The organism is Pseudochrobactrum lubricantis (assembly GCF_041929865.1).
GTDB classification, from domain to species: domain Bacteria; phylum Pseudomonadota; class Alphaproteobacteria; order Rhizobiales; family Rhizobiaceae; genus Pseudochrobactrum; species Pseudochrobactrum saccharolyticum.
In genome coordinates this window covers 115343-230685 of record NZ_JBHEEE010000005.1, presented here as the reverse complement: position 1 = coordinate 230685, position 115343 = coordinate 115343, and the positions used below count along the sequence as shown (strand labels likewise).

Here is a 115343-nt window from a genome sequence, read left to right as displayed (position 1 = left end):
CAATTTCCGCCAGACAAATATCACTGCCGAGCAGCATTTCTTCCGCCGCATTCAACCGCAGCATCAGCAAAAACTGATGCGGTGTCTGCCCGAAACTCTCGCGGAAAGATGTCAGGAAATGCCCGCCGGACACGCCCAATATATCCGCCATTTTGGAGATCGATAATTTGCGCATATAGTTTTCACGCAAATAAGCTTCGATACGCCTTGATGCCTGATAAGACAGGCCACCACTCTCCTGCCGCCCGCTTCCTGCCCTCAGAAAAGAATGGTTCTGCACCAGTTGCACCATCAGAACTGACAATAAAGCTTTGATATAGCCTGCGCTGACCGGCGCATTTTTAAGCAGTTCCGCGCGCAGCAGATTGGCAATCAGCAGCGCCTTTGGATTTGGCAGTCTTGTCGGATGTGGGAATAATTCTTTGAGTGACAAACCACCGGTAATATCCTGTAAATCGCCCAGCAATCCGTCATCCAGTGCAATCTGGATATAGTCCGTTTCAATCGGCCAGCTCATAACATATTCAGCACCTTGCGGAATAATCAGCACTGATCCGGCTGGCGCGTCAAAACTTTCCCCGAATTTGCCCTGCAAAGACCAATGCAGATCTTTGATCGCCGCAAGCGTGATAATGACCACATAATGATTATGCTCACAGCTGAATTTACCGCTATGGCTCACAATATAGGCAATCTGATTATTGTAATGCACCAGATTCTTAAATGTATCAGAGAAACTGCTGTTCAGTTGTCCATCCGCCTCACGGAATAAAATCCCTTGTGAAACTGCAGCATGATCTTCGCCGTTGGCTGTAAATAGATTGTTCATCTCGCACCCTAATGAATTAAACATTATTTACTTGTAATATTTTGCCTTTCCCCTTCTGCCCGCATTTGCAGAAACTGCTGACGGCAGCGGGATGGCACCCCGATTTACACAACCTGTTTTACGCAACCTCACTCTTCACAAAATATCTACCATAGGTTGTATTAACCATGCAATTAAATTTTTACGAGACAAGTTAAATTTTTAATTCCCTGTCCGTATTTTTATTATCTTATTGATTTAATTATAAAATTTACAAGAATCGTAATATTTCAGATTATTGCGATGCTAAAGTTGAAAAATACAACCATTGTAGATCTCTGCACGACAAACAATTACAGGTTGTATTATCGTAACAATCATTGAACACGCCCGACTGATAAAACTGCGTGCGAAATTACCGTCTTCTCAGCTCCATCCCCGTCAATGCTGTGCTTTTAAGTCAATCCGGTTGGAAGTTTCACATTCCATTTCACAACACCGCAATTGTCTCATAATCAGGACATTAAGGTGTAAACTTCGATCTATACAGATGATTGGTGCAGTTTTATGTTCATATCCAGACGATAACACTTCACGAACCACCGGCTGAGCACAAACAACCAGCCATCAGTCAGTGAGCGTTATCAGAGGAAATTACGCGGCAGAACAAGCTGTCTGACCGCACAGCATATAACCCGTCCGCGAGGCGGATTAACAACTGAGGAGACTTAAAATGACCAATCCGGCAAATTTCAACGGCCAGCGTCCGGTTATCGACCCAAATGATGCAGTTATGCTGCTGATCGACCATCAGAGCGGCCTGTTCCAGACTGTCGGCGATATGCCAATGCCTGTTCTGCGCAATCACGCAACTGCGCTTGCCAAGATCGCAACACTGGCCAATATTCCGGTTATCACCACCGCTTCTGTTCCGCAGGGTCCGAACGGCCCGCTGATTCCGGAAATCCATGCCAATGCGCCTCATGCGCAATATATTGCCCGTAAAGGCGAAATCAATGCATGGGATAATCCGGACTTTGTTGCAGCCGTTAAAGCAACCGGCCGCAAAACCCTGATTATTGCCGGTACAATCACCAGTGTTTGCATGGCCTTCCCGTCAATCAGCGCGGTGCAGGATGGTTATAAAGTCTTTGCTGTTATCGATGCTTCCGGCACTTATTCGAAAATGGCACAGGAAATTACTCTGGCACGTGTGATGCAGGCCGGCGTTGTGCCGATTGATACCGCTGCTGTGGCTTCTGAAATCCAGCGCAGCTGGAACCGTCCGGACGCTCAGGAATGGGCTGAAGTCTACACCAAGATTTTTCCTGCCTACCAGCTTCTGATTGAAAGCTATGTTAAGGCACAGGAAGTTGAGAAGAACCACGAAGTTCTCGACTCAATGCGCAAGTAACAACAAAAACGGCAGGCGGTTTCCGCCTGCCGTTTTTTCATTAATACTAACACAAGCAATAAATATCTGAATTCCGCTTCAACTATTCGGAAGGGATATCAAGCCATGCGTTCTGTTCTCAAAACCACCCCTCTTATATTTGCCGGTCTGGCTGCGCTGATGAATCCTGCCGCAGCGAATGACGCAAATCTCATTCTTTACAACGGCAACATCATCACCATGAATGAAAACCAGCCTGCTGCAACGGCACTGGCGATTTCGGGCAATCATATTCTTGCTGTTGGTGATGACACGCTCGCAGAAAAATTCAGCACTGACAAAACCCGCCGCATTGATCTGCAAGGCAAGACTGTCATTCCGGGTCTGGTCGATACTCATATTCATGCCATTCGCGGCGGTCAGACTTATACATCCGAAACCTATTGGTATGATGAAACCAAACTGCCGGACGCTCTGAAAACTTTACAAGAGACAGCAGCAAAAAAACAACCGGATCAATGGGTAGCCGTTGTCGGTTCATGGTTACCGGAACAGTTTGAAGAAAACCGCGCTCCGACTGTGGCGGAACTGAGCAAAGCCGTTCCCGATCATCCGGTCTATGTTCAATATTTGTATGATTATGCTTTGCTCAATGAGAAGGGTATCGAAACCTTAAAACTCAATGAAGCCGAACCGGCCATACCGCAGGGTATTCAGGTTGAACGTGATGCGAATGGCAAGGCAACCGGTAAATTACTGGGTCATATCGGCTCCTATAATGCACTCTTTGCCAAGATGATGCCCGCAGATCGCGAACAGCAGTTGCAAAGCATGCAGGTATTTTTCTCGGCGCTTAACAGTGCCGGTATGACCGGTTTTATTGATCCATCCGCAGGTCCTTCTTCCGCCTATGAAAATCTCTTTGCCCTGCAAATGGACGGCAAACTGACGCTCCGCGCAGGATATCGCATTCCGGCCATGCAATCCGGTACCGAAGCAGAATGGTTCAAAAGCCTCATGGCCTTCCGCCAGCCTTATTATGACACCGGCATGGTCAGCTTTCTCGGCATTGGTGAATCCATCGTTGCAGCCATGAATGACGGCGTTCAGATGGGGCCTGGCTTCACCTCTCCGCAGGCAGCCAAAGACGAGTTACGCAAGGTCGCACAATTTGCTGCACAGCGCCGTATTCCGCTGGAAATTCATGCCTATACCGATGATGCAGCCAGCGATATTCTGACCGTGTTTGAAGATGTGAATACGACCTATCCGTTGCAGGATTTACGGTGGTCTCTCGCACATCTCAATACCGGTTCAGAAGCTACACTGGAGCGGATGAAAAAGCTGGGATTGTCCTACACCGTACAGATGGGCCCTTATTTTGAAGGCCCTGCAATTCTGAAAGCCAATGGCGAAGATATTGTTGCCAAATCCCCGCCAACCCGTGCAGCAATTGATAAAAATATTCTGGTTGCAGGCGGCACGGATTCAACACGTATCGGCATTTATGGCATCTGGCAGGCGATTGAATATCACGTCACCGGTCGCTCGCTCGGCGGTGTTATCCAAAAAGCAAAGGATCAACTGCTGTCCCGTGAAGAGGCTCTCGCGCTCTATACGAAAAACGCGGCATGGATCGGTTTTGCGGAGCAGAACCGCGGCACACTGGAGACAGGAAAACAGGCCGATCTCGCAGTTCTGGATCAGCCTTACCTGACCGTTCCGGCAGAAGAAATCGACAAGATACGCTCGGTTCTGACCATTGTAGACGGCAAAATCGTGCATGAAAATCTGCCGGAAACACCCGCCGACGCGCAATAAATATAGATTGCCGGACAGATAACAATAGCAGGCAAGGAGCATAATCCGCTCCCTGCCTGCTATATCCTCACATTCAGAGCACCTCACCCGAGACAGTATGTTTTCTGTCTTCATCGGTTACCGAAGTCAGCTTTTTCAGCTTTCTGCTCAGCCAGCTGTTCAGATCATCCATCGCGGTAAACATAACCGGCACGAAAACCAGACTGAGTGCCGTTGAGGTTATCAGCCCGCCGATCACAGCAACCGCCATCGGCGCGCGAAACTCCGCATCCCCGCCGATACCAATGGCAGCAGGCACCATCCCCGCCACCATGGCGATTGTGGTCATGATAATCGGCCGGACACGCGTAATACCGGCTTTCAACAAGGCCGCATCGCGATCAAGACCTTCCTTGCGGCACTCAATGGCATAATCAACCAGCAGAATAGAATTTTTGCAGACAATCCCCATCAGCATCAGAATACCGATAACCGATGACAGATCCAAAGCCGCACCATAGAGAAGCAGTGCTATCGCCGCACCGCCGATGGAAAGCGGCAAGGCAATCAGAATGGTAAAAGGTTGCAGGAAGTCCTTAAACAACAGCACCAGCACTGCCGCCACCATCAGAATACCGGTCAGCAGCGCCAGTCCGAAATTACTGAACATTTCTGCCATATATTCCGCACTGCCATATTCCACTTCGCGGACACCTTCAGGCAGGTTTTTATAGGCGGGCAGCGCAGCAATCGCTGCCAGTGCCGTGCCGAGCGTCGCATTATTATCCAGATTAGCCTGCACCTCGATCATCCGCATCCGGTTCAGACGCTCCACACGGCTTTCCGCAGAACCGAAGGAAATATCCGCAACGGAAGCAAGCGGAACCGGATTGCCCGTTGCGGTTCCCACTTTCAGGTTCTTCAGCATATCCAGATCGCTGCGGGCAGAATTTTCCAGCAGAACACGGATCGGTATTTGCCGGTCACCCAGATTAAACTGCGCCGAATTGGCATCCGTCTCACCCACTGTTCCGATGCGGGCAACCATGCCGATCGAGGCCGGTGACACACCAAGGCGTGCAGCTTCATCCAGACGCGGTTTTACATGCAGCTCCGGTGCAGGCAGAGGTTCGGATGAAACCACATTGGCGAGTTCCGGCAGTTCACGCATCTGGGCTTCCAGCTCGCGGGCAGCACGGGTGAGATTTTCTCCGCTATTGCCGACGAGAATAATAGCCACTTCTTTGCCGCCGCCGTCTTTTGTAAAGGTGAACTGAATATCCGGTATTGCAGCAACCAAAGGACGGATAACCGCTTCGAATTCCTTCTGGCTTGTCTCCCGTTCCGCACGCGGCTTGAGATTAATCAGCAGGGAGAACTCATTCACACCATCCGATGATGTGGCCAGAATATCCTTTATCTCAGGTCGTTTCAGCAGCTGATTGACAATGTCGTCTGAGACACGGGCGGTCTCATCAAGGCGGGTACCCGGTGCCAGAGTTACGCTGATTTGTGAAACATTGGAGTCGCTTTGCGGCATGAAGCCGGTGGGCAGCAATGTCATGAGATAGACCGAACCGGCAAAAATACCCGCCACCATAGCAAAGGTTGCTTTGCGGTGGTGCAGCGTCCAGCTCAGCAATCCGAGATACCAACGGCCAAGTACAGAAGACCCCGGTGCTTTACCACTCACCGGATGCGGCTGCAACATATAGGCAGCCATCAGCGGCGTGAGCAAACGAGCAACAGCGAGGGAGACCAGTACAGCAATCGCAACAGTCAGGCCGAATTGTTTGAAATATTGCCCGACCGCACCGCCGATAAAACTGACCGGCGCAAAAATAGCGACAATCGTCAGGGTTGTCGCAACAACAGCCAGGCCGATCGCATCCGATGCTTCTAGCGCTGCAATATAGGGGCGCTTGCCCATATGAATATGGCGCTCAATATTCTCTATCTCCACAATCGCATCATCAACGAGAATACCGATGACGAGTGTCAGAGCCAGCAGACTGATGCTGTTGAGTGTAAAATCGAGGAGATACATCGCCGCAAATGTTGGCAAAATGGAAAGCGGCATGGCCACCGCTGCGATCACGGTCGCCCGCCAGTTGCGAAGGAAAAGAAACACCACCGCAACCGTCAGCGCAGCGCCTTCCAGCAATGTGGTGATCGCATTATTATAGCTCTGCACCGTATATTCGACCGTGGAGCTGACCTCCCTGATCTCTGTGCCCGAATTGAGCTGTCTTATGTCCTCAAGCCGGTTTTTGACACCATTGGCAACAACCGTATCGCTATAGCCCTTTGCACGGAACACAGAAAAGCCAACCACGGCTTTGCCGTCCAGACGGGAGAAGCCGCGCGGCTCACCCGCCCCGTCCTGTATTGTGGCAATCTCACGCAACGGGATCCACCGGTTGCCCGGCAATAAGATCGTTAAAGCGGAAAGCTCTTCCACCGTTCTGGCGCTTGCAATCGTGCGCAGCGACTGCTCCCTGTCGCCGATATTGCCCCGCCCGCTCGGCACATTCACATTCAGCTCGCGCAAAGCAGAATTGACCTGATCCGCCGATACACCAAGTGCCAGCAACCGCTCCGGTTTCAGCGCAATACGCACCTCACGATTAACACCGCCCAATCGCTGCACTTTCTGCACACCGGGCACGGCCAGTAGTTCACGGGTAATCGTATCATCCACAAACCATGACATATCAACCGCAGAAATATCCGGCGCGGAAATCGTGTAATAAAGGATTGCCCCGCCTTCAACATCGACACGGCTGACCACCGGTTCCTGAATAGTCTGCGGCAAATCTGAGCGGATCTGCGCCACGGCCTCACGGACATCATTGGTGGCACGGTCGGGATCAACCCCGATGCGGAACTCCACTGTGGTCGTCGACACACCATCCGCAATGGAGGAGCGCAGATGTTTGACCCCTGCGATGCCGGATACCACACCTTCAATACGGCGTGTAATCTGCGCTTCCATTTCGGAAGGGGCAGCACTGGCCTGCGTGACCGCAACCGTCACCACGGGAAAGGATACCTTGGGATTGGCATTCACCGGCAGCTTATTGAATGCAGCCCAGCCGGCAAGGGTCAGAACAATGAAAAGAACAAGCGTCGGCACCGGCTTGCGGATTGCCCAGGCGGAAATATTACTGGTCATAAACAATACTTTCAGGGAATCCGGATTTTCAAGGCGCCCGTGCAGGAACAGGTGTTACCGTCTCGCCGTCGCGGAGCAGCGGCCCTGCTTTTTCAATGATGTGATCGCCTGCGCTTAAGCCCGAACGGATTTCAACAGCTCCGTTCTTGCGCAAGCCGAGCTTGACTGTTTTCTTGACAGCCTTACCGCCGACAACAACAAAGACCGAGGCATCGGATGCCTCACGGCCATGCAAAAGCGCAGAGTCATTGACCAGAATTGCCTTGCTTTGCGAAAACACCACATCTGCCCTGCCGAAAGCACCGGAGAAGAGCGATATTTGTTTGCCCTCAATCGCGATATAGGCTCTGCCCAGCCGCGTTTGGCGGTCAATTTTCGGCGATAATAAGCGGATATGTCCGGCTGCGATTTTCCCGTCAGGCAGTGTGACATGCGCCGCCTGACCTGCCTTCATCAGCAGGATTTCACTTTCCGGTACTTCAGCCGCAAATTCTATCTCGCCGTCGCGGATAAGGCTGAAAAGTGTGCCGCTACCGGCCAGTGCGCCGACACGTGCATTGCGTTCTGAAATGATACCGCTGACCGGTGCATGAATAACAGCCCGTGCCCTTTCGCTTTTCGCCTCCGCCAGTTGCGCCTCAGCCTGCGTGAACTCGGCCTTTGCCACTCCCACACTCTGTTCGGCAATATTCAGCGCCGACAGCTTGTCATCATAGGATTGCTCGCTGACAGCACCATTGCTGCGCAGACGCTGTGTGCGGTTCAGGCTGGACTGCGCCTGCGCCTGTGTCGCCTCCTGCTGAGCCAGCCATGCACGGGCGCGGGCAACACGCGCTTCTGTTTCTCTAAGCTTGATATCCAGTTTCACCGTATCCAGCCGCATCAGCACCTGTCCGGCGGTTACATAATCACCAGCCTCCGCTTCAACCGCGGCAATACGCTGATCCTGTAATGTTGTACCTACCGCCACTTCTTCACGCGGCACAAACAGCCCGTTAAAACCCAGTTTCCATTCCGTTGGTACCGGCTTGGCTACAGAAGTGGTGACAGTGCGCTCCGCCACGGCGATCTGAGCCCCCGCAATCGCTGCGTCTGAAGGAGCAGCCTCTGCCGAAAAAGCCGCCGAAGCGGCCAGAGAATATGCGGACAGGGAGAGGCACAACAGAAACCTCATATTTGATTACCTTTCAGGTTGGCGGAACTGCATCCGGAACGGCAACACAAACAATATTTTTGTTAAGCTTCAGCGGAGGAAATACAGAAAACTGCAGAACCCGCCAAAACACGGCGATTTCGGCCTTTCAGCAGCTCTTTCACCGCTACGCACAGGATATTTCCGTGCAGAAATTTTTCAGCTTTTAAATATGAGTATTTTTGTATAGTATTAAAAATCTATTCATCCGCCCCCCTTTGCACGCAGTCACACGGCATGAGCATTCCATCAACCGACCATTCTGAAGACCTGTTGTCTGTCTATTTACGGCAGTTGAAATGGCTGCGCGAAATACTCAAAAAACGCACCAGCTCCCATGAGCTGGCCGATGATGCTTTGCAGGAAACATGGCTGCGCCTGTCCAAAATACAGGAGCGCTCTTCTGAGGTTCGCGATCATCGCGCTTTCATCATGCGGATTGCCACTAATATTGCGATTGATCTGCTGCGCAAGGAACAGCGCCACCACAAAGCCTGCCTCAGCGATGAAGAGATTTTGCAGGCGATTGCCGATACTGCGCCGACACCGGAGGTCTTCGCGATTGACCGCGACCAGTTGCGGCAACTTATTTACGCCCTGCTGCAATTACCGGAAAAACCGCGTAAAGCCTTATTGCTGGCACGCTGTGACCTGCTGACCCATTATGAGATTGCCCGCCGTCCGGGCGTATCGGAAAGCATGGTCGCACGTTATCTCGCGCAGGCATTGCGCCATTGCCGCGATCATTTCCGTACACTCGCCTGAGCCGCTATGCCCGAAAAAATCAGATATAAAACGGATATCAGCTTAAGCGATGAGGCAATCGACCGGATTGTACAGCTCAGCTCAGGACGAGCCACAGCACAGGACCATGCGGGTTTTGCAGACTGGCGTCGTCAAAGCGCTGAGCATGAAATGGCTGCACGCGAGGCTGAGGCACTGTGGCACGGCATTGGCACAGCCGGTAAAAGCATCCGCAAATCCGCAAAGCAAAAACAATTCACCAGACGCGCGGTTCTCGGCCTGGCCGGACTGATAACCGGTGGTGCCGCGCTGCATCAGACGGGGCTCATCGGGCCGCGTCTCTATGCCGATTATACAACCGCTACGGGTGAGCAGCGGAGCATTACGCTGGCTGACGGTTCAACCGTGTTTCTCAATGCCGGTTCTGCACTCTCCGTTGATATGTCAGCCAATGAGAGACGGCTGACCCTTTATGAAGGGCAAGCTCTGTTTACTGTCGCAAAAGACGCGGCACGCCCGTTTATTGTTGAGGCGCTTGACGGGCAGACCCGTGCTCTGGGAACGGTTTTTGATATTGATATCAAACCTCAGCAGGTTGCTGTCACGGTAATTGAAGGCACTGTCGGCGTCAGCAGCCGGATACAGCCCGCAAACCGGACAAGCAATATGGTTGTCGCCGGTGCCAATACCCGTATCCGCTATGAAGACACAGGTAATATATCCGCACCGGAAGAGGTGGATTCCGACATTGAAACTGCATGGCGCCGCGGCAAACTGATTTTCAACGCCAAACCGCTCGGCGATGTGGTTACAGAAATTGAGCGTCATCGCGGCGGAACAATTGTTCTTGCCAGCAACCGCCTGCAAACACTGCAGGTCACCGGCGTTTTTGATCTCAGCCAGCCGGAAGAGATTTTACAGGCCATTGAAACCACCCTGCCTGTCTCCGTGATCCGCCTGCCTTTTGTGACAATTTTGCGCTAAAAAACTACCCGATTCAAATTTATGATAAAAATAATCATATTTTTATATTTTACCGGTGCAAGATCAGCCATGCCGTTTCGTCTTTGAATTATGAGGCCGGAATTTCCGTCATGAGCGGAGGCCGGAATGTGTCATATTGGTAAGGCGGAATATTTCCATGCAGGCTATCATCAAGGCGAAAAAGCGCTCTTTGTCCCAACATGCGCAAAAGGCCGGACTTCTGGCTTCGGTTGCGTTTATTGCAGTGCTTGGCACCGGATTGCCGATGATTGCCCATGCGCAGACCACTGTATCGCAGACGATCAGTTTCAATATCCGCGTACAAAATCTGGGTTCAGCACTTGCCGGTTTTGCTGACCGTGCCGGTCTCAAACTGCTGATGCGATCCGATATGGTATCCGGCAAGACAAGCCCTGCTGTGCAAGGCACGATGACACGGGAACAGGCACTGGGCAGATTGCTGTCCGGCTCCGGCCTGAATTACTCCATTCAGGGCACAACACTCACAATTCATGATCCGGCAGGAAGCGCCCAATCCGTAGTTGCACCGGACGGCACCGTGACACTGAACACAATCACCGTGACCAATGGCGGTTCAATCGCCGCGGCTGAAGCGCCATATCACACGGCAGCGCCGACCTCTTATATTTCAGAGCAGACGATTGAGCGTTTTCGCGGTGCAAGCCCTGCTGATATTTTCCGCGGCACACCGGGCGTGATGTCCGGTGAAGCCCGCAATGGTGCCGGTGCGATTGATGTGAATATCCGCGGTATGCAGGGCATGGGGCGCGTCGCGACCACTATCGACGGCGCAGAAAATGCCATTAATGTCTATCAGGGCTATCAGGGTATCTCGAACCGCACCTTTGTTGATCCGGATTTTCTCGGCGGCATTGATATCCAAAAAGGCTCTGATGCTGCTTCCAGCGGCATTGCCGGTACGGTTGCCATGCGTACAATTGAGGCGGGCGATATTGTCAAGGAAGGCAATCGCTTCGGCCTGCGTGTCAAAGGCGGTTTCGGTACCAATTCCAGCAAACCGGTGACAGACACAAAAGCGGGCTACGAAATTATCAATAGCGGTTATCCCGGCGATCTGCAGCCGGAATTCGATCACCTCTATGTACCAAGTGTTAAGAGTTCGGATGACACCATGAATCGTCCGGCTTTTCTGAAGCCGACCAATGGTTCAGGCAGTATCGTTGCAGCTATGCAGGACGAGAATATTGAACTGCTGGCAGGCTATGCCTATCGCGAGCGCGGCAATTATCATGCTGGTAAAAACGGCCCTGCCGCCGGTATCGCCAATCTCGGCGGGATGAGCGTATGCAGTTTTCTTTGTAACTTACCCAATCCTGAATACAGATGGTATCCGCAATATATTGAGAATACAGGTCTGGCCAATTACCGCCCCGGTGAACAGGTTCTCAACACCCAGCTGAAAACGGAGTCCTTGCTGCTGAAAGGTAAGGTTATGTTCGGCGACGGGCATAGTATTCAGCTTGGCTATACAGGTTTTGAAAGCAAGGCCGGTACTTTTAAGGCCAATGCTTTGAGCACGCTCGGACAACAAGCCAGACAACAGCGCCTGACGACAGATATTGAAGCGCATACAGGAACATTTAAATATCGCTGGGATCCTGAAGAGAATGATCTGATTAATCTCAAGGCCAATCTCTGGGGTACGAAGCTGAAGCAGCGCAATCCGGTCGACTGGCTGCCGGCAAATGCACCGGTCGACTTTAAATCCGGACCGGATTTGTGGACATGGGGCGGTGATATCAGCAACCGTTCACAATTCACGACTGCCTATGGTGATTTTGATATGACCTATGGCGCGTCTTACAAAGAAGAAGATACCAAGCCGACCGAAGGAACAAGGAAATGGGACACATTTCTTGATTTGCGTGACGGCACCCGTAAAGAAGCCGCAGCCTATATCAAGACAGCGTATAAACCGGTTGACTGGCTGACGGTCAATGGCGGCCTGCGCTATTCCCATATGTGGTCGCGCGATCGCAGCCGCACAAAATATGTTCATCCTGATATGGTTTACGGCAAAGCGCGGTTCAAACAGGGCGGCTTCAGCCCGTCATTGGGCGTAACAATCGAGCCGTTTGAAGGCGCACAATTCTACACCAATTATTCCAGCACCTTGCGCGCTCCGAGTATTATGGAAGCAGTATCCGCATTCAATATGACTGTGAATGAGGATGCCAAGGCAGAGCGCTCCAACAACTGGGAAATCGGTGCAAACTTCATTCAGGACGACCTGATTACCGGGACAGATCGTGCAATGCTCAAACTGGGTTACTTCAACTGGGATGTAAAAGATTACATCGCCCGCGAATTCCACAGATATGCGAACTCTGCGAATGTGCGCATTTTCAATATTGACCGCGCCCGTTTCTCCGGTCTTGAAATGTCGGCCAATTATGCGCTCGGCGGTTTCGAAGCCACACTGGCTGCCAATTATTATCTGAATGTGGAGTTCTGCCGTACCGCTGAAACCTGTGAAAACAAATCTCTCTATGCCGACTATGCCACCAATCACGTACCACCTAAATATGGTATAGACCTGACCCTGACCCAGAAATTACTGGATGATGCACTCACGGTCGGCGGCCGCATTTCCTATACCGCATCGCGTGCGAGCGGACATGGTGATGTCACAGGTCAGGGCATGTCGCAGTTCATCACGATGATCAACTGGCAGCCTTACACATTGGTGGATGTGTTTGCAGAATATAAAATCAACGACACTTATACCGCCAGTGTGCGCGTGGAAAATCTGACAGACCGGTTCTATGTCGATCCGCTCAGCCTTGCACAGCAACCGGGACCGGGCCGGACATTCTATGCATCTCTGACGGCCAATTTTTAAGGCTCACAGGGACAACCAGACCGCTATGCCGTTGGGTCACACGCACCGGCATAGCCCCTGCCCGTATCTGAAGCGTAGATTTATGCCTTGCAAAATAAACTTGATTATAATAGTCAAGATTTATTCTATCGTCATTGCCTGACGAGCCGGACGCATATGCTTTCAGAAAACGGTTACACAGATGTGGGATCTCCATCATCTTTTTAAAAAACATGCGCGTGATATTATACAATCATTACGCCGCAGAGGGCTTCCTGAAGAAACGGCTGCTGATCTGACGCAGGATACTTTTTTACGCGTTTTGGTCTCTCCGCCTGCGGAAAGCAAAACCACTTATAATCCCGCAGCCTATTTGTTCAGAATTGCGCGCAACCTCGGTACAGATCATCAGCGGCGTGAAGGTTTGCTACGCAGAGCCGATCTCACACCCGAAGATTTTTCTGCCATTGCTGACCCCTCTCCCTCACCGGAAAAACAGGTCTATGACCGGCAAAAACTGATGCTGGCACAACAGGCTTTGCAGGAATTGCCCGCCCGAACGCGCAAAGCATTTGAAATGCACCGTATGGATGAGATGACCATTGCGGCGATTGCAGCGGAACTTAATCTCTCCGTGGGCAGAACATGGGCACTCATCAGAGATGCCTATGAATTTATTGACAGGCGCCTTACCGGACTGTGACAAATTTCCCCATACACTGAAAATTGGCCACGCTCATTCGTAAACAGAAATAAGACAGTAATCTATCCGGACAGGCTTGAAACATATGACCAATTCCGCTGATGAGACAGAGGAAGCACAGCGGCTGTTTCGTGAAGCAGCCGATCTGGCTATCCGTCTGCAAAATGACCCCGTTAATCCCGTTTCTGCTGACATGATTAAAACATGGGTTGCCCGCAGCCCTGCCCATGCCGCAGCCTGGGCGCGTGTGGCCGCCATTCATGGCATGACCGGCACTTTGTTCACAGAGAACCGGAAAGTACCGGAGAAAAGCAAACTATCCCGCCGCAATTTTATCGCCGGAACCACACTCGGCCTTGGAGCCCTGACCACCGGCGCGCTGACAGTGCCGCAGCTGTGGCTGCTGTCGCAGGCCGATCACATCACCTCCACGGCAGAGATCCGGGACATTCCCCTGCCTGACGGCAGCTTCGCCACGCTGGGGCCTGACAGTGCAATTGCCGTTGATTTTTCCGAGCGAGACCGCCGTATCGGATTGCTGTCCGGCATGGCGTATTTTCAGGTTCAGCCGGACAGCGCAAGGCCTTTTACCGTCTCAACCGGCCCTATGCTGGTCACTGCGCTGGGCACGGCTTTTGATGTTTCTGCAGAAAAAGGCTTTCTCTCTGTGGCCGTGGCGCATGGCACAGTTGAAGCCAGAACCGGCACAGTCGCCGGAGAAAGATTGGAAGCCGGTACGTGGCTTAGTTTTGACAGCGCAAGCAACCGGATTACCCGCGGTGAACAGGAACCATCACAAATTGCAGCATGGCGCTCCAACATGCTGTTTGCGGAAAATGAAACTGTTGCCGCCCTTTGTGCAAAAATTTCCCGTTGGCAAAACGGGCGCGTATTGATCGCTGATCCTTCACTCGGATCGCGCACGGTCAGCGGTGTGTTTGATCTTAACGACCCTGATGCAGCCATTGCTGCAGTTGTCCGGCCTTTTGGCGCCAAGACACGAAAAATTGCGTCTTTGCTGACAATTGTCTCTTCCGTATAAAATATGAGTAAAAACTGAATATTTTTATCCGCCACTCGTAAAGAAGAATATGAGGGCGTTTTCTCATGCAGAAAAACGCCTGTAATGATTGACCGACGGAGTGAGCAGGCATGACAGGCGCCACCAAACAAGCGACACGACACACCAAATGCAGCAAAGCCATGATAGCCGCTTTGCTGGCAACCACCGCAATGATAACCGGCGTGGTTCTGACAGCAACCAGCTTCAATGCACAGGCACAGCAACAAACAGGCTTCAATATTCCGTCCGGTCCGCTCAACCGTGCACTCGCAGCCTTTGGCAGCCAATCCGGCACCCAGCTATCCTATGAACCTGCCGTCGTGCGCGGGAAATCTTCTCCCGGAATTTCAGGTGCAGCCACCAAGGAGCAGGCATTGGCGCGGATTTTGCAGGGCTCCGGCCTGACCTATAATTTCACCGACACAAAATTCGTGCTGATTACCGAGCACCTTGCCGCCAATACCGGCGGCGCTGCGCCGGACGGCTCACTCATTCTGAACCAGATAACCGTTTCCAGCGGCGGAGCAATCGCCGCCGCAACAGCGCCTTATGAAACGGCAGCACCAACCACCTATATTTCCGGCGAAACAATTGAGCGTTATCGCGGTTCCAGCCCTGCGGATATGTTCCGTGGCACACCCGGTGTCAAATCCGGTGAAGCCCGCAATGGTGCAGGATCAATTGATGTCAATATTCGCGGTATGCAGGGCATGGGGCGCGTATCCACGACCATTGACGGCGCGGAAAACTCTGTCACCGTCTATCAGGGCTATCAGGGTGTTTCCAACCGCACCTTTGTTGATCCTGACTTTATTGCCGGTGTGGAAATCAACAAGGGGGCTGACACCGCTTCATGGGGCAATGCCGGTTCGGTCAGTATGCGCACTGTCGGTGTGGACGATATTGTTAAAGACGGTAATCACTGGGGTATCCGCGTTAAAGGCGGCATTGGCGGCAACACGTCCAAACCGCTGGCTGGTGCTCTGAGCGGTTATCAGTGGCCCTATGCGCCATGGGATGCAATGAAAGCTCCTGTCGGTTCAAAGGACGGTTTGGACAGGCCGTCATTCCTGTCTCCGACATCCGCTTCCGGCAGTATTGTCGGCGCCTATAAAGGCGATGCAATCGATGTTCTGGCCGGTTATGCACGGCGTAAACAGGGTAATTATCATGCAGGAACGCGTGGCTCTGCAGCTGCCGATCCGGTCAATCTGGGCAGACAGCCTTATTGCAATTCAATGATTGCCATTCATTGCACACCCAGAAGCCCGGGCAATTACTGGAACGAATATTATGCCAATCAGGGGCTGACCAATTACCGTCCGGGTGAGGAAGTCCTCAACACCCAGCTGGAAACCGAGTCATGGCTGGCAAAACTCAATGCCCGTTTTGCGGACGATCATGAATTACAGCTCGGCTATATGGGCTATCGCAGCGAGGCCGGTGACAGGCTGGCCTCACGCTTGAGCGGCATTAAAGACCAGTCCATACAGCAAAAGCAAACCGCGGGAACCAGTCTCGACACGGTGACTGCGCGTTATAACTGGAAGCCGGAAGACAATGAGCTGATTGATCTGCGTGCCAATCTCTACTGGACGCATCTGCAATTGCGTAATCCGGTACGCGGCGGGCGTGGTGTTACACCGGGAGGGATCGGCCTGCCTGCCGATTTCCGTGTCGGATCTGACAGTGATATGTGGGGCGGTGATATCCAGAACAAATCCTCTTTCACTTTTGATGCAGGCGATCTGGATCTGACATACGGTACGTCTTTCCGTGTGGAAGATACGCGCGGCAGCGAACATTCCGCAGCTCTGGAAGGCTGGATGACACCGCGTGATGCGATCCGCCATGAAGTCGCTGCTTATACGAAGGCTGCATATAAGCCTGTTGACTGGCTTACTGTGAATGGCGGCTTGCGCTATTCGCATTTCTGGTCGAAAGACCGTTTCGACCCCTATGAGCGCAATCAGATCAAGAATGCAAAGGAACAGGGTTCCAGAACCAATGACGGCGGTTTCAGCCCGTCTGTCGGTCTGACTTTTGAACCGTGGGAACAGACCCAGTTCTATGTCAATTATTCCAATACGCTGCGTGCGCCGAGCATTATTGAATCCGTTTCCGCGTTCAACAGCGTTACCGCAAATACAGATGTAAAACCGGAGCGTTCCAGCAACTGGGAAATCGGTACCAATGTCGTCCGTAACGGCCTGCTTACCGATGAAGATACGGGTATGCTGAAACTCGGTTACTTCAACTGGGATGTTAAAAACTACATCTCGCGCAATATTGTATATGACACTAAAAATCCGAGCAATTTTGTCCTGAATATCGGCAATATCCACCGTGCAAAGTTTTCCGGTCTGGAATTTTCCGGTCGCTATGAGCTGGACGGTTTTACAGCTGATCTCGCAGCCAATTATTATCTGAATGTTGAATATTGCCGCACATCCGACAGTTGCGACGGCAAGAGCCTTTATGGTGATTATGCCACCAACCATGTGCAGCCCAAATATTCGGTTGACCTGACCCTGTCGCAGAAACTGCTGGAAGAACGGCTGATGCTCGGCGGCCGTGTCTCCTATACGGGGCCGCGCGCTATCGGTCATGGCGATGTGACTGCACAAGGCGCATCGGAATTCATCACACCGGTGCTCTGGAAACCCTATGCCCTTGTTGACCTGTTTGCAGAATATAAAATCACCGACAATCTGACAGCGGCATTCCGCGTCGAGAATGTGTTTGATAAATTCTACATTGATCCTCTGGGTCTTGTAACGCAGCCGGGCCCGGGTCGTACCTTCTATGCCAGTCTCACAGCCGACATCGGCGGTGAACAGCAATTGCCGTCTCTGCCGTCCTTCCTGACACGACGCCCGACGGCTGAAGGCGCTCCGATTGACTGGACAGGCCTTTATGCCGGTGCCCATGCCGGTGGTGTTTTTGGCCGCACATGGGGCAACACAACCGCTCTCGACGGCACATCCAATGCGATTGCGGCAACGGAATCCGCTGATTTCGGCATGGATAGCGGGTTGTTTGGTGTGCAGGCCGGTTATAACTGGCAATTGCCAAACCGTGTGGTACTGGGCATCGGTGCAGACTGGAGCAAAACCTATCTGAATGCTGCACATAAAGCCCGCACAACAGAGGGCGATTTTGCCGGCACCGGCAATGTGCAGGCGCAGACCCTCTATGACATTGACTGGACTGCCGCTGTGCGCGGTAAACTCGGCTATGCTTTTGACAATAAATGGATGCTTTACGGCAGCGGCGGTGTGGCCTTTGCCCGCGAGAGCCAGTCGCGCGAGCAATATCGTGTCAGTGCAGACAGTTCTGACAAGGTCACAGAAATTGCGCTGACTGAAAAGGAGAAAGCAACACGCTTCGGCTGGACAGCCGGCGGCGGGATTGAATATGCCATTAATGACCGGTGGTCGGTGATGGCGGATTATTCCTACACACGTTTCGGCAAAACCAATTTCAACTTTAACAATGCCCGTGCCGGTATCATGCGTGACTGGGAAACACAGGAAAAGATTGGTGTTGAGATTGTTGACCCGTCAAAACAGCCGGGAATGGGCGACTTCTGCACTCAGTTCCCGCGTTTCTGTAAACCTTATGAGAAAACAATCTATGAGACCGTCAAGCATGAAGGATCGTCGAGTGTTAAAAACGGACGCAAAGCATCCAATTCGCTTGATTTTCATACATTCAAAATCGGTGTGAATTACCGGTTCTGACACGATTAAAAAGCCGGTCTGAGTTTTCTCAGACCGGCTTTTTTTATTTAATGTTCAGAGCCTGTATGGCCATGTTCTTTGCGCTTGGCGGCATCATCCACCAGCTCATACCACATGGCGTTGAGCACCGCGAAAGCCGCTGCGAGAGGTAGTCCTAAAACCCAGGCGAAATACCACATTTAAAACCTCATATTATATAAGAGACAGAAATGATGACGGAAACGGGCATCAGTAATGCCCCTCTTCCAGATCGCTTTCCGTCACTTTTCCGCGCAGCACATAATAGACCCAGCTCGTATAGAGCATGATGATCGGCAGCATAATGCCGGTGCTGATCAGCATGATGAACAGGGTCAGATGGCTGGATGAGCTGTCCCAGACCGTCAGGCTGGCACTCGGATTCAGCGAGGATGGCAGGATGAACGGGAACATCGCCACACCGACCGATGTAATCACACCGAAGATCGACAATTTACCGAACAGCAATGCCACGAGCGGACGCCGTGCCCACAAAAAGAGGATCAGCGCGAAAGGCGACAGCAGGCCAAGTGCAGGCACAGCCCACAGAGCCGGATAACGCAGATAATTGGCAAGCCATGCGCCTTGTTCAACCACTGCGGTTTTAAACAGCGGGTTCGACGGGCCGTTCGGATCAATCTCACTGGTAATGCGGTAACCCAGACCGGATTTCCAGAGATACAGCCCTGCGGCGACATAAAAGACCACTGTCAGCAATGCGAGAAGCGTACCGTATTTTTTTGCACGTTCAGCCACAATGCCTGTGGTTTTAACACAGAGCCACACACAACCATGCATGGCCAGCATGATGACTGACATCAGACCTGCCAGCAGCGCAAACGGGTTAAGCAAGGCAAAGAATGAACCTTCATAGAAGATCATCATATCGTCATTGATACGGAACGGCACACCGAGCAGCACATTCCCGACAGCCACACCAAAAATCAGTGACGGCACAAAACCACCGATGAACAATGCCCGGTCCCAATTGTTGCGCCACAGCGAGCTTTCACGCTTGTTGCGGTATTTAAAGCCGACCGGCCGCAGGATCAGCGCGAACAAAATGATGAACATCGCCAGATAGAAGCCGGAGAAAGACACCGCGTAAAGCTGCGGCCATGCGGCAAAAATCGCACCACCGGCCAGAATGAGCCAGACCTGATTGCCTTCCCAGACCGGTTCAATGGTTTCCAGCACCAGTCTGCGTTCCAGATCGGTGCGGGCAACAAATGGCAGCATGGTTTCAATACCAAGGTCAAAACCATCCATCGCCGCAAAGCCGATGAGCAGCACACCCAGCAATACCCACCAGATCAGACGTAAGGTTGAATAATCAAGAAGTTCGGACAAAACCATTATTTTGCCTCCCCGATTTGTACCGGTTTACTGGGAACAGGTTTCTCAAAGGGTGCGGAAACCGGAGCATGATCCGGCTGCGGCCCGTTGCGGATCGCACGGATCATCACGCCCATCTCAATAATGAACAGGACTGTATAGATCAGGATAAATCCGCTCAGTGAGATCAGCACGGTTACAGGGCTGAGATTGGAGACCGCCACGGCTGTCGGCAGAACTCCTTCAATACTCCATGGCTGACGGCCGAATTCCGCAACCAGCCAGCCCATTTCTGCAGCCAGCCAAGGCAGAGGAATAGAGAAGACCGCAACCCAGAGCAGCCAGCGGTGTTTGTCCAGTTTTCTGCGTGCAGACAGGAAAAAGAAGGTGCCGGTCAGCAACAGGAAATAGAAGCTCAGGCCCACCATCACACGGAAGGCAATGAACAGCGGCAGCACACCCGGAACAGTATCATTGGCGGCAGCCACGATCTGCTCATCCGTAGCAGTGCGCGGATCATCAACATATTTCTTCAGCAGCAGACCATAACCCAGACGTTCGCCATATTGTTCAAAAGCCTGTTTGGCTTCTGCCGGTGCCTGCTCGCCCCGTGGCGTCGCTTTGATTGTCTGCAAGGCATCATAGGCCTTGATGCCGTCACGGATACGATCCTGAGCCTGCAAAACCAGCTGGTTAATACCCGGAATTTCAATGGTCAGGGAGCGCGTACCGATCAGCCCCATCACATAGGGAATGTGAATGGCATAATGGGTCACGCGGTTTTCCTGATCCGGCACACCAATCAGCGTGAAGGATGCCGGAGCCGGTTCTGTATCCCACATGGCCTCAATCGCAGCCATTTTCATGCTCTGATGGTCGGATGTCAGATAGCCGCTTTCATCCCCCAGCACCACAACCGACAAAGCACCGGCCAGACCGAAAGAAGCCGCCACAGTCATCGAACGTTTTGCCAGCTCCAGATGACGGCCTTTGAGCATATACCATGCCGAAACACCGAGAATGAAAATGGAAGCTGTGACATAACCGGCAGATACCGTGTGCACGACTTTGGCCTGCGCAACAGGATTGAAAACAACGGCAAAGAAATCCGTAATTTCCATACGCATGGTTTCAGGATTAAAGCGCGATCCGACCGGATTTTGCATCCAGCCATTGGCCACCAGAATCCACAATGCGGAAATATTGGAGCCGATCGCCATCAGATAGGTCACGGTCAAGTGGCCGATTTTGGACAGGCGATCCCAGCCGAAGAAAAACAGGCCGATAAAGGTTGCTTCCAGAAAGAAAGCCATCAGCCCTTCGAGCGCCAGCGGCGCACCGAAAATATCCCCGACATAGTGACTGTAATAGCTCCAGTTCATACCGAACTGGAATTCCATCACAACGCCGGTGGCGACACCGGTTACAAAGTTAATACCAAACAATGTACCCCAGAATTTTGTCATTTGCCGCCAGATCAGGCGGCCGGTCATCACATAGACCGTTTCCATGATCGCCAGCAGAATAGACAGGCCGAGCGTCAAAGGAACAAACAAAAAGTGGTACATGGCGGTGACTGCAAATTGCAGACGGGATAGTGAAACAATATCCAGTTCCATCATCATCCGCCGCGGGGGCGCGGCGCTCCTGTTGTAGCTTAGCGCCGGAAACTATTCGGTATCCGGCAAACTATGCTTGAAAACAAAGCTTTTACGCGTCTCTCCGGAAAATAGGGGGCATTCCGGTCAAAATGCGCGTATATCAAACAGTCCGTATGACCGGCATTATTGCCGGAAATGTCTGTGAGAAACCTGCAGGGCGGATATGCTCTATCTATTTGCTTTTATTCGTATCTTGTCCGAAAACCGCTTTGCACTTTTCGGGACACGCTTAAAATAGACCAATTCTAGATTATACTAATTTATAGCATCAGGAAATGCATATCCGTTCCGGCTGGTAATACCGGCCGGTTACAGGGTTCTCACAGTGTGGGGATGAAAGCGGCGCTTGGGAGAAAACCGCTTTCAAAATCAGATAATGTGATCCGTGTTTGTCAGATCATCCCTCTGATTATGTGTAAAAAATCATGCTTCATAAAGCGGGGCTTCCTTTTCAAAGACATGGCTGTAACGCATCCGGTTCCGGACAGGTATTCGTGTTAAACCTGACGCAGTGTCTTCAGAATATCTGAAAATGCCTGCGTTCCTTTCAGTGCTTCTGCCGTCATGCGACCATAGCTCATCACAACGATACGGTCGGCAATCTCAGCTTCACGGCGCAGATGCGACGCAATAATCATGGTTCTGCCGTGGCCACTATTCGGACTTGTGGCCTGTGACAGCCGCTGCAGAATGTCCTGCGCAGTGGCTTTATCCAGCCCTTCCGTCGGTTCATCCAGCAGCCAGAGCGGGGTATTGTGCAGAAACAGCCGCGCCAATGCGAGACGGCGTGCCTGCCCGCCGGACAAGCCAAGGCCGCCCTCGCCAAGCATTGTTTCCAACTGCTGCGGCATGTCACCTACCGTTTCTGACAGGCCGGCCATTTCCAGTGCCTGCATCAGATCATCGTCCGTTGCCTTTGGCTGAGCAAGACGCAGATTTTCCGCCAGACTATCCTGAAACAACTGGGTTTTCTGCGTCAGCAGCGTTGCTGCCTCATGACGGATAATACCGGAATCCGCAGTCACTTCACCGGCCAGCAAAGCCATGAGCGTCGATTTACCTGTGCCGCTCGTGCCGACAATCGCCAGTTTTTCACCTTTGCGCACGCTCAGGCTGATATCCTGCAGCACCAGAGGCATCTTGTCCTCATAGCGCATATTGATCTGTTCCAGATAAACAGCCTCATGAGGATCGGCCGGTTGTACAGGCACATAGAAATGCGGCTGTGTTTCATAACGGTCGCCAACGCGGTGCGCAGCCATCAGCGTGCGGCCAAGTTCCATGGCACCGCGGCGTAATGCTGCAAATGGTTCCATCGCTCCCAGTGCCATCAGCAGCGCAAAAGCAGCAACAGCAGGTGAAATAGTGCCAGCCTCTGCAAGCCAGACACCGCCGAGCAAAGCAACACAGAGCAGCAAAGCCGTAGCGATACCAAAACCAGCACCGACCGAAATTTCAATCCGATTGAGCTGATCATCAGCATCGGACAATCTTTTGTCAGCCGCACATATGCTTGCGCTTTGCGCCTGCAGGCGTCCCGCCATCAGCAGATCGGTCTGGCCGGAGACCAGATCAATGCTGCGCGCGCGTACGGCTTCAACAGCTTTGGCACGGCGGCGCATTGGTTTCATCGCCCAGAGTGCTGCAATCAGCGGCAGGCCAAAACCGGCAAGCACCAAAACCGCCACCATTGCCAGCGAGAAAGTGCTATCCATCAACCAGAAGGCAAAACCAACCACCAGCATGGTGACAAAAGCCGCACCGGCAGGCACCAGCACGCGCAGATAAAGTGCATCCAGCGCATCAATATCCGCCGTCAGGCGGAACAGCAGACGGCTCGGGCGGCGCAAAAGTTCTTTGGCTGCCTGCGGTGCAGCCCAGCTGCGAAACAATTTCTCGCGCAATGCCGCCAGCACAGCCAGCGTTGCATCATGCGTAACCAGACGCTCCGCATAGCGCGACGCAGTGCGCAGAATAGCCAGCAGACGAATACCCGCAGCCGGTGCAAATACGTCGAAAGCCAAAGCTGTGGCCGTTGCCAGACCGGCAATTGCTGTTGCGGTGATAAACCAACCGGACAGACCAAGCAGCAGAATACCGCACAGAACAGTCACGGCAGCGAGCAACATACCGGCCCATAATTTGCCGCGCTTTTCCGAGAAAAACAGTTTGAGAACAGGTTTCAGAACCGCAAGCTTCTTCATTCTGCCGCCCTCCGTGCTGAGCATACAGGTGCAGCAGCATTACCGCTGTCTTCCTGCACATGCAGATTTTCCGCACCGCTCAGCCTGTCTACGCGAATGATGCGTCCCATTTTGCGCGCCAGTTCTTCATCATGGGTGGCAATGATCAATGTCTTGCCTTGCGCCATGGCCAGAAGACCCTCTGTTGCCTTGAGCGCGGTTTCACTGTCGAGATGGGCAGTCGGCTCGTCGGCAAAGATAATATCCGCACCGGATTTCAGAGCTGCCCTTGCCAATGCCAGACGCAGGCCTTCACCACCGGAAAGACCGGTGCCGTTTTCACCAAGATCACTGGCTGCAGCGGCAGAAGCCACATTATCCAGCGCTGCTGTCTTCAGTGCAGTCTGCACATCGCTCAGGGCAAAACCTTCACGGCCGAGTGTAATATTTGAACGCACAGAACCGGAGAAAATATGCGGCTTCTGGCCAATCCATGAGAATTGCTGGCGCAGCGTGTCAGCACTGCTCTGATCCAGCACTGTATCATGTATCAGAACATCACCACTGCGCGGTGCAATCAGACCGGCCATCATCGCCAGCAGTGTTGATTTACCGCTGCCGCTTGGTCCTAAGAGCGCAACATGCTCGCCTTGCGCAATCTGTAAGCTAAAGCCGGAGAGCAGATCAGTTTCATCATCTGCATCATAGCTGAAATCCACATCGCGCAGAGTGACAGCATGGTTTTTCTCTGTTTCAGCCGGTATAGCAGTCGCAGCAACCGCGGTGAGTTTCATACCGCCTGCACTGATATTTTCCAGCGCGTCAATCGCGGCTTCACCGGCAGCGCGGTCATGCCAGACGGCAGAGAGTTCGCGCAGCGGTTCAAAAAATGTCGGCGCCAGCAACAGGATAAACAGCCCCTGCCCCAATGTCAGCGTTGCGCCCCACGCGCCGAAATTCAGCTCGCCCAAGAGGTGGAAGCCGATATAAACCGCAACCATCGCCACGCCGAGCGCAGAAAACAGCTCCAGTACCGCTGAGGACAGGAAAGCAATGCGCAGCACGATCATGGTTTTATGGCGCAGTGTTTCCGCATTATGACGCAACCGTTGTGCGGTCAGGTCAACAGCGTGGAATGTGCGGATTGTTGCCAGTCCGCGCAAACGGTCGAGCAGAAAACCATTCATCTGCCCCATTTCCACCAGCTGTTCTTCACTGGCGGCTTTGGCGCGATAACCGATCAGCGCCATGAAAACCGGAATAAGCGGTGCCGCAACCAGCAAGACCAGTGCCGCAGCCCATGAATACCAGAGCACAGCAATGAGAAAGACAATCGGAACGATCATGACTTTCATCTGCACCGGCTGGTAACGCGACCAATAGGTCACCACCATCTCGGCCTGCTCGGCGAGAATACTAGCTGCCTCACCCGATGCCGCACGGTTGCGATCCAGCGGGGAGCGGTCAGCCAGAGCCTGCACCGATTTAGCACGCAGATCAGACAAAGCCGCGCGCGATGTTTTAAAGGCAATCCGCTCGCCCGCGCCCTGCAAAATGGTACGCAGCAGGCCAAGCAGGAAAATACCGGCAACGATCGTCAGAAGATTGCTGACTGTACCGCTGACGGTCAGCTCATTAATCGCATAGGCCATCAGGCCTGCCTGCGGCAGCCAGATCAGCGCCGCCAGAACCTGTAACCAGCCGCCTTTGCGTAAATTGGCCGGTTGTGCACGTTTTTTACGGCGCCGTGCAGACGCCTTTACAGTTCCGGCAGCCTTGTTGCTGCCGGTAACTGTTACTGCATCAGACATGGATCGTTCCGGCGTTGCCGCCGGAATTTCCGAAGGGGCAGACGAACCGGATAAAGCTTCACTCACTCCGTCCCTCCTTTCACTCTGATTGTCCTTCTTTTTTCTGCGCACGGCTGCGGCCGAGCGAGACGATTTTGTCCTTGGCCTCAAGGAAACGCGTGACCTTTGACCCCATGCTCAAAAGCATGGTCAATCTTTCGGTTTCGAGCGATTTCACATCATCATACCAGTTGGTCAGGCGTTCAATCAGACCATGCATATCGCCCATACGCGCTTGCGCAAATGCATCACTCTCTGTTGTCGGCTTTTCCATGAGAATTTCACGCAACACACTCAAAGTCGGATCGACTTCACGTTTTTTGCGTTCTTCCGCCAATGTGCGCAGAATCTGCCAGACATCGCCCGGCGTGGAGTAAAAATCGCGACGGTCACCCGGAATGTGCTTCAGCAAAACAAGGTTCCAGCCTTGCAGCTCTCTGATACCCATAGAAACATTCGACCGTGAGACGCCAAGGGCATCCACGATCTGATCGGCACAGAGCGGGTCTTTAGAAAGATAGAGCAAGGCATAGATCTGCCCGACCGTGCGGTTGATACCCCAGCGGCTGCCCATTTCACCGAAGTGCAGTACAAATGATTGTACGATTGGCGACAATTCCAAATCAGTTGCTCCCGTATTTTCTGAACTTTCAGAAATTACTGAAATTTCAGATATTATTATTGTTGCTCCTCCGCAACCCGCAAAGCAGGTCTGGACAATAAGTCGCAACACAAATCAGAGAAGAGGCACGTCCAGAAATCGCTAATAAAGGTCGTTTGAGGTCGGCAATTGCCGGCTGTCATCCGTTTTATCGCGATGCATGGTTGCCCGCGTCAATAGCATCAGTGTTACCGGCGTTGTCACAAACACAAAAGCGGTAATTAACAGTTCATGCAAAACCGGTCGCGATTGCAAGACTGTAAAGAAAATAATTGATGCAATGAGAATGCCGCCGACACCAAAAGTCGTGCCGAGTGTCGGGGCATGAATCCGTTCATAGAACTTTTTAAAGCGCAAAAGACCGATCGCGCCGATCAGCGTAATCAGTGATCCGCCCAGCAAAAAGACCGAAACCAGAATGGCTGCCCAGAGCGGCAGTTGCGTTGCATGGTTCATTCGATCACCTCGCCGCGCATCAGGAATTTTGCCAGTGCCACGCTGGACACAAAGCCCAGCAGCGCAATCACCAAGGCCGCTTCAAAATAAATCGATGTGCCGGTGCGGATACCGAAGGTGATAAACAACATCATCATCGTCGCATAAAGCGTATCCAGGCCCAGTATGCGGTCCTGCGCACGCGGCCCTGCGATCAGACGCCATGTTGCACAAAGCAGAGCTGCCCCCAGACAAAGCTGGGACAAAAGCAGCGCCCAGGATAAAATCACTGTACTCATGTGAAAATCTCCATCAGCAGGCGTTCATAATGCTGTTTTATCACGGTGCGGAACTCATCTTCTCCGTCTTTATCGAGAATATGAATCAGCAAAACACCCGTTACGGGATTAAAATTTGCCCATGCCGTACCGGGCGTTGAGGTCACGATACAGGCCAGAATACCGAGCGGCAAACGTCCGCGCAATTGCAGGCTGATGGTCACAAATCCTGCCTGACGCTCTGGCCGGTCAAAAATAATGATTTTGATGACCGCAATATTTGACCAGAAAATATCGGCAACAACGCGGAAAAACAGTTCGATAATTGCCCTTACAGAGCGAACCCGCACCGGTTCCGGATCCAGCGAGGTGAAAGCCAGACCTGCGCCCAATGCAATGAAAAAGCCCAAAATCGTATGACCGGGTGTGAAGCCGTTGAGCAGCAGCCACATGATCCAGAAGCTCAGCGACAAAACGGGATGCGGAAACAATGCTCTCATTGTGCGTCTCCCTTCGCAGCCGGTGTGCTGGCAGCGGCCGGTTCAAATCCCGCCGAGCGTTTTGCGTCCAGAACATGGTCGATATAATTATGCGGACGATGCAGTGCCTGCGCGGTCGCATCGAGATAGCGCATCACCGGTGCCGCCTGAATGGTCAGAGCGAGACACAAAAACAACAGCCCCGCCACCGGCACCAGCTCAATAATCAGCACGCGCGGCACATTGCCTTCCATCGACGCCCAGAAAGTACGGATACCGGAGCGCGACATTGCAATCAGTGCCGAGACACCGGACAGAATAATCAGCGTGACATAGGCCCAGCTTGCTGCGGAAATCGGTGCATCAGTGCCCATGCCAGCCGGATTGAACAATGCCGACAACAGCGAGATTTTTGCCACGAAACCGGAAAACGGCGGCAGACCAATCAGCAAAATAGCGCTGACGGCAAAACAGGCACCGAGAATAGCAAGCGTTGCAGGCAAAACTGTGCCGACTTCCTCTTCCTCTTCTTCTTCCTCGTCACCATAGGCTTCAATCGTCACTGCCAGCACGTTGGCCGCCGCATCCTGACCGCGCTCCACCAGCTCAATCAGCAGAAAGAAAGCCGCAATCGTCAGCGTTGAGCTGATCATGTAGAACAGAGCGCTGCCGGTAACCGCCACATTGCCCGTACCGATTGCCGCCAGCAATGTACCGGAAGAAACCAGCACGCTGTAACCGGCAATACGCCCGAGCGCCTGCGATGCCAGCACCCCGATCAGACCGAAAGTGATCGTCGCCAGACCGATATAAAACAGTCCCGCATCACCGAAACCTGTTGTCCGTGGCGTCAGCTCACCGAAAAACAGCAAAGACAGGCGCAGCAAAACATAAATCCCGACCTTGGACATGATCGCGAACAGTGCGGCTACCGGTGCTGCCGCAGCCGTATAGGTTGTCGGCAGCCAGAAATTCAGCGGCCATGCACCGGCTTTCACCAGAAATGCCGTGCCGAGAATGGCACCGCCAGCCTGCAGGAACATCAGATCATCTGCCGGTACATTGGGAATGCGCTGTGCCAGATCGGCCATATTCAGTGTGCCGGTCACGCCATAGATCATGCTGACGCCGATCAGAAACAGCGATGAGGCCGCGAGATTAACGGCAATATAATGCAAGCCCGCTTTAACGCGGGTGGCACCGGAACCATGCAGTACCAGCCCGTAAGATGCTGCCAGCAGTACCTCGAAAAACACAAACAGGTTGAACAGATCACCGGTCAGGAATGCGCCGTTCAGCCCCATCAGCAGCAGCTGGAACAGCGTATGGAAATGCGAACCTGCTTTGTGCCAGCGTGCCAGCGCAAAACACAGTGCCGCCAGTCCGAGAATACTGGTCAGCAGCACCATCATTGCCGAGAAACGATCCAGCACCAGCACAATCGCATAGGGTGCCGGCCAGTTACCCAGCAGATAAGGAAGTACGCGGTCGTCCGGCGTATTGGCCATATTGACCAGCATGATCGCCACAACAAACAGCACAAAAGTTGCTGCAATGCTGATTGCAGCCTTCAGCACACGGCGACGCTCATCATAGAGCAGCAACAAAGCTGCGGTGATGAGCGGCAGCAGAATCGGCGCGATAATCAGATGTTCCTGCCAATCCTGCATTACTGGCTCTCCCTGCCGTCAACATGGTCGGTACCGGTCAGACCACGGGAAGCCAGCATGACCACCAGAAACAGGGCTGTCATGGCAAAGCCGATCACAATTGCTGTCAGCACCAGTGCCTGCGGCAACGGATCGGTATAAAGAGCGGGATCAGGCTGATCGCCCAGAATAGGCGCGGAATCTGTGCGTAGACTGGCCATACTGAAAATAAACAGATTAACCGCATAGGAAATCAGCGACAGGCCGATAATCACCTGAAAAGTACGCGGACGCTGCAAAAGCCACAGGCCGGAAGCTGTCAGAATACCAATACCGAGAGCGAGAATAAGTTCCATTAGCGTCCCTCTCCCTGCTTAACAAGTACGGCCTGTTCAGCCTGTTCCGATTGTGTTTTTTCCGAGCGGCGATGACGGATCGACTGGTGTGCCAAAGCAATCAGCATCAGCACAGTGGCACCAACCACAAGTGTAAAGACGCCAATATCAAACAGCAGTGCGGATGCCACCGGCATTTTGCCGATCAGCGGTACTTCCGCATAATCAAAATAGGTGGTGAGAAACGGATAACCGGCAAAAAATGAACCGGCACCGGTTGCCGCTGCGGTCAGCAAACCGAAGCCCATCCATTTCACCGGCAGAATGCGCAAATGGCTTTCCACCCAGCGGGTACCAAAGGCGAGATATTGCAGAATAAAGCCGATTGCCATCGTAATACCGGCCGCAAAACCGCCACCCGGCAGATCATGACCGCGTAGCAGCAAATGCATGGCGAAAACGATAATCACGCCGAACAAATATTGGATAATCACAGAAGGCACAGCGAGATATTCGGACAGTGTCGCACCGGCATGACGTTCCGGGTCAGCCTCATCAAAAGCATTCTGGATTTTCTGCTGTTGCGGGGATTCCATTGTGTCCGATGCCGGACGGAAACGACGCAGCAGCGCATAAACCGTCAAACCGACAATACCAAGCACCGTGATTTCCCCCAGCGTATCAAAGCCACGGAAATCCACCAGCAACACATTGACCACATTCTTGCCGCCCGCTTCCGTATAGGAATTGCCGAGGAAATAATCGGCAAGCGTCGCAGGGCTGAAACGGGTCATCATCGCATAGGACACAAGCGCCATACCGCCGCCGCCCGCCAATGCGATAATCAGATCGCGGTAACGGCGTAAGCGCGGCACCAGAGGAATGCTTGCATTTTCATCTTCCTGCCAGCGTTTCGGCAGCCAGCGCAGACCAAGCAGCAACAGAACTGTGGTGACAATCTCCACCAGCAACTGCGTGACCGCGAGATCCGGTGCGGAGAGCCACACAAATGTAAAACAGGTCACAAGCCCGGCGCCACCAAGCAACATCAGCGATGCCAGCCGGTGATATTTAGCCTGATAGGCCGCACCGACCGCACAAAGTGCGCCGATCAGCCAGACAATGGCGAAGACCGGATCCACCGGCAGCGGCACCAATGGCCCCATAAATAGTCCCGCCTGATAAACAGGCCACGCACCGGCAAAAATCGCAATCAGCATCAGCACCCGCATTTGCGGTTGCAAACGACGTGTACCGAACCGGCTTTCAATACTACGCGCCCATTTCCATGAAACAGTTACCAGCACCAGCTCAAAAATACGCTGACCATTGAGATGGCGCAGTAATGGCGGCCCTTCATCGCATTTTGCCAGATAGTTTTTCATCACCATGAAGATCACGGTTCCGCCGATGAGCGCAATCACACTCATCAGCAGCGGCACATTAAAGCCGTGCCAGATTGCAAGGCTGTATTCCGGTGTGGCACCGCCAAGAACCGACACGACAGCCGTGTGCAGGAACGGTCCGACAATCAATGTCGGCACAATACCGATCAGCAGGCAGAGCAGCACCAGCAACTCAATCGGGAAACGCACCCATTGCGGCGGTTCTTTCGGTGTATGCGGCAGGTCAACCGGTGCGGGACCAAAGAAGGTCGAATAGATAAAGCGGATCGAATAAGCGACACTGAAAGCGCTCGCCAGCGTTGCCACATAAGGCGTGACCGTATCGAGCCATGAAGACAGATGTGTCTCTACCGTTTCCGCAAAGAACATTTCTTTGGAAATGAACCCGTTCAGCAGTGGCACACCAGCCATCGCCGCACTGGCAACCATCGCCAATGTTGCCGTAATCGGCATGAAGCGGAACAAACCGCTTAGTTTTCGCAAGTCACGCGTGCCGGTTTCATGATCGATAATCCCCGCCGCCATAAACAGCGAAGCTTTGAAGATCGCATGATTGACCATGTGGAAAATCGCGGCAACGGCGGATAGCGGACTGCCGAGGCTGAGCAAAGCCGTAATCAGCCCCAGATGGCTGATGGTTGAATAGGCCAGCAGGCCTTTCAGATCCTGCTGGAACAGCGCGAACCATGCGCCCAGCAGCAAAGTCGTCAGACCGGCAAGCCCCAGCAACCAGAACCATTCTTCTGTGCCCGCCAGTGCAGGCCACAGCCGCACCATCAGAAACACGCCGAGCTTAACCATCGTGGCGGAGTGCAGATAGGCTGAAACCGGTGTCGGCGCGGCCATCGCATTCGGCAGCCAGAAATGGAACGGAAATTGTGCGCTCTTGGTGAAAGTACCAAGCAGGATCAGCACCAAAGCCACCGTATAAAGCGGATGGTTTTTAATCAGATTACCCGATGCCAGAATAACATCCAGCTCATAACTGCCGACAATATGACCAAGCAGCAGCACACCGAGCAACAGGCCAAAACCGCCAAGACCGGTAACGGTCAGTGCCATACGCGCGCCGTCACGGGCGCTGACATTCTGATACCAGTAACCGATCAGCAGGAAGGAGAAAATACTGGTGAGTTCCCAGAACACCACCATCAGGATCATATTGCCCGACAGCACCACGCCGAGCATTGCCCCCATAAAGGCAAGGAAGAATGAGAAAAAGCGCGGCACCGGATCTTCCGATGACATATAATAGCGCGCATAGATCACCACGAGCAGGCCGATGCCTGTGACCAGCATGGCAAACAGCCAGGCAAGACCATCCATCCGCAAAGTAACATTGAGACCATAGGCAGGCAACCATGCCATCTGCGTGTGCAGAACTTTACCGCCGGTCACATAAGGATAAAGCGCAATGGTCAGCAGCAATGCGGCAACCGCGGTCAGCCCCGCGAACCAGACAGCAACCTGCCGGTCATTCGATCTGAGAAGGCCTGTAAGGGCGCAGCCAATAAATGGCAGTATGATGAGCAAAAAAAGGACTTTTCCGTCCGTCACCATCCGCGCCTGCCCTCCTCAAATTCCTCAAGAGCGGTTTTCACTCTCATAAAACTACATAATTGAAACGAAATTATCTCGTTAAATCCGGTTGTTATTATGTGGTTTTGGCCTGCATAATAGCAAGTGCTTGATTGCAACTTATGTCTGCAATTTCCCGATCTCAGGCACAAAATTTCCGATTTCGATGGCTTTTACACAAGGTGTGGAAAAACTCGCCCGCAAATTATCTATTAAATTGGTTTGATGACAAAACTGAGCGCGGATTATGACATGTTTTTTTCATCAGCCTGCAAGTTCCGCCGTTGTTTCTGCAATTGTCGAATCAACCGGAATAGCCGAAGCTGCAAAGTGCAATTAATACAGGCATACAGGAATATCTTATGGGTCCGCAGACAGACAGCGTCCAGTCCTCTCCGTCCTTACCGGCAAAAACGCAGATCGCTATTATCGGCGGCGGGATTATCGGTGTGTCCACGGCACTTTATCTGGCACAGCGCGGTATTCCTGTAACCCTGCTGGAAAAAGGTGTGATTGCCGGTGAGCAATCCAGCCGCAACTGGGGCTGGTGCCGTCATACCGGCCGCGACAGCCGCGAAATGCCGCTGATTGTTGAGAGTATGAAACAATGGGCGCAGATGAATGCGCTGACCGGCAGGGAAACCGGCTTCCGCACCACCGGCATCGCCTTTGCAGCGGAAAAAGAAGAAAATCTGGAAAAATGGCGCGAATGGGTGAGCATTGCCAAAGAGCACGGCATTGACAGTCAGGTTGTAGGCAAACAACAGGCCGAAGCGCTGGCACCCGGTCTGCAACGTTCGCTCTATGGTGCGCTCTATACCGCCGCGGACGGCCGTGCAGAGCCGCAAAAAGCAGCACCTGCTATTGCAGAAAAAGCGCGCGAGCTCGGTGCTGTCATCATGCAGAATTGTGCTGTGCGCCGGATTGAAACCACCAATGGCCGCGTCAGCACTGTAATTACCGAAAAAGGCGCGGTTGAGTGTGAAGCTGTGGTAATTGCCGGCGGCAGCTGGTCCCGTCTGATTTGCTCTGATCTGGGTATTACCCTGCCGCAACTGAAAATGCGCTCCTCGGTCTTGCGCACCACACCGGTTGAAGCCGGCGTTGAGTCTGCCATCGCCTTTTCAGACTTCGCACTGCGCAAACGGATGGATGGCGGCTATACAGTTGCCAGCCTCTCAGGCAGTATTGCCGATATCGTGCCGGACAGTTTCCGCTTTCTGCCCAAATTCATTCCTGCATTGCGCACTGAATGGAAAACCGTACGCCTGCGGTTCGGCCAGCGCTTTATTGAAGAAGCTTTTGAGTGGAAATTACGCCCCGCAGATCAGACATCTATCTTCGAGAAAATCCGTATTCTTGATCCGGAGCCGCATAAAGCTGGCAATCAGGCCGTTTTCAAAGCGCTGCAACAGGCTTTGCCTGCCTTCAAAAATGTACAAATCGCCCAGCAATGGGCAGGTCTGATTGATACGACGCCGGATATTGTACCGGTCATCTCGCCGCTGGATCATCTGCCGAATTGCATTGTCGCCACCGGGTTTTCCGGCCATGGCTTTGGCATCGGCCCAGGTGCGGGTAAACTGATCGCCGATATGGTGACCGGTGAAAAGCCCGTTGTTGACCCTTCACCGTTTCATATCAACCGCTTCAGCGATGGTTCAAAAATCCATATTGAAATGTGGTGATATGCCATAGCGGTTCCGGTTAATTTTTGAATCGGCAGAACTGCTCTGACTCTTTGTTTTAACCCGCATCTTATCCCGCGAAGGCGCTTCGCACTTCTCGGGATATACTCTAAATTAGTCGCATGAGATACAGCCCTGCCATCAGGGCTGCTACGCCCAAAATCACAGAGCACAGAATATAGGCCAGTGCCGTACCTATATCACCGTTTTCCATGAGCAGCACTGTTTCCAGTGAAAAAGCCGAGAATGTCGTGAATCCACCCATAATGCCGGTGGTAAGAAACAGTTTCCAGCTCTCCGCGAGACCACCACGCGCTGAAAAATAGCCGATAATCAGCCCCATCAACAGGGAGCCGGTAATATTAACCGCAAATGTGCTGAGCGGAAACATTGTCAGTGCGGAGAAACGTGACAGTAGCAAACCGGTGCCGTAACGGGCTGCCCCGCCGATACCTGCTCCGAGAAAAACAATCAGAAAATTCATATTGCTCCCCTGACCGCTTCTGTTTTCTGTCAGCTGTTTTCCTGATCGCTGTCGTCAACCGGCTTGCCGGGAATGACATAGGCATCTGACAGCCAGCGGTTTAAGTCGACACTGCGGCAGCGCGGCGAACAAAACGGATAAGAGTCGCGTATTGAGGGTTTTCCGCATTCAGGGCAAGGCCGTGTCGGACGCAACGGCGTCACATTTTCATAGGAGGCGGCAGGTTTGTCTTTATCCGCCATCACACTTTGCCTTCATGCCACTGGTCGTAAACCGGAAAATTTTCACCTTCCAGCAATGCCTGCGTTTCATGCAACGGCAGGCCGACAATATTACTGTAGGAACCGACCATTTTGACGATAAAACTGCCTGCCAGCCCCTGAATAGCATAGCCGCCAGCTTTGCCGCGCCATTCACCGGAACTGATATAAGCATCCATCTGGCGGCGGCTCAGCCGGTCAAAGCGCACACGGCTTTCAACCAATACCTGACGCAGGCTGCCTTTCGGCGTGACCAGACAAACACCGGTAAAAACTTTATGGGCACGGCCGGAAAGCAGGCGCAGACAATCAAGCGCCACATCCTCACTCTCCGCCTTAGGCAGGATCTGCCGTCCCACGCCTACCACAGTATCGGCTGCGAGAATGAAAGCGGATTTATAATCCGCATCATTCTTCAGCTTGTCCTTGGCTCTTTCTGCTTTCTGTTTTGACAAACGTTTTGCCAGCGAACGGGGATGTTCCGAACGCTGTGGTGTTTCCTCAATATCAGCAGGCTGCAGAAATGCAGGTTCAATACCGATTTGCGCCAGAAGCTCAATGCGCCGCGGCGATGCCGAGGCCAGTACCAGAGGATAGGACATTGTTGTCTTCATGGTCAGATATGAGTCCGGCAGCAGAAATTTTATTTAAAGCGGTAGGTAATACGACCTTTGGAAAGGTCATAAGGGGTCATTTCCACCAGTACCTTGTCGCCGGCCAGAACGCGAATGCGGTTTTTACGCATACGGCCAGCCGTATGAGCGATGATTTCATGTTCGTTTTCGAGTTTTACCCGAAACATAGCATTCGGCAAAAGTTCCGTTACAATACCCGGGAACTCAAGGACTTCTTCTTTAGCCATACGTAACCTGTCTTTTAGTTTAATAAATCTGCATCATGCAGAAGGTCTGAATTTGCGCGGAACCTATATGATTAGAGTCCGTTTGTGAACAACTGAAATGGAGAACTGTTAAAAGCTCTGCTGAATCACAGAAAACGTTCAGTAATTTTCTGTTTTAAACGATCGCGAACGTCGCGGTAGGCCGATAAACGCTGTTCCCGTGAGCCGGTGACCAGTGTCGGATCAGGCATCGGCCAATATTCCACATTGGCCGCAAAACTGCGCATCCGCTCCAATACCACATGATGTGCCTGCGGTGTCAGCGTAATAATCAGGTCAAAATAACCGTCATTCAACTCTTCCAGTCCGACAGGCTGTCTTTCATTGAGCGACAGCCCCTCTTCCTCAAGCACCGCATCCACAAACATATCACGCTCGCCGCGTGTTACACCGGCTGATGCGACATAGGTTTTGCCCTGCAGCATGGAACGGGTGAGAATCTCCGCCATTGGTGAGCGTATCGCATTCATTCCGCAGACGAACAGAACGGATGCCGGTTTTTTGACAGTGGCAGCATCTGCAAGAGCATCCGGCACCGGATCAGGAATTATGCTCATCCGTCACCCGCGCCAGTGCAACACACAGACAAGCGTAAACAAACGCCGTGCCGTATCGAAATCAAGATCGATCTTACCTTCAAGCCGGTTCATCAAAGTCTGCGAGCCTTCATTATGCAAGCCGCGCCGCCCCATATCAATCGCCTCAATACGGCTCGGCGTTGCCGAGCGGATGGCTGCATAATAGCTTTCGCAGATCAGAAAATAATCTTTGACCGTTTTACGCAGCGGAGACAGCGAGAGAATATGCGTTGCCACAAGCTCGCCTGCCTCACGCGTAATATTGAAGATCAGGCGTTTTTCAACCAGTGACAAACGCAGACGATAAGGCCCGCCATTACTGTCACCAACCGGAGAAAAACTGTTTTCCTCGATCAGATCGAAAATAGCGACGGCCCGTTCATGCTCAATATCCGGCGTAGACTGGCCGATTGTCTCGTCCAGTTCCACATCGATCAGCCGGGCATTGTCACTTTTTCCGGTCATCACTCTTTACGCAGGCGGTATACAAAAAACCTGCCCGCTGTCCCTCATTTATCGTTACATATTCAGTCGTCGTGATATCGACAGACCGTGTGCCTGCAATCCTTCAGTTTCAGCCAGCGTAATCGCGGATGGTCCGAGAAGACGCAACTGCTCTGCACCCAGTTTTAAAAGCGAGGTGCGTTTTACAAAATCCATCACCGACAGGCCGGAAGAGAACCGCGCGGATCGGGCTGTCGGCAGAACATGGTTCGGCCCGCCAACATAGTCACCGATCGCTTCCGGCGTATATTTTCCGATGAAGATCGCACCGGCATTGCGGATTTTCGGTAGCAGACCATCCGTATCAGCCACTGCGATTTCCAGATGCTCGGCAGCAATACGGTTAATCAGCGGCACAGCACTGTCAAAATCATCCACCAGAATGACCGCACCAAAATCCTGCCAGCTGGCACGGGCGATTTCCGCGCGCGGCAAAGTCTGTAACTGACGTTCAACCGCATCTTCCACCGATTTGGCGAAATCCGCACTGTCGGTCAGCAGAATTGACTGGGCAAAAGCATCATGCTCGGCCTGCGCCAGCAAATCCGCAGCAATCCAGTCCGGATTATTGTCACTGTCAGCCACAACTAGCACTTCTGACGGGCCTGCAATCATATCAATGCCGACTGTGCCAAAAACCAGACGTTTTGCGGCCGCAACATAGGCATTGCCAGGACCGACGATTTTAGAAACCGGTTTGATGGTTTCAGTCCCATAGGCCAGAGCTGCAACAGCCTGCGCACCGCCCACACGGTAAATCTCTGAAACACCGGCAAGATGCGCAGCCACCAGCACCAGAGGATTCAACACGCCATCCGGTGACGGAACCACAATAACGATACGCTCGACACCCGCGACTTTAGCCGGTACCGCATTCATCAGCACCGAGCTCGGATAGCTGGCTGTACCACCCGGCACATAGAGCCCGACCGATTCAACGGCTGTCCAGCGTGAGCCAAGCTCAACACCGAGTGCATCGGTATAATAATCGTCTTTCGGCAATTGGCGCTTGTGATAGGATTCAATCCGGTCGCGCGCCACAATCAGCGCATCAATCACCGACTGGTCGGCATTTTTAACAGCTTCCTGTACTTCCTCAGCCGTCACAGCAATGCCGGTCTTTTCCAGATCAATCCGGTCAAAACGTTTGGAATAGTCGATCAGCGCCTGATCGCCGCGCTCGCGTACCTGCTGCACGATCTCACGCACGGCACGGTCAACATCTTCTGAAACTTCGCGTTTGCCTGCCAGAAACGCCGCAAAACGGTTTTCAAAATCTGCGGCACTTTGTATGAGCGTCTGAACCACGCTAACCCCTCATTTCGTCATATTATCGGCAGCTATATGATCCGGTTTATTGCCGGTTTCCCAGGCAGGCCCCAGATCAGCAAGGCGCATTTCTATCACTTCAACAGTAAGACGAATGGTCTTATCTGCTGCAAAAACCAGTTCAATCACACCGGAAGGCACATCAGCCGGTTCAAAATTAATCGCCAGCAAAGACAACACATCCTGTGGTGCGGTGCGGTCGATATTCTGTACACGCACCTGCGTTACACGGTCAAAATGCAACACGCTGCGGCGGCGCTCATAGCTCTCTTTACCGCGTGTGCGCACAGGCTGCTGTTCGCGGGCAAAACGGTTGCACGCAAGAATAAAACGCTGCTCCGCAGGGCGGTAATCCAGATCGCCGACTTTCAGAACCGCATCCTGCATATGTGCAGAAAGAATCTGTAAGTCTTCCTCATCCATTGCCACAAGCTTGAGCATTCGCAATCATTCTCCTTGAGCATTTCAATTCGCTAAAAACAGTCTATGCCATTGATATAAGCACTTAACAGTAAAAAGCACTACTGATTAATAGCAAACCCCGACCTGCGACAACAGATCGGGGTTTGGTTCAGAAAAACCTGCAAACAGATTAACCGCTGATGCGGGAAACCTCGGCCCCGCAATTGGAGAGTTTCTCTTCCAGACGTTCAAAACCACGATCCAGATGATACACGCGGTTCACAGTGGTTTCACCTTCTGCCGCCAGACCTGCAATCACCAGTGTTGCAGAGGCACGAAGATCGGTCGCCATCACCGGCGCACCCTTCAGGCGTTCAACGCCTTCAACCGTTGCGGTTTGACCCGACAGGGAGATTTTTGCACCCAGACGCACCAGTTCCTGCACATGCATGAAACGGTTTTCAAAAATCGTTTCCGTAATATGCGATGTACCTTTGGCTTTGGTCATCAGACCCATAAACTGCGCCTGCAAGTCTGTCGGGAAACCCGGAAACGGATCGGTCGTAATATTCACCGGCTCAATGCCGTGACCGTTGCGCACCACGCGAATGCCGTTTTCCACATCGGTGATTTCTGCGCCTGTCTGGCGCACGACATCCAGTGCAGACTGCAACAGGTCTGAACGGGTATTCTGCAGAACCACATCACCGCCGGTCATGGCAACAGCCATGGCATAAGTGCCTGTTTCAATACGATCAGGAATCACGCGAACGCGTGCACCTTTCAGGCTGGTCACACCCTGAATATGAATGGTCGGCGTACCCGCACCTTCAATTTTCGCACCCATGGCATTCAGGCACTCTGCGAGGTTCACCACTTCCGGCTCACAGGCCGCGTTGTGAATGATTGTATCGCCCTTGGCGAGACAGGCAGCCATCAGCGCCACATGGGTCGCACCGACAGAGACTTTCGGGAATGTGAATTCAGCACCGACAAGACCTGAGCTGGTTGTTGCACGGGCATAACCGTTTTCAATCTCGATCTTTGCGCCAAGTGCGGTCAGACTGTCGAGCATCAGATCAACCGGACGTGTACCGATCGAGCAGCCGCCTGGCAGCGACACAATCGCCTCACCGGCACGCGCCAGAAGCGGCCCGATAACCCAGAAGCTGGCGCGCATTTTAGCAACCAGCTCATAAGGTGCGGTGGTGTCGACGATATTCTTCGTGGTGAAATGCACAGTGCGCTCATAGGAGCCGTTCTGATGTTCGCGACGCCCATTGACCGAATAATCCGCACCGTGATTGCCGAGAATGCGTGTCAGCAGCTCCACGTCCGCCAGATGCGGCATATTTTCAAGCGTCAGCGTTTCATTGGTCAGAAGCGATGCAATCATCAGTGGCAGAGCTGCATTTTTCGCGCCGGAAATCGGGATAATGCCGTTCAGTTTGTTGCCGCCGGTGATTTTAATACGATCCATAATTTTTCACTTTCACGGCAATGTCTTCCGGCACAAAATGCATTCCCTGCATTTGTCGAGACAGCCTGTTTTCAGACAGTCACAGCAGATGCTGCTTCTGTCCTGTTCCGGTTTTCCTGTTACAGATATCTTTGCCGTGCAAAGTCTGCGCTGATATTGATGCTGCAATAAAGCAGTTTGGTGCTGACACAACAGCCTGATTCAATCAGAAATGTGTCTTTTATTCTAAAATCACACTTTTCATTAAAGCCATGATCCGTCCGGCAGCTTTGCATTATGCGTGAGGCTCATAATGCAACCCCGAACTGTAAATATTCAGGCTTTCGTCTTCCGGACATGATCCTAAATTGAAAAAGTTTAGAAATATCATCCGGACGAGGTATTCAGTCAGTTTCAGTCTTACCGGCAGCAGGCAATCCTTCGCCGCGCTCATCTTCCGCACCGGAACGTCTTGAACGAATCTGTGCTTTGCGGCGCATGAGATTCGCACGCAATTGTTCAGAACGGCGCTTAGCACGCTGATCTGCTTCTGCTTTTTGGGATGAGGTATCAGGCTTATCAGTCATTATGCGGTTCTTTTACACCAGCAAACCTGTTTGGAAAAGCATACATATGCACAGGTTTGTACGGTTTTTGTATTTTAAGCAAAAGAAATGCATTTGATGGCTTGCGGTTTCACGAATCTTATGCCAGAAGTCCGCCGCAACGGACAGTATGCTGCGGTAGCTCAGTGGTAGAGCACTCCATTGGTAATGGAGAGGTCGAGAGTTCAATCCTCTCTCGCAGCACCAGTTTTCCCTAACAAATCAAGTATATGTAAAGCGCCTTATTCGGGCGCTTTTTTTCAATTCTGTATGAACGCACGGAACTAAGCGCAAAGATTCGTGCATAATCCGTGCAAGCAAGCTCATACATCATTCCCTGCACATTGGTTTCCGCTCAGTTCATAAGCAACCTCAGGCTCTCGAATCTGTATTGACTCTTATACGCAATGAAACATTTTAAGATCATTCATTGAAGTTCCTGAAATTCTGTCATTCCCTGCTGTGGGAATAAGGAAGAAGCAGAGGAGTGTCCCGGTGCCCGAAATAAGTAGTCTGCTTGCTTTTGCGCTTATCGCACTCGGCATGGTGCTCACGCCCGGACCAAATATGGTTTACCTCATCTCGCGGTCGATCTGCCAAGGCCGTACGGCAGGGCTGATCTCACTCGGCGGTGTTGCCCTCGGCTTTGTGTTCTACATGCTCTGCGCTGCGCTCGGCATTACAGCGATTGTCATGGCTGTGCCCTACGCCTATGACGCGCTGCGCTTCGGAGGCGCGCTCTATCTGCTCTATTTAGCGTGGCAGGCGGTAAAACCGGGAGGCAGATCGCCGTTTCAAGTGAAGGATTTGCCAAAGGATAGTCCCCGTAAGCTTTTTATGATGGGATTTCTGACGAACCTGCTCAATCCCAAAATCGCAGTCATGTATCTGTCGCTCCTGCCACAATTCATAAGTCCCGATCATGGCAGTGTGCTTGTTCAATCCTTAGCCCTAGGCTTTACGCAGATCATCATCAGCGTGACTGTCAATGCTATGATCGCTATCGCTGCCGGTTCAATCGCAGCCTTCCTTGCCAGCCGTCCGACATGGCTGGTTATACAAAGATGGCTGATGGGTACTGTACTCGCCGGCCTTGCCATACGTATGGCAACGGAAGCGCGTCGTTAGAGTTTCAATAAAAAATCACCAAAGAACAGAAAAGGCCGCTGTCGTCGGGAAAAGTGATAATGCTTCAGCGAGCGGCCTGTTTCTCCTCTTCATCAACGATATGAATTGGTTAGTGTTCTATGGCTTTTGCACCAACACCAATTTCGATAACAGATCAATCTGTTGCTGTTGCTTTTCGATCAACGCACTCAGTTCAGTTGAGATAACCTTGTCCAGCTTGTCGTGCAAAGCCAGTATCTCGATTTCAGCTTTCAAATTGATTTCATAATCATGACCTGCATCCATACGATCTTTTGCGGCCTGTCTATTTTGGCTCATCATAATCACAGGTGCCTGAACCGCAGCCAGCATAGATAGTATGAGATTCAAAAATATATACGGATAAGGATCAAATGCCCGGATCACAGCAAGCGAATTAAAGCCTACCCATGAAGCAAGCAGAACAGCAAAGATAAAAATGAACGTCCACGAACCACCGAACTTGGCTACTTTATCGGCGAGCCGCTGCCCGATCGTTAATTTATCATCGAATGCGACATTCACGTTACGCGCAATAGTCTGACGATCAACCAAGCGCTTAAAAATTCGCATTTCTTTTTCGGTAAGGGACTCTAACGGTTTCCCGAGATAATGGATCGCCTGCTCGGAAAAATGATATTTTTGATCTGCCTCTGACTTTAAGTTTTTTGGCATATGAATCTCCGCACTAAATTCCAGACCAATGTTTCGATAGACAAATATCATTCCGCAATATTACGATTTAGCAACCGATTTTCACCATCAGGAAAATCGTGAAGATCAATGAAATGAGCAGCCTCGCAACAATAATATTTGCTCTTATAAAGGGAACATCATGACCACAGATAAGAATGTAAAAGGCCCTGCTTCATACTTTCCGTCCATTGAGAAAACATACGGAAAACCAGTCAGTCATTGGTTAGAGATTTTAAGCGGGATAAAAGGTAAAAAACATATGGAAATGGTAGCTATACTCAAATCCGAACACCAACTTGGCCATGGCCACGCAAATGCTTTGGTTGCCTATCATATGGCCTCAGCTACAGAATAATTCTTCAATCAAGGCCATCACAGATCAGTATGCAAACCTCCCTGAACATCCCTCTCAAAGCATCATTTGGAGGCTGGAAAGCCCTTCCGTGGTTTGCATGGGGAAGCAACAATATGAAACCCGTACTGATGCTCCATCCTGACAAGATAGAGTATCGGTTATTCCGCCTTCGCCAGAAACCATATTCGGTTATTTCACGCGTTGATTACCGATCAGCATGGCGTACTGAAAACATCGTCATAGAGTTCAACGATACCTTCAATACATTCATCGGGAATACAGGGGATCGCGACATGACCTGCAAAGCCCTCATATATTTGCGGGGCAGAGGCTGCTATCTTTCTGAGAGAGCCGCAGTTTTGATTGCTTCAGCCAAATAAGTGTTTCAGGGAGTGGCAGCCCATTACATAGTCACTGCGGAAATAGCATGAAACAACCAATCAAGAGGATTATATGCGGGGAATTATTGTTACAGGTGTATTGCTGGCATCTGCTGTTTCAGCCCATGGAGCAGAAAAACCACTTGAAACATATTATGCGCGGTTGAGTGCAGAAGATCATTTCAATTCAGCGGGAAAGCGCCTGACATCTGCTGCGGCGATTATTCGGCAGGATCGTGCGAATTTCCACGTCTATGGCAAGCGCGATCAGGAAGATGAACCTGATTACACATTCTCATCCAAAGAAAACCGTGCCCGTTTCGAACGCATGGCCGCCAAAGGTAAATTTTATGATGGTACAGAAAAAGCAATTCTCAATGGAACGTCTTTGATCTACGTTGAGATATATGAGGATTATGTCATCGTATCAGTGCGGGAAAATTAATTAGCTACAGGCATTGCTAAGTGCCGGAGTGTGGCGGTTTTCTTTAACGTTCATTTTGCAAATATTTGCAATAAAATACATAATTATATCAAATGGATAGCGTTATGGAAAACACCATCATTCTTTCTACAGAACAGCACTTCAATCTTAGACAGGAAGACCAATATTGTGATCTTTGGATCGTTGATTCACCAGAGAATTTATCGGTTGCAGATAGGTTGAGAGCGGACATATCTGTCAGATCAGTGACAACATTCAGAGATCGAGGCGATGCTGCTACGAATATAATTATGGTGCTCCCAACTGTGCTGGAGCACCACCCTGATTGCATAAAAATTATTGTGAGGGGGCTAGCATCTGAAGTTCATGGTAAAGTTATTAAGGGCAAACCAGAGCTATCACAAATTGCTTCTCAACAGGATATGCTTGTCTTGAAGTTAACGAACAATACCCCTGACATATAGCACTCATCCCGCCCGCTTCGTGCGCGCTTTTTACTCGCATGATCTAGCATGTGGTATGCAATAGGCGGGCTCTTACAGCCCACTTGCTTCGCCGCTCATCTGCGCTTCTTCTCTTTTTCTCTGCGCCTCTTCCTTATCTTTATCATAATGCCACTTGATAGCGAAGAACATGCAAACGCCTAATACACCAAGCTTGAAGATACCGAAGACGATAGGAACCCAATCCATTTTTTGAAGCTTTCTATGCTGCAATCTATGGTGCAGAGCACTAGCAGAATAATTCTGATTAAACAGCTCATTTTTATCTTATCACGCTTTGGTGAACAGAGAAGTCACCACCTTACTCACCACTCTTCAAACAGTGTTGTAACCCTGTTTCCAGCGTATATTGCCCATCTTTGGTTTGTAAAATTTCCCCTTTCCCTTCTCCCCCGAGCCAGTCAGGGACATGATAGTTTAACGCCATCATAAAACATGACTTTTTTAATCATATTAACCTTGATAAACAAACAGGAAGCAGATATTTAAGATAGAAGCTTAATTCAAGACAGCATACTTAACGGGTTGATCGATATTCCAATGCAATTCTGTTAAAGTCGCTCTGATCCCGGGGATATCTCAATGGCAATTCTTAGCCATAGTTCCACACACCTCTACGGATCGGAAAAAAATCGTCTTAAACGATTTATCGCTCGTATTGTCGGCAATAACACCACTGCTGATGATCTGGTGCATGATGCCTTTTCAAAGCTGATTGATGCCTCCGGGAAGCAACAAATCAGAGAGCCTTCCGCCTATCTGACACGTGCAGCGCGCAATCTCGCACTTAACCATCTACGCCACATCCAGCAGGGTGTGGAGATCACGGTTGATGAACAAGTTTATCATGCCATGGCTGATCGTAAAGCATCACCGGAAATGGAACTGCTCTATCGTCAAGAATTACGCCGCTTGCTGACAGCTCTTGCAAGCCTGCCACAACGCAGGCGTGAAATTTTTATCATCCATCGTTTTGAAGGCGCCAGTTACAGTGAAATCGCAGACAGGTTTCAGCTATCGCGCCGCACTGTCATCAATCATGTTTTTAATGCACTGGATGATCTGGATCTGGCGCTGGGACCGGATTTTCTGCAATTTCCTTAAGCAAAACGCTTTAGCAAAGTGCCATTTATCAAGTGTCCTGACCATAATAACCAGCACATAAACCGGAAAGTGCCTTAATGGCTGATGACAGCAGATCCCCCGTTATACGCGAAGCCCTGCGATGGTTTGCAGTTCTGCGGGATGATGGCGTTACAAATGAAGATCGTCAGGCTTTCGAACTATGGAAAAATCAAAGTGCTGAACATTTAGCGGCATGGGAACGTGCCGGTGCTTTATGGGCTGCTTTTGCCCCCGTTGAAACGGAGATGCACCAGTCACGCATCAAAAAATTAAGCCGGCGTGCTTTCATTGCGTCAGGCATCGGCATGCTGGCAGCCGGCTCAGGCAGTTACTGGTTTTATCAAAACGGGGCATTTGCCGATTTTTCTACCGCCGCCGGTGAAATACGCACATTGACTCTGGCAGACGGTTCGGTCGTCGATCTTGGCAGCCGCTCAGCATTATCTGTCAATTATTCTGAGACCCAACGCCGCTTAACGCTCCATTGGGGAGAAGCCTATTTCACTGTCGCTCCGGAGCAACGGTCGTTCATTGTCACAGCGAATGGCGGCGAAACAAAAGCTCTCGGTACGCGCTTTAACATACGAACCGATGATAAGTTTGTTACGGTTGCGGTGATTGAGCATCAGGTGGAAATCTCCCTGCCCGGTTTACCATCCGAACGCCTGAGCAGCGGCTGGCAATTAGCCTATAAGCCGGATGCAATTTTACCGGCACAAGAAGTCGATATCAACACTGTGGAAGCCTGGCGCAAAGGACGCCTGATTTATCACAAAGCGCCTTTGCGCAGTGTTCTCAATGATATTGAACGTTATCGCGGCGGGTTCATTATTCTGACAGATAACCGGTTAGGCGATATGCAGGTGAGTGCCGCCTTCAGCACAGACACCGTAGATGCCGCACTTGTTTCAATTGCGCAAACATTGCCCATAACCGTCAGACATGCCGGCGGATTGGTTGTTATTTCCGGCCGGTAGGTGAGAAATAAAAACAAACCGGCTTAGTAACTTTAGCCATCCCGCGTGTCATACCCTATGAGAGCCAATAAACGGCACTCTTACGGATGTCATTCGCCAAAGGCGGAAATGTGAGGGGCTTTGACTATGCAAAATACACAGTTAACCGGCACGGTTTTGACGATAAACCGCAAATGTTTAACGCAGCCGGTTGGCAAAAAAGCAGTCTACCTGATGGCAGCGCTTATGATGTCCACCAGTCTTTCCACTGTTATTAGCCCGACAATTGCCAGCGCACAAACATCTGCCAGTGAACGTAACTTTTCCATTCGCGGCCAATCACTTTCCACCGCATTGCTCGAATTTTCCAATGCCAGCGGAATAGATATATTCTTTGACCAGAAAACAATCGGCAACCGCTCTACACAGGGTCTTACCGGAAGATACACACCCAAAGCAGGATTAGAGAAACTTCTTGCGGGAACAGGACTTAGCTATAATTTCAATAATACCAGATCGATAACAATCATTGATCGTCTTGCCTCCAGCCACAATACGGCAACGTCTTCCAATGACGGCTCGATTTTACTCAACACAATCACGATTGCAGGGGGCACAAATCCTGAAAATACCCCTTACACAACGCCCGGATCTGCCGCTTATATTTCTGCCGAAGATATCAGCCGGTTACCATCAAGCACTCAGGGCGATCTTTTTAAATCGACACCGGGGGTCATATCGTCAGGCAGCCGTACCGGACAGGGATTAAATCTTAACATTCGCGGCCTTCAGGGCATGAACCGCGTCGCAACATTAATCGACGGAACACAGCAATCGACCTCCAGTTATACCGGCTATCGCGGGCAGACCAGCAGCGTTTTCGTGGATCCTGACCTGATCGCAGGCATTGATGTAACCAAAGGCCCAAGCGACGGCCCGCTGGGCAATGGCGCCATGGGCGGCGTTGTCAATATGAGAACATTAAACGCACGCGACATTGTTGCTGAAGGCAAAGAATATGGCGCGCAGGTGAAAGCAACTATTGGCAGCAATACCAAATCCCCGCCTGCAACCGGCACCGACAAACAGCTGAATGATGCACCCTCATTCTTTAATGGTGATAGTTTTAACGGTTCGGTCGCCGCTGCAACAGTACAGGAAAATTTCGAATTTCTGGCTGCATTAACACGCCGTAAAACCGGCAATTACTTTGCCGGTAAAAAAGGCTCAGACCTTCTTGCAAATAATACAGGCACATTATCTCCGGTGCCGCGGGGCGGTGAAGTCTTTAACACGTCCGAAGATTCATTCTCGGCTCTTCTGAAAGGAAAAGCGCATTTCAATGAGGATACATCCTTAGAGCTGAGCTATATGCGCTATGAAAACAAACACGGCGAGCTGGATGATTTTCCCTATATTTATACATTCATCCCACCAAGTCAGAATGCGCTGAACCGCAGAAAAACAGACACATTAACTGCCAGACTGGCCCATAACCCTTCTGACAATCCCCTTGTTGATTTAAACATTTCAACCTGGCTGACAAATGTAAAAAGAGAAGCCCCCGCGACCCTTGACGGAAGCGCTGATGTACTGACCTATGGCACCGAAATTTATAACCGCTCTGAATTTGCAACATCGCTCGGGCACCTGACAATAAATTATGGTGCACAGGTTTCTTTGGAGGATTCCGAAGGGCAGGAACTTCGCGGCTCCTATTCCTGGGATCCTACACGAACCTATCTCATCAGTGCGGGGCCGACAGGAAAGCGCCGTCTTGCCAGCGTATTCAACCATGCAAAACTTGATGCGACAGACTGGCTGAGCTTTGGTGCGGGCTTGCGCTATGACACATATAAAATTGAGCAAGGCGGTGGCGCTCTGGCGGCCTATGGCGACAAGAGCGGATCACGGCTTAACCCGTCTTTATCTGTCACGGTGACGCCGTGGGAAGGCATTCAGCTCTATGGTCAATATGTACAGGGCTGGCGTCCGCCTTCCTTGCGGGAAACGAGTTATATCAATGGTGAAATCCTCTTCCCAAATCCTGATTTAAAACCCGAAAAAGCTGAAAATTATGAGGCTGGCATCAATATATTGCACTCGGATATTATCTCAGACGGAGACAATCTGAAATTCAAGGCGAGTTATTTCAAAAACAAATACAAAGATTACATCATACGGGATTCAATCAAACAAAACTGGTCTGAACCGCGTCATTGGGCAAATATTCCAAGCGCGGCATTTGAAGGGATTGAGCTTTCTCTCAAATATAATACTGACCAAATATTTTTTGAAACAGGTCTGACAAAATATACTAAAGTCGAGTTCTGCCATCAGCTTACCGGTTGTGCAGCCAAAACAATTGGTATCGACTATGGCGGCAATTATATTCCGCCGGAATATCTTGTTACCCTGACCGGTGGTGTGCACTTGCTTGACCAGAAATTAACGGTCGGTGGTCGTGCTACATTTTTCGGTGAACGAGCTGTTAGTGAGGCAATGGGGTTAGGCTATGTCACACCGACACTCTGGCCTAAGAGAACGATTATTGACCTGTTTGGTGATTATAAATTCAGTGAAACTGTATCGCTCAATGTCAATGTTGAGAATTTGACGAACCAATATTATCTCGACCCGCTCTCATTTACGCGCGCGCCCGCTCCCGGTCGCACGATCAGGGCCGGACTGACTACAAAGTTTTAGCATTCTTATAAACTTAAGGCGGGCATTGCCCGCCTTAAGCAAATTGACCTCTGTCATCAACGCCACATAACTTATCGACTATTCCTATCCGCCAGCTTCAACATGGTGACATATTATATCAATAACGCAGACGTTCACCGGATACGCTGTCAAAAAGCAGAACTTTTGCAGCATCAAGAGCCAGCCTGACTGTCATACCAGTCGTAAACTGCCGGTCGCCTTTGGCAATCACATGGATGTCCTGCCCACCGACTTTAACCACCAGTTCCTGACTATCGCCGGTTGGCTCAACCAATGTCACCAGCCCCTCAATACCTTCATCAGCAATCTCAATATGCTGCGGGCGGATGCCATACATCATGCTGGTTTGTGATTTTAACGGAGAAACAAGCGGCAAAACAATACCGTCCTCCGTGACAGCATGATCACCCCTCGCCTCTGTTTTCAGCAAGTTGATTTCCGGAGAGCCAATAAAACCCGCCACAAATATATTGGCCGGATCATTATACAATTCCAGCGGCGGCCCATATTGTTCGATCTTCCCGCCATTCAGCACGACGATTTTATCAGCCATAGTCATCGCTTCCGTCTGGTCATGAGTGACATAGACAGTTGTTTTACCAAGGCGCTGATGCAGTTTTTTAATCTCACTGCGCATTTTTACACGCAATTTGGCATCAAGATTGGACAACGGCTCATCAAACAGAAACGCTCTTGGCGCACGCACAATGGCACGTCCCATCGCCACACGCTGACGCTGACCGCCGGAGAGCTCGCGCGGGAAACGGTCCAGCAATTTCTCAAGGCCGAGTATTTCTGCCGCTTCCTGCACACGTTTGCGGATTTCTTCTTTCGGTGTACCACTCAGCTTCAGAGAAAAGCTCATATTTTCCGCAACTTTCATATGCGGATAGAGTGCGTAGCTCTGAAAAACCATCGCAATATCACGCTCTTTCGCGCGCATATCATTGACGACCTTACCACCGATGCGGATTTCACCGGAGGTAATATCTTCCAGTCCGGCAATCATGCGCAAAAGCGTTGATTTTCCGCAGCCGGACGGACCAACCAGAACCACAAATTCCCCATCACCCATATCGAGCGAAATGTCTGCAAGCACAGAGGTTTTTCCATAGCTCTTACCTACATTTCTCAATTCGATTTCAGACATTTATGGCTCCGGTATATGTTATTGATCGTAAAATAGCGTCAGGCAGCAGCGTGAGCGGCATTGCTTGTGAGATGATCCCACATCGATGCTCTGCGTTGTTCCGACTGCCTGTCTGCTTTTTGTATTTCTATTACGGTTTGATAGAAAGCATCCGCCGCCTTGTTCAGCTCAAGCTTATTGGCTGAATCCAGCAACGCCGCATCCGTATCGTCAATGACAGACGCACCATGCATAGCGCCGAGAATGGCACCGGCCATGACGCCGATGGAATCCGTGTCGCGTCCGGAGTTAATGCCGTCATGAATGGTCTTGTAGAAGTCACCGTCATTGACCACTGCAAAACCTAAGGCCAGCGGCAGTTCCTCAATCGCATTGAGGCGGGACGGACGATAGGCTTCACTGGCCACACCGGTTTTCTTCACAGAATGCGTGACATCATCACCCATCGGTGAATATTTTCCGATAATCGTCTGAAAAACTTCGGTGACTTTATCCGCGTCCTGCCCTTTGAGGCTCTTTGCAGCGGCTACAATTTCAAGAATAGCCTGTTTTGTACCGTCTTTTGCTAATGCAACGGCCTCATTGACCACTTCATCAATGGTAATGTGCGGAATAAAAGCCGCTGCAATCGCTGCCGCCAACACACCTGCGGCTTCCAGACCATAGCTCTGCTGATGGCCGGATGCGAAAGCAATTGCCTCATCATAGGCCGCTTTCGGATTGCAGGCATTCATCACGCCAACCGGCGCAATATACATCGCCGCACCGCAATTCACCATATTGCCGATACCACCTTCACGCGGATCGCAATTGGACAGCTGATGACGCTGGAAAATCCATTTTTCCGGATAGAACAGGCGCTCAATCAGCATGGCCTCACGCTGCAATTCAGGAACCCAGCGCGGTGTCCATGCAATTTCACGCACCATACCGTCCGCCATATCCCAGGCATCAATATGACGGCGTACGTCATTATAAATATTCATCAGACACAGGGTCATCAGCGTATCATCTGTCACGATACCACTGCCCCGAACACGCCAGTTACGGGCAATACCGCTCTCCGACATGCGATGCCATTCTGTATTCAGATTGGTAACACGGCCGTAACGCTGGCGAATTTGCTCGGCTGAAAGTTTTTCAACCGGTGCCCCGATGGCGTCACCGTAAGCGACGCCATAAAGAACTGCCCGAATTCGTCCTTGCAGAGACAAAGGAGCAAATGTGTCCATCATTTTAATACAGTCCTCGCATATTCAGTCAGCCGGTCACCGCCGGCAGTCTTCCACTCAGAAACAAACTGTTCCCACTGATCGAAACCCGCTTGTCCGGAGATGAATTTATAAGCCCATGCCTTGTAGACATTCTGCGCCGCATCCAGATCAGGTGCATATTCATTCGGCCAGATAAATGCATTATCAGGCTTGTAGCTTTGGGTGATATTGGTCAGAAACTGCGCGGCAGCAGGGCTTCTCACGCCTTCCGGTAGTTTCCAGTTTGCGGCCGCGATAAAGCGTACATACCAGGTTGCCATTTTGTCTGTTGGCTTGATGGTCTCGCCGTCACGGGTATATTGCTCACCTTCAAAACCAAGGCGTTCCAATGCCTGACCTTCAGGGCTGGCCACGAAATCAAGAAATTTAACAACTTCTTCTTTGTGCTTGGAGAGAGCTGAAATTGCGAAACCACGTGTTTCCTTGGAAACATCAACTGCGGCCAGACCTTCGCCACCGGTACCCGCAGGCGGTGCCAGCAGAACCAGTTCCGGATTAGCATCAGGGTTCGCCTGTTTCATCTTACCGCGATAAACATCCACATTCTCAGCCGAAGCCGAGAACACCATACCAACGCGTCCGGAATAGAACTTGTCTTCCTTGGTATCCCATTTGGTGGTGATATATTCCGGGTCCAGCAGTCCCTGCTCACGCAGCGATGCATAGAAAGTCAGCTTGGCTTTTTCCTGCTCGGAAATCTGTGAGGCAATCCAGTTGCCCTCTTTGTCTTTCAGCCAGGATGAGCTGACGCCGAATGCCTGATTAAAAATCGTATCGGCTTCATCCATGCTGCCCGGCACAGTCAGCGCATAGGATTTGTCACTGCCTGCACCACCAAAATTGCCGCTCTTAATCGCCTTGAACAAAGCAACATAATCATCAACCGTTTTCGGTGCAGCCAGTCCGGTCTTGCTCAGCCAGTCCTCACGCATAACCGGCTGCGAAATCCGCGGCGGGAATGCATAAAGCAGATACGGATAATTCTGCAGGCGAGCGGTATTATGCGGGTAAAGCGCATCTTTCAGATAGGTCGTTTTCGGCAGCCAATCGTTCCAGTTTTCAAGAACGCCCTGCTCGGCCATTACCGTGTCACCGCCCTGAAAATAAATCAGATCGGGAATGTCGCCGGACAACATCATCGCGCCGAGCTTATCAGCATAGCCGGAAGCCGGAAGATTGACGATCTCAATCTTCAGATCTGTCCCTTTTGCCTTCAGCGCCGCTTCATATTTCTCAATGAGTTTCACGTCATCAGGATTGGTGTTGAGCAGATCCTTCGCCACTACGCGTATAGTGACCGGCTCGGCCAGTGCCGGCAATGCTGCAGCAGACAGCAGCGCAACCACACTGACAGACAGAATAAGATTATTTTTCAGCATATGTCCTTCCCCTTTATATGTGCCGGAATAATCAGCCCTTGAGCGCGCCGCTCATCGTGCCTTTAGTGAAAAACTTCAGGATTAACGGATAAATCGCCAGGATCGGTACAATCGTGAGCAGGATCATGCCTGCGCTCAGCGCCCTGATATTGATCTGGCTTGCGCCTGTGTAATTGACGGAATTTTCCAGCCCGACCATGGCAATCTTGTCGCCCTCAACCACAAACTGACGCAGCACAACCTGCAGCGGCCATTTGGACTGGTCATTGAGGTAGATCATCGGGCGGAAAAAATCGTTCCAATGGAAAACGAAATAGAACAGTGCAATCGTCGCCAATGCCGATTTTGATACCGGCAGCACAACATACCAAAATGTCTGAAAAACATTGGCACCGTCGAGTTCTGCGGCTTCCAAAATTTCATTCGGCACTTCTTCAAAGAAGCGGATCAGAATAATCAGATACCAGGCATTGACCAGTTTGAAGAGAATAACTGACCAGTAGCTGTCGATCAGACCCAGACGTTTATTGAGAAAATAATCCGGTATAATGCCGGGATCGAAAACAATCGTCACCAGCACGAAGACCAGAAGAATACGGCGCCCCGGCAAACCCGGACGCGACAAGCCCCATGCCATCAGCGCTGTAAAACACACGCCGAGCGCAGTACTGGTCAGCGTGATAAAGACCGAATTGATCAGCCCCTGCTGCACTGCCGGATTGGTGATCAGCAGCTTCCAGACCTCTAGCGAAAAGCCTTCCGGAATGATTGTGAGGCCGCTCATTCTCGCGACTTCGGAAGGCGATGACAGGGAAACAGCCAGCAGATTAAGCAGCGGCTGAACCATCACCACCACAAGCAGCAGCAAGGTAGAGAGAATGATTGCATATTCTGCCCGCTCAAGCGGAGAGCGACGGATTTTACCTGCTGCCATCACCAGATCCCCTTGCCTGTCAGCTTTTTCGAGATGAAATGCGCGCTCATAATCAGGATCATGCCGAGCCCTGCCTTAAACAGACCAGCTGCCGTGGCGAGCGAATATTGTCCGGTTTGCAAACCGATGCGATAAACATAGGTATCGAGAATATCGATCTGACTGCGCACAATATCATTGGTGAAATTGATCACCTGATTGAGGTCAGCATTCAGGAACATACCGGCATTCAGAATGAACAATGTAGCAATCGTCGGCACGATACCCGGAATGGTGACGTAGAAAATTTTCTGCCAGCGGTTAGCACCGTCAATTTCCGCAGCCTGATAGAGCTCCTGATCAATTGACATAATCGCTGCGAGATAAAGCAGGCTGTCCCAGCCGGCCGAGCGCCAGATTTCAGAAAACACCAGAACCCAGCGGATTGTCCCCGTCTCAGTCATAAAAGAAACCGGCTGAAAACCGAAAAAGCCGGTAATTTCATTCACGGCACCGGTGCTCGGCGACAAAACAGCAATGAAAATACCTGCAATTACTACCCATGACAGGAAGTGCGGCAGATAAATTGCCGACTGAATGAATTTACGGGTACCGGTGCCGCGTACCTCATTGAGCAGCAATGCCACAATGATTGGTACGGGAAACACAAAGACGATTTTCATTGCTGAAATGATCAGCGTATTGGCCAGCACCTGCCAGAAAATCGTGGACGAGAACAACAGTTCAAAATGCTTCAGCCCCACCCAGATATTCGGCGGAATGATGCGCAATTGTTCAAAAGCAATTTTAGCTTCCCACACCGGCATATAGTGGAAAATAAAAAAGAAAATCAGGGCTGGTGCCATCATCAGATAATAAGGCCACCACTGGCGGATGCTGCTTTTAAAGCGCTTCATTTTGGGAACGTTCCCAATTTGAGTGCTCACTGATGATGCAGAACTATGACTCATTGTCTGAATTACCCCTTTGCAGCCAGCCGCGCAGTTGCCATCTCTGACAGATCAGCGAGTGAGCCGCGCTCCAAAAGACGGCACGGCACATAAATGCGCTCATGTTCTGCTCGTCCGGCAATTTCTGCATATAAAGCAGTGACTGCCGTGGAGCCGATACGGCGACCGTCTTTTTCAATTGTCGTCAATCCGGGCCAGGAAAAAGCACCGGAAGGAATACCGTCAAAACCGAGAATTGACACATCCTGCGGGCAGGAAAGTCCTGCATCACGGATTGCCAGAATACCACCAAGCGCCATCAGATCATTCGCACAAAAAACTGCCAGATGCTGGCCATTCTGATGCGCTTGCAACAGCTGTTTCATAGCAGAACGACCACCTTCAACGGTATAGTCACTGTCTTCCGTCATGAGTATTGAGGGGTCAACATCCCGTTCAATGCAATGCTCATGTACCGCGCGCAGAAAACGCGCACGCGCCAAACGGGATTTAGGCCCGAGGATTAATGCCGGCTGCACATGCCCCTGCGCGAGCAGAACATCCAGCCCGAGACGTACACCCTGCACGATATCTGACCCGACACTGCTCGTATCGGGAAAGCGCTCGGCACTCGAACCGATCAGCACAAAAGGCATGCCGAAACGGTCGAGATCAGCAAGATTATCAGCGACAGGATTGATGATCGCGCCATCTACGCGTGCCTGACATAAGGCGCGAAGATGTGCCGCTTCCTTATCCGCATCCCAGTCTGAAGAAAATACCAGCAGCGAAACACCCTGCCTCGCAGCCTGATCCTGCGCACCGCGCGCCACTTCCGCCCAAAACGGGTTGGTAATGTCCGGGATAACCAGACCAAGCAACCCGCTGCGCCCTGAGCGCATGCCGACTGCCAGATGATTGCGTTCATAACCGGTTGCCAGCACTGCGGCCTGTACGCGCTCAGCAGCATCCTGCGATATATTGGAGGAACCAGCCAGAACACGGGCTACTGTGCTCTTGGACAAGCCAGCTTTTTTTGCAACATCGACGATCGTCGCACGACGCCCTGTATCCTTATTCAAGCTGACACTCCTCCCAAGCGACCGGTCTCTTAGACCGATCATTATGGGAACGTTACCATTCTTGAAAAACTTTGACAAGAGCCCCTGTCAGTTTAACAAGCCCCCCCTTCGTCTAACCAAAATCGGGAACCGGTCATAACTGACTGCTAACATACAATCGCCAGTTCTTTCTGGAACTGTAACATGCCAACGCGGACAAGATTTGGATAGAGAAAAGTCCCGATACTCCGATCTCCACGCATCCGCAAGAACGCATTACCCGAGTATTCAGATGCTAGATATAGATCCGTTACGTATTCTGTGATGAAAACTTTCTTTCACTATTTGCCACGCTTTTACAGATTATTCTTTATTCTTTAATCTCTACAAGAAATGCCTCTTGCTTTGAAATGAAAGTCACGCTTCAATCATCAGATAATATAGGGAGGTGGAAATGAAGTTAGTTACTTTGGTTACTCTCGGATCAATATTTATATCGCTGCCAGCTTATGCATCTACTGACTGCGACAAAGCTGAAGACCAGTCAACAATGACCAAATGCGCCAGTGATGCATTGGCCAAGGTTGATAAGCAACTTAACGAAAACTACAAAAAGATAGAAAAACGTTTGGCCGATGATGAGGAAACCAAGAAATTATTGGTAAACTCACAGCGTCTTTGGATGAAGTTCAGAGACGCAGAATGTAACTTCGCAACATCGACAACATCCGGCGGAAGCATTCATCCAATGATGGTTGCAACATGCAGAACCCAATTAACAACTGCACGTAACAAACAATTATCAGATTATCTCAACTGCGAAGAAGGCGATCTCACCTGCCCTGTACCGTCAGCAGATTAACTCTCCCCTCCGAAAGAGAAAGAGATCCGCAATCCCATCAAGCAGAAAAGGGCGCTCAATTTTCTACACCGCGCATTCAACTCAATGACGGAGCATTTTTCACACAAAGAGCAACGCCGGGCTCTACATGCCGCGTAAAATACACTGAAATAAAACGTGTCCAAAAAATTGTCATGCAAGATGGTTTTGTTACCCGCAGGAAAGGTGAAGTACTTGTGTTCGGGTATCAGGTTAAACTGCTGGAAGATTTCACAGCAACCTGCAAACAGTTCGTTATGAGAAATGGCCGTTAATCAGCATTGGTACAAATGCCGTTTTGATTGTGTCATCGCTCATCAAGTGAATTTCTCTTGATTTACTATGCAAGCCGCTGTTCAATTCCTGCACATAACTGAGGGGCGAAACATGGATCAAACGACTGAGAGCGCACGAACCAGACTTTCACTTATCCGTACTTTGACCTTTATACTCCCTCTTCTCGGACTCGCTGGCTGCGTGTCGCAGCAGGTAAGGGATTTGGAATGGTGCCGAAACATCGAAACCGCCAAGCCCCTCATTGATGAAACAGGTCAGGCGAAGCTCAATGCAGCAATGACTAAAAACAAATGTGCAGACAAACTTCTGGAAGCGAAAAAAGCCGCTGAAGAAGCGGAAAAGTTAAAAGCCGCAAAGGCTCAGCCTACCAAAGCCAAACAAGCAATAAAAAACCCCGCCAAAGCGGGGTTAGTAAAAACCAAGCCAAAAGCTCAGAATTTATAGTTCAAGCCAACCCGAACTGTATGAAACTGTGATTTGGCTTCACCAATACGCCAGCTTCTGTCGAGATCAACATAATCCAGTTTGAGCTTACCAAGATCGGTATAGAGATATTCGGTCTTCAGCGTTACGTTATTTGTAATAGCGTATTCTGCACCGGCACCGACCGTATAGCCGACTTTGGTGTCAGACTGGGATGAGCCATCTAAATAGTTGTTCGCATAGGTTTTAACTTTACCATAAGCAACACCACCGGTTGCATAAACCAGAAAACGATCGACCGGGGTGTAACCAAGACGGACACGTGTTGTACCAAACCAGCTAACCTTGGTTCCGAGATTCACCAATGTACCGCCCGGAACACTGACATCAAAATCGGATTTTACGCCTGAACCCTGAATATCAGTTTCAATACCAACAACTGCCTGGTCAAACTGCCAGTTATAACCGGCCTGAACACCGCCGATAAAACCACTGGCATTACCTCTGAGTGAAGCGTCGCCAAGCAATTCGTTGAAATCAGTTTTGAATTTTCCGCCTGCATAACCGGCATTCACACCGATATAACCACCTGTCCAGGAGAAGGTGTCGACAACTGCAGGTGCCGGATCATTATATACAACGGCATCGGCAGCGAAAGCTGAGCCTGCTGTTAATGCCAGCACGGAGGCCAGAATAATACTCTTCATGATTGTCCCCTTTATTTATTGATAATTATTTTTACATTATAGAAGACAATTATTCATATAGTAAAATAGCAACAGATAATGATAATTAATTAAAGACATAGGCAATATTTTTTACAAAACATAATAAATGATATTAAATTATCATTTATATTCAATATCATAAGTATATATATTCAATCATCAGAAATATAAAAGAAACAACATCCCGATCTGACGATATAGTTCCTCGTGCATTTCACAATGCAGAGTTGTAAAATTTCCAAAGAAGACAATAAAAAAGGCCGGGGCAAAAATGCACCGACCTTCCTACTCATCAATTAATTGCCAGTGCCAGTACATCCGTGGTCAAAAGCTTAAATTAATGAAGACATTTGCGAGCGCTGTGAGAAACGCGCTGCTTAGCAATGTCTATGCTGTGTATATAGACAGTGATTGTGTCTTAAAAAAGATCAGGACAGCTTTTATTTTTAAAATTGTTGTACCCAATTAATATTATCAGGATCAACACCAACCCCAGATGCAACCTTAATCGCCCTGTCTTTTAACTCCTCTGGTATTTCAACTGTGCGGGAGAGAACCCAAAAATACTTCGGGCTTGATCCGACAATAATTGCCCAGCGATAATCCTCATCCAAAGCAACTATATTATAGCCGCCATAAAACGGGCCGAAAAACGATACCTTCAATGCGCCCTCAGATTGGCCGCGTACAAAAACAGCCGTCCCCGATGCACGCTTATGCCGGCCGGAGATTTCATCGACACCGCTGTTCAGCACATTTACGGTGCCGTCACCATTGAGTGTATATTCAGCAGTGGTTTTAATCAGACCTTTTTCAAACCGGTTTTCTACACGAGCGACTTCATACCACGTCCCCAGATAGCGATTGAGTTCGAAACCGGTAACCAGCACCACATTATCAGGAATTTTAGGATTAGCGGCTTTGTATAATTTATATCCGGCAAACAGGCCGATAGCGGCCATCAATAGCTTTTTCACGCTCATAACAAACTCCCGTCAGTTATAGTGTGAACGCATATAGGTATTGAGAGTTCCTGAAACTACGGTGCAGAACAAAAATCAGCGTAAAAGCTGCCGCTATAATGGCCGGAAGCGGTAAATCAGATCCTCTTCAATTTCAAGCTTTTCTACATTTTCAGCTTGAGCTGATTTGATCACAGCCTGCCAGAAATGGAGCGCAGTTGTGTTTTTTGGCGCGACACGCAGTTCCCAAAACCCGCTATGCATTTGCAAAATCTCAGCAGCTGCATAGCGTGCCAGTCCCTGCTTGCGATAAGCTATCAGAATGAAAAATTCCGCAAATGAATAGTCCGTGCCTTTACCGGAAGGTGACCAGTTATTGATAAAGGCAAAACCAATATCTTTTCCCTCAAAAGATATCAGATATGGCCATCTGTTTGCTTCTGACCAGTATAAATCAAAATACGGATAATCATCGTCTGTCTCTTCGTAAGTGCGCATTTCAGCGAAATATTCCGCCATAAAAGCGCTTATGATTGATTTCTCAGCTTTCGCTGCCAGACGTATCTCTAATTTCACACTAAATTCCGATCATACCCGACAAAGAAAGCCACACATCCGGTTTAACTCCAGCTAGTATAGTGCTGCAAAGAACCTGTCAGGATTATTCAAAGCTTTAACGAACCATCTGCTACCTCAATTACAACGGCAAAAGCGGCATCATCATTCCTGCAAAGGCCATCAAAACAACAACAATCCAGGGCTGCACTTTCCAGACTGTGAGCAGTAAAAACCCTGCCAGTACCAGCGCAAAATCCTGATTGGTAAAAACCGCCCCTGTCCATACCGGATTATACAGTGCCGCACCGAGAATGCCGACAACCGCTGCATTGGCACCACGCATTGCCGCCTGTGCTGTCGGGCGCAAACGCAGCCTGTCCCAGAACGGAAGCATGCCATAAACAAGCAGCAAGCCCGGCAAGAATATCGCGATCAGAGCAATAGAAGCACCGGCAATTCCGTTTGGCTCCGCTTGCATCACCGCACCGAGATAGGCTGCGAATGTGAATAACGGCCCTGGTACAGCCTGCGCCAGCCCATAACCTGCCAGAAAAGCCTCTTTGCTCACCCATTGCGGTGTCACAACTTCTGCCTGCAACAGCGGCAAAACCACATGCCCGCCACCAAAAACTAGCGAACCGGCACGGTAAAAAGCATCGAACACAGCAACAGGCTGATATCCTGTAACAGCGGTCAGCACCGGCAAAAATGCGAATAAAACCGCAAACAGGCTTAAAGCTATAAAGCCGCCTCTGCGTGATACAGGAAATTTCAGATTACCGGTCACAGCCGTACCATTGCCACGGCAAAGCCACAGGCCAAGCATGGCGCCGCCGGTAATAGCCGCAATCTGCCCGATTGCTCCCGCCACAAAAACCACAAGCACGATTGCTGAAAGCGCAATGAAAATACGGGGCTTATCCGGTGTCAGACTGCGCGCCATACCCCAGACCGCCTGCGCAACAATTGCCACGGCAACCAGTTTCAAACCATGCAGCAGACCTTCCGCATACACACCTGTGAATGATGCTGCGCCCAGTGCAAAAGCCGCAAGAAGGAGTGCTGATGGCAGTGTGAAGGCCAGTGAAGCCGCCAGACCACCGGCAAGACCATTACCGCGTAAAAGACCAAGCGCAAAAGCGACCTGACTGGACGCAGGGCCGGGCAAAAACTGGCATAAGGCAACCAGATCGGCATAACCGGCTTCATCCATCCATTTGCGGCGCACGATAAGCTCGTCTCGATAATAGCCCAGATGTGCAACCGGCCCGCCAAACGATGTCAGCCCGAGTTTAAGAAACACGCGGAAAACTTCAGCACAGGAACCCTGTGCTGGTTTTGTCAGTGATCCGCTTTCATTTCCTGAGCGCATTATGCCCCTCATCCGCAACGCTTTGTTTCTGCCAGAGATTTGATCCGATACAAATCAACCGGCTCATAAAGTGCCTGAATGTCAGACAAATGACACAAAATATTTTGCGCAGCCATTCAGACAAGTAAATCTTGTCGATTAACGTGTTTTCTTGATTTTTGATCGTGACATGACATGCATTTATAATCTCTGCCGGTCATGCGTATTTCCGGCTTTTGCGAGTTTATATGTCGGGAGGTAAAGGCATAATGCGCAACGGGGGACAACTCCTTGTAGAAAGCCTGATCGCGCTTGGTGCGCGTAAGAGCTTCGGTGTTCCGGGAGAAAGTTATCTGGCAGTGCTGGACGCACTTCACGACACCAAAGGCAAGCTGGATTATATCCTGTGCCGCAATGAAGGCGGCGCCGCATTTATGGCTGCCGCTTACGGCAAACTAACCAACACCCCCGGCCTTTGCTTTGTCACCCGTGGCCCCGGTGCCACAAATGCCTCCATTGGCGTGCACACGGCCATGCAGGACAGCGCACCGATGCTGCTGTTCATCGGTCAGGTCGGTACCGATATGACCGGTCGTGAAGCTTTTCAGGAAATCGACTACCGCGCCATGTTCGGCACAGTTGCCAAATGGGCGGTGCAGATCGATCAGGTTGAGCGTATTCCGGAAATTCTGGCACACGCATGGACAGTGGCCACAACCGGCCGTCCGGGTCCTGTGGTGATTGCACTGCCGGAAGATATGCTGACCAGCCTGACAGACAAAGCACCACTGACCGCACCGGCTAAAATCGCCTCCCCTGCCCCGCAGGCAGAAACAATGGCGACAGCACAGCAAATGCTGAAAGCCGCGAAGAAACCGGTCATTCTGATGGGCGGCACCAACTGGACTGAAGCTGGTCGTGCAGCTTTGCAAAATTTCGCCGAGCAGTCTGATATTCCGGTGGTTGCTGCCTTCCGCTATCAGGATCAGTTTGACAATTTCTCTTCAGCCTTTGTGGGCGAAGCCGGTGTCGGCATGTTGCCCCATGTCAAAGCGCTGATCCGTGATGCCGATCTTATTCTGGCGATCAATGTCCGTTTCGGTGAGATGACCACCGACGGCTATACATTGCTCAATGTACCGGTGCCGCAGCAGAAGCTGATCCATGTGCATCCGTCCGATGCGGAAATCGGCAAAATCTATGTGCCGGATTTAGGTATTCACGCCTGCCCGAGCAGTTTTGCGCAGAGCCTGCAACCGGTCAGCGGTGCATGGGCAGACTGGCGCAAAGCCGCCCGTGAAGCCTATCTTGCCAGCTTTGATGCCCCCGCCCAGCCGTCGCCGGTGGATATGGTTGCAGTCATGGCTTACTTGCGCGACCGTCTGCCGGAAGATGTGATCCTGACCAATGGCGCAGGCAATTTCACGGTCTGGCCGAATAAGTTTGCAAAATTCGGCACCAAAGCACGGCTGCTCGCCCCGCAATCCGGCGCCATGGGCTATGGCGTACCCGCAGCGATTGCCGCCAAAGTTGCAGAGCCTGAGCGCATGGTGATCTGCTTTGCCGGTGACGGCGATTTCCAGATGAATTGTCAGGAACTCGGCTCCGCCATGCAGGCCGGTGCGCAGCCGATTATACTCATTCTCAATAACGGGATTTACGGCACGATCCGCGCCCATCAGGAAAAGCATTATCCGGCACGCGTCTCCGGCACCACAATGGAAAATCCGGACTTTGTGACATTGGCAAAATCCTACCGTTTCCATGCGGAGCGGGTGGAAACCACGGCAGATTTTGCAGCCGCTTTTGAGCGTGCTGCGGCGTCAAAAACCGGCGCGGTTCTTGAACTTAATATTTCACCGGAAGCCCTTACACCCCGCCAGACATTAAGCCAGATGCGCGCTGCCGCATTGGCAGCGAAGGAAATGGCATGACATCCCGAAACGACATCCGGCTTGGTGCTGATATCGGCGGCACATTCACCGATATCGCACTGGATATGCGCGGAACGCTCTACTCCACCAAGGTTCTGACCAATTATACCGCGCCGGAACAGGCTATTCTCGACGGTATCCGCATTGTCACGGAACAGGCAGGCATCAGCCCTGCCGAGCTCGATATTGTTATTCACGGCACCACACTGGCCACCAATGCGCTGATTGAGCGGCGCGGTGCCAAGACAGCTTTTGTGACCACCGAAGGCTATCGTGATGTGATCGAAATGCGCAGTGAAAACCGCTTCGAGCAATATGATCTCAACCTGAAACTCCCCGCCCCTCTGGTCGCACGCGAACATCGTTTCACGGTCAAAGGCCGCATGAATGCGCAGGGTCAGGAATTGCAGCCGCTGGATGAGGCAAAGCTGGAAGAAATCGCCGATGCGATTTCAGAAGGTGGTTTCGGCGCAGTCGCCATCGGCTTTATCCACTCCTATATGAATCCGGAGCACGAACGCCGTGCCCGTGCGATTTTGCAGCGCAAGCTTTCTGTGCCAATTTCCATCTCGGCGGAAGTCTCGCCGCAAATGCGCGAATTTGAACGCTTCAACACAGTTTGCGCCAATGCCTATGTGCGCCCGCAAATGGCCGATTATCTGGCGCGTTTGCAGGTACGGCTCAAAGAAATGGGCGCAACCTGCCCTGTTTTCATGATCCATTCCGGCGGTAGTCTGATTTCCGTTGATACAGCCTCTGAATTTCCGGTGCGTCTGGTGGAATCCGGCCCTGCGGGCGGTGCAATCTTTGCAGCTGATATTGCCCGTCGTTTCGGCATTGAGAATGTCGTTTCCTACGATATGGGCGGCACCACAGCCAAGATTTGCCTGATCGAGAATTTCGTTCCGAAAACCGCGCGTACTTTTGAAGTCGCCCGCACCTATCGCTTTTGCAAGGGTTCCGGCATGCCGATCTCCATTCCGGTGATCGAGATGATCGAGATCGGTGCAGGCGGTGGTTCTATCGCTTGGGTGGACTCAATGGGGCGCATCCAGACCGGCCCGGAAAGCGCCGCCTCTGAACCAGGCCCTGCCTGTTATCAGCGCGGCGGTACCCGTCCTGCGATCACCGATGCCGATCTCATGCTGGGTAAACTTGATGCCGATAATTTCGCCGGCGGTGCGATTAAACTCTCGGTACAGAATGCCGAAGCGGCCATCGACAAGGATGTCGGCTCTAAACTCAATCTGAAACCGCTTTCCGCTGCCTTCGGCATTTGCGAAGTGGTTGATGAGAATATGGCCAATGCTGCCCGTGTTCATGCGGTGGAAAACGGCAAAAACATCTCCGATAATATTATGATCGCCTTTGGCGGTGCCGCGCCTTTGCATGCCGCCCGTCTCTGCGAAAAACTCGGCGTTGAACAATGCCTGATCCCACAGGGCGCAGGTGTCGGTTCCGCTATCGGCTTCCTTAAAGCACCGTTCGGCTATGAAGCTCTGGTTTCACATTTGGCCAAACTGTCCGGCATCAATCTCGATGCGGTTAATGCCACGCTGGCAGACCTCAGCACGGCAGCGGAAAGCTTTGTGCGCAGCGGCACCGATGCGCCGCTGGAGCGTGAAGTCACCGCCTTCATGCGCTACGCAGGTCAGGGTTGGGAAATTCCGGTCACCGCGCCACAGCCACCGTTTAATGAGCAAGCACTGGCGACAATCCGCGAGCGCTTCCTTGAGAATTATGCGCGTTTTTTCGGTCGCCCGATTGAAGGTGCAGAGATTGAAATCGTCACATGGTCTGTCAAAGTTGAAGTCAAACAAAGCGTCACGCAAAGCGGCACTGTCAGCTATGGCGAGCGTGTCATTGCACCGGTGCTACAACGCGATGTGTTTGATCCGAGCAACGGCGCGATACTGCCGACCGGCATTTTCGACCGTGGCACTTTAGCGACCGGCGACCGTGTAGCAGGGCCCGCGATCATTACCGAGCGTGAAACCTCCACCATTGTGACCGCACCATTTGATGCGGTTATCCAGCATGACGGCACAATTCTGCTGGTGAAAAAAGGAAAATCCGCATGAGTGAACTGGATGAAATCCGCATGCAGGTCATGTGGAACCGCCTGATTTCCGTGGTGGAAGAACAGGCGCTGACTTTGCTGCGCACAGCTTTTTCCACTTCGGTGCGTGAAGCTGGCGATCTTTCTGCCGGTGTCTTTGATCCACAGGGGCAAATGCTGGCACAGGCTGTGACCGGCACACCGGGTCATGTGAATACTATGGCCGAAGCGGTACTGGAATTTATCAATGAAATTCCGCGTGACGAAATGTTCGAGGGTGACACCTATGTCACCAATGATCCGTGGAAAGGCACCGGCCATCTCCATGATATCACGATGGTTTCACCGTCCTTCCTCAATGGAGAACTGGTCGCGTTCTTCGCCTGTACCGCCCATGTGGTCGATGTCGGCGGTCGCGGTTTCGGTGCAGACGGTAAGTCCGTCTATGAAGAAGGCATTCAGATTCCGATCATGAAATTTGCCGAACGCGGCGTGGTCAATAAAGACCTGATCCGCATTCTGCGTGCCAATGTGCGCGAGCCTAATCAAGTGATCGGCGATTTCTACTCCCTCTCCGCCTGTAACGAAGTCGGCCATCGTCGCCTTGTCGATATGATGCGCGAGATCGGCCTGACATCGCTCAATAACCTGTCGGAATTTATCTTCTCGCGCACCACCAATGCCATGCGCGCACGTCTTGCGCAGTTCCCTGAAGGCTCGTGGTCAAATGAGCTGATGACAGACGGTTATGATGAACCGATCCGTCTTGCAGCCGTGGTGGATATGAAAGACGGTCTGGTGAATGTGGATTTCACCGGCAGTGACCCGATGAGCCGCTGGGGTATCAATGTTCCGATCATTTATACGAAGGCCTATGCATCTTATGCGCTGAAATGCGTGCTGGCACCGGAAATTCCGAATAATGCCGCCTCGCTGGCTTTCTTCACCGTGTCTTCCGAAACCAATATTCTCAATGCGCAACGCCCTGCGCCGGTTAGTCTGCGGCATGTGATCGGTCACATGGTGCCGGATCTGGTATTCGGAGCACTGGCCAAGGCTTTGCCGGGTCAGATTATGGCTGAAGGTGCAGGCGCTTTGTGGAATATTCATATTTCCGTGCGCCCTGTGGCGGGACAAAGCGGACAAAATGCCGAAGTGCTGATGTTCAACTCCGGCGGTATGGGCGCACGCCCTGCCCTTGACGGCTTGTCGGCAACGGCCTTCCCGTCCGGTGTGCACACAATGCCGATTGAAGCCACTGAGCATACCGGCCCTGTGATCATCTGGCGCAAAGAATTGCGACCGGATTCCGGCGGTGACGGCGAGTTCCGCGGCGGTCTCGGACAAGTCATCGAAATCGGTGCGGCGGATAATCATGAATTTGATTTTTCCGCGATGTTTGACCGTGTTACACAAGCGCCGCGTGGCCGTAATGGCGGGCAAAACGGGACTGCAGGTTCCGTGAAGCTCGATGACGGCACCGCAATGCGCTCTAAAGGCTGGCAGCATGTGCCTGCAGGTAAAAGACTGGTGCTGAACCTGCCGGGCGGCGGCGGCTATGGCGATCCGGCGCAGCGCTGCGCAAAGGCACACGAGCAGGATAAAATTCAGGGTTATGTCACGGAGGAGAGACAATGACCTATATTTCTTCACGGCTGGCAGCGGTTAAACCGTCTGCCTCCATGGCCGTTTCACAAGCCGCCAAAGCACTGAGTGCCAAAGGCATTGATGTGATTGATCTGGGGCTTGGTGAACCGGATTTCCCGACACCGGCGCATATTACCGAAGCTGCCTATCAGGCAGCCAAAGCCGGTGACACGCTCTATACGGCAGCGCTCGGCACATTGGCACTGCGCAAGGCGATCGTCGCCAAATTTTCCCGCGAGAACGGGCTGGATTATACCACCGATGAAATCATCGTTTCCAACGGTGCCAAGCAGATCATTTTCAATGCGCTGATGGCTACACTGGAAGACGGCGACGAAGTTATTCTGCCGACACCATATTTCGTGTCCTATCCGGAAATGGCGAAATTGCTCGGCGGCAAACCGGTGATTGCCCATTGCCGCGAGGAAGACGGGTTTCGCCTGACACCGGAAATTCTGGAACAGGCAATTACACCGAAAACCAAATGGCTGTTTCTGAACTCTCCCGGCAATCCGTCCGGCGCGGTCTATGATGAAGCCAGTCTCAAGGCGCTCGGCGCGGTGCTGGAACGCCACCCGCATGTGCTGGTTCTGTCCGACGAAATTTACGAGCATATTATCTTTGACGGACTGGAATTTGTCTCTTTCGGCAAAGCCTGCCCGCAGCTGAAAACCCGCAGCCTGATCGTCAACGGCATGTCCAAAGCCTATGCAATGACCGGCTGGCGTGTCGGCTATGCAGCAGGCCCACTGCCGCTGATCAAAGCCATGGCCACGGTGCAGAGCCAGTCGATTACATCTGTTTGCTCGATTGCGCAGGCCGCCGGTGCAGCGGCGCTTGAAGGCTCGCAGGAACATGTCTGCACCTTCCGCGATGCTTTCCAGCGCCGCCGCGATCTGGTGGTCAAAGGCATTCATGCGATTGAAGGCCTGAGCCTGCGTGTGCCGGAGGGGGCGTTCTATGCCTTTATCAATTGTGCCGGTCTGATCGGCAAGCAATGTCCGGACGGTTCCGTGCTGAGTGATGATACGGCGGTGGCAAATTACCTGCTCAATGAAGGTCATGTCGCCGCTGTACCAGGCGCCGCTTATGGCATGTCGCCTTATTTCCGCATCTCGACAGCAACATCTGATGAGGTTCTGAGTGAAGCTATCAAGCGTATTGCCGGTGCTGTTGCACGTTTGAATCCGGCATCAAAGGCATAAATCATGGATTTTGATACAATTCTTATCACCGGCGCTGCCGGAAGGCTCGGCGCCGAACTGCGCCGCGGGCTGGCACCACTGGCGCGCAAATTACGCCTCACAGACCGCGTTGCGATCAATGATCTGCAGCCGAATGAAGAAGCAATCATCTGCGATCTTGATAATGCCGATGCGATCATGAAACTGGCGGAAGGTGTAGATGTAATCCTGCACTTCGGCGGTGAACCACTGGAAGTGTCTTGGGAACGTATTCTGCGCTCCAATATTCAGGGCAGCTATAATATTTATGAAGCCGCCCGCAAAAACGGCGTGAAGCGTGTGATCTACGCCTCTTCCGTCCATGCCATCGGCTATCATGAGCTGGAATCTCATATTGATGCGGATGCCCCGCATCGGCCTGACAGTTTCTATGGTCTGTCCAAATGTTTTGTCGAAGATCTCGGACGGCTCTACTGGGATAAATTCGGCATTGAGACAGTCGCATTGCGCATTTTCTCATCCTTCCCTGAACCGGCAGACCGCCGCATGTTGTGGTCGTGGCTGTCATTTGATGATTGCGTGCGTCTCGTTTCCGCCGCCCTCACCGCCCCGCGCGTCGGCTTTACCATCAGTTTCGGCATGTCGGATAATTGCGTGTCGCCGGTTGATAACAGCAAGGCGGGCCATCTCGGTTACCAGCCGCAGGATAATACGGAAAGCTATCGTTCTGCTGTCGAAAGCCGCACTAAGCGCTCTGATCCTTATGCGCCTGCCACCCGCTATCTCGGTGGCTGGTTCGTCGATATCGGCCATCCTGATGATGAGGCAAAATCATGAAACAGCATTATGATGTTGTGATTATCGGCGGCGCGGTCATCGGTTCTTCGGTCGCTTATTTCCTTTCACAGAACCCTGACTTTGACGGCTCAATCCTCGTTGTGGAACGCGACCCGACCTATGTGCGCGCGGCTACATCGCTGTCATCTTCTTCGATCCGCAATCAGTTTTCCAACCCGATTAATGTGGAAATCAGTCGTTTCGGCACAGAATTTATCCGCAATTTTGCGGAAGTGATGCAAGTTGCTGGTGACAAGCCCGATCTGCAATTCCACGAAGGCGGTTATCTGTTCCTCGCCAATACGCTGGATCAGGTACAGACTTTACGCGAAAATCACGAAGTACAGATCGCCTGCGGTGCCGATGTGGTGCTGTGGGATCGTGAGGAACTGAGCCGTGCTTTCCCGCACCTCAATACGGACGATATTCTGCTGGCATCCTATGGCCGCTCCGGTGAGGGCTGGTTTAACAATACCGGTCTGATGTATGGCTTTAAAAACAAAGCCCGTGAGCTCGGTGCCGATTATATCACTGATGAAGTGATGGCCATTCAGCGCGATGGCAATCGTGTCACCGGTGTGGAGCTGAAATCCGGCCAGACAATCTCGGCGGGTACCATCGTCAATGCGTCCGGTGTCAGTGCGGCTTTGACCGCACGTATGGCAGGGCTGGATGTGCCGATTGAACCGCGCAAACGCACCTTGTTTGTTTATGACTGCGCTCAGACGCCGGAAGGCAGTGCCACAGTCAATGGCGGTCGCCTGCCGCTGATGATTGATCCGAGCGGTGTTTTCTGCCGCCCTGAAGGCCGTTTCTTCCTGACCGGTTGTCCGCCGGTAGAAGACCCTGCGGTCGATTGGGACGATTTCACGCCGCGCTATGAAGAGTTTGAAGAGATTATCTGGCCGGCTCTTGCAGAGCGATCACCGGCGTTCGAGGCAATCAAAGTCGTCAATCAATGGGCAGGGCATTATGATTTCAACGTGCTTGATCATAATCTGATTGTTGGCCGTCACCCTGAGGTGGAAAACTTCATCTATGCCAATGGCTTCTCCGGTCACGGCTTGCAGCAAGGCCCCGCAACAGGACGTGCTGTATCCGAGCTGATCACCTATAATGCGTTCCGCACGCTTGACCTCTCCGAAGTCGGCTATGAGCGCGTGATTGCCAATAAGCCTTTCCTTGAAAAGGCTGTGATTTGATATAAACCATAACAAGCATAAGGGAGAGCGGAGGCAGGCAATGCATATTAATCAGGTCGTTATAAACATGGTCACAGACCATGAATGACAGGGTGCCACGCCTCCCCCCGCTCAATGCTTTACGCGTCTTTCATGCGGTGATGCGCTATCGCAGCTTCCGCAAAGCGGCTGACGAATTATTTGTCAGCCCGCAAGCCGTCAGCCAGCAGATTAAACTGCTGGAAGACACATTAGGGATCATGCTGTTTGACCGTAAAGGCCGCATGGTTGACCCGACAGAACAGGCCATTCTGCTCGCGCATTTTGTACAGGCCGGCTTTGACGAATTTGCTGAGGGTGTGCGTCGCGTTACCAAGACCGGTCATCGCAACCGCATCAATGTCAATGCCAGCCCCTATTTTGCCACCCGCTATCTGATGGACCGTCTTGAGCAATTCCGTACCACCATGCCCGGCGTGGTATTACAGCTTACTACCATGGTAGAAATCCCTGATTTTTCCCGCGATGATATCGACGTTTCCGTGCAATGGGGCTTTGGCGAGTGGACAGAATTCGACCAGACTTTGCTGGTGCGTGACCCCAAAATTATCTGCTGTGCACCGGCGCTCGCACATCGCGTGCGCAAACCGGAAGATCTGCTGAGCATGACTTTGCTGCATCCGGTTCTGGCCACTAATTTATGGCAAAAAGTACTGCGGCACCTTGATCTGCAGGATATTGAAGCCAAAGGCGATGTACAGTTTCAGGATGCCGCCACCATGCGCCGCGCTACTCTGGCAGGGATGGGGATGGGGCTGGTTTCTGCCATTGATGCGATGGATGATCTTCGCCAAGGGCGGCTGATCGCACCGCTCGGCATTGATGCCCTGAGCACCATGAAAGAAGAAGATATTCCGGGTTTTTATCTGGTTGTGCCTCGCGGCTACCGGCGGGTGAAAACCATTGCGGCTTTTTGTGACTGGATCAGAGCAGAAGACTGGTCAGCCATGCTGCGCCGTGAAATGACCATCAGCGATATGCCTTACGATATTTAAGTAAGCCCTCAAATTATCTTGTGTCTGCACCTGTCAGCCTGCTCTTTTCGCAAGCGGCTGCGTGCTGAAACACGTCCGTTTTCTGCAAAATTTCCACCTGAAAATATCATCAAGAAAATCTTGTCGTTTAGCCACTTTTCTTGATTTGGTACGAGCCTCCGACGCGGCACACTGCTCTCAGCACGGGACGGTGTAAACAATTGCAAAATAAATAAACAGCTTTGCCAGCACGCCGCCGTCCTGCGGGGAAACATATTTCAGTGCCGCTCAGATTTTATCCGGCGGCGGTGACGGAAAAGGCAATGCAGCAGACACAAAATAACATCAAGCCACTGGTGCGCGTGGAAGCGCTTGAAAAGAGCTTCGGAGCTCTCACAGTACTCAATCGTGTGAGTTTAAGCGTTAATCCGGGCGGCGTATTGGCGATTATCGGGCCCAGCGGCTCCGGTAAAAGCACATTGCTGCGCTGTCTGAATTATCTGGAAGTGCCCGATAAAGGTCGCATCACACTCGGTGATATGGAACTTGTTGCCGAGAAACATCCGTCTCAGAAGCAAATCCTCGATCTGCGCCGTTCGGCAGGCATGGTGTTTCAGTCTTTCAACCTGTTTCCGCATATGAATGTGCTGGAAAATGTGTCGCTCGCGCAAAAACGCGTGCTCGGCCGCTCACAGAAAGAAGCTGACGAACGTTCCATTGAACTCCTCAAACGCGTGGGACTGGACTCCAAGGCTGCCGAATATCCGCATCGCTGCTCCGGCGGCCAGCAGCAGCGTATCGCGATTGCCCGCGCACTGGCACTGAACCCGAAGATCATGCTGTTTGATGAGCCGACCTCGGCGCTTGATCCGGAGCTTGGTCTTGAGGTTCTCGCGGTCATGCGTGAACTGGCGCAAGACGGTATGACGATGATTGTCGTGACCCATGAAATGCATTTTGCCGAGAGCGTTTCCGACCATGTGATGATCATGGCAGACGGCAACATCATTGAATCCGGCATCAGCAAAGACGTTATGCGTGATCCGCAGACAGAACGTGCACGCCGGTTTCTGCATGCCGTGAGAGATCGCTGATGCAGGATATTATTTTTAATATTATCAGAGGCTTGCCTGCGACAATCGCTTTAACAGCCGCAGCACTGATGATCGGGCTTGTTCTTGGCGTACCGCTGATGCTGGCGCGTATTTCCCGTCATAACTGGCTGCGCTACTCAGCCATGGCGCTGATTACTTTTGTGCGCAGCATTCCGCCGATTGTCTGGCTGTTTGTGATCTTTTTCGGGCTTGGCAGCGGTTATTTCCGTGTTGCCCCCTTCCCTGCGGCCGCAGCCGGTCTCGGTCTGATTGCTTCAGCCTATATGGCGGAGATTTATCGCGGCGCGCTTCTCTCCATTCATCGTGGTCAATGGGAAGGCGCTGCCGCTCTGGGTATGCATCCGGTGCGGATGTGGATTGACGTGATCATGCCGCAGCTTATCCGCGTCGCCCTGCCGGCAATGGCAACCTATGCCATCGGTCTTTTGAAAGATTCTGCAATTGCCTCGACAATCGGCGTTTCTGAAATGACCTTCTATGCCAATCAGTCCTCTATGGCGACCTATCGCGGGCTTGAAGTCTTTAGCTTTGTCGCCCTGCTCTATATCGCGCTCAGCCTGCCGGTTGCGTGGATGTCACGCGGTATTGATGCGCGTATGCGAAAGAAGGTGTCCCGATGATCACGGCTTTGGCGGAACAATTCCATAACTGGCTACCGCAAATGCTCAGCGGCCTGCGGATCAGCCTGATTGTCACCGGAATGAGCCTGCTGATCGGCATCCCGCTGGGCTTTTTTCTGTCGCTCGGCGTAATGTCCAAGGCAAAACCAACCCGCTGGGCGGCACTGACGCTTGTTGAAGTGGGCCGTGGTGCGCCGTCTCTGGTTCTGCTGCAATTTGCCTATTTCGGCCTGCCTTCTGCCGGTCTGACGCTGACCTCCTGGTCGGCCAGTATTGTGGCTCTGAGCTGGACAACCGGTGCTTATACCAGTGAGATCATCCGTGCCGGTCTGCAATCTGTCCCCGCAGGGCAGCGTGAGGCAGCTCAGGCGATCGGTCTGACACCGCTGGATATGATGCGCTTTATCGTTGTGCCGCAAGGCCTGCGTATCGCCATTCCGGCTCTGCTCGGCTTTGCGATCCTGATTTTTCAGACCACATCCTTGTGTTTTGCCATTGCGCTGCCGGAGCTGACAGCCCGCGCCTATGAAATTGGAACCAATACATTCCAATATTTGCCAGCCCTGATACTGGCTGGTCTTCTCTACCTGCTCATTTGCATTCCGGCGACGCTGATTGTCGGCGTCATCGAAGCCCGTGCGCAGCATTAAATAAGCAACAAAAAGGGGAAATCATGAATAAGTTTTTTACACTCACACTGGCTGCCGGTCTTAGCAGCACTTTTCTGGCAGGTACTGCTTTTGCACAGGATTGCACGCCGCAGCATAAAATCACCACTGTTGAAGCCGGTTATCTGACCATTGCAGCACCGACTTTCCCACCTTTTTCCATTCCTAAAGGCGAAAGCGATCTCAGCGGTGTGGATGGTGAAATCGTCAAGGAAATCGCTGCCAAAGAATGCCTGAAAATCAAAATCGCACCGGTTGAATATGCAACAGCCATTCCGTTTGTTGTTTCCGGTCGTGCAGATATTGCCATCGGCAATTATTACCGCACCGATGAGCGGCAGAAAGTGGTCAATCTTTCCGCTCCGCTCTATCTCGATCAGATGGGGCTTTATTCCAAAGAAGGTGTGACCACTGTTGCCCAGCTTGAAGGCCGCAATGTCGGAACCGTACAGGGCTATCTCTGGGTCAATGAGCTGAAAGCCATTCTCGGCGATAAACTCAGCCTCTATAACAACTATGTCGCGCTTTATCAGGATCTGGAAGCCGGACGTATCGAGATCGCAATTGACGGCGTTGCTGTCGGTACTGCCGCGCAGCAAGGCGGCGCTCTGAAAGATGTTCAGATTAAAGTTTCAGAAAAAGACGAGCGCGTACAAAGCTCTGTCTATCCGGCACAGGCCGGTCTGCCGCTTTCCAAAAACAATCCGGATCTGCTCGCTGCCGCCGATGATGTGGTCAAAGAGCTGCATAAATCCGGTCGTATGGTCGAAATTCTCAAAGAATACGGCCTGTCTGAGAGCGCTGCAGATGTCGGTGAAGCCCGCCTGATTAAGTAACAGGTTTTATTGATGGCTCCCCTGCTTTATTGATGGCGGGGGAGTTTTATTTAACTAGTTGATATTATTATACAATTTAATCATCATCTTCCGATTTCGGTTTGCCTTCATACCGGATCAGGAACACGGCCATGCCGAACACCATCAATGCCAATGAAAACCACGTCAGTGCATAAACCAGATGATTATCTGCAAATTTTACTACGGTCAGCCCGCCTTCCGGTCGGTCAGCACGGTTTTGCGCACCATTCGCATCAATGAAATAATCCGGCACATTCTTCACATCGGCATATTTGGCAAAAGCCTCAATATCGCGGGCATACCAGATATTCTTTTCCGGCTCATTCTGGCGCAGGAAGAAGCCTTTCGGCTCTGTCAGGCGTAGCAGGCCGGTGACTGTTGTTTCGCCTTCAATCTGACCGCTTGTGCGGTTCTCAGGATCGCGCTTGGCACTTGCAACATAACCGCGATTGATAAAGACGGTCTCGCCATTATCGCGCAGAAAAGGCGTAACAATCCAATAGCCTGAACCCCGCTCGGTCAGTGCACCGACGGCAATTTCCTTATCATTGAGGTAATGACCGGAGAGCGTCACAGCACGATATTCATAAGCTTTCTTGTCAGCATTCTGCCAGGCATTGATATCAGGCGCGGAAACAGGGCTTGCATTGATATTTTGCTCGACGCGGGCGATCAGGTCATGTTTCCAGCTCAGTCGTTTGACCTGCCAGAGACCAAGAGCACTTAGTCCAGTGATTAGCAGACCGGCAATCAGAGAAATCAGCACAATTTTTTTGCGTTTTGATCCGGATGAATGGGTCTGAATTTCTGTCATGAACTTAATCTCTTTTTGCCTTAGATGCTGCACATCGTGTCTATGCCTTATCCGTAGTCAGGCAAATCAGAATTTACATTACGCACAATTGTTTGAAAGCGTTGCTGTCATAAAAAGCGACTATGTCGGTACAATGACCCTCACTCAGAGCATTTCACAAGCAAAACAGGTCAACTTGGACAGGTTGTGATAATGCGACAAACAAAGGATTCAGTCTGAAAATAGACGCTTAGTGCCTCGTATTGGATAGGGCGCGCAGTGCGGGTTTTACGCAATATTGGCCGTGTTCTGCCTGTTCTGTTAATTTTCGCAAATATCCGCCAGCCGATTTGATCTTATCCGAGCGTTCTAGGATTGCCGCAAGTGTAATCGCTGCATTGATCTCTCCCATAATTTCACAAGCCTTTTGCCATGCAGAAGCGGTTATCCCGAGCATCGGACGAATATGCCCTGCCGTTAGTATTAAATCACGCCATTGATGAATACCATGCTGTGCGTAATGGCTGATCTGCGGACAATGTTGTAAAATTTCCTGAAGGTCAGGTGTTGATGTATGAGTTTGCACTTTAGAGTTATGCCGCAAATTTTTTGATATTGGCTCTGGTTTAATATTTTCGCGATTTTGTACCTGTTTGTTATCAAAAGATTCTATGTTTGAATTCTGAATGTGGTGCTCATTTTCGCATACATTGCCGCTCGTTTTTTGTTCTGAAACCTTTGAAAGATAAAGATTTTCCACGTTTTTGCGCAAAATGCTCAAAGCCTGTTCGCGTTTACCCAGATTTTCCAGCGTGCCATTGCGCTCAACGCGGCCGGAAAGTGCCTGTAACTGATCATAAAGAGTATTCCAGTCCCCTTCCCTCCCCTCATTGAGGGCGGCCAGAATGGTTTTGGAAATATCGCGGAGATGAATGGTAATATTGAAACGCAATTGCTGACGGATACGTGCCTGTTCACGCAATTCGCTTGCATGGGTTTCAATTTCTGAAGCCTTAAATGTCAGCGGTGACAGATCAAAACCAAAGGCCATGGCAATTTCACCATTGCTGTCGCGGCGCACAAAACGCTTACCATTGGGGCTGTCACGGCGCAAAATGAAACCAAGTTCAACGAGAATGGCAATATGACGACGGATTGTCGGTGCGGACATTCCACGCAAGCGCATGGAAAGCTCGTGATTGGACGGAAAGACGATCAGCGCGACACGGCTGTCGAGTATTTTATCGGGATAAAAACTCAGCAGAGCTTCAAGCACAGCAATAGTGCGCGAAGACAGCTCATAGGCTTCACGGGCTTCTGTTAAAGCACGCAACAGCTTCCAGCGATCAATGCAGTGATGATCCTGTTCAGTTTCACTCTGTTTCTGACGCAATTCTTTCTGTTGTTGACGAAGTTTTTCGTAACTCAGAAAATGCGCAGCATTCATCATTCGTCCGCCAAACGGGGACGTCGCAAAATGCTCAGTCATTTGTTACCTCATTTGAGGCAAGCAAAAACACTGCCGGAACATTGCCGACTCTTGACTTTTGATCGCGAAAGTGATTCTCTCTAATTGCTACATCGAAAGAGGGCTTCCGGTTCGGTAACGTTCAGGGGGCCTTTTTTCTTGCCGTTTTTTCCTATCTATTAAAACTGGCTTTGTCGTTTTCGGGGCTTTTGATCTGGTAGCGCCCTTCTCACTCCATAAACCGTGTGGTTCCTTCATTTATGCTGTTGATAATTTCAGTCTGTTATTTCTGAAATTATTTGTAACGCCTGATACGCATTACTAACGCGCAGAGAGAAGACGGGGATAGATTTATCCGTTTTTCTTCTGCTGAAATTGTTCATAAAGCTCAGCCATCTCACCGGCGAGATATTCCGCAAAACCTTCCGCATCGTGGCGTTGCAGATCAAACTGCGCCCTGCCCTGCTGTAACCGTAACAGGCCAAGGCTCTCGCCATTGCGTGTATGCAGCTTCTGTTCTGCAGGTTTATTTATTTCCGGCTTCTCTGTTGCGGTGAGCTTCTGGAGTAAATGCTGAAAGCGTAGATCCGTTTCCGCATTTTTGAAGTCACTGTCAGTAATAATACGCTGAGCCTGTTTGAGCTGCAGCTTATCACGCAGAACATCTGCTAATTGCATCCAGCGCGGTCTTCCGACTTTTGGTGCTGGCCCAATCGCACGGATAATCTGTTCCGGAATAGCTGCTGCCACTTGCAGGAACCGTGTCATTTCTGCCTTATGCAGCGACAAAGCATCCTGAACAGTGGAGCGTTCAAAACCACGCTCAATCAAAGCCTGAGCAAATAAAGCACGCTCAATGAAAGAAAGATCACGGCGTTCGCTGTTTTCTTTACCCTGCGCAAGAACGAGCTCTGCATCGGTCAGCGGCTTGATAAGGGCTTTTACCGGTAATCCAAGCCGCGCAGAGGCACGCATACGGCGGTGACCATAGGCGGCCTGAAAACGTCCCGCCTGATCGGGATGCGGGCGTACCAGAATTGGCACTTGCTGGCCATGCTGATGCAGGCTTTGCACCAGAGCCAGAAATTCCGGATCATCGGTTTCCTGACGGGTCAGACGATCTTCAACGAAGGAACCGTCAATCAGCGAAGCATCAAGTTCAACAACCTGATCGCCTTTGGCGAGGCTTTCAGAGAGTTGTTTGGCACTTTCCAGCTCTCGGGACATATCGGCCAAGGACAGCCCCATAGCCTTGACGGCGCCGGAACGGCTGGCTGAAGGACGGATCAGCTGATCGGGTGTTTTCTCCGGTACTGATGCCGGAGCCTCAGCTTGTGATGATGAGACTGAAACCTCTGGAGCTTGTGGCTCTGATGCTGCCGGTAAGGGCGCGCCGAACAAAGCCTTTAACTGATTTTTGCGGCTTGAGCTGTTCATGCCTTACCTCCCCTCGCCGGACGGTTCCAGGCGGAATGGATCAGTGCTTCGATCTCGCCGTTGACAGCTGTCAACGACTCCATCGCCCTGTCATAAGTGACACGACTGAAATTCTCGCGGCCAACTTCATAAAGTGTCTGTTTGGTCAGACCTGCATCGGAAACGGCGGTTGATTTAACCATGGGTGCTGTGAGTACACGATCGCCGAACTGGGCGCGCAGGAAGCCTGCAATCTGCGCCTGCGGGCCGTCATTTGGTTCATAACGCGTAATCAGATAGCGCAGGAAGTCGAAATTCAGCGATCCGCCGGCTTCACGTACAACCGAGAGCAAATCGGATGTCATGAACAGGAACTGGCTCATGGATGCGACATCAAGCATTTGCGGATGCACGGTAACAATCACTGATGTTGCTGCGCACAAAGCTGACAAAGTCAGGAAACCGAGTTGCGGCGGGCAGTCCAGAACAACCACGTCATAATCATCTGCGACTGATTGCAAAGCAGCCTGAACACGGGTGAAGAACATATCAGCGGCAGGGCCGCGACGCTCTGCCAGAACACGCGGCGTGGTATGCTCAAATTCCTGCAGTTCCAGATTGCCCGGCACAAGATCGAGCCCGTCAAAATAGGTTTTACGGATAATATCTCGTAAAGGGCGCTGTGCTTCATCATAACGGATAGCACCATAGAGCGTATCATTGCCGCTCAGATCCAGTTCCGGCTGATAACCAAACAAGGCCGACATAGATGCCTGGGGATCGAGATCAACGGCCAAAACGCGCAGGCCGGACAGAGCCAGATGCTGCGCCAGATGGGTAGTGGTTGTGGTTTTCCCCGAGCCGCCCTTGAAATTGGTGACGGCAATAACCTGCAGATGCTCACCGCGTTCTTCATCGCGCCACGGCAGATAGTTGCGGTTTTTATTCGCATTCTGCTCGGTCAGTAAATGACGCAGCGCATTAATATCTTCCAGCGTATAGAGACGGCGTCCGCCGGAGCCGGTTTCCGGTTGCGGGCCTTCACCGGCAATGGATAGTTGACGCAGATAGCTGTCGGAAACACCAATAAGCTTGGCCGCTTCACTGCTGCTGAATTTGCGCAGGATCTTGTTCGACGCCGGTGCAAACAGACGTTCGCGCATGGCTTGTAATTGCGCAGATAAAAGCTCGGCATCCGCAGCGATTGCGCGGTCTGCCGCCAAAGGTGCATTTGCAGCCTTGTTTGTGGTTGCTAAATGCTGCTGTGCATCAGCAACAATATCTGCCCAATTCGTCGTCAATTTATCCAACCTTTATGCGCAATGGCCGCGTATAGTCGTAAACCACTGCTTTTCTTTGTCCATCATGCTACGATTCGGACAAAATTACTAATCTGTTAACGCAAGTGCTTAAATCAACACTGGAAAACGCAAATAACAGATGCAGTGGCGAGTAACGGTAAACCGGCAAGATTTTGTAATTTTTCGTTAGAAGAGTGTAAAATCCTGCAAGGAAAGTCAAATTATTTATAGTTAACGGATATTAACCGCTCTGCAACGCATTCTTGCAGTTAAAAACCGATGCCGGTTATGGTGCGGAGATGCTCTGTGTGGGACTGGCGTGATGATGGTGTGAGTTTGCAAGGCTCATCAATCTGTGTCTGATCGTGATCCGGTTGACAGCTGTCAACACTGCTTGCCGGTTTCAGAAACTCAGATCTTCTGCTTTATCCGCAATCTGAATTCTGCCTGCCGTTATATCTGTGAGCATACGCAGCACAGCGTCTTTTTGATGTGACGGAATTTCCAGCCGCAAATCCGCTCCGGTATTATGAAAATCTTCCGATGCGATTGTCAGATGTTCGACCCCAGCAAGGCGCGCTTTTATCAAAGCGAGTTCAGAAAAATGTGCACGGATAAAACTTGTCTGGGTCGGGATAAGCTCAATCAGCTCGGAAGCGCGCAGACATAAGGCTGCGGTGCCGCCATAAGCACGGATCAGGCCGCCGCTGCCTAGCAATGTTCCGCCAAACCATCGGGTGACCAGCACCACAACATTGTCGAGTTCCAATCCGTCAATGGCTTGCAGGATCGGTTTGCCCGCTGTGCCGCTCGGCTCACCATCATCATTGAAGCGATAATTTTGCCCCATACGCCATGCCCAGCAATTATGATTGGCATCACTATAGGATTCATGGGCGATAAAATCTTTGGCAGCTTCTTCATCAGCGACGGGAAGTGCAATGGCAAGAAAACGACTTCGTTTGATTTCCTGCTCAAAAACTTCTCGTTTTGCTAGCGTAAACATGGCGTCTCAATTTCTGCAGATGAATGCTGTCTGACAATATCTATTGTTTTAAAGCGCATGAATATTGTGAATGTTCTGATAGCAGATAATGTCCGCAGCACCAAATGCATCACGAATAATGCCGGTAGGAATGACGCTGATGAAATTGCTCAAGCTCGCGGGCAGAGGGCAGGGTGCCGGAAAATATTGCGACATAAGAAGGCACACGCTGCATTCGTGTTGTCACATCTTCATTTGTATTGAGGCTGATATAACCGATCTGGGTGAGATAGAGTGCTCTTGAACGGACATCTGCCAGCAGAGGCTCACAACCGTGGCGGATAAACATAGATCGTATAGCTTCAAGACGGCTAGCGTCAGCCTCATTTAAAGCCTGCGCAACCGCAGGAGACTGTACACCCCAACTGCGCACAGCATGTTCGAAGCTGCTGTCGAAGACCGTGCGGTCAAGCCAGCAGTCAAACAAATTGAGGGTGGCTTCGCTCAGGCTTTGTGCATCTGTACCGGCCTGCCGGAGCAGGGCTGTGGTATTTTTTTCCTGCCAAAGTTGTAACAGCGCATCAAGCAATGCATCACGGTCTTTAAAGAACCAGTAGAAACTGGTGCGTGATAATTTCAGCATTTTGGCCAGTGTCAGAATCCGGACATTGTCGATACCGCTTTCCAATAATACCTGATAGGCGGCATCCAGCCAGAGTTCCTTTGAGCCACGCCAGCCGCTCTCACCGTCATTATCAATCGCGGACATATATAATCCTTTTAAAATTATTATTATAATTCAGATGTTTAAGTTCACTAAAGGGGGGCATCTTAACCTGACTGCGATAAAATGTACACTGCTGTATATAAAATTGACAGTATTGTACATTTTAATTAGGCTTCCTCAAAAAAGGGGAATGCAATGAACAATGATCCGCTCTTACAGCCTTATCAGCTTAAACATCTGCGGTTACGTAACCGTATTATCACAACATCCCACGAGCCTGCTTATCCGGAAGACGGCATGCCGAAAGATGCCTATCGCGGTTATCATGTGGAGCGTGCAAAGGCTGGTGTGGCGCTGACCATGACTGCCGGTTCGGCAACGGTCTCGCGCGATAGTCCGCCGGTCTTCAATAATGTGCTCGCCTATAAGGACGAGGTGGTGCCGTGGATGAAAGCGCTGGCAGACGAATGTCATGAATATGGTGCAGCGGTGATGATCCAGCTCACCCATCTCGGCCGCCGTACCCGTTGGGACAAAGGCGACTGGTTGCCAGCTGTCACCTCGTCTCACGAGCGGGAAGGGGCACACCGCGCATTTCCGAAACGTCTCGAAGACTGGGACATTGAGCGGATTATCAAAGACTTCGGCGATGCGGCAGAGCGTATGCAGGCGGCCGGTCTCGACGGGATAGAGTTGCAGGCCTATGGCCATCTGATCCAGCAATTCTGGTCACCGGTAACCAATGATCTCGACAATGCCTATGGCGGTTCGCTGGATAATCGGTTGCGCTTTACCTTTGATGTGCTGACAGAAATCCGCAAACGGGTGGGGCCGGAATTTATCGTCGGTATCCGTTATACCGGCGATGAAATGATGGAAGGCGGCCATGATAAGGAGGAGGGGATCGAAATTTCCCGCCGTCTTAAAGACAGTGGCATGATTGACTTCCTGAATGTGGTGCGCGGCCATATTGATACTGATCCGGCAATGACTGACCTTATTCCTATTCAGGGCATGGCTAATTCACCACATCTGGATTTTGCCGGTGAAATTCGCGCGGCGACCAATTTTCCGACTTTCCATGCGGCGAAGATACCGGATGTGGCAACTGCCCGCCATGCCATTGCCTCCGGCAAGCTCGATATGGTGGGAATGACCCGCGCGCATATGACCGATCCGCATATTGTGCGTAAAATTATTGAGGGAAGAGAAGAAGATATCCGCCCATGTGTCGGTGCGAATTATTGCCTCGACAGGATTTATCAGGGCGGTGCCGCCTATTGTATTCATAATCCGGCGACAGGGCGTGAACTGACCATGCCGCACACGATCAGCAAAGCACCGGTTAAAAAGAAGGTTGTGATTGTCGGTGCAGGGCCAGCCGGTATGGAAGCCGCCCGTGTTGCCGGTGAACGCGGCCATGATGTTGTGGTTTTTGAAGCCGCGGACAGGGCAGGCGGGCAAATCCGTCTCACCGCACAATCACCGCGCCGTCGTGAGATGATCAGCATTATCGACTGGCGTATGGCACAATGCGAACGCTTTGGCGTGCAATTCCGTTTCAATACATGGGCAGAGCAGGCGGAAATTGAGGCTGAAAGCCCTGATATCGTGATTATTGCCACCGGCGGCATGCCGCATGTTGAAATGCTTCCCGAGGGTAATGATCTTGTTGTTTCCGCATGGGATATTCTCTCCGGTGATGTCAAAGCGGGCAGCAATGTGCTGATTTTTGATGATGCGGGCGACCATGCGGCTCTGCAAGCGGCAGAAGTGCTGGCAAAAGCAGGAGCAAAAGTTGAAGTCATGACACCTGACCGGAGTTTTGCGCCGGAAATCATGGCAATGAACCTTGTGCCCTATATGCGCAGCCTGCAGAAAGACGGGGTAACTTTCACCGTGACCTATCGTCTTGATAAAGTCACCCGAAACGGTAACAGCCTCACTGCGCATATCGGCAGCGATTATGGCGGTGTAGACAAACAACAGGATCACGATCAGATCGTGATTAATCACGGCACAAGACCGCTGGATGATCTGTATTTTGAACTCAAGCCGCAGTCCAGAAATCTCGGTGCGGTCAATTATGATGATCTGATCGCCGGGCAGGCACAGCAGGTTAATAAAAATGAGAGCGGCCGCTATCAGCTTTATCGTATCGGCGATGCTGTTGCCGCGCGTAATACCCATGCAGCGATTTATGATGCGCTGCGTCTGATGAAAGATATCTAGCCCTTAAACAGGGGAGGGCTTTGATAAAAGATGCCCTTAAAAAAAATTACCCCCTCCCCTTCCGGTCAGAAGGGGAGGGGGTAATTATTAAGCCGGATAAAGACAGATCAGCCTTTTTGAGCAGCCAGAGCCTGCTCACGCATCGCGCTCAGGCTCATTTTCGGTGTAATCGCTTCCTGATCAATTCGGATTTCAATCAGTGCAGGCTTGCCTGAAGCTACGCAACGTTCAAAAGCCGGTACAAATTCATCCGTTGCTGCAACTGTTTCACCATGCAGGCCATAGGCTTGTGCCAACGCTGCAAAATCCGGATTAGCGAGGCCGGTGCCGGAAACACGACCCGGATAGGTGCGTTCCTGATGCATACGGATGGTGCCATACATGCCGTTATTGACGACGATAAACACGACACGAGCATCATATTGCATGGCTGTTGCCAGTTCCTGACCATTCATCAGGAAACAACCGTCACCGGCAAAAGCAATGACAGTGCGGTCACGGTCGGTCAGTTTGGCAGCAATCGCTGCCGGTACACCATAGCCCATGGAGCCGTTGGTTGCGCCGAGCTGGGTGCGGAAGGTCTTGTATTGATAAAAACGATGCGGCCATGCAGTGTAGTTACCGGCACCGGTGGTCATAATCGTATCTTCAGGCAGATTTGCACGCATCCACTGCATGATTTCGCCCATCTGCACATCACCCGGAATTGGCGCATGTTGCAAATTATCGTTGTAATTCTTGTTCAGCTCGGCTGTCCAGGATGCCCATTTATCAGAACCGATCTTGCCAAGACCGCGCAACTGCTTGGCAAAAGCAGCCATTGTCGCATTGATCGGCAGGGTAGGGTAATAGACGCGTCCCAGTTCTTCCGCTCCGCTATGCACATGGATCAGTTTCTGGTTTGGCACCGGAATATTGACCATTGTATAGCCGGCACTGGTCATTTCCCCGATCCGCGCGCCGATGACCAGCAGCAAATCGCTGTCTTTAATGCTTTGCAGCAGTTTCGGGCTTGCGGATGTGCCAAGTTCGCCGGCATAATTAGCCAGCGCATTATTATAGAGATCCTGACAGCGGAATGATGTGGCAACAGGCAGATTATTCGTAACGCAGAAGGCTTCCGCATCAGCCACAGCCTGTTTATTCCAGCCGCTGCCGCCGAGCATGACTACAGGGCGCTCTGCTTGCTTCAGCAGATCAGCCAGTTCCTGCAATTGCTCTGTACCGGCAGAGATTTCAACCTTTTTATGTGCCGGCACGTCAGCAACACTGGCATGAGCTGTCAGCATATCTTCCGGCAGTGCCACAACAACAGGACCCGGACGACCATTCACTGCGCGATGAAATGCCTGAGATACCAGTTCCGGAATACGGGCAACATCATCAATCTGCACCACCCATTTGGCCATCTGGCCGAACATGCGGCGATAATCCACTTCCTGAAAGGCTTCGCGCTCAACCTGATCGCTGGCAACCTGTCCGATAAACAGGATCATCGGGGTGGAATCCTGAAATGCCGTATGCACGCCCACAGATGCGTTGGTTGCACCCGGTCCGCGGGTGACAAAAGCAATCCCCGGCTTGCCGGTGAGCTTGCCATAGGCTTCCGCCATATAAGTCGCACCGCCCTCCTGACGGCAGACAATCAGCTCAATATCCTCTTTTGCATCATGCAATGCATCCAGAGCCGCCAGATAGCTTTCACCCGGTACGCAGAAAGCTCTGTCCACGCCATTGATGCGCAAAGCATCAATCAGGATCTCTCCGCCTGTCCGGTGATTATTTTTATGATTCATAGCCGACATTTCCTCAATAATGTTCGCCTGCAGTGACTGTAACCGCACCGGTATCCCCCCGGATAACCTTGTTTGCGGTTAACTGCCGTCCGGAGCATAGCGTGCTCCGGTTTTGTTTTGCATGCCGGTGCCGAATAACCATGTTCCGGTTTTTCGCAGCATGCTCCTAATCCGTCTCCCACGGATATAAGATCACAGAAATACAGTTTGAAAATTGAGCTTAGTCAACAACAAGCACAATCATTTGTGATGAATAGCAATCACATTGTGCTGCTTATTCATCATTTGGCCGGAGAGCGGCTGCAAAATGACGGATGAAGCGGAAATTTAGCGATTTAACGGGCTTTGACGCGAGCATGAAGGCGCAGGGCAAAAACCGCCGCCAGCAGTGAAAACCAGACCTGCCCGCGCGGGGCAAAGAACGGCGATTCCAGAGAGGCATAGAGCATCATAAAAACCCAGATACGCAGATACATGACTGCGAGTGCCGGATCATTGCCGGATTTCTGGGAGCGATGATAATCCAGAAGCGGACAGAACAGCATCCAGACAATGAAAAGCGTGATGCCGATCAGCCCTGTTGTCATCATCAGGTTAATATAACCGTTATGCGCATGACCGGCTCTTGATGCCCAGGTCTCTATCTCATAGCCGCCATTGATCAAATGGGACATATTCCAGAATGTATCAAAGCCGAAACCGACCCACGGATGCGCACGCAATTGCTCCAGCGCGAATTTCCAAATTTCGGTGCGCCCTGTAAATGTCGGATCCGAGATCAGGCCTGTAACAAAATCCTGCACAGGCAGGCTCACAACCGTGCCGACCGTGAGCAGCAGCATCAGCCCGACAGGTATGATCGCAGCGAGATATTGCAGCGGCAGCAATCGCACAAAGCGAATAATCTCGGCCACGAGAAGAGCGATAACAATCAGACCGATGGAGGTTTTGTTGTTTGAAAATATCAGGAAAATCGTAGCCAGAACAATATTCAGAGCCGGTATCAGATAATCATCTTTGCGCAGCAGATACAGATTATAGATGATCAGTACGATCATCGCAGGTCCTGCAATATTCTTATGAGAAAAATGCCCGCGCCACGAACCGGCATTAATCAGTTCCAGCACCTCAGCTTCATTATGAATGGAGACTTCCGGCATGAATATCACGCCGAAATAAGACAATCCCAGAATGAACAGGCTTAGATATTTCAACATGCGCTGAAAATGCTGCTGGTTTTCAGGCAGAATGACCCAAGCCATTGCGGTCACAATCACCGTTATACTGTAGACATAACGGCGGAAGGATATACCGGAATAATCAGACGTGAAGACTGTAATGAACTGCCACAACAGCAGGATAATCAGCAATGGCGACAGCATTTTGAGGGCAATTTGCCAATTTGCCAGCAAATAAAGCGCAGAGATAAAGAACAGTGACAAAGACACAAGCTGCTGGAGCGCATTGCCCTGTTCCTGTGCGAGCAGCACCGAAGGATCACGTAAATCCATAAAAGGTGTCAGCGTGACCCAGAACAAAAGAAAAATCAGTACAAACAGGAGCGTCTTACCTGTCCGGTTCACTAATTTTTCCTTTCAAAATCATTATCTATTTAAATAGCACTAATATAGTTCATTCTGAGCTTATTTCATTCTAGCACTTATGTATTTAAACTTCTATAATCTTGAAATTATGTCTGATTTTTGACTGAAACTATATCCAGCGCAGCTCGGCTTCCATACCCATACGATCTTTCCGGTTTCGCAAGTTGAAAAGCACACCGACACGTTTGGCGGCCGTTTCCACAATGGTCAGCCCCAGTCCGGTGCCGGTCTGGCTCTTATTGCTGCCGCGATAAAAACGTGTGGTCAGCAACGGGATTTCTTCCTCCGCCACGCCGGGCCCGCAATCTTTGACGACAATGCCGTTGCCGGTTGGCAGGCTTTCCCAGCTGATAGTTTCGTTCTGCGGTGAATAATGCGTCGCATTTTCATAAATATTGCGCAGCATCAGTGTGAGATTATGCCGGTCGGTCTGTATCACCTGTTCATAAAGAGCCGGATCAATGCGGTTTTCGACTTTTCGTCCGCTGACCGGATTTTGAGCAATGATTTCCTCAGCCAGCTGACCGAGATTGACCTTCTCACTCACCACGGGAGAGGCATCGGCATCCAGCTTGGCCAAAGCCAGCAATTGGCGGACAAGGCGGGTTGTCCGGTCTACGGACAACAGAATTTGCTGTAATGCGCCTTCTTTAATTGCCGGATCGGCTGCCGCAAGTGCAATTTGTGCCTGTGTTTTCAAGCCGGCGAGGGGGGTGCGCAATTCATGGGCGGCAAAAGCCGTTACTTCCCGTTCATGGCGCCGTGCGGCTTCCACTTTGATAAACAGCCCGTTCAGTGCATCGGCCAGTGGCCGTACTTCGGAAGGGATATTCGCTGCCTGCAACGGCCGCATATCATCCGCATCCTTTTGCCGGACTTTATCCGCCAGCTCATGCAATGGCCGCAGGCCACGGCCGAGACTGACCCAGATCAGGAAACCAAGCAGCGGCAGGATCAGAATAACCGGAGCGAGAAGCCCTTTAACCAGATCGCTGACGAGACGGTCACGCAAAGCCAACCGGTCTGCAACGATAATTCTTACGCCTTTTGCAGGATCAACGATTGTATAGACACGCCATAATTCACCCTCAACCACCTCATCGGAAAAGCCGGTGCTGTTACCTGCTATTTTAATGTCCGGTGCGCCGGTTGAACTGCCGACGAGTTCGCCGTCCAGTGACCAGATTTGACAGGAAAGATAACGTTCATAGCTGCCATGCTCATGCGGCAGGCTGATGGCTTTGGTTGTGTTCATGCCGGTGGAGGCATTGCCCAGCAGCGAATGCACCATGCGCGCGGCTTCCTGCAGACGTGTGTCGAGCACTTTTTCAAGTTCGTTGTGGCTGTTGAAATAGGTCCATGCAACAGCACAGGCCCAGATAATGCCTGTGGCTGTGACGAGGATAATAAACAGTCTTTTATGCAGAGAAGTCATTATGTTACCCGCATCCGGTAGCCGAGGCCGCGCACGGTTTCAATCGCATCCCGCCCGACCTTATTGCGCAGATTATGGATATGCACTTCGACAGTATTGCTTTCCACTTCTTCCTGCCAGCCATAGAGCCTTTCTTCAATATCACTCTTGGAGCGAATAATGCCGGGTCTTTCCATTAAAGCAGCCAATACGGCAAATTCTCTGCGTGACAGCGGAACCCGTTCGCCTTTCACTTTTGCATTGAGGCTGGAAGGATCAAGCTCTACATGACCGGCAATCATGACCGCGCGGGCGCGTCCGGCACCGCGGCGGGCGATGGCTCTGACCCGCGCTGCCAGTTCATCGAGATCAAAAGGTTTGCCCATATAATCATCAGCACCACTGTCCAGACCGGTAATACGGTCTGAGGTTTCGTCCAGCGCAGTCAGCAATAAAACCGGTGTCTGATCTTTATCAGCGCGTATTTTCTTCAAAACATCAAGGCCGGAACCGTCCGGCAGCATCAGATCCAGCACAATCGCGTCAAAGCGTGAGCACGCCAATGCGGCCAGCGCATCTGCACAGGTAGCAACCTGATCCACGGTTGCGCCGGTCAGACCCAGCCCGACCTTCAGGCCGTTGGACAAAACCGGATCATCTTCCACTACCAAAACACGCATCTTATTCTCCGGAACATTCTCGCTTTCAGGCCCTCTTTCAGGCCCGCTTAGGAATGCACTTTAACCATCAATATTGTTCCGCTTAACTTTTGCGGTCTATTATCTGTAAGACTGGCTTTTCTGCCTTAAGGCTGACTTAAGGTCATAAGATAGTATGGACATTATAACAGGCATCCGCCTATCTGTGTGATATTCGGGCGTCTTATTAGGGTATCGCATACAAGATTCTAGAGCGTGTTGAGTTTAATGGCATTCATGGCACTCGCTCTAGGTTCTTTCAATTGTCGCATGTTCGCGAACGCTAAATGAACTCATTTAGCTGCGACATGCTTTAGTTTTCGCAGGATAATATGATCCGACATTTTTACCGACAGCTTTTCAGTCTGCTCTTTTTCAGCATTGTATTATCTGCTGCTTTTACACCTGTGACCGGTATTCAGGCTGTTGCGCAAACCATGCGCAGCGCTGAAGAGGTTATGCAATTGAGTGTCACGCGCGATGAGAAAAACGCGCTGCAATTCCAATGGAATATTGCGCCTAAAATTTACATGTATCGCGACAAGATACAGGTGGAAAAACCGGACGGCACAGTACTGCCCGCCGATGTCAGTGAAGGTGTCATCAAGGATGACATGAATTTCGGCCGTACCGAAGTTTTGTATAACCGCGCTTTTGCACAGGTGCATGAAAATGCGCTGCCGAAAGACGGGCATGTTCTGGTGCGCTGGCAGGGATGTGAGGAAGATAGTATCTGCTATCCGCCGGTAACACGCTCGCTTGATCTGCAAACACTGGAGCTTTCCAAAGTTGCGCTGGGTCTGGGAGGTCTGTCACAAACGGAACTTGCTGCTCCTGATTTATCACTGACCGATGATACTGCGCCTGCACAGGAAACCGCAGCACCGGCTGAAACCGGATTGATTGCAAGCCTCACCGATGTCAGCACGGAAGAAGTGACGGCATGGCTTGGCTCCAATTTCGCTTTCATGCTGGCCGGATTTTTTGGCTTTGGTCTGTTACTGGCACTGACACCCTGCGTTTTCCCGATGATTCCGATCCTGTCGGGAATGCTGGCAAAATCCGGTGAAAAACTGTCATCCGGCCGTGGTTTTGTCCTATCGTCGGCTTATGTGGTGGCGATGGCTGCAGCCTATGCCGTGCTTGGCTTTGCCGCATCCTGGTCGGGCTATAATTTGCAAGCCGCATTGCAAACACCTTATGCACTTGGGTTTATGGCATTGGTGTTTGTCGCGCTCGCTTTGTCGATGTTCGGCTATTATGAATTGCAACTACCGCAAGGCTGGACAAATTTCTTCAGCCGCAACACATCCGGCAAAGGCGGTGCAATCAGCGGCGCTTTGGTGCTTGGTTTTGGTTCCGCGCTGATTGTCGGGCCTTGTGTGACCCCGCCGCTTGCCGCTGCATTGCTCTATGTTGCGCAGACCGGTGATGCCGTACGCGGTGCCTCTGCTCTGTTCGCTCTGGGACTGGGCATGGGTGTACCGCTGATTGTTTTTGGTACATTTGGCGCAAAATATCTGCCGAAATCTGGCCCGTGGCTTAACACAATCAAACAGATTTTCGGCGTTGTCTTTCTGGGGCTGGCGATCTACATGATCCTGCGCTTGCTTTCCGACGAAAATGCAATGTTGCTGCTGGCGCTCACAGCACTGGCTTGCGGTGTTTTCCTCGGTGTGTTTGACCGCCTGAGTGCTAAAAGCACCGCATGGATGCGCCTTGAAAAAACAACCGGCATTGCCGCTTTGATCTACGGAACTTTGCTGATGGTCGGTTTTGCAGGCGGTTCAACCGATCCGTGGCAACCATTGGGCTTTTTACAGGGCAGCACCCAACAGATTGCACAGACTGCTACAACCCAGCCGGTCAGAATTGTAAAAACTTCAGCTGAATATGATCAGGTGCTCAATCAGGCAATTGCGACAGGTAAGCCGGTGCTGGTGGACTTCACCGCAGACTGGTGCACGACCTGTAAGAGCAATGAAAAAGTGATGAAAAATCCGGAATATGCGGGACGTCTGGGTAATCTCACACTGATTAAAGCGGATATCACCGATTATAATGATGCCAGCCGTGATCTGATGCAGCGTTTTAATGTTGTCGGACCGCCGACGCTGATGTTCCTTGAAGCACAAACAGCAAAAGAACAAACGCAAAATCGCATCATTGGCGAGCTGACACCGGACAAGCTGGACAATCGTCTTCAGGCACTCGGCCTCTGAGCCGCGCCAACCTTATTTACCTATTGCATTGCAGGAGAACCATATGCAACGCCGCCAGTTCCTTCAACTCTCATCCGGTATTGCGCTGAGCACTGCTTATTTGCTGAACAGCCAGCAGGAGGCTTTTGCACAGGAGGTTGATGTCAACGGGATTCTCTATGATCCGGAAGCACCCGCCGGCGGCAATCCCAAAGGTGATCTGACCATTGTCGTTTTCACCGATTATAACTGTATTTACTGCAAAAAATCCGGTGTTGATCTGGCGCGTATCGTCAAAGAAGACGGGAATATCCGCCTTGTTTATAAAGAATGGCCGATCCTGACAGAATCGTCGGTCTATGGCTCTCAGCTGGCACTGGCAGCGCAATATCAGGGCAAATATGAAATCGTTCATAAAGCACTGATGTCAATTCCTGGCGGCAAAGTGTCTAAAAAGGCGATGCTTGATGCGGTTAAAGCCTCCGGCATTGATATGCAGCAATTGCAGGCTGATCTGAACAAAAACAACGGTAAAATCACTGCGCAGTTGAAGCGTGTCATGTCGCAGGCGGAATCAATCGGCGTTGAAGGCACTCCAACGCATCTGATCGGCCCGTTCCGGGCGATGGCACTGGATTATAACGGCTTCAAAATGGCGGTGGCTGATGCCCGTGCCCGCGAGAAGGCGGCGAAATAACAAGCCAGAGCGGTAATGCCAATATTACCTGTAACGCGATCGACTTGAAAGTCGCCGTTCTCTGACCGGAGTTTTATGATGAATGATCCGCTGACCCATAATCGCTATAGCAAGTCCGGTGAACAGCGGGTCGTTTATCATAATAATGGTGCTTATATAAATGCCACAGCGGCTGAAACCAAAGCCTATATGGCGGCATTGCTCACATCCCTGACCAATCATGTGCAGGCATTATCTGCAGGATGTGAATCAAAACCGGCTTTTACCATCCGTGTGGTTTGCCACGGCGCGGGTCTGGATTTGTTTCAGATTGCGGAAGCCGACGATATTCTGAAAAAACGTTTCGATAATTTATGCGAACAGGGCGTTCGGTTTCTGGCCTGCGCCAATACAATGCGCGCGCGTAATCTCGAGATTAAAAACCTGTATCGTCTTTCAGAAGATGATGTGGTGCCAAGCGGCGTTGCAGAACTTGCATATCTGCAAATACAGGGCTTTGCCTATATCCATCTTTGAGTGTTGAAGACCAAAAACTGGTTGCCGAAAAAGTAAACGCCCGACGCTGGGAGGAGCATCGGGCGTTACAATGAATGACCGGTTGGGAGGAGGGAGACCGGTCTTCGATCAAACCTGAGTTGGGAGGAGGAGGGAGGCTCAGGTTTGATATCTCTGTAATTCTTATTAGCGCTGAGCTGCCTTGCGAGCTACAAACGGAATTTCTGCAGGCAGGATGCCGAGATCGTTCAGTTCGCGGGTTGAGAGGCGGTTCAGTTCGTTTACTGTGCTGCGGTAACGACGCCAGTTGTTGTAAGAGCGGATCAGGTTCATGTTTCTCACCTAGAAAATTTTATGTCGTTGTTTGTTGAGTTGTATATAGCCCTAATGATCCGAAATGAGCAGAGACAAATTTGCATAGCTGCGTTGCTTATTCGGATTGGGAAAACGCTCCGTCAGGCATTAAATTGTCATAATCATCATTTTAAGTGAAAAACTTGCCGCAAAAGCGCTCAGCGCAGCCCTGAAGCGGCCACAATCCCCCTGAAATTCGGATAAGACCTGCTTTTTCTTGGAAATACGCGCATAGCTATGCAGAGCTGGCGGGAAACATCTGTGTAAATGCGCTACTGAATGCCTGAATAGGCGACCATGCGGCCATCACTGTCGAGATCAATAAACGCTCTTTTCCCGCGTCTTCCTACAGCCATAAAGACAATCTTTGCCGGATGAACCTCCAGAAAGCGCAAAGCGTTTCCGTTTTGATCGTAATGTGTAATGTCGCTGCCACCTGTTTCCAGAAAACCTTGCTTTTGCATAAAGTCTTCATTTGCACATGCGACGGCAAAGATTTTAAGGCGCTTTGGTCGCTGGAATAAGCCGACTAAAATACCGGTTGCTGTCATTAGCAAAGTTACGCTAGCACCAAGAAAAATGGCGCCAATCAAGGAATGTGTGTTTGCTTCAGTCGATATAACGGAGATCAAATAGAATATAATAACTGACCATGCGGCAATGCTAATGGCAATCAGGAGAAGGTTGCCAATGAATGTCAGGAAAAGAGTTCCGAAAAACCCGCGATTATAACCTCTGACAAGACCTCGTCCGCCAATAAAGGGGCAGACAAAGGCGGCCGCTAATAAAAGAAGCAAGCCCGCACTGTTTTTGGTACCTTTATATAAGACGCGGCCCGCAGCGAATCCGAAACCTGCAATAGCTGCACCGCCAATACCTGCTGCCAGCATAGATAGTTTTAATGGTTCAGAGCGTTTCATGGGCCGCTCGTTGTTTCTTGCGATTTATAAGGCGGTACGTAGATTTCGACAGGGAATAGACCAGCCAGATTGCCCATGCGATCCAAAGCGCAACGGAGATCAGCACAGAGATAACTAAATATAGCAATTTGCCTAATCTGATGGCGTTTTTGCCAAGCAATTTGATGACAGATGAGGTTTTCTCGGCAAATTTATCCGACAATTTGGCGAATTTTCGCAAGTCCTTTGCATCATCTGCATATGCCAGTGCTCGCATAGAGGTACTGACACCTGCACTGGATAGTAGTTTTCCGGATGCGGAAGTAAGGTCATCCAATTCTTTGACGGCCTTTGTATTGATGACGCCATCAAATCTTTTTCCCAATGCTGCGAGATCAAGCGGGCTCGCTTCATGCAAAAGGGTTTCTGAATCTGTGAAATCACCTTTAAACAGTTTCTTATAGTCAATATTTTTAGCGGCACTCGTCATCTTTGATAGCGACGGAATTTTGTATAAAGGCTCCGGACTTGTTAAAGCCCTTGTTAATGCAGGTTTATTGATGAGCTTGGAAGAAATGCCTGTTATTTTTTCAATGAGCGGACGCGACAGTTTTCGGGTCTTGTATGCGCCCTTTATTAATGAAGCACCTTTATCGACTTGAGCGGCAGCTAGTGCAACCGGAGCAGTTGCAGGATTTGTCCAAGAAGACATAGACACTAGAGATGTAGACAGTCCTGCGGCAGCTACACCTAAAGTGATTGCATCATAGCTTTCGCCCGTTATGAATTTGGTGCCTTCTGTTGATATGTCCCTCAGATCACCATATCCAACATAATCGGATGCTAGGCTACCGAGCAGTGTTTGCACTGAATCGACTTCGCCATAGGCAAACCCGTTCACAAAACCGGAAGTGTAGCGGTAGGTTGCCGCCAGATAACCTTCCTCGGTTTTCTCTATCAGTTCTGGCGGGAGTGTGTGCCCGTAATCTGTTGCCAAGGCGACAAGATTTTGCGCTTCCGCAATATCATCCTCATCCAGCGCAGTCTGAACTTCAAAGGCGAATTCTTCTGTTGTCAGGGCAGACAATCTGTAATGAGAAATTGCAAAAGGATCCCACCAGTTCAAAGCGAGTTTGAGCGCTGCAAACTGATTGGAATATGTGAAAGTGATTGCCGAGAAGAGCAAAATACCTGCACTGGCAAGCTGAGAAGATTTCTTATAGGTTTTAAGCAAAACTACCCCCGTGGCCATGCCTAAAGATTATGCAGTGCTACATAACTCACGGGAATAAAAATGACAGCAGTATTTATAGTTTTATTATTTCAGTAAATAATTTTAGAATAATTGAATATTAATATCCAAAAAATATTACACTTTTATATTATTTACTAATGATAATCTCTTTAAAATTCACCGCTCGATACGGGTGGAGAGAATAATAGACGACATGGTGCGTTCAACACCTTCCAGTGCACCGATCTGATCGAGCACACTGTCGAGTTCGCCGATTGATGGCGCTTCAACAATAACAATCATATCAAAATTGCCGCTGATCGAATGAACAGATCGCACGGACATCATGGTTTTGAGGCCGACTTCAACCTTTGGTGAAAATTTCGGCAGGGCTGTAACCAGCACATGCGCACGCACCAGATGGCTTTCATGTTCTGAAGACAGTTTAACAGTATAGCCGGTAATGATGCCGCGTTTTTCCAGCCGGTCGATGCGGCTCTGAACCGTTGTACGGGAAACGCCGAGCCGTCTGGCAAGTGTTGCTGTCGATGCGCGGGCATTCTCGCGTAAAAGAGCAATCAGGGCCATATCGGCTTTCGTCGTCATTTTGAACCTCGCTAGCGTCACTTCGTTCAAATATATAGCGTCATTCCGTCATTTTAGATACTTCTTTTTGACGAAAATTCTGCGACTCTATGCCATCATTTCCTGAGGCTGAATCAAGTCCTCGGGAAATAATACAGTATTATTAAAGTGTTACATTTTCCTTGTTGCGCAGGCACAGGCAGTGGCACTCAGGCAATATAATAAAGGGTCAGTCATGAAAGACGTCGTCGTCGTTGGTGCCGGTAAGATCGGTGTAACAATTGCACAGCTTCTGGGTAACACCGGTGATTATAATGTAACGGTAACAGACCGTGCGGAAGAGCAGCTGAAAGCGCTTGCCGGCAAAAAGAACATCACAACTAAAGTTGTTGATATTGCTGATGAAGCCGCTCTGGCAGCCGTTCTGGCCGGTAAATTTGCTGTTCTCAGCGCTGCGCCTTACCAGATGACAATCCGTATTGCTGATGCAGCTGCAAAAGCAGGCGTTCACTATCTCGACCTGACCGAAGACGTTGCAAGCACACGCCATGTTAAAGAACTGGCGAAAACCGCTAAAACGGCCTTCATTCCACAGTGCGGTCTGGCTCCTGGCTTCATCTCGATCGTTGCTTACGATCTGGCCAAGAAATTCGACAAGCTGGAATCTATCGGCATGCGCGTCGGCGCTCTGCCACAGTTCCCGACCAACTCCATCACCTATAACCTGACATGGAGCACGGATGGCGTTATCAACGAATATATTGAGCCATGTGAAGCCATCGTCAACGGCAAGCTGACACTGGTTCCTGCTATGGAAGAGCGCGAAGAATTCTCGCTCGAAGGCGTTCAGTACGAAGCTTTCAACACTTCCGGCGGTCTCGGCACTCTGGCTGAAACCCTTGAAGGCAAAGTTCGCACTCTGAACTACCGCACCATCCGCTACCCTGGCCATTGCGACATCTTCAAGACCCTGCTGAACGACCTCGGCCTGCGTCATCGCCGCGATGTATTCAAGGACATTCTTGAAACCGCAGTTCCGGGCACCCAGCAGGACGTTATCGTTATCTTCGTAACGGTAACCGGCTACAAAGACGGACGTCTGACTCAGGAAACTTATGCGAATAAGGTTTACAACCAGACTCAGGATGGTCTGGAAATGACCGGTATTCAGGTTACCACTGCTTCCGCTATCTGCGCTGTTGTTGATATGCTTGCTGATGGCAGCATCCCTGCACAGGGCTTCATGAAGCAGGAAGATATTGCGCTGGATAAGTTCCTCGCAAACCGCTTCGGTAAAGTTTACGCTTAATGGCGGGATGAATACGTATCTACATGATGCGTATTCAGAATGTCTTGATGAAATGAGAAACGGGGCAAGGGCTTTCCTTTGCCCCGTTTTTCTGTTTAGCTGCCCTCGGAGAATGATTTTCACGACATAATGAGGGAACTATGCGTAAATCAGTTTTATTTGCAGGTATGGTACTGGCTGCTATTGCGACATCGGCGGGTGCAAAAGAATGGAAAGAAATCCGTATTGCCACTGAAGGTGCTTATCCTCCGTTCAACTTTGTTGATGCTGATGGTTCGCTGAAGGGCTTTGACGTTGATATTGCCAATGCTCTTTGCGAGGAAATGAAAGCCAAATGCACCCTCGTTGCCAATGATTGGGACGGTATGATTCCGGGCTTGCAGGCTGGCAAATTTGATGCGGTTATCGCATCGATGAGCATTACCGAAGAGCGCAAGAAACAGATCGACTTCACCAATAAATATTACTCCACGCCTCTGGCGATTGCTGTGCCGAAAGACAGCCCGATTAAAGATGTGAAACCGGAAAGCTTCTCCGGCAAAACAATCGGTGCGCAGGGCGGCACAACACAGGCGATTTATGCGGAAGATGTGCTGGCTAAAGCCGGTGCTGAGGTCAAACTTTATGTGAGCGCCGACGAAGCCAATGCGGATCTGAAGACCGGTCGTCTGGATGCAATGATCTCCGACAAATTTCCTGTCGTTGACTGGCTGAAAACGGAAGCCGGAAGCTGCTGCCATATTCTTGAAGACGTGCCGGGCACACAGACAGAAACCGGTATTGCTTTGAAACAGGGCAATGATGATCTGAAAGCCCAGTTTAATGCGGCGATTGACGGTATCCGCAAAAACGGCACCTATGACAAGATCATGAAGAAGTACTTCGACTTCGATATTTATTGATCGCAACGGCTGTTAAAACCGTTTGATGAGCGCGCAACTTTGCGCGCTCATTGTCTTAATCCTGTAATTTCAGTCCTTCGTGGCAAACTGCCGGCCGGAATTTTTCTGCCTGTAGTCATGACCCGTATTCTCCGGCCATAACATGCGTAAATTCGATACAATCATTCTGGGTGCAGGCATTATCGGTGTCAGCACTGCGCTTCACTTGCAGGCACGCGGCCATTCCGTTTGTCTGATCGACAAAAAAGATCCGGGTGAGGGGACGAGTTATGGCAATGCCGGTCTGATTGAGCGCTCCAGCGTTATTCCTTACTCATTTCCGCGCGGGCTCGCCAATCTGATTAAATATGGTCTGAATAACCGTACGGATGTGCGTTATGATCTGGCCTATATGCCAAAACTGGCACCATGGCTGTTTCAGTTCTGGCGTCATTCTTCCGCGGACGGATTGGCAAAAGCAACAAAAGCCATGCTGCCGCTTGTGGAAGCCAGTGTGACCGAACATGATTTCCTGATTGATCAGGCCGGTTGCCAGAATCTGGTGCAGGACAAAGGTTGGCTGGAAGCGTTTTGCAGTGAACAGGCTTTTGATGCTTTTGTGAAAAATCTGCCGTCGCTGGATCGCTTCGGACTGAATTATAAAGTGCTCGACAGCACCGGTTTTGCAGCAGCGGAACCATCGATGCGCAATATTGCCGGTGCCGTTCATTGGCTCGACCCGAAAACGGTCAATGATCCTTCGGCTCTGGTCAAAGCCTATGCTTCTCTCTTCACACAACGCGGTGGCGTGTTCCTGCATGGCGATGCTTCGACCTTGCAACAGCAAAGTGATGGCTGGTCGGTACGGGCAAGCGAACCTGTGACGGCACGTAATGTTGTTGCGGCGCTCGGACCTCAGTCCCATCTCATCTATGACAAGGCCGGAATGAAATTGCCTATGGCAGTCAAACGCGGCACACATCTGCATTTCTCGCTTGATGATGGTGCAGCACTCAATCATCCGGTGGTGGAAGTGGAAGGCGGCTATGTGCTGGCACCGATGCGTCAGGGCATGCGTCTGACAACCGGCATTGAATTTGCAGCGCCGGATGCACCGGCTAATCGTATCCTGCTCGATCGGGCAGAAAAACGTGCGCGTAAAGTATTGCCGTCATTGGGCAAACCGGTTGAGGCACAGCCATGGCTGGGTCTGCGCCCTTGTATGCCGGATATGCGACCGGTTATCGGTCAGGTGCCAAACAAGCCGGGCTTGTGGATGAATTTTGGTCATGCTCATCATGGTTTGACGCTGGGGCCTGCGTCCGGCCGGTTGCTGGCAGAGCTGATGACGGGAGAAAAACCATTCATTCCGGCAGAGCCATATTCTGCAAGTCGCTTCATGTAAGATGCAACTTCGTCAACTTCGACAATAACAGCAAGCTTGACAACCAGTCTGTGCAGTATCATCTTTAAGTTCAGGAGATGAAAATGGTACAGACAACGCAGAATACACCGAAGGCTGAGAAAGCACGGCAGTCCCCTGCAGCAAAGGCAAAGCCGCGCGGCAATACAAATGCGCGTGCCATTGCTAAACGTCAGCCTGTCCATAAAACTGCTGCTACGGCTGTTGCCAAAGAGGCCTATCAGCCGGATGCGCGCGCTCTGGCTTTGCTGCGTGGTGTTGAAATCGCCCAGCAGGATCTGCGCGAGGCAGGTGGCGCTTATACGCTGGAGCAGGTGCGCCTGTTATTGCAGGGTATTTCCCGTCAGGCCGTGGATAAACGCGTGCAGGATGGTTCATTGCTTGCAGTTCCGGGGCCTGGCAACCGCCGTGCCTATCCGACGATCCAGTTTCTCAATGACGGCAGTATTGTTGCCGGACTGAAAGCTGTGCGTCAGGCACTTGGCAGCGCTAATCCGTGGTTTTTGCTGAACTTTCTGAGCAGGCCGGATGAACGTCTCAACGGCAAAAAGCCGATTGAGCTGCTGCGTCGTGGTGAAACAGGTGCAGTGCTGGAAGCAGCACGGCTCAATGGTTTGCAAGGCGCGTGAGCGGGCCGCAACCACCGCACAATCTGGCTTCCCGACAGCCCGAGCTGATCACTCTGGCTGCGGGAAGCAAATTATATCGTTTTTATACAGCTGCTTTTGAACCCGTTTATTTCGACCGCTCCGATATGGGCAGGCTGAATGCGCCGGATGCGTCCTATGGTGTGCTTTATACAGCCGCTGCACGGGAAGGCGCTTTTGCTGAAACATTCTTACGTGAACCCGGTCGCAACCTGATTGATTTAATGCTTTTACAGAAGAAAGCGCATGTGGTGCTGGAGCTGACGGCTCCGTTAAAGCTGGCCAAACTTGCAGGGCGCGGACTGGCTGTAGTTGGTGCAACGGCTGAAGTGCTGCATAGCGGGTTGCCTTACGATACCGCGCAAAACTGGTCAAAAGCACTGTATAATCATCCGGAAAATTTTGATGGCATTGCCTATTATGCCCGCCATGATGACGAGCAGCTTTGTTATGCGCTGTTCGATCATTGTGCGGAGCATATTAATATTGCCGAGCGACAGACCGATCTTGATACAGACTGGTTCTGGCAAATTGCCAATCACTATAATCTGGGTATTGCCCCGTACTAAATAATTATAAGGGAACTAAAATCATGTCAGACAAAACTGCCAAAATCCTGATCACGGATCATCTGGAGTTGCGTCTTGATGCGCAAGGGAAGCATCAATGGCATGAAATCCGCCATTATATTGAAGAAAAAGGCGGGGTCTTTCACGATCATGCTTTGCAAGCAGTCTCGGCACTCACAGCCGGTAAGCTGCATTTCTTCTATTGCCCTGATCTGAGCACTGAAGAAGAACTGACAGTTGTTGCGGGGCAGGGGCAATATGATGCGGTGATCGCAGCCGCCACCCGTATCCCGCCGCAATGCCAGTTCGCCGAGGGCGGTGTGCGTATCGGTGCAGGCACCGGCAATATGCAATCGCAATCATGGATTTCCGGCACAGCGCCTTTGATGAATACACCGGGCATTAATAGCCGTATCACCGCGCAGATGGTGCTGAAAGCGCTGTTACAGTTTCGTCCCGATCTCGATACGCAAACGCTTTATGCGCAGGTGCTGGAAGGCAAATTCGATACTGGCCGCGATCTGGCGCGTTTTCCAAGCACTGGTCTTGAAGGGCGTAAGTTTGCCATTCTCGGCAGCGGCAATATTGGCATGGAAGTGGCAAAATTGGCCAAAGCCTTTGCTATGGATGTGGTGATCTATGCGCGGGAACATCATCGCTCATGGATTGAAAGCCAAGGTTATACTTACGCGGCGACACCGCAAGAGGCTGCGCAAAACGCCGATGTATTGAGCGTGCATCTGGGGCTTGGTGCGCTGAACAAGGAGACAGGGCGCTACAGCAATCAGGGGCTTGTCGGTCATGATGTTCTGTCGGTAATGGCGACAAGCGCAATGGTCATCAATTATGACCGTGGTGAATTGGTGGATGTTGCAGCACTTGAACCGCTGATGCAGAGCGGTCATATCCGCAATGTTGCGGTGGATGCCGACCTGTTTGAAAAAGACGGTGTGTTGTCAGGCCCTTTAGCGCCTTATGTATCACTGGCTAAAAAATACCCGCAAAGGATGCTGCTGTTACCTCATGCGGCGGCAGATACTGATCATCCGTCACGCCTAGTTGGGGCAAAACAGGCCGTTGACCAGATTTTTGCAGCGATTACCGAGCGCCGTGTCATCAATGCAGTTGGCGCGATCCCTGCCGGTTACAGTAATGGTGGTAGTCAGTTGCCGCAGGGCATCGGACGGACACAGATTAAACTGAAACAGGGGCAGGAGCGGCAATTCCTCAAATCCCTGTTTGAAACAGCAGTTAAGGCGGCTGATCCGCTGCATTGTCTCAAACCATATTTACCGCCAGTACCAAAGGGCAAAACCATTGTGATCGGTGCCGGTAAGGGCGCCGCACAAATGGCGCAGGCTTTTGAGACTTTATGGATTGAGGCCGGTAACCCTGCGCCGGAGGGTGTGGTCGTTACTCGTTATGGCTACGGGGCGGAATGTCGGTTTATCAAAGTGCTGGAAGCTGCGCATCCGGTGCCGGATGCAGCGGGACTGGAAGCAACCAAGCAGCTGAAATCCGCTTTGCAAGATCTGAGCGCGGATGATCTGGTGGTGGCATTGATCTGCGGCGGCGGCTCGGCTCTGTTGCCTGCGCCACCGGAGGGGCTGACACTGGCCGACGAGCAGGCGGTTAACGCAGGACTGCTCGCCAGTGGTGCGCCGATCAGCGTGATGAATGCTATCCGCAAACATGTTTCCACGATCAAAGGTGGCAGGCTGGCAGCCTTGGCAGGACCTGCCCGTATGGTCAGTCTGATTGTCTCGGACATTCCGGGTGATGATCCGGCACTGATCGCCTCAGGGCCGACAATTGCCGACCGTGCAACGCGCCATGATGCTCTGAAATATATTGAACATTACAAGATGCAGCTACCGGAAAAGGTCATGGCGCATTTGCGAAGTGAAGCAGCCGATGCGCCGCAGCCTGATAATGCCGTGTTTGCGCGGCATAGTCATCATATTATCGCCAGCGCAGCGCAATCCCTGAAGGCGGCTGCAAAACTGGCTGAGGAGCAGGGCGTTGAAACGCTCATTCTCTCGGATTCCATTGAAGGGGAAGCGAAAGACATTGCGCTGATGCATGGGGCAATGGCGCAATATCAGGCACGCAACCGCACATCCGGCCAGCCGCTTCTGCTGCTTTCCGGCGGTGAGACAACGGTAACGCTTGGCTCCGGTTCAAAGGCAGGCAAAGGCGGGCGCAACAGCGAATTTATGCTGGCGCTGGCGCTGAATATTGCAGGCAATGCTAATATTCACGCTTTAGCTGCGGATACGGACGGTATTGATGGTTCGGAGAATAATGCCGGTGCTTTTGCTGACGGCAACACAATTCAGCACATGACGGAGCTTGGTCTTGATGCGAAACAGTTTCTCGCAGGCCATGACAGCTGGAGTGCATTCAATGCCAGTGGTGATCTGTTTGTAACGGGACCGACTGGTACAAATGTCAATGATTTCCGTGCCATATTAATCAGCTGAGCTTGCTCAAGCGGTGGACAGCCGCATCCGGCTCTGCCATAATGACGATGAGAGACAGGGGCGCCCGGATCATACCGGCTGAGAAGTACCCTTTGAACCTGAACCGGATAATGCCGGCGGAGGGAGTCAGATCAAAGGGCGGCTTTTCGCAACAGCGACGATAACGGCACCCCGCGTCAGACCCTCACCGTTGCGGAGGGCTGATATGAAAGATCTACCGGATTTCGGCGTGATGCTGGAAACCATGCGACAACGCAAACCCCTCATACAATGCATCACAAATTTTGTGGCGATGAATACGGCTGCCAATGTGGTTCTGGCTGCCGGTGCATCTCCGGCTATGCTGCATGCGCAGGAAGAGGCAGGAGAGTTCGCAAAATTATGCGGCGCGGTCACAATCAATATCGGCACGCTGTCGCCGCTCTGGGTGCAAGGGATGATTGCTGCTATCACGGCTGCCAATGCGCATAATATTCCGTGGGTTTTTGACCCCGTTGCGCATTTTGCCTCAACTTTCCGCCGCGATGCTGCGCAAAAACTTCTGGCACTGAAACCTGCGGTTATTCGCGGCAATGCTTCAGAAATTCTGACGCTTGCGGGCTTTTCCGCACGCGGACAGGGTGCAGATAGCGGTGATGATGCCGGTAGCGCGCACCACGCGGCTCAAAAACTGGCGCGGGAGCATAAATGTACGGTTGCAGTCACCGGCGCTTATGATCTTGTGACCGATGGTCAGATAACTTTGCGCATTGACGGCGGCTCAACACTGATGCCGCAGGTCACAGCTTTGGGCTGTGCGCTGACCTGCCTGACCGGTGCATTTGTCGCCGCGCATAGAACCTCTGCTCTCGAGGCCTCTGCCGCAGCTCTGGCTATGTATGCCGTGGCCGGAGAGCAGGCGGCCTTGCAGGCAAAAGGCCCTGCCAGCTTCCAGATACATTTTATCGATGCGCTATATGCGCTCTCTCCCGCACAATTCCAGTCTCAGGCAAAGGTACAATTCTATGAAACAGTTTGATCTGTCGCTCTATCTCGTTCTCGACCGCGAGCTTTGTGGCAGTTTGGGTATGGTGGAAACCGCAATCGCAGCAGTGCGCGGCGGTGCCACAATGGTGCAGTTGCGCGATAAAGACGCCAGCCAGCAGGAGATGCTTGAAACCGCCAAAGCATTGAAAGCGGCGCTCGAAGGCACCAATGCCAAGCTGATTATCAATGACAATATTGAGGTTGCCATTGCTGTTGGTGCCGATGGTTTGCATATCGGCCAGCATGACGGTTCACCGGAACAGGTGCGGGCAAAGATCGGGACGGATATGATCCTTGGTCTGTCGGTACAGACTGCAGAAATGGCCACCAAAACGGATAGTGCTGTGGTGGATTATCTCGGCATCGGTCCAGTTTTCCCGACCGCTACCAAAAAGAACTGCGCACCTTCCATCGGTTTTGACGGATTGAAACGGGTTTACTCGCACAACGGCCTGCCAGCTGTGGCAATCGGAGGCATTAAACTGCCGCATGTGGAGGATGTGCTGGCGACCGGTATTGATGGTCTGGCTGTGGTGTCTGCAATTTGCGGTCAGGAGAGTCCTGAGCAGGAGGCCCGTGCCTTCAATGCGGCGATTGCTCATTTCCGTGGAGCAAAGGGCTAAGTCATGAAAAATGTTCTTTCTCTCGCCGGTTCCGATCCGTCCGGCGGTGCCGGTATTCAGGCTGATCTGAAAACCTTTGCTGCGCGCGGTACTTACGGCATGGCGGCGCTGACAGCGCTGACCGCGCAAAACACACAAGGCGTTTCCGGTGTTTTCCCCGTACCGGCAGATTTTGTCGCCCAGCAGCTAACCATGATTTTCAGCGATGTGCGGGTCGATGCGGTTAAGATCGGCATGATCGTCAATGCGCAAATTTCTGACCGCGTGGCGCAAGTTTTGCAGGAGCAGCTTGTCAAACAACCGGATTTGCAGATTGTGCTTGATCCGGTGATGATTGCCAAAGGCGGCGCAGCATTGCTCGACCCGCAGGCAGTGGAAAGTCTGACGCAGAAACTGCTGCCGCTTGCAACTTTGCTGACGCCGAACCTGCCGGAAGCGGCAGCATTGCTCGGACAACCGGTCGCGGAAAACCGTGAGGACATGGAACGCCAAGGTCGTGCTTTGCTGGCTAAAGGTTGCAAAGCCGTGCTGATGAAGGGCGGGCATATGGCAGGTGAATTCTGTCCTGATCTTTTGCTGAGCAACACACATACAGAATGGTTTGAGGCCGCGCGAATTGAAACGCCGGATACCCACGGCACCGGCTGCACGCTCTCCAGCGCTTTGGCGGCGGAACTGGCGAAAGGCAATATATTGCCGGATGCAGTGCGCGAGGCCAAAGCCTATCTGTTGCGGGCGATTGGTGCTGCGCATCAGCTTGAAGTCGGCATGAAAGATGGAAATGGCCGATCAGTCGGCCACGGTCCTGTGTTCCATTCGATTGATCAAATCAGAGCGCCGTGAGCCATATTTGGCTCACAAAGGTCGCTCTGACACTTTAAAATAGCTGACGAGTGAAGGCTTCCTGAGGGATCAGGAAGCCTTCACTTTACGGGCTATCAGCATGCCGATGACCATCGCCGGTACAAAGATCAATGTGCCAGTTGCGGCTAAGCCCACCGTGGTAATCGCAGGCCCCGGACAAATACCACCAAGCCCCCAGCCGATGCCGAACAGGATTGCCCCTGTCATCAGGGATTTGTCAGCTTTACGATTTGCAGGCACATCAAAATCTACGGCGCAGAGCGGTTTCTGACGGGCAAAAACCACGCGATAGCCGATGAAAGTTGTGACTACCGCTGCACCCATCACCAGAGCCAGTGACGGATCCCAATTACCGGTAATATCCAGAAAATTCAGCACTTTCTCAGGATTGGCCAGACCGGAAATCACCAGCCCCAGCCCGAAGATCAGACCGATAACAAGATTAATCAGAAATGACATGATCGACCTACTTTAAATGACGAGATGGCGCATGATGAAGACGGTGATGAAACCGGCTGCCATAAACAATGCTGTCGCCAATAATGAGCGGGGCGAGAGACGGGAAATGCCGCATACACCGTGACCGGATGTGCAACCGCTGCCCAAGACGGCGCCAAAACCGACCAGCAAACCGGCGCTCATCATCAAGACCGGATCGGATGAGACTGTGATTGCAGGCAGTGCACCGGTGAAAAGCAGATAGAGAAAAGGTGCGGCCAGTAATCCCAGCACAAATCCGGCGCGGGATAAAAAACGACTGTCGCTATAGGGCGGGAAAAGCCTGCTGACAATACCGCTGATACCGGCAATCCGGCCTTCAAACAGCATCAGCAAGACGGCTGAAAACCCGATCAGCAATCCGCCGCCAAGAGCAGACCATGGGGTAAAATTTTCCATGATATTACGTCCTTATATCCGGTGCACAAAACAGCTGATGCATGGTGGCGATGAAGATTTTCACCCGCTCATCGGCCAGAGAATAGAACACAGCTTTGCCTTCCTTGCGGGCGCTGATCAGTCCGGCAGCGCGCAATTCTGCCAGTTGCTGTGACAGGCCAGGCTGGCGGATGCCGAGCATATCCTCAAGCTGGCGCACAGACAGTTCACCCTCAACCAAAGCGCAGGCCACCTGCAAGCGGTCAGGATTGGACATTTTTTTCAGAAAGGCGGAAGCCTCGGTCACCCGTGCACGCAGCTCATTGGCGTCAGGTGCTGTGACTTCAGTTGGTATGATATCAGACATGTTCACTCCCACGGCGCGCCGTCAAAACGCCCGAGCGGGATTTTGATATAGCGCTGTCCGTTATCTTCCGGCTCCGGCAAACGTCCGCCGCGAATATTCACCTGCAAGGCATGGAGCATCAGTTTAGGGATCGGCAAAGTTGCATCCCGTGCCTGACGGGCGGCCACGAAACTCGCTTCATCACGGTAGCGGCTCAGATGAATATTATCCTGCAATTGTTCACCAATGCGGGATTCCCAACGGGCTTCGCGGCCGTTCGGCCGGTAATCGTGGCCGGTAAACAGGCGCGTATCTTCCGGCAATTGCAGAATGGTCTGAATACTGTTCCACAATGCAGTGGCATTGCCGCCGGGGAAGTCGGCACGCGCTGTACCGCCATCGGGCATGAATAATGTATCATGGATGAAAGCGGCATCGCCGATCACATAAGTGACCGAGGCCAGAGTATGGCCGGGAGAGTGGATCACGCGGGCATCGAGATTGCCGACTTTAAATGTCTCGCCATCTTCAAACAGATGATCCCATTGCGAACCGTCACAGGCCAGATCCGGCCAGTTATAGATTTCGCACCAGATTTTCTGCACTTGCCTGACTTCTGCACCGATAGCAGTCGGTGCGCCGGTGCGGGTGTGCAGGTAATGGGCGGCAGAAAGGTGATCGGCATGGGGATGCGTGTCGAGAATCCGCATCAGCCGGTAGCTGCGGCGCGCAATATAATCCAGCATCTCATCAGCATGATTGGTGGCAGTCTGGCCGGATTTTTCATCATATTCCAGCACGGGATCAATAATCACGCAGTCCAGTGTTTCAGGATCGGCAACAACATATTGAACCGAGCCGGTACGCTGATCGTAAAATGCGGCAATGTCTGGTTTCTGCATTTTTTACCTGCTTTCATTATCTTTTTAATTAAATATATTCGATTGCAAAAAAATGCAATCATTAAAATCTAAATATTTAAAGGCAATAAAAAAAAGCCGCCCTGAAATTCAGAGCGGCTTTTTTTAGTTTATAAATCAGGCCTTATGCAGCCTGAATTGCGGAAAGTTTCCATTCTTCAATGCGGCCATTGGCAGGACGGACAAATGTCCAGACTTCGGTGCTTTCCGAAATCTCCATGCTTTCGCCTTCAGCCAGTTCACCGGTATTGCGGTCTGCAAGATAGTCGATGCTTTCATAACGAATGGCAACGGTGGCGTAATCCTTGCCTTCTTCGCTCCAGCCTTCCGACACATCACCCTGCAGCAATTTCACATCGCTGACATGGTTGCGCAGGCCGTTGGTAGCATTCTCGCCCAGCTCTTCGGCCAGATAAGACATGGCTTCCGGCGTTGTCAGCTGACGCAGCGTACCGTAATTTTCCTGACCATAGGCAGTCTGGACTTCGGTCAGCATTTTTTCAAAATGCTCCAGATCTTCCTGTGAAACAGTCAGCGGTTTTTCTTCTACAGCAGGCTGCATCATGCTTGCAGCTGCACCCGAACTTGTATTGGCGCCAAAACCTGCTGATGGTACAGAGGTTGAAGAACGTGCATGTGTGTTGTTATCGCGCTTGCCAAACTGCGCACCCAGATTCTGCATCGGGTTCGCACGATTCGCGCCAGCATTACCGGCTCCGGCAGCAGCCGTTGCAGGCTTATTACGATTGGCAAAGAAGCGCATGGCCAGCATGGCCAGACCTGCGAACAGGGCAACCTGCAGGATCAGGCCGAGGAAACCGGCCATACCGCCCAGACCATTGCCCAGCAGCATACCGATCAGACCGCCGACCAGCAAACCGCCCAGCATGGAGCGGCCGAAATTATTGAAGAAACCAGGCTTTGCTGCATTGGCAGCCGCCGCACCCTGTGCAGGGCGGGCCTGCGCACCGGTATTCGGGGTCATGGAGCGTTCAATCGGCGCAGCAGTATTTGGTGCAGTCTGCGTTGGTGCAGGTGCCTGATAAGTTTTACTGCCGCGGCTGCCGAAGCTGCTGCCACCACCCGCACGTCTGGCATCGGCAATATCCATCGCCGAAAGCGATACAACGAGCGCCAGTCCCAATGCGACTGTGAACTGACTTAAACGTGAGGTGGCACGCAACATATGTGTCTCCTGAAAAAAGTGCTTTGTCTGCATATAGGAACGGGATTTTTCAATTGTAAGTGTTTGCCATAAGAAAATCCTATGATTTACAAGAATTTATTCAGTCAGATGAACACAGGCAGCTATGCACTTTTAAAATGCGGCGCTGCATTGATTTTTGTAACCGGCCCGTCGCATAGTCAGCGCAAAGACTTTAACCTGACTTTTCAGGAGCTGATTTGACCTATCGCTTCATTCACGCGGCGGATATCCATCTGGATTCACCGCTGCGCTCACTGGCCTTGCGCAATCAGGAACTCGCGGTGCTGATCGGCAATGCGACCCGACGTGCTTTTGAACGCATTATCGATCTGGCGTTGAGTGAACGCGTGAATGCACTGCTGATTGCCGGTGATCTTTATGACGGCGACCAGACTTCAATGAAAACCGCACGTTTTCTGGCAGAGCAGCTGCGCCGGCTGGATCAGGCAGGGATTGATGTTTTCATCATTCGCGGCAATCACGATGCGCTGTCGAAAATTACCAAAGAGCTGACCCTGCCGGAGCGGGTGCAGATTTTTGACCGCAAAGCCCGCGCGATAACGGTTTCCGCGCCGGATCATTCTCAGCCGGTGATCATTCACGGTTTGAGTTTTGCCAAACCCCATGCACCGGACAGCCTGTTGCCCAATTACGGATTGCCGGTTAGCGGAGCGGTGAATATCGGGCTGATGCATACCAGCCTCAATGGTGCCGAAGGGCATGATCTTTATGCGCCGGTCAGCGTTAATGATCTGCAATCGCATGGTTTTCATTATTGGGCGCTTGGTCATATTCATAAGCGCACGGTCTATGCACCGACTAGTCATTATAACAGCACGGTAGTAATGGCGGGTAATCCGCAAGGGCGCGATATTAATGAGGCCGGTGCGAAATCCGTAACGCTTGTGACGGTGAATGATGATGGCACTGTGCAGACAGAAGAGCGGCTGACATCAATCGCGCAATTTGAACGGGTGAGCGTGGATGTCTCGGCTTGCGAGGATTGGCGTGCTGTGATTGCGGCAGTGCATGAGGCGCTGGAAGCTAAGCGCGAAGCAACTGCAAGCGAACAGCTCGTCGCCCGTCTGCATCTGACCGGCACGACACCTCTGGCATGGCAGATGCGCCGTGACCATGATCTGCTGCTGACTGAAGCCGAGGACAGGGCAGCGCAAATTGGCGACTGCTGGATTGAAAAGCTCGAGCTTGAATGCACTCCGCCACGCAAAATACAGAAAAGCGAAGGTGCTCTGACCGTTGATCCGCTGCTGGAACTGGGCAGGCTGATTGCTGATGAGCTGGCCGACTCTAAACATTTCCAAAGTGGTCTTGCAGAGCAGATGGATGCTCTGATGAGAAGATTGCCAGCTGAGATGCGCAATGTTTTCGGCGGCGATGAAGCACAGGCGCAGGCACTGATTGCTGATTTATTGCAAAAAGGCAGTGAGGATGTGCTGGCAGAATTGAGTGCGGCCGCTCAGGCAGAGGAACAGGCATAATGCGGATTAATCGTCTGGATCTCACCCGCTATGGCCGCTTTACCGACCATGTGTTGGACTTTGGCGCGGCAGATCAGGGCAAACCTGATTTGCATATTATTTACGGGCCGAATGAAGCGGGAAAATCAACCACATTTTCGGCGCTGCTCGATCTGCTCTTCGGTATTGAGCATAAAAGCCGCTATGATTTTCTGCATTCTTATTCAGCGATGAAAATCGGCGCTTCCCTGCAATTGCAGGGCGCAACGCAGGAACTTGTGCGCACCAAAGCGCGCAATAACAGTCTGAGTGATCCGGCTGGCCGCGTTTTGCCGGAAACACTGATTTCCGACGAATTAGGCGATATTGATCGTAATGCCTATCGCATGATGTTCTCACTGGACGATGACACATTGGAAGAAGGCGGCGATGCGATCCTTGCCAGCAAGGGTAATCTTGGTGAATTGCTGTTTTCGGCCAGTGCCGGCCTTGCGGGCATCAGCCAGAATCTCAATTTGCTGCGCAGCCGCGCAGATCAGTTCTATCGTTCTGGTGCGCGTACAGGCGGGCTGGTTGATCTCAATGCGCAATTGAAAGAGCTTGAAACTGCGAAAGCCGAGCTGGATGCGAAAAGCTCGGCACAAAGCTATAGCAAATTGAGCGACAGTTTCCGGCAGGCCGAGGCGGAATATCAGCAGGCTCTGACTGCGCATGGGCAGATAAGAGGCCGCATTGCAGAGATTGAGGCTATGCTCAATGCGCTGCCGCATTATCACCGGCTGCATCGCCTGCGTGAAGACCTGACTGCTTTTGCAGATATTCCGGCGGTGCCTGCCGGTTTTGCTGATGAGCAGCCACGATTGATGATCGATGATGCGGAATTGCGCGTTCGTGTTGAAAATCAGGCGGCAGAGATAGCGCGGCTTGAACGGGAAATTGCGGAAATCCATCCTGATGAAAATGCGCTGAACCTCGCTGGCACTGCCGGACATTTGCAGGATCTGCAGGCACGGTTTGTAACGGCAGAAAAGGATCTGCCGGAGCGGGAAGCTGCGTTACGTGCTGAGCAGCATAAAATTGAGGCGCTGCTGTTCCGTCTGGGACGGGATATCAAAACTGATCCCCGCGCATTGCTTATCAATATTCAGGCAGAAACGGCATTGCGCAGCCTGATTGAGCAGCGCTCCGGTATTACGGCAGCCTTGCAAATGACCGGCAAGGAATTGGCTGTTGCGGAAGAGCGGCTGAAACTTGCGCAGGATAAGTTGAAGCAAAGCGGCATCACGCAGGCACATTGCGATCCTGCATCAATGCGTTATCTGCATGATCTGCTGAACCGTTTGCGCAGTGAGGATTTGAGCAATTCTTTGCGACTGGCCGATCAGGCTGCACGGGAAGAAGAAGCGCAACTGCATGAAATCTGGCAGGCACTGCCTTATCGTCAGGATGATTTTGAGACTGATCTGAAGCTACTCGTCACTTTGGCAGTGCCGGATGTGGCGGAAGTGGAAACCGCAGGGCGGGAGTTGCAGGCGCTGCAAAACCGCTGGCAACAGACACAGGATAATCAGGCCAAAAACACCGATGAAATGGTGCAATTGCGCGCGCAATTGCAGGCTGTGCAGCAAAATAGTCTGGTTATCACGCAGGAACAGGCTGCGGAACTGCGCCAAAATCGCAATGCCGCATGGCAGCAGCATCGTAAGAGCCTGAGCAGTGAAAGTGCAGATGCGTTTGAGCGCTATCTGATGCAAGACGATCAGGCTGTGCATAACAGGCTGACACAAGCCGCAGAATTTGCTCGCGCCATGCAATTGCGGGAACGGCTTGCTGTGCTTGAGGCACAGAACCTCCATCTTCAAAATTCCGGCACGGCGGCACAGACGGAATTGCAGGCGGTGGAAGCACGTCTCACTATATGGCAGCAACAGCTTGTACCGGTCTGCAAAGAGAACCTAACAGCGGGCAGTTTATTGCGCTGGATGGAAAAGCGCGAAGCTTTACTGCAAAAGCGTCAGCTTTGGTTACGCGCCTGCCGGTCACGTGATGAGAAGCTGGTACAAATCAGACAGGCGGAAACTGATCTGACTACGGCACTACAACAGGTCGGTGTAGCTGCTGCGGAAACTGGCTTAAGCGCACTCCAGACGCAAGCCGTCACTCTGCATGACAGTTTTCAGCTGTATACCGGTTTGCAGGCCGAATTGGCGGAGCGGGAGCAGGAACTGCGCCGACGTTGTAAAGATGCTGATGAGATTCAGGCACAGGATGTGCAGTGGCAGCAAGACTGGGCAAGCACTTGTCAGGCCACATGGCTGGGGCAGGCGGATGCTGTTCCGGCGCTGGATGAGGTGCGTGAAATTCTGAACCTGATGGCAGAATTGGCTCCGGCACTGGAGCGCAGTCATGATCTGGCGCAGCGTATCCATGCGATGCACGACGATCAGGCAGCCTATCGTCGTGAGACGGAAGCTTTGGCACAACGTCTCGGTCTGCCAGTGCAGACATCGGCGGGTGAGGGGATACCGGTCGCCGAGCTTGCTCTGCATAGCGCACAGCGCATTCGTAAAGCAGAAGAAGAACACAAAAAACTGCAAGAGCTGCAAGGTCGTTTGGCGGAAGCGGAACAGCACAGGCTGCAATTGAACCAGAAAGCCAGTGAGTTGAATGCCAGAAAGCAGGCTATGCTCACGCAATTGCAGGCGGATACGCTGGAAGATGCCGGTTTTAAAATTCAGGCCGGTGCTAAAAAAACGCAGCTGGAACAAGTGCTGACGGATGAAGAGCAAACGATTATCCATTTGCTGAAACTGGCAAATCCGGCAGAAGCTGAAGACCTGCTGGCGCAAGCCGATAGTGGTGAACTCAAAGAACAATTGCTGAGTCTGCGTGAACAGGATGAGGCACAGGACAGGCATAAACAGGAACAATATCGCCTGAAAATGCAGGCTGAGCAGCTTTTGCGTGAGGCACAGGCCGGTGATGACAGTGCTGCAAAGCTGGATGAACAGCGCCGTACCTTATTGCTGGAGATTGAAGAAAAATCGAAACAATATCTGCGTTTGCGTTTTGGTATCAGTGCGGCGGAACAGGCTTTGCGCCTTTATCGCGATCAGCATCGCTCATCCATGATGGCGCAGGCATCAGAGGCCTTTGCCGCGATCAGTCAGGGCAGTTATCGCCAGCTGACAACGCAGACCGACAAGGACAGTGAAATTCTGATTGCAGTGGCTGCCGATGGCAGTTCAAAAACGGCGGATCAACTGTCTAAGGGCACGCGGTTTCAGCTTTATCTGGCTTTGCGTATCGCCGGTTATTATGAATTTGTGTCGCGCCGTCCGATGCCGTTTATCGCCGATGATATTATGGAAACATTTGACGATGATCGTGCGCGGGAAACTTTCCGGCTGTTCACACAAATGGCCGGTCAGGGGCAGGTGATCTATCTGACCCATCACCAGCATTTATGTGAGATCGCGCAGGATGTGTATCCGGATGTGCGTTTGCATCAGCTCTGATACGCAATGAAGATACAAAAAAGCCTGCATCCGGAGATGCAGGCTTTTTACTTTTATTTATTGGCTTCGACTTTGACGCCAAGCACTGACCAGAGTTTTTTCGGCTCAGCCATACCAACCGCAGTCAGAATACCGAAGGTCACCGGATTTTCTGGCTGGATTTTAAAGCTGATTGATTTCGGTGCATCCAGATATTCGCCCACGGCCTTAGCGGCCTCAACAACAAGCGGCTCATTTTCAAAATAAGCAACGCCGATCTGCAGCTGGTCTTTCATTTCCTGCACGAGTGCTTCACGGGTAATACCGCGTTCTTTTGCCTGATAGTCCAGCACTTTACCGAAGAAATTCGCATCATCGTAACGCAATTCCATATTGCTGATGGACAGGTTCTGCAACATGCCCACAGCTGCAATCTGCATGGAAGTGTTGTCGCCGCCGTCTTCCATCACACTGGTCAGCAGATCCTGCACAGCTTTGATGAATTTCAGATTATAACCGCCCATTGCGAGCTTATAATTATAAGTACCGATATTCTGACCGCTAATGGTCATCTGATCGACAGTATATTCGCCGCTATAAGGTGACCAGGTGCCTTTGCCATCCATGGTCAGATGAATTTTTTCCAGTCCGAGCGCACGGATTGCGTCCATGTCCAGATCACTGGTATCTTCTGCCAGTTCTTCCGCGTCGCCACTGTCTTCAACCGTCTCGTCAGTATTGTCTGTGGCAATATCTGTATTCGCATCGGCTGCAACCGCAGCATCAGCCTTGTCAGCAGGGGCGGCATCATCGGTTGCCGGTGCAGCACTTTCGGTGGTCGCTTCCGCGGCATCTGCTGCTTCCTGTGCAGCTTCTTCTGCCGCCTTCGTGGCTTCCTCTACAGATTTCTGAAATTCAGCGGCTTCTTTTTTCTTCTTTTCCTGATCGATGCGGTTTGCTTCTTCAAGATCGACCTTCAGCGCTTCAATGCCCCAGCTGTAATTGCTGGCTTTTTCTTTGCTGAAAGGTTCCTGCGCGAAATGTACGCCGTTCAGTTCAAAAACCGGCTTGCCTTCGACCGTGACACTGATGGCACCGAGATGAAAGCTCTCGGCATATTGCATACGGCCGAGCAGATCGACTTTCGGGTCCTTGGTCAGTTTGACATTGTTGAAGCGGATATCTGAGGTGGTGAAAACGCTGTTGTCTTCAACAATTTTGACATCATCAAATGCGGCTTTTTCAACGAGATAAACATCACCTTCGCCCTCGGTAATATTGCTCAGCGTAATCTTGCCGAGATTAACAGGGGCGTTGTCTTTCTCGTCCTTTTCCACTTCTTCTGTTTCGTCAGCCGAAGTTTTAGGCATAGCAATCTGTGCTTTTGCATCATGCAGAATGACATTTTTGCCGTCGGTTTCTGCTTTGGAGAATGTCAGCTCCACCATCTGTTCTTTGAGCAGAGCCTGCAGACGCTTTGCAACATCATCACCTGTCCATGCCAGTGCAGTGCCAGCCCAAAGCGGCGCGATCACAGCAGTCAGAACGAAAGTTTTGGCAAAAGCAGAGCGGGACATATTCAATGGCATGAGAAACCTCAGTAAAAAGAACGGACAATATTAATTTTGACCGCAGGATGATTGCTGCCGAACTTATTAAAAAACAGAACGACCTGAAGCGTAATAATTTTGTAAATCCCTATAACAATTCAGAACCAATTCCAATAAACATAATCTCACAAATCAAGGGGAATGAAATGCAAAGCGCTTCTGTCCGGCAGTTACTGCTGGAAAAACTATCCGGACTTCTCGGTAAAGACATTCAAACCGGTTCTGATCTTGATATTTCGCATCTGAGTGACTGGAGCGATGAGCAGGGCGGCACACCGCTGGCTCTGGTTCTGCCTCGGGATACGCAAACTGTTTCTGAAATTCTGAAACTCTGCAATGAATACCGTATCGCTGTTGTTCCGCAGGGCGGACTGACCGGCCTTGCCGGCGGCGCAGTGCCGGTACAGGATTGTGTGCTACTGTCGCTGCGCAATATGAACCGCATTGAGACAATCAATGCGCAGGCCGGAACGATGATTGTCGAGGCCGGTGCCATTTTGCAGAATATTCAGGATGCAGCGCGCAATGCAGGCATGAATTTTGCGCTGGATTTGGGCGCGCGCGGTTCCTGCCAGATCGGTGGCAATATTTCCACCAATGCGGGCGGCAATCGTGTGATCCGCTATGGCATGACCCGTGATCTGGTGCTGGGTCTGGAAGCGGTGCTGGCAGACGGCACAATTCTCAGCATGATGAATGAAATGCCGAAAAACAACGCGGCGCTGGATATGAAGCATCTGTTTA

Annotated in this window: 103 protein-coding genes, 1 tRNA gene, 1 pseudogene and 1 riboswitch (2 of these 106 running past the window's edge); of the genes and pseudogenes, 48 read left to right on the top strand and 57 right to left on the bottom strand. The window is 51.4% G+C overall.

What is annotated here, in order from left to right:
• On the bottom strand, nt 1-829 hold the 5' portion of the coding sequence (locus tag JNC80_RS12370; protein ID WP_221719815.1) for a helix-turn-helix domain-containing protein. It extends 119 nt beyond the left edge of the window; the window shows 829 of its 948 coding nt (coding positions 1-829); its start codon is at nt 827-829; the stop codon falls past the left edge of the window.
• Between the two features lie 712 nt (nt 830-1541).
• Between JNC80_RS12370 and JNC80_RS12365 the strand changes: the two genes are divergently transcribed.
• Nucleotides 1542-2222, top strand: a complete 681-nt coding sequence (locus JNC80_RS12365) for a hydrolase (protein WP_022710659.1) — start codon at nt 1542-1544, stop codon at nt 2220-2222.
• A gap of 105 nt (nt 2223-2327) precedes the next feature.
• Nucleotides 2328-4022 (top strand): amidohydrolase, encoded by a 1695-nt coding sequence (locus JNC80_RS12360; RefSeq protein WP_376710520.1) that lies wholly within the window; start codon nt 2328-2330, stop codon nt 4020-4022.
• A gap of 73 nt (nt 4023-4095) precedes the next feature.
• On the opposite strand, the gene JNC80_RS12355 is transcribed toward JNC80_RS12360, so the two are convergent.
• Both JNC80_RS12355 and JNC80_RS12350 read right to left on the bottom strand, forming a co-directional pair.
• Entirely contained in the window at nt 4096-7176 is a 3081-nt protein-coding gene (locus JNC80_RS12355) for an efflux RND transporter permease subunit (protein ID WP_376710519.1), read from the bottom strand.
• A 28-nt stretch (nt 7177-7204) separates the two neighbouring features.
• The gene (locus JNC80_RS12350) at nt 7205-8350 is read right to left on the bottom strand and encodes an efflux RND transporter periplasmic adaptor subunit (RefSeq protein WP_151159684.1); all 1146 of its coding nucleotides are present in this window, start codon (nt 8348-8350) and stop codon (nt 7205-7207) included.
• A gap of 255 nt (nt 8351-8605) precedes the next feature.
• On the opposite strand from JNC80_RS12350, the gene JNC80_RS12345 reads away from it, so the two are divergent.
• The 6 genes from JNC80_RS12345 to JNC80_RS12320 all read left to right on the top strand — a co-directional run bounded on the left by JNC80_RS12345 (nt 8606) and on the right by JNC80_RS12320 (nt 18468).
• Entirely contained in the window at nt 8606-9133 is a 528-nt protein-coding gene (locus JNC80_RS12345; RefSeq protein ID WP_376710518.1) for an RNA polymerase sigma factor, read from the top strand.
• 6 nt (nt 9134-9139) lie between these two features.
• Entirely contained in the window at nt 9140-10096 is a 957-nt protein-coding gene (locus JNC80_RS12340; protein WP_376710517.1) for a FecR family protein, read from the top strand.
• A 157-nt stretch (nt 10097-10253) separates the two neighbouring features.
• On the top strand, nt 10254-12980 hold the full coding sequence (locus tag JNC80_RS12335) for a TonB-dependent receptor (protein ID WP_376710516.1): 2727 nt from the start codon (nt 10254-10256) through the stop codon (nt 12978-12980).
• A 181-nt stretch (nt 12981-13161) separates the two neighbouring features.
• Complete coding sequence (locus tag JNC80_RS12330) at nt 13162-13662, top strand: RNA polymerase sigma factor (protein WP_376710515.1); 501 nt, start codon at nt 13162-13164, stop codon at nt 13660-13662.
• An 85-nt stretch (nt 13663-13747) separates the two neighbouring features.
• Entirely contained in the window at nt 13748-14704 is a 957-nt protein-coding gene (locus tag JNC80_RS12325) for a FecR family protein (RefSeq protein ID WP_376710514.1), read from the top strand.
• A gap of 110 nt (nt 14705-14814) precedes the next feature.
• A complete protein-coding gene (locus JNC80_RS12320) occupies nt 14815-18468 on the top strand; it encodes a TonB-dependent receptor domain-containing protein (protein WP_376710513.1) in 3654 nt (1217 codons plus the stop codon).
• A 47-nt stretch (nt 18469-18515) separates the two neighbouring features.
• On the opposite strand, the gene cydX is transcribed toward JNC80_RS12320, so the two are convergent.
• The 12 genes from cydX to JNC80_RS12260 form a co-directional block, all read right to left on the bottom strand.
• Nucleotides 18516-18647 carry a cytochrome bd-I oxidase subunit CydX gene (gene cydX, locus JNC80_RS12315; protein WP_075656476.1) on the bottom strand — a complete coding sequence of 44 codons (132 nt, stop codon included), beginning with the start codon at nt 18645-18647 and terminating at the stop codon, nt 18516-18518.
• 49 nt (nt 18648-18696) lie between these two features.
• Complete coding sequence (cydB, locus tag JNC80_RS12310; protein ID WP_376710512.1) at nt 18697-19842, bottom strand: cytochrome d ubiquinol oxidase subunit II; 1146 nt, start codon at nt 19840-19842, stop codon at nt 18697-18699.
• Nucleotides 19842-21440: a cytochrome ubiquinol oxidase subunit I gene (locus JNC80_RS12305; RefSeq protein ID WP_306401446.1), complete on the bottom strand. Its 1599-nt coding sequence runs from the start codon at nt 21438-21440 to the stop codon at nt 19842-19844. The genes cydB and JNC80_RS12305 overlap by 1 nt, the downstream gene beginning before the upstream one ends.
• A gap of 539 nt (nt 21441-21979) precedes the next feature.
• Nucleotides 21980-23686, bottom strand: coding sequence for a thiol reductant ABC exporter subunit CydC (cydC, locus tag JNC80_RS12300; protein WP_376710511.1), 1707 nt, complete (start codon nt 23684-23686; stop codon nt 21980-21982).
• Nucleotides 23683-25476, bottom strand: coding sequence for a thiol reductant ABC exporter subunit CydD (gene cydD, locus JNC80_RS12295; RefSeq protein ID WP_376710597.1), 1794 nt, complete (start codon nt 25474-25476; stop codon nt 23683-23685). The genes cydC and cydD overlap by 4 nt, the downstream gene beginning before the upstream one ends.
• A gap of 79 nt (nt 25477-25555) precedes the next feature.
• Nucleotides 25556-26137 carry a GbsR/MarR family transcriptional regulator gene (locus JNC80_RS12290; protein ID WP_033315780.1) on the bottom strand — a complete coding sequence of 194 codons (582 nt, stop codon included), beginning with the start codon at nt 26135-26137 and terminating at the stop codon, nt 25556-25558.
• Nucleotides 26138-26278: 141 nt separating this feature from the next.
• The gene (gene mnhG / locus JNC80_RS12285) at nt 26279-26632 is read right to left on the bottom strand and encodes a monovalent cation/H(+) antiporter subunit G (protein WP_028233201.1); all 354 of its coding nucleotides are present in this window, start codon (nt 26630-26632) and stop codon (nt 26279-26281) included.
• Nucleotides 26629-26910, bottom strand: a complete 282-nt coding sequence (locus JNC80_RS12280; RefSeq protein WP_022709184.1) for a K+/H+ antiporter subunit F — start codon at nt 26908-26910, stop codon at nt 26629-26631. Before JNC80_RS12280 ends, mnhG begins: the two co-directional genes overlap by 4 nt.
• The gene (locus tag JNC80_RS12275; RefSeq protein WP_376710510.1) at nt 26907-27389 is read right to left on the bottom strand and encodes a Na+/H+ antiporter subunit E; all 483 of its coding nucleotides are present in this window, start codon (nt 27387-27389) and stop codon (nt 26907-26909) included. Before JNC80_RS12275 ends, JNC80_RS12280 begins: the two co-directional genes overlap by 4 nt.
• A complete protein-coding gene (locus JNC80_RS12270; protein WP_022709182.1) occupies nt 27386-29038 on the bottom strand; it encodes a monovalent cation/H+ antiporter subunit D in 1653 nt (550 codons plus the stop codon). The genes JNC80_RS12275 and JNC80_RS12270 overlap by 4 nt, the downstream gene beginning before the upstream one ends.
• On the bottom strand, nt 29038-29373 hold the full coding sequence (locus tag JNC80_RS12265; protein WP_022709181.1) for a Na+/H+ antiporter subunit C: 336 nt from the start codon (nt 29371-29373) through the stop codon (nt 29038-29040). Before JNC80_RS12265 ends, JNC80_RS12270 begins: the two co-directional genes overlap by 1 nt.
• Nucleotides 29373-32318: a monovalent cation/H+ antiporter subunit A gene (locus tag JNC80_RS12260; RefSeq protein WP_376710509.1), complete on the bottom strand. Its 2946-nt coding sequence runs from the start codon at nt 32316-32318 to the stop codon at nt 29373-29375. Before JNC80_RS12260 ends, JNC80_RS12265 begins: the two co-directional genes overlap by 1 nt.
• A 380-nt stretch (nt 32319-32698) precedes the next feature.
• Here JNC80_RS12260 and JNC80_RS12255 point away from each other — a divergent pair, with 380 nt between their 5' ends.
• The gene (locus JNC80_RS12255; protein WP_376710508.1) at nt 32699-34024 is read left to right on the top strand and encodes an NAD(P)/FAD-dependent oxidoreductase; all 1326 of its coding nucleotides are present in this window, start codon (nt 32699-32701) and stop codon (nt 34022-34024) included.
• Between the two features lie 109 nt (nt 34025-34133).
• On the opposite strand, the gene crcB is transcribed toward JNC80_RS12255, so the two are convergent.
• The 10 genes from crcB to JNC80_RS12205 form a co-directional block, all read right to left on the bottom strand.
• Nucleotides 34134-34508: a fluoride efflux transporter CrcB gene (crcB, locus tag JNC80_RS12250; protein ID WP_376710507.1), complete on the bottom strand. Its 375-nt coding sequence runs from the start codon at nt 34506-34508 to the stop codon at nt 34134-34136.
• Nucleotides 34509-34537: 29 nt separating this feature from the next.
• Entirely contained in the window at nt 34538-34750 is a 213-nt protein-coding gene (gene yacG, locus JNC80_RS12245) for a DNA gyrase inhibitor YacG (RefSeq protein ID WP_022709176.1), read from the bottom strand.
• On the bottom strand, nt 34750-35370 hold the full coding sequence (locus JNC80_RS12240; protein WP_376710506.1) for a Maf-like protein: 621 nt from the start codon (nt 35368-35370) through the stop codon (nt 34750-34752). Before JNC80_RS12240 ends, yacG begins: the two co-directional genes overlap by 1 nt.
• Nucleotides 35371-35411: 41 nt before the next feature.
• A complete protein-coding gene (infA, locus tag JNC80_RS12235; protein WP_022709174.1) occupies nt 35412-35630 on the bottom strand; it encodes a translation initiation factor IF-1 in 219 nt (72 codons plus the stop codon).
• A 125-nt stretch (nt 35631-35755) separates the two neighbouring features.
• The gene (locus JNC80_RS12230; RefSeq protein WP_022709173.1) at nt 35756-36226 is read right to left on the bottom strand and encodes an arsenate-mycothiol transferase ArsC; all 471 of its coding nucleotides are present in this window, start codon (nt 36224-36226) and stop codon (nt 35756-35758) included.
• Nucleotides 36227-36229: 3 nt separating this feature from the next.
• A complete protein-coding gene (locus JNC80_RS12225; RefSeq protein ID WP_022709172.1) occupies nt 36230-36712 on the bottom strand; it encodes a UPF0262 family protein in 483 nt (160 codons plus the stop codon).
• A gap of 54 nt (nt 36713-36766) precedes the next feature.
• Entirely contained in the window at nt 36767-38059 is a 1293-nt protein-coding gene (hisD, locus tag JNC80_RS12220; protein WP_225688645.1) for a histidinol dehydrogenase, read from the bottom strand.
• Nucleotides 38060-38068: 9 nt separating this feature from the next.
• Nucleotides 38069-38527: a DUF2948 family protein gene (locus tag JNC80_RS12215; RefSeq protein ID WP_376710505.1), complete on the bottom strand. Its 459-nt coding sequence runs from the start codon at nt 38525-38527 to the stop codon at nt 38069-38071.
• A gap of 145 nt (nt 38528-38672) precedes the next feature.
• Complete coding sequence (gene murA / locus JNC80_RS12210; RefSeq protein ID WP_376710504.1) at nt 38673-39962, bottom strand: UDP-N-acetylglucosamine 1-carboxyvinyltransferase; 1290 nt, start codon at nt 39960-39962, stop codon at nt 38673-38675.
• Nucleotides 39963-40345: 383 nt separating this feature from the next.
• Nucleotides 40346-40528, bottom strand: a complete 183-nt coding sequence (locus tag JNC80_RS12205; protein ID WP_221723578.1) for a hypothetical protein — start codon at nt 40526-40528, stop codon at nt 40346-40348.
• A gap of 150 nt (nt 40529-40678) precedes the next feature.
• On the opposite strand from JNC80_RS12205, the gene JNC80_RS12200 reads away from it, so the two are divergent.
• Nucleotides 40679-40753: transfer RNA gene (locus JNC80_RS12200), tRNA-Thr, on the top strand.
• A 288-nt stretch (nt 40754-41041) separates the two neighbouring features.
• Complete coding sequence (locus tag JNC80_RS12195) at nt 41042-41674, top strand: LysE family translocator (protein WP_075656896.1); 633 nt, start codon at nt 41042-41044, stop codon at nt 41672-41674.
• 117 nt (nt 41675-41791) lie between these two features.
• On the opposite strand, the gene JNC80_RS12190 is transcribed toward JNC80_RS12195, so the two are convergent.
• Nucleotides 41792-42367, bottom strand: a complete 576-nt coding sequence (locus JNC80_RS12190) for a DUF1003 domain-containing protein (RefSeq protein WP_376710503.1) — start codon at nt 42365-42367, stop codon at nt 41792-41794.
• 160 nt (nt 42368-42527) lie between these two features.
• Here JNC80_RS12190 and JNC80_RS12185 point away from each other — a divergent pair, with 160 nt between their 5' ends.
• From JNC80_RS12185 to JNC80_RS12170, 4 genes are all read left to right on the top strand, one after another.
• Nucleotides 42528-42743 (top strand): DUF4287 domain-containing protein, encoded by a 216-nt coding sequence (locus JNC80_RS12185; protein WP_376710502.1) that lies wholly within the window; start codon nt 42528-42530, stop codon nt 42741-42743.
• A 29-nt stretch (nt 42744-42772) separates the two neighbouring features.
• On the top strand, nt 42773-43123 hold the full coding sequence (locus JNC80_RS12180; RefSeq protein WP_376710501.1) for a hypothetical protein: 351 nt from the start codon (nt 42773-42775) through the stop codon (nt 43121-43123).
• Between the two features lie 73 nt (nt 43124-43196).
• Nucleotides 43197-43568, top strand: a complete 372-nt coding sequence (locus JNC80_RS12175; RefSeq protein ID WP_376710500.1) for a hypothetical protein — start codon at nt 43197-43199, stop codon at nt 43566-43568.
• A gap of 104 nt (nt 43569-43672) precedes the next feature.
• Nucleotides 43673-44032, top strand: coding sequence for a hypothetical protein (locus JNC80_RS12170; protein ID WP_376710499.1), 360 nt, complete (start codon nt 43673-43675; stop codon nt 44030-44032).
• 72 nt (nt 44033-44104) lie between these two features.
• Here JNC80_RS12170 and JNC80_RS12165 read toward each other — a convergent pair whose 3' ends face one another.
• Nucleotides 44105-44260: a hypothetical protein gene (locus JNC80_RS12165; RefSeq protein ID WP_022709160.1), complete on the bottom strand. Its 156-nt coding sequence runs from the start codon at nt 44258-44260 to the stop codon at nt 44105-44107.
• A gap of 393 nt (nt 44261-44653) precedes the next feature.
• On the opposite strand from JNC80_RS12165, the gene JNC80_RS12160 reads away from it, so the two are divergent.
• The 3 genes from JNC80_RS12160 (at nt 44654) to JNC80_RS12150 (ending at nt 48858) form a co-directional block, all read left to right on the top strand.
• Nucleotides 44654-45175, top strand: coding sequence for an RNA polymerase sigma factor (locus JNC80_RS12160; protein ID WP_376710498.1), 522 nt, complete (start codon nt 44654-44656; stop codon nt 45173-45175).
• A 77-nt stretch (nt 45176-45252) separates the two neighbouring features.
• The gene (locus JNC80_RS12155; RefSeq protein WP_376710497.1) at nt 45253-46173 is read left to right on the top strand and encodes a FecR family protein; all 921 of its coding nucleotides are present in this window, start codon (nt 45253-45255) and stop codon (nt 46171-46173) included.
• Nucleotides 46174-46386: 213 nt separating this feature from the next.
• The gene (locus tag JNC80_RS12150) at nt 46387-48858 is read left to right on the top strand and encodes a TonB-dependent receptor (protein ID WP_376710496.1); all 2472 of its coding nucleotides are present in this window, start codon (nt 46387-46389) and stop codon (nt 48856-48858) included.
• Between the two features lie 118 nt (nt 48859-48976).
• On the opposite strand, the gene JNC80_RS12145 is transcribed toward JNC80_RS12150, so the two are convergent.
• The 6 genes from JNC80_RS12145 to JNC80_RS12120 form a co-directional block, all read right to left on the bottom strand.
• Nucleotides 48977-50029 carry an ABC transporter ATP-binding protein gene (locus JNC80_RS12145; protein WP_376710495.1) on the bottom strand — a complete coding sequence of 351 codons (1053 nt, stop codon included), beginning with the start codon at nt 50027-50029 and terminating at the stop codon, nt 48977-48979.
• A 38-nt stretch (nt 50030-50067) separates the two neighbouring features.
• The gene (locus tag JNC80_RS12140; RefSeq protein ID WP_183956642.1) at nt 50068-51264 is read right to left on the bottom strand and encodes an ADP-ribosylglycohydrolase family protein; all 1197 of its coding nucleotides are present in this window, start codon (nt 51262-51264) and stop codon (nt 50068-50070) included.
• Nucleotides 51261-52682, bottom strand: coding sequence for an extracellular solute-binding protein (locus JNC80_RS12135; protein WP_376710494.1), 1422 nt, complete (start codon nt 52680-52682; stop codon nt 51261-51263). Before JNC80_RS12135 ends, JNC80_RS12140 begins: the two co-directional genes overlap by 4 nt.
• 31 nt (nt 52683-52713) lie before the next feature.
• Nucleotides 52714-53616: a carbohydrate ABC transporter permease gene (locus tag JNC80_RS12130; RefSeq protein ID WP_151159583.1), complete on the bottom strand. Its 903-nt coding sequence runs from the start codon at nt 53614-53616 to the stop codon at nt 52714-52716.
• A complete protein-coding gene (locus tag JNC80_RS12125; protein ID WP_306401309.1) occupies nt 53616-54512 on the bottom strand; it encodes an ABC transporter permease in 897 nt (298 codons plus the stop codon). Before JNC80_RS12125 ends, JNC80_RS12130 begins: the two co-directional genes overlap by 1 nt.
• Before the next feature lie 62 nt (nt 54513-54574).
• Nucleotides 54575-55627: a LacI family DNA-binding transcriptional regulator gene (locus JNC80_RS12120; protein WP_376710493.1), complete on the bottom strand. Its 1053-nt coding sequence runs from the start codon at nt 55625-55627 to the stop codon at nt 54575-54577.
• 433 nt (nt 55628-56060) lie between these two features.
• Here JNC80_RS12120 and JNC80_RS12115 point away from each other — a divergent pair, with 433 nt between their 5' ends.
• Together JNC80_RS12115 and JNC80_RS12110 are read left to right on the top strand one after the other, a co-directional pair.
• Complete coding sequence (locus JNC80_RS12115) at nt 56061-56468, top strand: lysozyme inhibitor LprI family protein (RefSeq protein WP_376710492.1); 408 nt, start codon at nt 56061-56063, stop codon at nt 56466-56468.
• A 405-nt stretch (nt 56469-56873) separates the two neighbouring features.
• Entirely contained in the window at nt 56874-57227 is a 354-nt protein-coding gene (locus JNC80_RS12110) for a hypothetical protein (RefSeq protein WP_376710491.1), read from the top strand.
• On the opposite strand, the gene JNC80_RS12105 is transcribed toward JNC80_RS12110, so the two are convergent.
• The 4 genes from JNC80_RS12105 to chrA all read right to left on the bottom strand — a co-directional run bounded on the left by JNC80_RS12105 (nt 57215) and on the right by chrA (nt 60826).
• Nucleotides 57215-57913 (bottom strand): outer membrane protein, encoded by a 699-nt coding sequence (locus JNC80_RS12105; RefSeq protein ID WP_376710490.1) that lies wholly within the window; start codon nt 57911-57913, stop codon nt 57215-57217. The two genes, JNC80_RS12110 and JNC80_RS12105, sit on opposite strands and share 13 nt — an antisense overlap.
• Nucleotides 57914-58380: 467 nt before the next feature.
• Complete coding sequence (locus JNC80_RS12100; RefSeq protein WP_376710489.1) at nt 58381-58917, bottom strand: lipocalin family protein; 537 nt, start codon at nt 58915-58917, stop codon at nt 58381-58383.
• 93 nt (nt 58918-59010) lie between these two features.
• A complete protein-coding gene (locus JNC80_RS12095) occupies nt 59011-59472 on the bottom strand; it encodes a GNAT family N-acetyltransferase (RefSeq protein ID WP_376710488.1) in 462 nt (153 codons plus the stop codon).
• Between the two features lie 121 nt (nt 59473-59593).
• Nucleotides 59594-60826 (bottom strand): chromate efflux transporter, encoded by a 1233-nt coding sequence (chrA, locus tag JNC80_RS12090; RefSeq protein WP_376710487.1) that lies wholly within the window; start codon nt 60824-60826, stop codon nt 59594-59596.
• A gap of 245 nt (nt 60827-61071) precedes the next feature.
• On the opposite strand from chrA, the gene JNC80_RS12085 reads away from it, so the two are divergent.
• From JNC80_RS12085 to JNC80_RS12035, 11 genes are all read left to right on the top strand, one after another.
• A complete protein-coding gene (locus JNC80_RS12085; RefSeq protein WP_376710596.1) occupies nt 61072-62739 on the top strand; it encodes a thiamine pyrophosphate-dependent enzyme in 1668 nt (555 codons plus the stop codon).
• On the top strand, nt 62736-64820 hold the full coding sequence (locus JNC80_RS12080; RefSeq protein WP_376710486.1) for a hydantoinase/oxoprolinase family protein: 2085 nt from the start codon (nt 62736-62738) through the stop codon (nt 64818-64820). The genes JNC80_RS12085 and JNC80_RS12080 overlap by 4 nt, the downstream gene beginning before the upstream one ends.
• On the top strand, nt 64817-66436 hold the full coding sequence (locus JNC80_RS12075) for a hydantoinase B/oxoprolinase family protein (RefSeq protein WP_376710485.1): 1620 nt from the start codon (nt 64817-64819) through the stop codon (nt 66434-66436). The genes JNC80_RS12080 and JNC80_RS12075 overlap by 4 nt, the downstream gene beginning before the upstream one ends.
• Entirely contained in the window at nt 66433-67650 is a 1218-nt protein-coding gene (locus JNC80_RS12070) for a pyridoxal phosphate-dependent aminotransferase (protein WP_376710484.1), read from the top strand. Before JNC80_RS12075 ends, JNC80_RS12070 begins: the two co-directional genes overlap by 4 nt.
• On the top strand, nt 67651-68466 hold the full coding sequence (locus tag JNC80_RS12065; RefSeq protein ID WP_376710595.1) for an NAD-dependent epimerase/dehydratase family protein: 816 nt from the start codon (nt 67651-67653) through the stop codon (nt 68464-68466).
• Nucleotides 68463-69668 (top strand): NAD(P)/FAD-dependent oxidoreductase, encoded by a 1206-nt coding sequence (locus tag JNC80_RS12060; protein WP_376710483.1) that lies wholly within the window; start codon nt 68463-68465, stop codon nt 69666-69668. Before JNC80_RS12065 ends, JNC80_RS12060 begins: the two co-directional genes overlap by 4 nt.
• 92 nt (nt 69669-69760) lie before the next feature.
• Nucleotides 69761-70702, top strand: a complete 942-nt coding sequence (locus JNC80_RS12055) for a LysR substrate-binding domain-containing protein (protein WP_245293647.1) — start codon at nt 69761-69763, stop codon at nt 70700-70702.
• Between the two features lie 302 nt (nt 70703-71004).
• Nucleotides 71005-71775, top strand: a complete 771-nt coding sequence (locus tag JNC80_RS12050) for an amino acid ABC transporter ATP-binding protein (protein WP_376710482.1) — start codon at nt 71005-71007, stop codon at nt 71773-71775.
• Nucleotides 71775-72416 (top strand): amino acid ABC transporter permease, encoded by a 642-nt coding sequence (locus tag JNC80_RS12045; RefSeq protein ID WP_376710481.1) that lies wholly within the window; start codon nt 71775-71777, stop codon nt 72414-72416. Before JNC80_RS12050 ends, JNC80_RS12045 begins: the two co-directional genes overlap by 1 nt.
• Nucleotides 72413-73066 carry an amino acid ABC transporter permease gene (locus tag JNC80_RS12040; RefSeq protein WP_376710480.1) on the top strand — a complete coding sequence of 218 codons (654 nt, stop codon included), beginning with the start codon at nt 72413-72415 and terminating at the stop codon, nt 73064-73066. The genes JNC80_RS12045 and JNC80_RS12040 overlap by 4 nt, the downstream gene beginning before the upstream one ends.
• Nucleotides 73067-73089: 23 nt before the next feature.
• The gene (locus JNC80_RS12035) at nt 73090-73920 is read left to right on the top strand and encodes a substrate-binding periplasmic protein (RefSeq protein WP_376710479.1); all 831 of its coding nucleotides are present in this window, start codon (nt 73090-73092) and stop codon (nt 73918-73920) included.
• Nucleotides 73921-73996: 76 nt separating this feature from the next.
• Here the strand turns inward: JNC80_RS12035 and JNC80_RS12030 are convergent, their stop codons facing one another.
• The 6 genes from JNC80_RS12030 to JNC80_RS12005 form a co-directional block, all read right to left on the bottom strand.
• Nucleotides 73997-74755, bottom strand: coding sequence for an SURF1 family protein (locus JNC80_RS12030; protein WP_376710478.1), 759 nt, complete (start codon nt 74753-74755; stop codon nt 73997-73999).
• 229 nt (nt 74756-74984) lie between these two features.
• Nucleotides 74985-76223, bottom strand: coding sequence for a plasmid replication protein RepC (repC, locus tag JNC80_RS12025; protein WP_376710477.1), 1239 nt, complete (start codon nt 76221-76223; stop codon nt 74985-74987).
• Nucleotides 76224-76553: 330 nt separating this feature from the next.
• A complete protein-coding gene (repB, locus tag JNC80_RS12020) occupies nt 76554-77639 on the bottom strand; it encodes a plasmid partitioning protein RepB (protein ID WP_376710476.1) in 1086 nt (361 codons plus the stop codon).
• Nucleotides 77636-78898, bottom strand: a complete 1263-nt coding sequence (repA, locus tag JNC80_RS12015) for a plasmid partitioning protein RepA (protein ID WP_075656952.1) — start codon at nt 78896-78898, stop codon at nt 77636-77638. Before repA ends, repB begins: the two co-directional genes overlap by 4 nt.
• Nucleotides 78899-79322: 424 nt before the next feature.
• Nucleotides 79323-79925, bottom strand: coding sequence for an IMPACT family protein (locus JNC80_RS12010; protein WP_376710475.1), 603 nt, complete (start codon nt 79923-79925; stop codon nt 79323-79325).
• A gap of 109 nt (nt 79926-80034) precedes the next feature.
• Complete coding sequence (locus JNC80_RS12005) at nt 80035-80673, bottom strand: TetR/AcrR family transcriptional regulator (RefSeq protein WP_376710474.1); 639 nt, start codon at nt 80671-80673, stop codon at nt 80035-80037.
• Nucleotides 80674-80826: 153 nt separating this feature from the next.
• Here JNC80_RS12005 and JNC80_RS12000 point away from each other — a divergent pair, with 153 nt between their 5' ends.
• Nucleotides 80827-82863, top strand: coding sequence for an oxidoreductase (locus JNC80_RS12000; RefSeq protein WP_376710473.1), 2037 nt, complete (start codon nt 80827-80829; stop codon nt 82861-82863).
• A 107-nt stretch (nt 82864-82970) separates the two neighbouring features.
• Here JNC80_RS12000 and JNC80_RS11995 read toward each other — a convergent pair whose 3' ends face one another.
• The 4 genes from JNC80_RS11995 to JNC80_RS11980 form a co-directional block, all read right to left on the bottom strand.
• On the bottom strand, nt 82971-84659 hold the full coding sequence (locus tag JNC80_RS11995; RefSeq protein ID WP_376710472.1) for a thiamine pyrophosphate-binding protein: 1689 nt from the start codon (nt 84657-84659) through the stop codon (nt 82971-82973).
• A 335-nt stretch (nt 84660-84994) separates the two neighbouring features.
• A complete protein-coding gene (locus JNC80_RS11990; protein ID WP_022711557.1) occupies nt 84995-86242 on the bottom strand; it encodes an O-antigen ligase family protein in 1248 nt (415 codons plus the stop codon).
• 130 nt (nt 86243-86372) lie between these two features.
• Complete coding sequence (locus tag JNC80_RS11985; RefSeq protein ID WP_376710471.1) at nt 86373-87698, bottom strand: ATP-binding protein; 1326 nt, start codon at nt 87696-87698, stop codon at nt 86373-86375.
• The gene (locus JNC80_RS11980; RefSeq protein ID WP_116088393.1) at nt 87698-88357 is read right to left on the bottom strand and encodes a response regulator; all 660 of its coding nucleotides are present in this window, start codon (nt 88355-88357) and stop codon (nt 87698-87700) included. The genes JNC80_RS11985 and JNC80_RS11980 overlap by 1 nt, the downstream gene beginning before the upstream one ends.
• Before the next feature lie 350 nt (nt 88358-88707).
• Between JNC80_RS11980 and dsbD the strand changes: the two genes are divergently transcribed.
• From dsbD to JNC80_RS11965, 3 genes are all read left to right on the top strand, one after another.
• A complete protein-coding gene (gene dsbD / locus JNC80_RS11975; protein WP_376710470.1) occupies nt 88708-90597 on the top strand; it encodes a protein-disulfide reductase DsbD in 1890 nt (629 codons plus the stop codon).
• 43 nt (nt 90598-90640) lie between these two features.
• A complete protein-coding gene (locus JNC80_RS11970; protein ID WP_376710469.1) occupies nt 90641-91273 on the top strand; it encodes a DsbA family protein in 633 nt (210 codons plus the stop codon).
• 75 nt (nt 91274-91348) lie between these two features.
• Nucleotides 91349-91789, top strand: coding sequence for a DsrE family protein (locus JNC80_RS11965; protein ID WP_376710468.1), 441 nt, complete (start codon nt 91349-91351; stop codon nt 91787-91789).
• A gap of 165 nt (nt 91790-91954) precedes the next feature.
• Here the strand turns inward: JNC80_RS11965 and JNC80_RS11960 are convergent, their stop codons facing one another.
• The 4 genes from JNC80_RS11960 to JNC80_RS11945 form a co-directional block, all read right to left on the bottom strand.
• Nucleotides 91955-92101 (bottom strand): DUF1127 domain-containing protein, encoded by a 147-nt coding sequence (locus JNC80_RS11960; RefSeq protein ID WP_075656864.1) that lies wholly within the window; start codon nt 92099-92101, stop codon nt 91955-91957.
• 293 nt (nt 92102-92394) lie between these two features.
• Nucleotides 92395-93042 carry a hypothetical protein gene (locus JNC80_RS11955; protein WP_376710467.1) on the bottom strand — a complete coding sequence of 216 codons (648 nt, stop codon included), beginning with the start codon at nt 93040-93042 and terminating at the stop codon, nt 92395-92397.
• The gene (locus tag JNC80_RS11950; protein WP_376710466.1) at nt 93029-94255 is read right to left on the bottom strand and encodes a hypothetical protein; all 1227 of its coding nucleotides are present in this window, start codon (nt 94253-94255) and stop codon (nt 93029-93031) included. The genes JNC80_RS11955 and JNC80_RS11950 overlap by 14 nt, the downstream gene beginning before the upstream one ends.
• Before the next feature lie 177 nt (nt 94256-94432).
• On the bottom strand, nt 94433-94861 hold the full coding sequence (locus tag JNC80_RS11945; protein ID WP_022711566.1) for an Lrp/AsnC family transcriptional regulator: 429 nt from the start codon (nt 94859-94861) through the stop codon (nt 94433-94435).
• Between the two features lie 214 nt (nt 94862-95075).
• Between JNC80_RS11945 and JNC80_RS11940 the strand changes: the two genes are divergently transcribed.
• The 10 genes and pseudogenes from JNC80_RS11940 to thiD all read left to right on the top strand — a co-directional run bounded on the left by JNC80_RS11940 (nt 95076) and on the right by thiD (nt 104644).
• Entirely contained in the window at nt 95076-96149 is a 1074-nt protein-coding gene (locus JNC80_RS11940; protein ID WP_022711567.1) for a saccharopine dehydrogenase family protein, read from the top strand.
• A gap of 140 nt (nt 96150-96289) precedes the next feature.
• On the top strand, nt 96290-97051 hold the full coding sequence (locus JNC80_RS11935) for an ABC transporter substrate-binding protein (protein WP_022711568.1): 762 nt from the start codon (nt 96290-96292) through the stop codon (nt 97049-97051).
• A 142-nt stretch (nt 97052-97193) separates the two neighbouring features.
• On the top strand, nt 97194-98435 hold the full coding sequence (locus tag JNC80_RS11930; protein WP_376710465.1) for an NAD(P)/FAD-dependent oxidoreductase: 1242 nt from the start codon (nt 97194-97196) through the stop codon (nt 98433-98435).
• Nucleotides 98436-98518: 83 nt separating this feature from the next.
• On the top strand, nt 98519-99082 hold the full coding sequence (locus tag JNC80_RS11925; protein ID WP_376710464.1) for a hypothetical protein: 564 nt from the start codon (nt 98519-98521) through the stop codon (nt 99080-99082).
• Nucleotides 99079-99669, top strand: coding sequence for an RES family NAD+ phosphorylase (locus JNC80_RS11920; RefSeq protein ID WP_376710463.1), 591 nt, complete (start codon nt 99079-99081; stop codon nt 99667-99669). The genes JNC80_RS11925 and JNC80_RS11920 overlap by 4 nt, the downstream gene beginning before the upstream one ends.
• Before the next feature lie 23 nt (nt 99670-99692).
• Nucleotides 99693-100685: pseudogene (locus JNC80_RS11915) on the top strand (NAD(P)-dependent oxidoreductase); the annotation flags it as partial.
• Nucleotides 100686-100868: 183 nt separating this feature from the next.
• Nucleotides 100869-102152, top strand: a complete 1284-nt coding sequence (locus tag JNC80_RS11910; protein ID WP_376710594.1) for a glycerate kinase type-2 family protein — start codon at nt 100869-100871, stop codon at nt 102150-102152.
• A gap of 46 nt (nt 102153-102198) precedes the next feature.
• A riboswitch (TPP riboswitch) is annotated at nt 102199-102294 on the top strand.
• A 63-nt stretch (nt 102295-102357) separates the two neighbouring features.
• A complete protein-coding gene (gene thiM, locus JNC80_RS11905) occupies nt 102358-103170 on the top strand; it encodes a hydroxyethylthiazole kinase (RefSeq protein WP_376710462.1) in 813 nt (270 codons plus the stop codon).
• Nucleotides 103157-103801: a thiamine phosphate synthase gene (thiE, locus tag JNC80_RS11900; RefSeq protein ID WP_376710461.1), complete on the top strand. Its 645-nt coding sequence runs from the start codon at nt 103157-103159 to the stop codon at nt 103799-103801. The genes thiM and thiE overlap by 14 nt, the downstream gene beginning before the upstream one ends.
• A 3-nt stretch (nt 103802-103804) precedes the next feature.
• Entirely contained in the window at nt 103805-104644 is an 840-nt protein-coding gene (gene thiD / locus JNC80_RS11895; protein ID WP_376710460.1) for a bifunctional hydroxymethylpyrimidine kinase/phosphomethylpyrimidine kinase, read from the top strand.
• A gap of 69 nt (nt 104645-104713) precedes the next feature.
• On the opposite strand, the gene JNC80_RS11890 is transcribed toward thiD, so the two are convergent.
• From JNC80_RS11890 to JNC80_RS11870, 5 genes are all read right to left on the bottom strand, one after another.
• The gene (locus tag JNC80_RS11890) at nt 104714-105124 is read right to left on the bottom strand and encodes a DUF6691 family protein (RefSeq protein ID WP_075656856.1); all 411 of its coding nucleotides are present in this window, start codon (nt 105122-105124) and stop codon (nt 104714-104716) included.
• Between the two features lie 12 nt (nt 105125-105136).
• Complete coding sequence (locus JNC80_RS11885; RefSeq protein WP_376710459.1) at nt 105137-105562, bottom strand: YeeE/YedE family protein; 426 nt, start codon at nt 105560-105562, stop codon at nt 105137-105139.
• 4 nt (nt 105563-105566) lie between these two features.
• Nucleotides 105567-105908, bottom strand: coding sequence for an ArsR/SmtB family transcription factor (locus JNC80_RS11880; RefSeq protein ID WP_376710458.1), 342 nt, complete (start codon nt 105906-105908; stop codon nt 105567-105569).
• 2 nt (nt 105909-105910) lie between these two features.
• The gene (locus JNC80_RS11875; RefSeq protein WP_376710457.1) at nt 105911-106789 is read right to left on the bottom strand and encodes an MBL fold metallo-hydrolase; all 879 of its coding nucleotides are present in this window, start codon (nt 106787-106789) and stop codon (nt 105911-105913) included.
• A gap of 142 nt (nt 106790-106931) precedes the next feature.
• Complete coding sequence (locus tag JNC80_RS11870; protein ID WP_376710456.1) at nt 106932-107993, bottom strand: Tim44 domain-containing protein; 1062 nt, start codon at nt 107991-107993, stop codon at nt 106932-106934.
• 218 nt (nt 107994-108211) lie between these two features.
• On the opposite strand from JNC80_RS11870, the gene JNC80_RS11865 reads away from it, so the two are divergent.
• The gene (locus tag JNC80_RS11865; protein WP_376710455.1) at nt 108212-109513 is read left to right on the top strand and encodes a metallophosphoesterase family protein; all 1302 of its coding nucleotides are present in this window, start codon (nt 108212-108214) and stop codon (nt 109511-109513) included.
• Nucleotides 109513-113010: an AAA family ATPase gene (locus tag JNC80_RS11860; RefSeq protein ID WP_376710454.1), complete on the top strand. Its 3498-nt coding sequence runs from the start codon at nt 109513-109515 to the stop codon at nt 113008-113010. The genes JNC80_RS11865 and JNC80_RS11860 overlap by 1 nt, the downstream gene beginning before the upstream one ends.
• Before the next feature lie 53 nt (nt 113011-113063).
• Here the strand turns inward: JNC80_RS11860 and JNC80_RS11855 are convergent, their stop codons facing one another.
• Nucleotides 113064-114578 carry an aq_1923 C-terminal domain gene (locus JNC80_RS11855; protein WP_376710453.1) on the bottom strand — a complete coding sequence of 505 codons (1515 nt, stop codon included), beginning with the start codon at nt 114576-114578 and terminating at the stop codon, nt 113064-113066.
• A 167-nt stretch (nt 114579-114745) separates the two neighbouring features.
• Between JNC80_RS11855 and JNC80_RS11850 the strand changes: the two genes are divergently transcribed.
• A protein-coding gene (locus JNC80_RS11850; RefSeq protein WP_376710452.1) for an FAD-binding oxidoreductase crosses the window boundary here: on the top strand, nt 114746-115343 show its 5' portion. The gene runs 794 nt beyond the window's last position; the window shows 598 of its 1392 coding nt (coding positions 1-598); it begins with the start codon at nt 114746-114748; the stop codon falls past the right edge of the window.

Excerpts from the sequence above, each read along its gene's own strand:
- JNC80_RS12105 (WP_376710490.1), bottom strand. The coding sequence starts at position 57,913 with ATGAAGAGTATTATTCTGGCCTCCGTGCTGGCATTAACAGCAGGCTCA.
- JNC80_RS12270 (WP_022709182.1), bottom strand. The coding sequence starts at position 29,038 with ATGCAGGATTGGCAGGAACATCTGATTATCGCGCCGATTCTGCTGCCG.
- JNC80_RS11930 (WP_376710465.1), top strand. The coding sequence starts at position 97,194 with ATGCGTAAATTCGATACAATCATTCTGGGTGCAGGCATTATCGGTGTC.
- JNC80_RS12335 (WP_376710516.1), top strand. The coding sequence starts at position 10,254 with ATGCAGGCTATCATCAAGGCGAAAAAGCGCTCTTTGTCCCAACATGCG.
- JNC80_RS12185 (WP_376710502.1), top strand. The coding sequence starts at position 42,528 with ATGACCACAGATAAGAATGTAAAAGGCCCTGCTTCATACTTTCCGTCC.
- JNC80_RS12130 (WP_151159583.1), bottom strand. The coding sequence starts at position 53,616 with ATGGCAGCAGGTAAAATCCGTCGCTCTCCGCTTGAGCGGGCAGAATAT.
- JNC80_RS12190 (WP_376710503.1), bottom strand. The coding sequence starts at position 42,367 with ATGCCAAAAAACTTAAAGTCAGAGGCAGATCAAAAATATCATTTTTCC.
- JNC80_RS12080 (WP_376710486.1), top strand. The coding sequence starts at position 62,736 with ATGACATCCCGAAACGACATCCGGCTTGGTGCTGATATCGGCGGCACA.
- thiE (WP_376710461.1), top strand. The coding sequence starts at position 103,157 with ATGAAACAGTTTGATCTGTCGCTCTATCTCGTTCTCGACCGCGAGCTT.
- JNC80_RS12365 (WP_022710659.1), top strand. The coding sequence starts at position 1,542 with ATGACCAATCCGGCAAATTTCAACGGCCAGCGTCCGGTTATCGACCCA.
- cydD (WP_376710597.1), bottom strand. The coding sequence starts at position 25,476 with ATGTCTGATGCAGTAACAGTTACCGGCAGCAACAAGGCTGCCGGAACT.
- JNC80_RS11965 (WP_376710468.1), top strand. The coding sequence starts at position 91,349 with ATGATGAATGATCCGCTGACCCATAATCGCTATAGCAAGTCCGGTGAA.
- JNC80_RS12070 (WP_376710484.1), top strand. The coding sequence starts at position 66,433 with ATGACCTATATTTCTTCACGGCTGGCAGCGGTTAAACCGTCTGCCTCC.
- infA (WP_022709174.1), bottom strand. The coding sequence starts at position 35,630 with ATGGCTAAAGAAGAAGTCCTTGAGTTCCCGGGTATTGTAACGGAACTT.
- JNC80_RS12345 (WP_376710518.1), top strand. The coding sequence starts at position 8,606 with ATGAGCATTCCATCAACCGACCATTCTGAAGACCTGTTGTCTGTCTAT.
- JNC80_RS12135 (WP_376710494.1), bottom strand. The coding sequence starts at position 52,682 with ATGCTGAAAAATAATCTTATTCTGTCTGTCAGTGTGGTTGCGCTGCTG.
- JNC80_RS12155 (WP_376710497.1), top strand. The coding sequence starts at position 45,253 with ATGGCTGATGACAGCAGATCCCCCGTTATACGCGAAGCCCTGCGATGG.
- JNC80_RS12035 (WP_376710479.1), top strand. The coding sequence starts at position 73,090 with ATGAATAAGTTTTTTACACTCACACTGGCTGCCGGTCTTAGCAGCACT.
- repB (WP_376710476.1), bottom strand. The coding sequence starts at position 77,639 with ATGAACAGCTCAAGCCGCAAAAATCAGTTAAAGGCTTTGTTCGGCGCG.
- JNC80_RS11885 (WP_376710459.1), bottom strand. The coding sequence starts at position 105,562 with ATGGAAAATTTTACCCCATGGTCTGCTCTTGGCGGCGGATTGCTGATC.
- JNC80_RS12125 (WP_306401309.1), bottom strand. The coding sequence starts at position 54,512 with ATGAAGCGCTTTAAAAGCAGCATCCGCCAGTGGTGGCCTTATTATCTG.
- JNC80_RS12330 (WP_376710515.1), top strand. The coding sequence starts at position 13,162 with ATGTGGGATCTCCATCATCTTTTTAAAAAACATGCGCGTGATATTATA.
- chrA (WP_376710487.1), bottom strand. The coding sequence starts at position 60,826 with ATGCGCTCAGGAAATGAAAGCGGATCACTGACAAAACCAGCACAGGGT.
- JNC80_RS12180 (WP_376710501.1), top strand. The coding sequence starts at position 42,773 with ATGCAAACCTCCCTGAACATCCCTCTCAAAGCATCATTTGGAGGCTGG.
- JNC80_RS12280 (WP_022709184.1), bottom strand. The coding sequence starts at position 26,910 with ATGAGTACAGTGATTTTATCCTGGGCGCTGCTTTTGTCCCAGCTTTGT.
- JNC80_RS12165 (WP_022709160.1), bottom strand. The coding sequence starts at position 44,260 with ATGGATTGGGTTCCTATCGTCTTCGGTATCTTCAAGCTTGGTGTATTA.
- yacG (WP_022709176.1), bottom strand. The coding sequence starts at position 34,750 with ATGGCGGATAAAGACAAACCTGCCGCCTCCTATGAAAATGTGACGCCG.
- JNC80_RS12050 (WP_376710482.1), top strand. The coding sequence starts at position 71,005 with ATGCAGCAGACACAAAATAACATCAAGCCACTGGTGCGCGTGGAAGCG.
- JNC80_RS12305 (WP_306401446.1), bottom strand. The coding sequence starts at position 21,440 with ATGGAACTGGATATTGTTTCACTATCCCGTCTGCAATTTGCAGTCACC.
- JNC80_RS11980 (WP_116088393.1), bottom strand. The coding sequence starts at position 88,357 with ATGCGTGTTTTGGTAGTGGAAGATGATCCGGTTTTGTCCAACGGCCTG.
- JNC80_RS11855 (WP_376710453.1), bottom strand. The coding sequence starts at position 114,578 with ATGCCATTGAATATGTCCCGCTCTGCTTTTGCCAAAACTTTCGTTCTG.
- JNC80_RS12010 (WP_376710475.1), bottom strand. The coding sequence starts at position 79,925 with ATGTTTACGCTAGCAAAACGAGAAGTTTTTGAGCAGGAAATCAAACGA.
- JNC80_RS12340 (WP_376710517.1), top strand. The coding sequence starts at position 9,140 with ATGCCCGAAAAAATCAGATATAAAACGGATATCAGCTTAAGCGATGAG.
- mnhG (WP_028233201.1), bottom strand. The coding sequence starts at position 26,632 with ATGAACCATGCAACGCAACTGCCGCTCTGGGCAGCCATTCTGGTTTCG.
- JNC80_RS12005 (WP_376710474.1), bottom strand. The coding sequence starts at position 80,673 with ATGTCCGCGATTGATAATGACGGTGAGAGCGGCTGGCGTGGCTCAAAG.
- JNC80_RS12150 (WP_376710496.1), top strand. The coding sequence starts at position 46,387 with ATGGCAGCGCTTATGATGTCCACCAGTCTTTCCACTGTTATTAGCCCG.
- JNC80_RS12325 (WP_376710514.1), top strand. The coding sequence starts at position 13,748 with ATGACCAATTCCGCTGATGAGACAGAGGAAGCACAGCGGCTGTTTCGT.
- JNC80_RS11860 (WP_376710454.1), top strand. The coding sequence starts at position 109,513 with ATGCGGATTAATCGTCTGGATCTCACCCGCTATGGCCGCTTTACCGAC.
- JNC80_RS12205 (WP_221723578.1), bottom strand. The coding sequence starts at position 40,528 with ATGACTGATAAGCCTGATACCTCATCCCAAAAAGCAGAAGCAGATCAG.
- JNC80_RS12260 (WP_376710509.1), bottom strand. The coding sequence starts at position 32,318 with ATGGTGACGGACGGAAAAGTCCTTTTTTTGCTCATCATACTGCCATTT.
- JNC80_RS11970 (WP_376710469.1), top strand. The coding sequence starts at position 90,641 with ATGCAACGCCGCCAGTTCCTTCAACTCTCATCCGGTATTGCGCTGAGC.
- JNC80_RS11955 (WP_376710467.1), bottom strand. The coding sequence starts at position 93,042 with ATGAAACGCTCTGAACCATTAAAACTATCTATGCTGGCAGCAGGTATT.
- JNC80_RS12225 (WP_022709172.1), bottom strand. The coding sequence starts at position 36,712 with ATGACCGGAAAAAGTGACAATGCCCGGCTGATCGATGTGGAACTGGAC.
- thiM (WP_376710462.1), top strand. The coding sequence starts at position 102,358 with ATGAAAGATCTACCGGATTTCGGCGTGATGCTGGAAACCATGCGACAA.
- JNC80_RS12360 (WP_376710520.1), top strand. The coding sequence starts at position 2,328 with ATGCGTTCTGTTCTCAAAACCACCCCTCTTATATTTGCCGGTCTGGCT.
- JNC80_RS12075 (WP_376710485.1), top strand. The coding sequence starts at position 64,817 with ATGAGTGAACTGGATGAAATCCGCATGCAGGTCATGTGGAACCGCCTG.
- JNC80_RS11985 (WP_376710471.1), bottom strand. The coding sequence starts at position 87,698 with ATGACTTCTCTGCATAAAAGACTGTTTATTATCCTCGTCACAGCCACA.
- crcB (WP_376710507.1), bottom strand. The coding sequence starts at position 34,508 with ATGAATTTTCTGATTGTTTTTCTCGGAGCAGGTATCGGCGGGGCAGCC.
- JNC80_RS11925 (WP_376710464.1), top strand. The coding sequence starts at position 98,519 with ATGGTACAGACAACGCAGAATACACCGAAGGCTGAGAAAGCACGGCAG.
- JNC80_RS12170 (WP_376710499.1), top strand. The coding sequence starts at position 43,673 with ATGGAAAACACCATCATTCTTTCTACAGAACAGCACTTCAATCTTAGA.
- JNC80_RS12230 (WP_022709173.1), bottom strand. The coding sequence starts at position 36,226 with ATGAGCATAATTCCTGATCCGGTGCCGGATGCTCTTGCAGATGCTGCC.
- dsbD (WP_376710470.1), top strand. The coding sequence starts at position 88,708 with ATGATCCGACATTTTTACCGACAGCTTTTCAGTCTGCTCTTTTTCAGC.
- JNC80_RS12100 (WP_376710489.1), bottom strand. The coding sequence starts at position 58,917 with ATGAGCGTGAAAAAGCTATTGATGGCCGCTATCGGCCTGTTTGCCGGA.
- JNC80_RS11875 (WP_376710457.1), bottom strand. The coding sequence starts at position 106,789 with ATGCAGAAACCAGACATTGCCGCATTTTACGATCAGCGTACCGGCTCG.
- murA (WP_376710504.1), bottom strand. The coding sequence starts at position 39,962 with ATGGATCGTATTAAAATCACCGGCGGCAACAAACTGAACGGCATTATC.
- JNC80_RS12045 (WP_376710481.1), top strand. The coding sequence starts at position 71,775 with ATGCAGGATATTATTTTTAATATTATCAGAGGCTTGCCTGCGACAATC.
- JNC80_RS12000 (WP_376710473.1), top strand. The coding sequence starts at position 80,827 with ATGAACAATGATCCGCTCTTACAGCCTTATCAGCTTAAACATCTGCGG.
- JNC80_RS11960 (WP_075656864.1), bottom strand. The coding sequence starts at position 92,101 with ATGAACCTGATCCGCTCTTACAACAACTGGCGTCGTTACCGCAGCACA.
- JNC80_RS12275 (WP_376710510.1), bottom strand. The coding sequence starts at position 27,389 with ATGAGAGCATTGTTTCCGCATCCCGTTTTGTCGCTGAGCTTCTGGATC.
- JNC80_RS12240 (WP_376710506.1), bottom strand. The coding sequence starts at position 35,370 with ATGTCCTATCCTCTGGTACTGGCCTCGGCATCGCCGCGGCGCATTGAG.
- JNC80_RS11945 (WP_022711566.1), bottom strand. The coding sequence starts at position 94,861 with ATGACGACGAAAGCCGATATGGCCCTGATTGCTCTTTTACGCGAGAAT.
- repC (WP_376710477.1), bottom strand. The coding sequence starts at position 76,223 with ATGACTGAGCATTTTGCGACGTCCCCGTTTGGCGGACGAATGATGAAT.
- JNC80_RS12355 (WP_376710519.1), bottom strand. The coding sequence starts at position 7,176 with ATGACCAGTAATATTTCCGCCTGGGCAATCCGCAAGCCGGTGCCGACG.
- JNC80_RS12160 (WP_376710498.1), top strand. The coding sequence starts at position 44,654 with ATGGCAATTCTTAGCCATAGTTCCACACACCTCTACGGATCGGAAAAA.
- cydC (WP_376710511.1), bottom strand. The coding sequence starts at position 23,686 with ATGAAGAAGCTTGCGGTTCTGAAACCTGTTCTCAAACTGTTTTTCTCG.
- JNC80_RS11890 (WP_075656856.1), bottom strand. The coding sequence starts at position 105,124 with ATGTCATTTCTGATTAATCTTGTTATCGGTCTGATCTTCGGGCTGGGG.
- cydX (WP_075656476.1), bottom strand. The coding sequence starts at position 18,647 with ATGTGGTATTTCGCCTGGGTTTTAGGACTACCTCTCGCAGCGGCTTTC.
- JNC80_RS12255 (WP_376710508.1), top strand. The coding sequence starts at position 32,699 with ATGGGTCCGCAGACAGACAGCGTCCAGTCCTCTCCGTCCTTACCGGCA.
- JNC80_RS12110 (WP_376710491.1), top strand. The coding sequence starts at position 56,874 with ATGGATCAAACGACTGAGAGCGCACGAACCAGACTTTCACTTATCCGT.
- JNC80_RS11940 (WP_022711567.1), top strand. The coding sequence starts at position 95,076 with ATGAAAGACGTCGTCGTCGTTGGTGCCGGTAAGATCGGTGTAACAATT.
- JNC80_RS12030 (WP_376710478.1), bottom strand. The coding sequence starts at position 74,755 with ATGACAGAAATTCAGACCCATTCATCCGGATCAAAACGCAAAAAAATT.
- JNC80_RS12060 (WP_376710483.1), top strand. The coding sequence starts at position 68,463 with ATGAAACAGCATTATGATGTTGTGATTATCGGCGGCGCGGTCATCGGT.
- JNC80_RS11880 (WP_376710458.1), bottom strand. The coding sequence starts at position 105,908 with ATGTCTGATATCATACCAACTGAAGTCACAGCACCTGACGCCAATGAG.
- JNC80_RS12265 (WP_022709181.1), bottom strand. The coding sequence starts at position 29,373 with ATGGAACTTATTCTCGCTCTCGGTATTGGTATTCTGACAGCTTCCGGC.
- JNC80_RS11870 (WP_376710456.1), bottom strand. The coding sequence starts at position 107,993 with ATGTTGCGTGCCACCTCACGTTTAAGTCAGTTCACAGTCGCATTGGGA.
- JNC80_RS12040 (WP_376710480.1), top strand. The coding sequence starts at position 72,413 with ATGATCACGGCTTTGGCGGAACAATTCCATAACTGGCTACCGCAAATG.
- cydB (WP_376710512.1), bottom strand. The coding sequence starts at position 19,842 with ATGGTTTTGTCCGAACTTCTTGATTATTCAACCTTACGTCTGATCTGG.
- JNC80_RS12115 (WP_376710492.1), top strand. The coding sequence starts at position 56,061 with ATGAAGTTAGTTACTTTGGTTACTCTCGGATCAATATTTATATCGCTG.
- JNC80_RS12350 (WP_151159684.1), bottom strand. The coding sequence starts at position 8,350 with ATGAGGTTTCTGTTGTGCCTCTCCCTGTCCGCATATTCTCTGGCCGCT.
- JNC80_RS11935 (WP_022711568.1), top strand. The coding sequence starts at position 96,290 with ATGCGTAAATCAGTTTTATTTGCAGGTATGGTACTGGCTGCTATTGCG.
- JNC80_RS12175 (WP_376710500.1), top strand. The coding sequence starts at position 43,197 with ATGCGGGGAATTATTGTTACAGGTGTATTGCTGGCATCTGCTGTTTCA.
- thiD (WP_376710460.1), top strand. The coding sequence starts at position 103,805 with ATGAAAAATGTTCTTTCTCTCGCCGGTTCCGATCCGTCCGGCGGTGCC.
- JNC80_RS12140 (WP_183956642.1), bottom strand. The coding sequence starts at position 51,264 with ATGATGGACACATTTGCTCCTTTGTCTCTGCAAGGACGAATTCGGGCA.
- JNC80_RS12145 (WP_376710495.1), bottom strand. The coding sequence starts at position 50,029 with ATGTCTGAAATCGAATTGAGAAATGTAGGTAAGAGCTATGGAAAAACC.
- JNC80_RS11995 (WP_376710472.1), bottom strand. The coding sequence starts at position 84,659 with ATGAATCATAAAAATAATCACCGGACAGGCGGAGAGATCCTGATTGAT.
- JNC80_RS12320 (WP_376710513.1), top strand. The coding sequence starts at position 14,815 with ATGACAGGCGCCACCAAACAAGCGACACGACACACCAAATGCAGCAAA.